The 115343-nt window shown below is 67.4% G+C and carries 98 protein-coding genes and 1 pseudogene (2 of these 99 running past the window's edge); 68 read left to right on the forward strand and 31 right to left on the reverse strand.

Annotated features, from left to right (window positions below):
• Positions 1–898, forward strand: partial view of an efflux transporter outer membrane subunit gene (locus tag KEC55_RS17305; RefSeq protein WP_282509001.1) — the 3' portion only. 614 nt of this gene lie to the left of the window's left edge; only the last 898 of its 1512 coding nucleotides appear in the window; its start codon lies off the left edge, out of view; the stop codon is at positions 896–898.
• 56 nt (positions 899–954) lie between these two features.
• On the opposite strand, the gene aceE is transcribed toward KEC55_RS17305, so the two are convergent.
• On the reverse strand, positions 955–3639 hold the full coding sequence (gene aceE / locus KEC55_RS17310; RefSeq protein WP_282509002.1) for a pyruvate dehydrogenase (acetyl-transferring), homodimeric type: 2685 nt from the start codon (positions 3637–3639) through the stop codon (positions 955–957).
• Positions 3640–3817: 178 nt separating this feature from the next.
• Between aceE and KEC55_RS17315 the strand changes: the two genes are divergently transcribed.
• Positions 3818–4273, forward strand: a complete 456-nt coding sequence (locus KEC55_RS17315; protein ID WP_282509003.1) for a MarR family winged helix-turn-helix transcriptional regulator — start codon at positions 3818–3820, stop codon at positions 4271–4273.
• 18 nt (positions 4274–4291) lie between these two features.
• Here the strand turns inward: KEC55_RS17315 and KEC55_RS17320 are convergent, their stop codons facing one another.
• Positions 4292–5404: a transketolase-like TK C-terminal-containing protein gene (locus KEC55_RS17320; protein ID WP_282509004.1), complete on the reverse strand. Its 1113-nt coding sequence runs from the start codon at positions 5402–5404 to the stop codon at positions 4292–4294.
• A 105-nt stretch (positions 5405–5509) separates the two neighbouring features.
• On the opposite strand from KEC55_RS17320, the gene KEC55_RS17325 reads away from it, so the two are divergent.
• Together KEC55_RS17325 and KEC55_RS17330 are read left to right on the forward strand one after the other, a co-directional pair.
• Positions 5510–6157, forward strand: coding sequence for a glutathione S-transferase family protein (locus tag KEC55_RS17325; RefSeq protein ID WP_282511495.1), 648 nt, complete (start codon positions 5510–5512; stop codon positions 6155–6157).
• Between the two features lie 202 nt (positions 6158–6359).
• On the forward strand, positions 6360–7877 hold the full coding sequence (locus tag KEC55_RS17330) for a purine-cytosine permease family protein (RefSeq protein ID WP_282509005.1): 1518 nt from the start codon (positions 6360–6362) through the stop codon (positions 7875–7877).
• A gap of 102 nt (positions 7878–7979) precedes the next feature.
• Here KEC55_RS17330 and KEC55_RS17335 read toward each other — a convergent pair whose 3' ends face one another.
• The 3 genes from KEC55_RS17335 to KEC55_RS17345 form a co-directional block, all read right to left on the reverse strand.
• On the reverse strand, positions 7980–8735 hold the full coding sequence (locus KEC55_RS17335) for a glucose 1-dehydrogenase (RefSeq protein WP_282509006.1): 756 nt from the start codon (positions 8733–8735) through the stop codon (positions 7980–7982).
• Positions 8736–8776: 41 nt separating this feature from the next.
• Positions 8777–9313: a VOC family protein gene (locus KEC55_RS17340; protein WP_282509007.1), complete on the reverse strand. Its 537-nt coding sequence runs from the start codon at positions 9311–9313 to the stop codon at positions 8777–8779.
• Positions 9314–9541: 228 nt separating this feature from the next.
• Positions 9542–10435, reverse strand: a complete 894-nt coding sequence (locus KEC55_RS17345; protein ID WP_282509008.1) for a LysR family transcriptional regulator — start codon at positions 10433–10435, stop codon at positions 9542–9544.
• A gap of 131 nt (positions 10436–10566) precedes the next feature.
• Here KEC55_RS17345 and KEC55_RS17350 point away from each other — a divergent pair, with 131 nt between their 5' ends.
• The 3 genes from KEC55_RS17350 to KEC55_RS17360 all read left to right on the forward strand — a co-directional run bounded on the left by KEC55_RS17350 (position 10567) and on the right by KEC55_RS17360 (position 14212).
• Positions 10567–11898 carry an MFS transporter gene (locus tag KEC55_RS17350; protein WP_282509009.1) on the forward strand — a complete coding sequence of 444 codons (1332 nt, stop codon included), beginning with the start codon at positions 10567–10569 and terminating at the stop codon, positions 11896–11898.
• A gap of 7 nt (positions 11899–11905) precedes the next feature.
• Entirely contained in the window at positions 11906–13003 is a 1098-nt protein-coding gene (locus KEC55_RS17355; RefSeq protein WP_282509010.1) for a M14 family metallopeptidase, read from the forward strand.
• Positions 13004–13066: 63 nt separating this feature from the next.
• Positions 13067–14212: a porin gene (locus tag KEC55_RS17360; protein WP_282509011.1), complete on the forward strand. Its 1146-nt coding sequence runs from the start codon at positions 13067–13069 to the stop codon at positions 14210–14212.
• 19 nt (positions 14213–14231) lie between these two features.
• Here the strand turns inward: KEC55_RS17360 and KEC55_RS17365 are convergent, their stop codons facing one another.
• The gene (locus KEC55_RS17365; RefSeq protein ID WP_282509012.1) at positions 14232–15149 is read right to left on the reverse strand and encodes a LysR family transcriptional regulator; all 918 of its coding nucleotides are present in this window, start codon (positions 15147–15149) and stop codon (positions 14232–14234) included.
• A 316-nt stretch (positions 15150–15465) separates the two neighbouring features.
• Between KEC55_RS17365 and KEC55_RS17370 the strand changes: the two genes are divergently transcribed.
• From KEC55_RS17370 to KEC55_RS17380, 3 genes are all read left to right on the forward strand, one after another.
• On the forward strand, positions 15466–16782 hold the full coding sequence (locus tag KEC55_RS17370) for an MFS transporter (protein WP_282509013.1): 1317 nt from the start codon (positions 15466–15468) through the stop codon (positions 16780–16782).
• 150 nt (positions 16783–16932) lie between these two features.
• On the forward strand, positions 16933–18183 hold the full coding sequence (locus tag KEC55_RS17375) for an MFS transporter (protein WP_282509014.1): 1251 nt from the start codon (positions 16933–16935) through the stop codon (positions 18181–18183).
• Positions 18184–18358: 175 nt separating this feature from the next.
• Complete coding sequence (locus KEC55_RS17380; RefSeq protein WP_282509015.1) at positions 18359–18970, forward strand: cysteine hydrolase family protein; 612 nt, start codon at positions 18359–18361, stop codon at positions 18968–18970.
• A gap of 19 nt (positions 18971–18989) precedes the next feature.
• On the opposite strand, the gene KEC55_RS17385 is transcribed toward KEC55_RS17380, so the two are convergent.
• The 3 genes from KEC55_RS17385 to KEC55_RS17395 form a co-directional block, all read right to left on the reverse strand.
• Positions 18990–20615 carry an amidohydrolase gene (locus tag KEC55_RS17385; RefSeq protein WP_282509016.1) on the reverse strand — a complete coding sequence of 542 codons (1626 nt, stop codon included), beginning with the start codon at positions 20613–20615 and terminating at the stop codon, positions 18990–18992.
• Positions 20616–21010: 395 nt separating this feature from the next.
• Positions 21011–21826, reverse strand: coding sequence for a helix-turn-helix transcriptional regulator (locus tag KEC55_RS17390; RefSeq protein WP_282509017.1), 816 nt, complete (start codon positions 21824–21826; stop codon positions 21011–21013).
• Positions 21827–21954: 128 nt separating this feature from the next.
• Positions 21955–22431 carry a nuclear transport factor 2 family protein gene (locus KEC55_RS17395; protein WP_282509018.1) on the reverse strand — a complete coding sequence of 159 codons (477 nt, stop codon included), beginning with the start codon at positions 22429–22431 and terminating at the stop codon, positions 21955–21957.
• 337 nt (positions 22432–22768) lie between these two features.
• On the opposite strand from KEC55_RS17395, the gene KEC55_RS17400 reads away from it, so the two are divergent.
• Positions 22769–23155, forward strand: coding sequence for a winged helix-turn-helix transcriptional regulator (locus KEC55_RS17400; RefSeq protein WP_176050185.1), 387 nt, complete (start codon positions 22769–22771; stop codon positions 23153–23155).
• Between the two features lie 293 nt (positions 23156–23448).
• On the opposite strand, the gene KEC55_RS17405 is transcribed toward KEC55_RS17400, so the two are convergent.
• On the reverse strand, positions 23449–23820 hold the full coding sequence (locus KEC55_RS17405) for a hypothetical protein (RefSeq protein ID WP_282509019.1): 372 nt from the start codon (positions 23818–23820) through the stop codon (positions 23449–23451).
• Positions 23821–24397: 577 nt separating this feature from the next.
• Here KEC55_RS17405 and KEC55_RS17410 point away from each other — a divergent pair.
• A complete protein-coding gene (locus tag KEC55_RS17410) occupies positions 24398–25480 on the forward strand; it encodes a porin (protein WP_282509020.1) in 1083 nt (360 codons plus the stop codon).
• Positions 25481–25658: 178 nt separating this feature from the next.
• Here KEC55_RS17410 and KEC55_RS17415 read toward each other — a convergent pair whose 3' ends face one another.
• Positions 25659–26057 carry a GreA/GreB family elongation factor gene (locus KEC55_RS17415; protein ID WP_282509021.1) on the reverse strand — a complete coding sequence of 133 codons (399 nt, stop codon included), beginning with the start codon at positions 26055–26057 and terminating at the stop codon, positions 25659–25661.
• A 512-nt stretch (positions 26058–26569) separates the two neighbouring features.
• Between KEC55_RS17415 and KEC55_RS17420 the strand changes: the two genes are divergently transcribed.
• Positions 26570–26899 carry a DUF4148 domain-containing protein gene (locus KEC55_RS17420; protein WP_176050181.1) on the forward strand — a complete coding sequence of 110 codons (330 nt, stop codon included), beginning with the start codon at positions 26570–26572 and terminating at the stop codon, positions 26897–26899.
• Positions 26900–27056: 157 nt separating this feature from the next.
• Here the strand turns inward: KEC55_RS17420 and KEC55_RS17425 are convergent, their stop codons facing one another.
• Complete coding sequence (locus KEC55_RS17425) at positions 27057–27515, reverse strand: CBS domain-containing protein (protein ID WP_039344004.1); 459 nt, start codon at positions 27513–27515, stop codon at positions 27057–27059.
• 178 nt (positions 27516–27693) lie between these two features.
• Here KEC55_RS17425 and ribA point away from each other — a divergent pair, with 178 nt between their 5' ends.
• Complete coding sequence (ribA, locus tag KEC55_RS17430; protein WP_282509022.1) at positions 27694–28344, forward strand: GTP cyclohydrolase II; 651 nt, start codon at positions 27694–27696, stop codon at positions 28342–28344.
• Positions 28345–28499: 155 nt separating this feature from the next.
• Complete coding sequence (locus tag KEC55_RS17435; RefSeq protein ID WP_282509023.1) at positions 28500–29066, forward strand: GNAT family N-acetyltransferase; 567 nt, start codon at positions 28500–28502, stop codon at positions 29064–29066.
• A gap of 21 nt (positions 29067–29087) precedes the next feature.
• On the opposite strand, the gene KEC55_RS17440 is transcribed toward KEC55_RS17435, so the two are convergent.
• The 4 genes from KEC55_RS17440 to KEC55_RS17455 all read right to left on the reverse strand — a co-directional run bounded on the left by KEC55_RS17440 (position 29088) and on the right by KEC55_RS17455 (position 31815).
• Complete coding sequence (locus tag KEC55_RS17440) at positions 29088–29474, reverse strand: VOC family protein (protein WP_282509024.1); 387 nt, start codon at positions 29472–29474, stop codon at positions 29088–29090.
• 260 nt (positions 29475–29734) lie between these two features.
• Positions 29735–30502 (reverse strand): hypothetical protein, encoded by a 768-nt coding sequence (locus KEC55_RS17445; protein WP_282509025.1) that lies wholly within the window; start codon positions 30500–30502, stop codon positions 29735–29737.
• Between the two features lie 51 nt (positions 30503–30553).
• Positions 30554–31162 (reverse strand): acyl-homoserine-lactone synthase, encoded by a 609-nt coding sequence (locus KEC55_RS17450; protein ID WP_027789397.1) that lies wholly within the window; start codon positions 31160–31162, stop codon positions 30554–30556.
• Between the two features lie 209 nt (positions 31163–31371).
• Positions 31372–31815, reverse strand: coding sequence for a DUF4902 domain-containing protein (locus tag KEC55_RS17455; protein ID WP_282509026.1), 444 nt, complete (start codon positions 31813–31815; stop codon positions 31372–31374).
• Positions 31816–31888: 73 nt separating this feature from the next.
• Here KEC55_RS17455 and KEC55_RS17460 point away from each other — a divergent pair, with 73 nt between their 5' ends.
• Positions 31889–32608 (forward strand): autoinducer binding domain-containing protein, encoded by a 720-nt coding sequence (locus KEC55_RS17460; protein WP_176050174.1) that lies wholly within the window; start codon positions 31889–31891, stop codon positions 32606–32608.
• 42 nt (positions 32609–32650) lie between these two features.
• Here KEC55_RS17460 and KEC55_RS17465 read toward each other — a convergent pair whose 3' ends face one another.
• The 6 genes from KEC55_RS17465 to KEC55_RS17490 all read right to left on the reverse strand — a co-directional run bounded on the left by KEC55_RS17465 (position 32651) and on the right by KEC55_RS17490 (position 39869).
• Positions 32651–33358 (reverse strand): MgtC/SapB family protein, encoded by a 708-nt coding sequence (locus KEC55_RS17465; RefSeq protein ID WP_176050173.1) that lies wholly within the window; start codon positions 33356–33358, stop codon positions 32651–32653.
• 307 nt (positions 33359–33665) lie between these two features.
• A complete protein-coding gene (locus KEC55_RS17470) occupies positions 33666–35210 on the reverse strand; it encodes a TolC family protein (protein ID WP_282509027.1) in 1545 nt (514 codons plus the stop codon).
• On the reverse strand, positions 35197–37269 hold the full coding sequence (locus KEC55_RS17475) for an FUSC family protein (protein WP_282509028.1): 2073 nt from the start codon (positions 37267–37269) through the stop codon (positions 35197–35199). Before KEC55_RS17475 ends, KEC55_RS17470 begins: the two co-directional genes overlap by 14 nt.
• Positions 37250–38299, reverse strand: coding sequence for a multidrug transporter subunit MdtN (mdtN, locus tag KEC55_RS17480; RefSeq protein ID WP_282509029.1), 1050 nt, complete (start codon positions 38297–38299; stop codon positions 37250–37252). The genes KEC55_RS17475 and mdtN overlap by 20 nt, the downstream gene beginning before the upstream one ends.
• Complete coding sequence (locus KEC55_RS17485) at positions 38296–38589, reverse strand: hypothetical protein (protein WP_282509030.1); 294 nt, start codon at positions 38587–38589, stop codon at positions 38296–38298. The genes mdtN and KEC55_RS17485 overlap by 4 nt, the downstream gene beginning before the upstream one ends.
• 377 nt (positions 38590–38966) lie before the next feature.
• Complete coding sequence (locus tag KEC55_RS17490) at positions 38967–39869, reverse strand: LysR substrate-binding domain-containing protein (RefSeq protein WP_282509031.1); 903 nt, start codon at positions 39867–39869, stop codon at positions 38967–38969.
• 186 nt (positions 39870–40055) lie between these two features.
• Between KEC55_RS17490 and KEC55_RS17495 the strand changes: the two genes are divergently transcribed.
• Positions 40056–41198, forward strand: coding sequence for a metallophosphoesterase (locus tag KEC55_RS17495; RefSeq protein WP_282509032.1), 1143 nt, complete (start codon positions 40056–40058; stop codon positions 41196–41198).
• A gap of 50 nt (positions 41199–41248) precedes the next feature.
• On the opposite strand, the gene KEC55_RS17500 is transcribed toward KEC55_RS17495, so the two are convergent.
• Positions 41249–41836, reverse strand: coding sequence for a malonic semialdehyde reductase (locus tag KEC55_RS17500; protein ID WP_282509033.1), 588 nt, complete (start codon positions 41834–41836; stop codon positions 41249–41251).
• Positions 41837–42033: 197 nt separating this feature from the next.
• Between KEC55_RS17500 and KEC55_RS17505 the strand changes: the two genes are divergently transcribed.
• The 8 genes from KEC55_RS17505 to KEC55_RS17540 all read left to right on the forward strand — a co-directional run bounded on the left by KEC55_RS17505 (position 42034) and on the right by KEC55_RS17540 (position 64440).
• On the forward strand, positions 42034–42669 hold the full coding sequence (locus KEC55_RS17505; protein ID WP_282509034.1) for an alpha-ketoglutarate-dependent dioxygenase AlkB family protein: 636 nt from the start codon (positions 42034–42036) through the stop codon (positions 42667–42669).
• Positions 42670–42973: 304 nt separating this feature from the next.
• Complete coding sequence (locus KEC55_RS17510) at positions 42974–43180, forward strand: hypothetical protein (protein ID WP_034180396.1); 207 nt, start codon at positions 42974–42976, stop codon at positions 43178–43180.
• A gap of 317 nt (positions 43181–43497) precedes the next feature.
• Positions 43498–43929: a type II secretion system minor pseudopilin GspI gene (gspI, locus tag KEC55_RS17515; protein ID WP_282509035.1), complete on the forward strand. Its 432-nt coding sequence runs from the start codon at positions 43498–43500 to the stop codon at positions 43927–43929.
• On the forward strand, positions 43913–44575 hold the full coding sequence (locus KEC55_RS17520) for a PulJ/GspJ family protein (RefSeq protein WP_282509036.1): 663 nt from the start codon (positions 43913–43915) through the stop codon (positions 44573–44575). The genes gspI and KEC55_RS17520 overlap by 17 nt, the downstream gene beginning before the upstream one ends.
• A gap of 178 nt (positions 44576–44753) precedes the next feature.
• Positions 44754–46976, forward strand: coding sequence for a tetratricopeptide repeat protein (locus KEC55_RS17525; RefSeq protein WP_282509037.1), 2223 nt, complete (start codon positions 44754–44756; stop codon positions 46974–46976).
• A 42-nt stretch (positions 46977–47018) separates the two neighbouring features.
• On the forward strand, positions 47019–49262 hold the full coding sequence (locus tag KEC55_RS17530; RefSeq protein WP_282509038.1) for a tetratricopeptide repeat protein: 2244 nt from the start codon (positions 47019–47021) through the stop codon (positions 49260–49262).
• Positions 49259–51532: a tetratricopeptide repeat protein gene (locus KEC55_RS17535; RefSeq protein WP_282509039.1), complete on the forward strand. Its 2274-nt coding sequence runs from the start codon at positions 49259–49261 to the stop codon at positions 51530–51532. The genes KEC55_RS17530 and KEC55_RS17535 overlap by 4 nt, the downstream gene beginning before the upstream one ends.
• 185 nt (positions 51533–51717) lie before the next feature.
• Positions 51718–64440, forward strand: a complete 12723-nt coding sequence (locus KEC55_RS17540) for a filamentous haemagglutinin family protein (RefSeq protein WP_282509040.1) — start codon at positions 51718–51720, stop codon at positions 64438–64440.
• Positions 64441–64780: 340 nt separating this feature from the next.
• Here KEC55_RS17540 and KEC55_RS17545 read toward each other — a convergent pair whose 3' ends face one another.
• Positions 64781–66118: a substrate-binding domain-containing protein gene (locus KEC55_RS17545; protein WP_282509041.1), complete on the reverse strand. Its 1338-nt coding sequence runs from the start codon at positions 66116–66118 to the stop codon at positions 64781–64783.
• Between the two features lie 662 nt (positions 66119–66780).
• Here KEC55_RS17545 and gspF point away from each other — a divergent pair.
• Positions 66781–67998, forward strand: coding sequence for a type II secretion system inner membrane protein GspF (gene gspF, locus KEC55_RS17550; RefSeq protein WP_282509042.1), 1218 nt, complete (start codon positions 66781–66783; stop codon positions 67996–67998).
• Between the two features lie 13 nt (positions 67999–68011).
• Here gspF and KEC55_RS17555 read toward each other — a convergent pair whose 3' ends face one another.
• Positions 68012–68458 (reverse strand): general secretion pathway protein GspC, encoded by a 447-nt coding sequence (locus KEC55_RS17555; protein ID WP_282509043.1) that lies wholly within the window; start codon positions 68456–68458, stop codon positions 68012–68014.
• A gap of 163 nt (positions 68459–68621) precedes the next feature.
• Between KEC55_RS17555 and gspG the strand changes: the two genes are divergently transcribed.
• The 6 genes from gspG (at position 68622) to KEC55_RS17585 (ending at position 72532) form a co-directional block, all read left to right on the forward strand.
• Positions 68622–69005, forward strand: a complete 384-nt coding sequence (gspG, locus tag KEC55_RS17560) for a type II secretion system major pseudopilin GspG (protein WP_230951809.1) — start codon at positions 68622–68624, stop codon at positions 69003–69005.
• 10 nt (positions 69006–69015) lie between these two features.
• Positions 69016–69513 carry a GspH/FimT family pseudopilin gene (locus KEC55_RS17565; RefSeq protein ID WP_282509044.1) on the forward strand — a complete coding sequence of 166 codons (498 nt, stop codon included), beginning with the start codon at positions 69016–69018 and terminating at the stop codon, positions 69511–69513.
• A 183-nt stretch (positions 69514–69696) separates the two neighbouring features.
• On the forward strand, positions 69697–70443 hold the full coding sequence (locus tag KEC55_RS17570) for a secretin and TonB N-terminal domain-containing protein (protein WP_282509045.1): 747 nt from the start codon (positions 69697–69699) through the stop codon (positions 70441–70443).
• A 6-nt stretch (positions 70444–70449) separates the two neighbouring features.
• Entirely contained in the window at positions 70450–70998 is a 549-nt protein-coding gene (locus tag KEC55_RS17575; RefSeq protein WP_176050153.1) for an RNA polymerase sigma factor, read from the forward strand.
• 11 nt (positions 70999–71009) lie between these two features.
• Positions 71010–72005, forward strand: coding sequence for a FecR family protein (locus KEC55_RS17580; protein ID WP_282509046.1), 996 nt, complete (start codon positions 71010–71012; stop codon positions 72003–72005).
• 266 nt (positions 72006–72271) lie between these two features.
• Positions 72272–72532 carry a FecR/PupR family sigma factor regulator gene (locus KEC55_RS17585; RefSeq protein WP_282509047.1) on the forward strand — a complete coding sequence of 87 codons (261 nt, stop codon included), beginning with the start codon at positions 72272–72274 and terminating at the stop codon, positions 72530–72532.
• 157 nt (positions 72533–72689) lie between these two features.
• Here the strand turns inward: KEC55_RS17585 and KEC55_RS17590 are convergent, their stop codons facing one another.
• Positions 72690–73502: a hypothetical protein gene (locus KEC55_RS17590; protein WP_282509048.1), complete on the reverse strand. Its 813-nt coding sequence runs from the start codon at positions 73500–73502 to the stop codon at positions 72690–72692.
• 158 nt (positions 73503–73660) lie between these two features.
• On the opposite strand from KEC55_RS17590, the gene KEC55_RS17595 reads away from it, so the two are divergent.
• Positions 73661–75292, forward strand: coding sequence for a type II toxin-antitoxin system Phd/YefM family antitoxin (locus tag KEC55_RS17595; protein WP_282509049.1), 1632 nt, complete (start codon positions 73661–73663; stop codon positions 75290–75292).
• Between the two features lie 66 nt (positions 75293–75358).
• Here KEC55_RS17595 and gspK read toward each other — a convergent pair whose 3' ends face one another.
• On the reverse strand, positions 75359–76354 hold the full coding sequence (gspK, locus tag KEC55_RS17600; RefSeq protein WP_282511498.1) for a type II secretion system minor pseudopilin GspK: 996 nt from the start codon (positions 76352–76354) through the stop codon (positions 75359–75361).
• 32 nt (positions 76355–76386) lie between these two features.
• Positions 76387–76950 carry a hypothetical protein gene (locus KEC55_RS17605; protein ID WP_282509050.1) on the reverse strand — a complete coding sequence of 188 codons (564 nt, stop codon included), beginning with the start codon at positions 76948–76950 and terminating at the stop codon, positions 76387–76389.
• A 648-nt stretch (positions 76951–77598) separates the two neighbouring features.
• Here KEC55_RS17605 and KEC55_RS17610 point away from each other — a divergent pair.
• From KEC55_RS17610 to KEC55_RS17690, 17 genes are all read left to right on the forward strand, one after another.
• Positions 77599–78774 (forward strand): TIGR03032 family protein, encoded by a 1176-nt coding sequence (locus KEC55_RS17610; protein ID WP_282509051.1) that lies wholly within the window; start codon positions 77599–77601, stop codon positions 78772–78774.
• Complete coding sequence (cysC, locus tag KEC55_RS17615) at positions 78771–79418, forward strand: adenylyl-sulfate kinase (protein ID WP_282509052.1); 648 nt, start codon at positions 78771–78773, stop codon at positions 79416–79418. Before KEC55_RS17610 ends, cysC begins: the two co-directional genes overlap by 4 nt.
• A 150-nt stretch (positions 79419–79568) precedes the next feature.
• On the forward strand, positions 79569–81221 hold the full coding sequence (locus tag KEC55_RS17620; protein WP_282509053.1) for a ShlB/FhaC/HecB family hemolysin secretion/activation protein: 1653 nt from the start codon (positions 79569–79571) through the stop codon (positions 81219–81221).
• A gap of 67 nt (positions 81222–81288) precedes the next feature.
• Complete coding sequence (locus KEC55_RS17625) at positions 81289–83094, forward strand: DUF2341 domain-containing protein (RefSeq protein ID WP_282509054.1); 1806 nt, start codon at positions 81289–81291, stop codon at positions 83092–83094.
• A 28-nt stretch (positions 83095–83122) separates the two neighbouring features.
• Positions 83123–83533: an ExbD/TolR family protein gene (locus tag KEC55_RS17630; protein ID WP_027780971.1), complete on the forward strand. Its 411-nt coding sequence runs from the start codon at positions 83123–83125 to the stop codon at positions 83531–83533.
• Positions 83534–83537: 4 nt separating this feature from the next.
• A complete protein-coding gene (locus KEC55_RS17635; protein ID WP_282509057.1) occupies positions 83538–84236 on the forward strand; it encodes an energy transducer TonB family protein in 699 nt (232 codons plus the stop codon).
• A gap of 92 nt (positions 84237–84328) precedes the next feature.
• Positions 84329–86140 carry a putative porin gene (locus KEC55_RS17640; protein WP_282509059.1) on the forward strand — a complete coding sequence of 604 codons (1812 nt, stop codon included), beginning with the start codon at positions 84329–84331 and terminating at the stop codon, positions 86138–86140.
• Positions 86141–86152: 12 nt separating this feature from the next.
• Entirely contained in the window at positions 86153–86824 is a 672-nt protein-coding gene (locus KEC55_RS17645) for a hypothetical protein (RefSeq protein WP_282509061.1), read from the forward strand.
• Between the two features lie 59 nt (positions 86825–86883).
• Positions 86884–87471, forward strand: coding sequence for a YbjN domain-containing protein (locus KEC55_RS17650; RefSeq protein ID WP_282509063.1), 588 nt, complete (start codon positions 86884–86886; stop codon positions 87469–87471).
• Positions 87468–87917 carry a hypothetical protein gene (locus KEC55_RS17655; RefSeq protein WP_282509065.1) on the forward strand — a complete coding sequence of 150 codons (450 nt, stop codon included), beginning with the start codon at positions 87468–87470 and terminating at the stop codon, positions 87915–87917. Before KEC55_RS17650 ends, KEC55_RS17655 begins: the two co-directional genes overlap by 4 nt.
• Before the next feature lie 46 nt (positions 87918–87963).
• Positions 87964–88854, forward strand: coding sequence for a peptidylprolyl isomerase (locus KEC55_RS17660; RefSeq protein WP_282509067.1), 891 nt, complete (start codon positions 87964–87966; stop codon positions 88852–88854).
• Between the two features lie 8 nt (positions 88855–88862).
• Positions 88863–89690, forward strand: a complete 828-nt coding sequence (locus tag KEC55_RS17665) for a hypothetical protein (RefSeq protein WP_282509069.1) — start codon at positions 88863–88865, stop codon at positions 89688–89690.
• A gap of 51 nt (positions 89691–89741) precedes the next feature.
• Entirely contained in the window at positions 89742–90107 is a 366-nt protein-coding gene (locus tag KEC55_RS17670) for a hypothetical protein (RefSeq protein ID WP_282509071.1), read from the forward strand.
• 76 nt (positions 90108–90183) lie between these two features.
• On the forward strand, positions 90184–91605 hold the full coding sequence (locus KEC55_RS17675; RefSeq protein WP_282509072.1) for a Do family serine endopeptidase: 1422 nt from the start codon (positions 90184–90186) through the stop codon (positions 91603–91605).
• Positions 91606–91651: 46 nt separating this feature from the next.
• Entirely contained in the window at positions 91652–92140 is a 489-nt protein-coding gene (locus KEC55_RS17680; protein ID WP_282509074.1) for a YbaB/EbfC family DNA-binding protein, read from the forward strand.
• 99 nt (positions 92141–92239) lie between these two features.
• On the forward strand, positions 92240–92719 hold the full coding sequence (gene tecA / locus KEC55_RS17685; RefSeq protein WP_176050134.1) for a type 6 secretion system effector deamidase TecA: 480 nt from the start codon (positions 92240–92242) through the stop codon (positions 92717–92719).
• A gap of 273 nt (positions 92720–92992) precedes the next feature.
• A complete protein-coding gene (locus KEC55_RS17690; protein WP_034189901.1) occupies positions 92993–93886 on the forward strand; it encodes an IclR family transcriptional regulator in 894 nt (297 codons plus the stop codon).
• A 102-nt stretch (positions 93887–93988) separates the two neighbouring features.
• Here the strand turns inward: KEC55_RS17690 and KEC55_RS17695 are convergent, their stop codons facing one another.
• Positions 93989–95068 (reverse strand): porin, encoded by a 1080-nt coding sequence (locus KEC55_RS17695; RefSeq protein ID WP_282509078.1) that lies wholly within the window; start codon positions 95066–95068, stop codon positions 93989–93991.
• 446 nt (positions 95069–95514) lie between these two features.
• Here KEC55_RS17695 and KEC55_RS17700 point away from each other — a divergent pair, with 446 nt between their 5' ends.
• The 16 genes from KEC55_RS17700 to KEC55_RS17775 all read left to right on the forward strand — a co-directional run bounded on the left by KEC55_RS17700 (position 95515) and on the right by KEC55_RS17775 (position 110043).
• The gene (locus KEC55_RS17700; RefSeq protein WP_006489883.1) at positions 95515–95832 is read left to right on the forward strand and encodes a non-heme iron oxygenase ferredoxin subunit; all 318 of its coding nucleotides are present in this window, start codon (positions 95515–95517) and stop codon (positions 95830–95832) included.
• Position 95833: 1 nt separating this feature from the next.
• On the forward strand, positions 95834–96145 hold the full coding sequence (locus KEC55_RS17705; protein ID WP_027789383.1) for a recombinase-like helix-turn-helix domain-containing protein: 312 nt from the start codon (positions 95834–95836) through the stop codon (positions 96143–96145).
• Between the two features lie 54 nt (positions 96146–96199).
• Positions 96200–97270 (forward strand): aromatic ring-hydroxylating oxygenase subunit alpha, encoded by a 1071-nt coding sequence (locus KEC55_RS17710; RefSeq protein ID WP_282509083.1) that lies wholly within the window; start codon positions 96200–96202, stop codon positions 97268–97270.
• The gene (locus KEC55_RS17715; protein ID WP_282509085.1) at positions 97263–98033 is read left to right on the forward strand and encodes an SDR family oxidoreductase; all 771 of its coding nucleotides are present in this window, start codon (positions 97263–97265) and stop codon (positions 98031–98033) included. Before KEC55_RS17710 ends, KEC55_RS17715 begins: the two co-directional genes overlap by 8 nt.
• Positions 98034–98066: 33 nt before the next feature.
• A complete protein-coding gene (locus tag KEC55_RS17720) occupies positions 98067–98594 on the forward strand; it encodes a cupin domain-containing protein (protein ID WP_039344094.1) in 528 nt (175 codons plus the stop codon).
• 18 nt (positions 98595–98612) lie between these two features.
• Positions 98613–99524, forward strand: a complete 912-nt coding sequence (locus KEC55_RS17725) for an alpha/beta fold hydrolase (protein ID WP_282509089.1) — start codon at positions 98613–98615, stop codon at positions 99522–99524.
• Positions 99521–100378 carry an IclR family transcriptional regulator gene (locus KEC55_RS17730; protein WP_282509091.1) on the forward strand — a complete coding sequence of 286 codons (858 nt, stop codon included), beginning with the start codon at positions 99521–99523 and terminating at the stop codon, positions 100376–100378. Before KEC55_RS17725 ends, KEC55_RS17730 begins: the two co-directional genes overlap by 4 nt.
• Complete coding sequence (locus KEC55_RS17735; protein ID WP_282509093.1) at positions 100375–101172, forward strand: SDR family oxidoreductase; 798 nt, start codon at positions 100375–100377, stop codon at positions 101170–101172. The genes KEC55_RS17730 and KEC55_RS17735 overlap by 4 nt, the downstream gene beginning before the upstream one ends.
• Complete coding sequence (locus tag KEC55_RS17740; RefSeq protein WP_282509095.1) at positions 101165–102832, forward strand: thiamine pyrophosphate-binding protein; 1668 nt, start codon at positions 101165–101167, stop codon at positions 102830–102832. Before KEC55_RS17735 ends, KEC55_RS17740 begins: the two co-directional genes overlap by 8 nt.
• A complete protein-coding gene (locus tag KEC55_RS17745) occupies positions 102825–103640 on the forward strand; it encodes an aspartate dehydrogenase (protein ID WP_282509097.1) in 816 nt (271 codons plus the stop codon). Before KEC55_RS17740 ends, KEC55_RS17745 begins: the two co-directional genes overlap by 8 nt.
• Positions 103641–103712: 72 nt before the next feature.
• On the forward strand, positions 103713–105203 hold the full coding sequence (locus tag KEC55_RS17750) for an aldehyde dehydrogenase (RefSeq protein WP_282509102.1): 1491 nt from the start codon (positions 103713–103715) through the stop codon (positions 105201–105203).
• 18 nt (positions 105204–105221) lie between these two features.
• Complete coding sequence (locus KEC55_RS17755) at positions 105222–106184, forward strand: VOC family protein (RefSeq protein ID WP_282509104.1); 963 nt, start codon at positions 105222–105224, stop codon at positions 106182–106184.
• Positions 106181–107425, forward strand: coding sequence for an NAD(P)/FAD-dependent oxidoreductase (locus tag KEC55_RS17760; RefSeq protein WP_282509106.1), 1245 nt, complete (start codon positions 106181–106183; stop codon positions 107423–107425). Before KEC55_RS17755 ends, KEC55_RS17760 begins: the two co-directional genes overlap by 4 nt.
• 27 nt (positions 107426–107452) lie before the next feature.
• Entirely contained in the window at positions 107453–108853 is a 1401-nt protein-coding gene (locus KEC55_RS17765) for an MFS transporter (protein WP_282509108.1), read from the forward strand.
• 124 nt (positions 108854–108977) lie between these two features.
• Positions 108978–109529, forward strand: coding sequence for a GNAT family N-acetyltransferase (locus tag KEC55_RS17770; RefSeq protein ID WP_282509110.1), 552 nt, complete (start codon positions 108978–108980; stop codon positions 109527–109529).
• Positions 109530–109629: 100 nt separating this feature from the next.
• On the forward strand, positions 109630–110043 hold the full coding sequence (locus tag KEC55_RS17775) for a PPC domain-containing DNA-binding protein (protein WP_282509112.1): 414 nt from the start codon (positions 109630–109632) through the stop codon (positions 110041–110043).
• Between the two features lie 84 nt (positions 110044–110127).
• On the opposite strand, the pseudogene acnB reads toward KEC55_RS17775, so the two are convergent.
• Positions 110128–112714 (reverse strand): annotated as a pseudogene (gene acnB, locus KEC55_RS17780) (bifunctional aconitate hydratase 2/2-methylisocitrate dehydratase).
• A 164-nt stretch (positions 112715–112878) separates the two neighbouring features.
• Between acnB and KEC55_RS17785 the strand changes: the two are divergent.
• Positions 112879–113886, forward strand: coding sequence for a BPL-N domain-containing protein (locus KEC55_RS17785; protein ID WP_282509113.1), 1008 nt, complete (start codon positions 112879–112881; stop codon positions 113884–113886).
• 11 nt (positions 113887–113897) lie between these two features.
• Here the strand turns inward: KEC55_RS17785 and KEC55_RS17790 are convergent, their stop codons facing one another.
• Complete coding sequence (locus tag KEC55_RS17790) at positions 113898–114371, reverse strand: nuclear transport factor 2 family protein (RefSeq protein WP_282509116.1); 474 nt, start codon at positions 114369–114371, stop codon at positions 113898–113900.
• A 232-nt stretch (positions 114372–114603) separates the two neighbouring features.
• Here KEC55_RS17790 and KEC55_RS17795 point away from each other — a divergent pair, with 232 nt between their 5' ends.
• On the forward strand, positions 114604–115343 hold the 5' portion of the coding sequence (locus KEC55_RS17795) for a lysozyme inhibitor LprI family protein (protein ID WP_282509118.1). The gene runs 643 nt beyond the window's last position; 740 of the gene's 1383 nt are visible here — the first part of the coding sequence; its start codon is at positions 114604–114606; its stop codon lies beyond the right edge, outside the window.

A 115343-nucleotide genomic window follows, 5' to 3' on the forward strand; every position in this document is an offset into this window, starting at 1 on the left:
CGAGAACGCCGACAACCAGAAGCAGACGCTTGCGCTGATCAATGCGCGCGTCGGCGCGGGGCGAGGGTCCGAGCTCGATGCGGCGCGGGCGCGGGCGCAGTACGAATCGACGACGTCGCGGATCGCCGTGTATGAAGCGGCGATCGGCGTCGACGAGCATCGGCTCGCGGTGCTGACCGGGCAGACGCCGGATGCGCTGATCGGCCGCTTCGATTGGCCGAAGACCGGCACGGTGGCGGGCACGCCGGTGCCGCTGCCGGCGCTGGCCGCAGACATCGATCCCGGCACGCCGGGCGACCTGCTGCGCCGGCGTCCCGATGTCGCGGCCGCCGAGGCAAGGCTGCACGCGGCGACCGCGCGCGTCGGCGTCGCGACGGCCGACCTGTTTCCGCGCTTCACGCTGTCGGGCCTGCTCGGCAGCGCGACGAGCAGCTACGGGTTCTTCCGCGCGGGCAGCGACACGAACCTGATCGCGCTCGGCATCGACTGGTCGTTCCTCGACGTCGGCCGCGTGCGTGCGCGGATTGCCGCGAGCGACGCGGAAGCGGCCGGCCAGCTCGCGCAGTACCGGCAGACCGTGCTCGGCGCGCTGGAGGAAACGGAGAACGCGCTGCTGCGTGTCGCACGCACGCGTGACGAGACCGCGCACCTCGTGCGCGCGGCGGACGACAGCGCGCGCGCCGCGCAGCTCGCGCAGACACGTTTCTCGGCCGGTGCGATCGACTACTACGAAGTGCTCGACGCGCAGCGGACGCTGCTGCAGGCGCAGGACGCGGCGGCCGACGGGCGGACACGCAGCGCGGTGTCGACGGTCGCGCTGTACAAGGCGCTTGCGGGCGGTTGGCCGTCGGGCGCGGAGCAGGGCGCGCAAGCCCCGCTCGCGCAGTCGAAGCCGTAGCGCGAGCAGCGCCGCGCGGCAGGCCGGTGGGATCGTGTCTGTCGCGCGCCGCATGATCACACGGTAGCCGGATCGACCTTGTCGATGTCGATGCCGTAACGCCGGATGGCCTCGCCGACGCGTGCACGCTCGATCGCACCATCGTCGGCGAGCGCCTTCAACGCGGCGATCACGATGAAGTGCCGGTCGACCTCGAAGAAGGTGCGCAGTGCCTCGCGCGTATCCGAGCGGCCGAAGCCGTCGGTGCCGAGCGACACGAAGCGCCGGCCGTCGACGAACGCGCGGATCTGGTCGCCGACGATCTTCATGTAGTCGGTCGCGACGACGACAGGCCCCGTGCGGCCGTCGAGGCATTGCTGCACATAGGGCACGCGCGGTGCCTGATCGGGATGCAGCAGGTTCCAGCGTTCGGCGGCCAGCCCGTCGCGGCGCAGCTCGGTCAGGCTCGTTGCGCTCCATACGTCGCTCGACACGCCGAAGTCCTGGGCGAGCAGGTCGCTGGCGGCGATCACTTCGCGCAGGATCGCGCCGCTGCCCATCAGTTGCACGCGCGGCACGTCGGCCGCGTGCGACGTGCCTTCGCGCAGCAGGTAGAGACCCTTGAGAATGCCGGCCTCCGCGCCGTCGGGCAGCGCCGGATGCGGATAGTTCTCGTTGAGCAGCGTGATGTAGTAATAGACGTCCTCCTGTTCCGCGAACATCCGCCGCAATCCGTCGCGCACGATCACCGCGAGTTCGTACGCATAGGTCGGGTCGTACGACACGCAGTTCGGAATCACCGACGACAGCACCTGGCTGTGCCCGTCGTTGTGCTGCAGCCCTTCGCCCATCAGCGTCGTGCGGCCCGACGTCGCGCCGAGCAGGAAGCCACGCGTGCGTGCGTCGCCGGCTGCCCACGCGAGATCGCCGACCCGCTGCAGCCCGAACATCGAATAGAAGATGTAGAACGGGATCGCCGCCAGACCGTGGTTGCTATACGCGGTACCGGCCGCGATCCACGATGCGATCGCGCCCGATTCGTTGATCCCTTCCTGCAGGATCTGCCCGTCCTTCGCTTCCTTGTAGTAGCTGAGCTGGCCTGCGTCCTGCGGCGTATAGAGCTGGCCGAGATGCGAGTGGATGCCGATCTGGCGGAACAGGCCCTCCATGCCGAACGTACGCGATTCGTCCGGCACGATCGGCACGACGAGCTTGCCGAGCTGCGGATCCTTCAGCAGCGTGCCGAGGATGCGCACGAACGCCATCGTCGTCGACAGCCCGCGCTCGCCACTGTCCTTCAACTGCGCGTTGAACGCGGCGAGCGGCGGTACGGGCAGCGCAGCCACGGTGCTGAAGCGGGCCGGCACGTGGCCGCCCAGCGCCGCGCGGCGTTCAGCGAAATAGCGCGCTTCGGCGCTGCCCGGCTCGGGCTTCAGATAGGGCAGTTCGTCGAGCTGCGCGTCGCTGACCGGCAGCGCGAACCGGTCGCGGAACGCGCGCACGGCGTCCGCGCTCATCTTCTTCAGCTGGTGGTTCACGTTCTGGCCTTCGCCGGCTTCGCCCATCCCGAAGCCCTTGACGGTTTTCGCGAGCACGACGGTCGGGCGACCGTCCGCGCGCATCGCCTGTGCATACGCCGCATGGACCTTCTCCGGATCGTGACCGCCGCGCGCCAGTTTCCAGATGTCGTCGTCGGACAGGTCGGCGACGAGTTCGAGCAGCTCGGGATACTTGCCGAAGAAATGCTCGCGCACGTACGCGCCGCTTTGCGACTTGAAGGTCTGGTAATCGCCGTCGACGCATTCCATCATGCGCTGGCGCAGCAGGCCCGTCGTGTCGCGTTCGAGCAGGCGATCCCAGCCGCTGCCCCAGATCACCTTGACGACGTTCCAGCCGGCCGCGCGGAACGTGCCCTCGAGTTCCTGGATGACCTTTCCGTTGCCGCGCACGGGGCCGTCGAGCCGCTGCAGGTTGCAGTTGACGACGAAGATCAGGTTGTCGAGCCGTTCGCGCCCGGCGAGCGAGATCGCGGCGAGCGATTCGGGCTGGTCCATTTCGCCGTCGCCGAGAAACGCCCACACCTTGCGGCCCTGATGGGCTTTCAGCCCGCGGTATTCGAGGTAGCGCATGAAGCGCGCCTGATAGGCGGCCGTGAGCGGCCCGAGCCCCATCGACACGGTCGGGAATTGCCAGAAATCCGGCATCAGGCGCGGATGCGGATACGACGACAGCCCGTCGCGGCCCGCTTCGCGGCCGGTCTCGCGGCGGAAGTTGTCGAGCTGTGCGTCCGTGATGCGGCCTTCCAGATACGCGCGGCCATAGATGCCGGGCGCCGAATGGCCCTGGATGTAGACCATGTCGCCGTCGAACGTGTCGGTGCGGCCGCGAAAGAAGTGGTCGAAGCCGACGTCGTACAGCACGGCCGCCGACTGGTAGGTTGCGATGTGGCCGCCGACGTTCGAATGCCGGCCGGCACGCAGCACCATCACCATCGCGTTCCAGCGGATCATCGCGTTCAGGCGGCGTTCGAGCGCGAGATCGCCCGGGTAGGCCGGTTGCCGCTCACGCGGCACCGTGTTCACGTAGGCGGTCGTCACGCGGCCGTGCAGGTCGCCGTGGCGGGCCGCGTCGAGATCGGCGAGCTGGTCGAGCAGGTAGTGCGCGCGCGGACGGCCTTCGAGCGCGATCACGGATTCGAGCGCATCGAGCCATTCGCGGGTTTCCTGCGGGTCGATGTCGGGTAACGCGAGAGGTGCGGTCATGCAGTGTCTCCAGAAGCATCAGGCTGCGCGGGGCGACGGTCGTGGCGACGCGTCGCGCGACGGAACACCCGCCGATCAGCGGGCAATGAAATGGTTGCAATTGCAATCGTATCGACGGCCATTGTTGTCGAGGTAAAATTTAATTGCAACTGCAATTCAACGAAAGGAACGACCTGACATGAGCGCACCCGAACCCGATCTGTGGTTCTCGTTCGTCCGCGCGCACCGGACGATGATTCGCGAGATCGAACGCCGCCTCGCGGCGGCAGGCCTTCCCGCCTATGCGTGGTACGACGCGTTGTGGGGGCTCGAAAGCGGGCCCGACGGCACGCGCCGCATGCACGAACTGGCCGATGTGCTCGCGATCGAGCGCTACAACCTGACGCGGCTCGTCGACCGGCTCGAACAGGAAGGGCTCGTCACGCGCGCGCGGTCGGCCGACGACGGACGCGCCGCGTTTGCGAGCATCACCGACAAGGGGCGCACGCTGCGCAAGAAGATGTGGAAGGTGTACCAGTCGACGGTCGCGGAACTCTTTCTCGACCAGTTCACCGGCAAGGAGCAGGCGGCGATGGCCGCCGCGCTCGACCGCGCGACGGCCATGGCGCGCGACGCGACCGCCGACGCGAAGTAACGGCAGCCGGCGCGCGCATCAGCCGCGCGCATAACGGTGCATCGCCTGCGCGGCCCAGTCGGCCGGCACGCAGCCGTCGTCGGCCAGCAGGCGGAGCGCGACTGCGGCAATCCACCGTGGATCCGGCGTGCGCGTGTCGGGGCCGGCCGAATCCGCGCCGATCGCGCTGAAGCGGGCAGGGATGAACGCGCCGATCTGTGCGGCGACGTGCCGCGCGTACCCGGTCACCGCGAGCACCGGCGCGTCGCCTTCGCCGAGGCATGCACGGATGTGCGCGATGCGCGGTTCATCTTGTGGATGCAGCAGGTTCCAGCGGTCGGCGGCGCGACCGTCGCGCGCGAGCTGCGTGTAGCTCGGGCAGCTCCAGATCGTCGAATCGATTCGCCATTCGTCGTGCAGCAGGTCGGCCGCTTCCATCACCTGCGCGAGCGTGCTGCCCGCGCCGCACAGCCGGATGCGCGCAGCCGCGCCGGCCGCCGTGCGCCGGCCGGCCCGCACCATGCCGTTGAACGCATCGCGGGCGGCCGAGGCCGACAGCGGCTTCGCATAGGGCACGCAGTCGTCATGGCCCGCGAGGTAGAAAAAGCCCGGCTGGCCGGCGACGTAAAGCGTGCGCAGCGCGTGGCGCAGGATCGCGATCGCTTCGTGTCCCGATGCCGGGTCATACGGCGTGCACGCTGGGTTCGCGGCCAGCCAGTGCGGGACGTCGGGCGTCACGCCTTTCGGCCAGGACGACGCGGCCGTTTCCGCATCGTTCACGAAGATCCCGCGATCGACGGTCTCGATCGATGCCAGCCGCAGCCGGTCGATCGCACGCGCGTGCAGCAGGTACAGCAGCGGTCGCTCGAAAGGTTTGCCCGGATCGAGAAACCGCAGCGGCCATGCGCTGATGTGGCGATGTGCGCGCGTGTCGGCGAACGATTCGCGCGCATCGGCGCGGACGATCCACACGCGCTTCGACGTCGCCGCATCGCGTTCGAGGCAATCGGCGGCCGCACGCATCGCGCCGAGCGGGGATATCGCGCGGCCCTGCGGAGCGAGCCGCCGCGTCGTCAGCCGTTCGAGGCACGCCGCCGCGGCGCGGCGGGTGTCGGGTGTCCGCATCGGCGGACCGGGTCGCGCAGTCTGCATGTCCCTCCTTCGAGTACTGGCATGTCGCCGGCGCCATCGGTTCCGGCATAGGATTGCAATTGCAACGATTGTAGTTGCAACGATAACCCGATGACAAGGACCGACATGACCTCGACGCACTCCCTCACGTTCCATACGGCCGACACGCCGAACGGGCACAAGATCGCGATCTACCTGGAAGAGGCCGGGCTCGCGCACGACCTCGTGCACGTGAACCTGTCCGCGGGCGAACAGCGCAGCCCGGCGTTCCTCGCGATCAACCCGAACGGCAAGATCCCGGCCATCGTCGATCACGACACCGGGCTGGCCGTGTTCGAATCCGGCGCAATCCTCGGTTATCTCGCCGCGAAGACGGGATACCTGCATCCGGAAACGCTGGCCGAGCGCACGGCGGTCCAGCAATGGCTGCACTTCCAGATCGGCGGGATCGGGCCGATGCTCGGCCAGCTCTGGTGGTTCCTGCATGCATCGAAGACGGTCAATGCGGAAGCGATCGACCGCTATCGGAAGGAGGCCACGCGTCTCTACGGGGTCGTGAACAGCCGATTGTCAGCATCGGCGTATCTCGCATCGTCGCGGTATTCGATCGCCGACATCGCGGCATTTCCGTGGCTGCGCACGGCGGCGGAGCTCGATCTCGACCTTGCCGGCTTCCCGCATGTCGAGCGCTGGCTCGCCGACATCGCCGCGCGGCCGGCCGTTCAGCGCGGCCTGATCGCCTGCCGCACGCCGGCGGCAGCGGCGGCGCACTGACGTCGCATCGCCCGCGCCGCACGCGCGGCGCGGAATCCGGCCGGTTGCCCGCCCGGAAACATTGTTCTCCATCGTCGTAAACGTCTTGAATGCGTGATATTTGCGCCGCGCGATCCGGTTTAGAGTGGCCGCGAATCGATGACGATGTGTCGTATGGCCGCAGCCCCGGGCCGTACAGGCGCACCAGAGGAGTTGGAGACAAATGGGTGAAGGCAGGATTACGCAGGTTGAATCGTTTGGTTTCGAGCGCATTCCCGATGCATCGCGCTACGCGCGGCCGATCGATCTGTTCCGGTTGCTGTTCGGCGGCTGCAATACGTTTTCCACATCGGTGCTCGGCAGCTTTCCCGTGCTGGTCGGGCTGTCGTTCAAGGCGGGCGTCTGCGCGATCGTGCTCGGCGTGCTCGCCGGCACGTGCATTCTCGCGCCGATGAGCCTGTTCGGCCCGCGCAACGGGACGAGCGACCCCGTCTCGTCCGGCGCGCATTTCGGCATCCACGGCCGGATCGTCGGCTCGTTTCTCGCGCTGCTCACGTCGATCGCGTTCTTCTCGCTCGCCGTGTGGAGTTCCGGCGATGCGCTCGTCGGCGGCGCGCACAACATGGTCGGCGTGCCCGTCAACGGCTTCACGCTCGGCGCAGCCTACATGGTATTCGCGGTGCTCGTGCTGATCGTCTGCATCTACGGCTTCCGCTTCATGCTGTGGGTCAACAAGATCGCAGTGTGGGCCGCGAGCGTGCTCTTTGTCGCGGGCCTGTTCGCATTCGCCGGCCCGTTCGACATGAATTACGCGGGCACGCTGCAACTGGGCAGCGCGGGCTTCTGGGCCGCGTTCGTCGGCGCCGTGCTGGTTGCGTTGAGCAACCCGGTGTCGTTCGCATCGACGCTCGGCGACTGGGCGCGCTACATTCCGCAGCACACGCCGAAGCACCGCGTGATGGGCGCCGTGTTCGCCGCGCAGGTCGCGACGTTCGTGCCGTTTTTCTTCGGCCTTGCGACCGCGACGATCATTGCGTCGAAGGCGCCCGCGTTCATCGCATCGAACGACTACGTCGGCGGGCTGCTCGCGATTTCGCCGCGCTGGTTCCTGCTGCCGATGTGCCTGATCGCGATCATCGGCGGGATGTCGACCGGCACGACCGCGCTGTACGGTACCGGTCTCGACGTGTCGAGCATGTTCCCGCGCGTCCTGAACCGCGTGAGGGCGACGCTGCTGATCGGCACGATCGCGATCGCGTTCATCTTCGTCGGGCGCTTCTGGTTCAACCTCGTCGAAAGTGTTGCCACGTTCTCGACGCTGATCGATACGTTCAGCTGCCCGTGGATGGCGATCATGGTGATCGGCTACGTGACGCGCCGCGGCTACTATCTCGCCGACGACCTGCAGGTGTTCAACCGCGGGCTGCACGGCGGCCACTACTGGTTCACGCACGGCTGGAACGTGCGCGCGATGGGCGCATGGCTGCCGGCCGCGTTCATCGGGCTCGCGTTCGTGAACCTGCCGGGCCAGTTCATCGGGCCGCTCGGCCACCTCGCGGGCGGGCTCGACCTGAGCGTGCCGGTGTCGCTGGTGGTGGGCGGGATGCTGTACTTCGCGCTGCTGAACTTGTATCCGGAGCCGGACGGCGTGTACGGGCCGCACGGGCGCCGCTTCGTGCGCGGCGGCAAGCAGGGCGCGCGCGGTGTCGGTGCGCCGGCGATCCAGCCGAAGGGGTATTGAGCGGCGCGTGGCCATTTTTCCCGCGTCCCGAAACGACAACGCCGCCGTGCGGGTCAAGCCGCCGGCGGCGTTGTCGTTTCCGTTTCCGGCCGACGCGGTCGATCAGTGGAACGTGCTGCCCGCGAGCATCCCACCGTCGACGATGAATTCCGACCCCGTGCAATACGCGGATTCGTCGGATGCCAGGAACAGCACGAGGCTGGCCACTTCGTCGGGTTTGCCGATGCGTGCGATCGGCAGGCCGCTGTAGATCGACGACGGATCGAAATCCGCGAACTCGGGCGGGCGCGCCATCACCGTATCGATGCCGCCCGGATGCACCGAGTTCACGCGAATGCCGTAGCGGCCGAATTCGAGCGCGGCGGCCTTCGTCATCCCGCGCACGGCGAACTTGCTCGACACGTACGCACTGCCGCCCGCGACGCCTTCCATCCCGGCCGTCGACGACACGTTGACGATCGAGCCGCCGCCGGCTTCCTTCAGCGCGGCAACCGCCGATTTCATGCCGAGCCAGCAGCCGACCTGGTTCACGTCGATCACCTTGCGATAGTCGTCGAGCGAACACGATTCGATCGGCACGAGCTTCAGGATCGCTGCGTTGTTCACGAGGACGTCGAGCCGGCCGAACTGCGCGAGCGTTGCCTGAACGGCAGCCTGCCAGTCGGCTTCGCTGGTGACGTCGAGATGCTGGAATCGCGCGGCGTCGCCGAGTTCGGCCGCGACGCGCCGGCCGGCGTCGTCCAGCACGTCGGCGATCACCACGCGTGCGCCTTCGGCGACGAACCGGCGTGCTTCCGCTTCGCCCTGGCCGCGGGCACCGCCCGTGATCAGCGCCACCTTGCCTTCGAGTCGTTTCATCCTGCTTGCTCCTGTGAGTGAGGGGGGACGCGCGGGCCTGCTTACGCGGAGGCGGCCGCGGCGTCGATGATGCGAACCGGATCGGTGCCGTCCCAGGTGTGTGCTTCGGCGATGCCGTGCACGATCATGTCGCGCATGCCCGCACCTTCGATCACTTCGACGCGCGCGCCGGGATCGTCGGCGTCGTCGAGATACGCGACGCGCGTGGCCGGGTTGCTCGCTTCGAACACGACGCGCAGGCCGCGCGCGGTGAGTTGCGCGACCGCCGCATCGAGATCGTCGACGATCCACGCGACGTGGTGCAGGCCGGCGAGCGGCTGCCCGTGCGCGTCGCGGTACGGCGACGGCGTGTCGTTCGTGACGTGGATCAGTTCGATCTGCAGATCGCCGCGATACGCGATGCCGACGTCCATCGTGACCGTCACCGGTTCGCCGAGATACCGGCCGTCGAGGCGGACGTTGCGGAATACGGTCCACGGGCCGATGTCGTGGCGGGCACGCCAGCGCGCGATGCTGCGTTCGAGGTCGGCGACCACATAGCCGATCTGTTCGATGGGGCCGAGGACTGGGTCGTTCATGTCGTCTCCGTGGCGGACGCACGTGTGCGTGCCGCGCGATGAATGACGGTCATGATCGCAACAAAGCGCGCGCTTCGTGCCATCCGAATGGACTAGCCGCGACGTGCGTCTACCGCGCGATGAGTCGCGGAGGATGGGCGAAGCGCATCGGGAGCACGGTGTCGTCGAGACGCCGGCTCACGTGGAGACGGGCGAGGAGCGGAGCGGGCCGGTGCGCGCGGCCGCGCGTCACTGCGCCGTGAGCACTTCGCGCACGCAGTCGACGAATTGCGCGGCGGCCGGCGTCAGCGAACTGCCGCGGCGCTGGATCGCGCACATCTGCAGCACGGGCATCGGGTCGTCGAGTTCGACGCGCCGGATGCCCATCCGCTTGAACACCTCGTTCGCGAGCGGTTCGACGAAGAAGGCGACGTGATCCATCTGTGCGACCAGCGCGAGCGCGGTCGAGATCGAATCGCCGTGCACGACGCGCGCCGGCACCGGCAACCCGAACGAGCCGAACAGCCGTTTGGTGGCAGACATCGGATCGTTGCCGTCGCCGGGCAGCGCCCATTCGGAATCGAGGAAATCGCGCACCCTGCGCCGGTTGCGCAACGGGTGCTTGTCGCGCACACCGAGCACGAGCCGCACGGGCGCGAGCGGTTCGCTGACGAAATCGTCGGTGAGCGCCTCCGGATCGACATGCATGATCGCAAAGTCGGTCTGCGCGTCGCGCAGCCGCGCGAGCGTGCCGGGCGGGCCCGATTCGGTCACGTGCACCGTCACGCCGGGGCGTCGCTCGCGCAGCAGCCGGTAAGCCGGCACGAATACGGTCTGTGCGAACGACGTGGTGACCGCGATACGGATGTGCCCCAGGTTGCCGTCGCGCAACTGCACGATCTCGTCGCGGGCGCGTTGCATGTCGTCGAGCAGCAGGCGCGCACGCGGCAACAGCGCGGCGCCGTATTCGGTGAGCACGATGCCCTTGACGCTGCGCTCGACGAGCGGGGCGCCGATCTCGCGTTCCAGCTCGCGGATGATCTTCGTGACGGCGGGCGCCGACACGCCGAGCTGGCGCGCCGCGCCGCGGATGCTCATCTGCGTGGCCACGGCCACGAACGCGTGCAACTGGTTCGGCTTCACGGGGCGCTCCGGGGTGTAAACCAAATGGCAACGAGTGTAATGGATTGTTGTCTTTTCGGGTAACACGCAGCCGCCTAGAATGCGGTCGCATATAACCAGTGCGAAACCGCACGAAGAAGGAGACACCCGTCATGGCACCCCAACCGCAAACCGGCGCCGGCACACGCCGGACCATTCTCGCGACGACCCTCGGCAACGCGCTCGAATACTTCGATTTCACGGTCTACGGCTTTCTCGCGTTCATTATCGGCAAGCTGTTCTTCCCGTCGTTCGACTCGGCCGGCCAGTTGCTGCTGGCGGTCGGCACATTCGGGGCCGGATTCGTGATGCGGCCGCTCGGCGGCGTCGTGATCGGCGCCTATGCCGACCGCGCGGGGCGCAAGCCGGCGATGGTGCTCACCATCTTCCTGATGGCATTCGGCTGCGGGATGATCGCCGTGATGCCGACCTATGCGCAGATCGGCGTGGCCGCGCCGATTCTGATCGTGGTCGCACGGTCGATCCAGGGCTTTTCGGCCGGCGGCGAATTCGGTGCGTCGACGACGCTGCTCGTCGAGCATGCGCAGCCGCGCTCACGCGGCTACATGGCGAGCTGGCAGTTCGCGAGCCAGGGGCTCGGCGTGCTGATGGCCGCGCTGACGGTCGCGATCCTGTCGTTCACGCTGACGCCCGACGCGCTCGAACGCTGGGGCTGGCGCGTGCCGTTCGCGCTCGGGGTGCTGATCGCGCCGGTGGGTGCGTACATCCGCCGCCGGCTCGAGGAAACGCACGCGGGCGAGACCGTTCAGCACGCGCCGGCCGGCATGCGGCGCAGCGGCCGCGTCGCGACGTTGTTCCGCGAGCATGGGCGCGCGGTGATCGTCGCGATCATGATCACGATGGGCGCCACTGGCGCGTCGTATGTCGTCAGCTTCTACATGCCGACCTTTGCCATCCGCGAACTCGGGATGAGCCCGACCGTGGCGCTGTCGGCCGCTGCGCTGACGGGGGTGCTGGTGTTCGGATGCGCGCCGGTCGTCGGCCGCTGGTCGGATCGCGTCGGCCGCAAGCCGCTGATCGTCGCGGGCCGGATCGTCCTCGTGCTGCTGATCTATCCGGCGTTCGCGTGGCTGAAGGCATCGCCGACCCCCGCCGTGCTGTTCACGGTGGTCGGGTTGCTGACGGTCGTGCTCACGATCCAGGCCGTGCCGAGCATCACGATCCTGCCGGAGATGTTTCCCGAGTCGGTGCGCGCAACGGGCATGTCGCTCGTGTACGGCATCGGCGTCGCGATCTTCGGCGGCTTCGCGCCGTTCATCAGCACGTGGCTCGTCAACGTGAGCGGCAACAAGGTTGCGCCGGCCTGGTACCTGATCGTGGTCGCGCTCGTGTCGATGGCCGGACTGCCGTACCTGCGCGACCGCACCGGCGAAACGATCGACGCTCCCGCCGTTTCCGGCATTCCCTCCTACTCGAAGGCCTGACCGCACCATGGAACCTACCGCTGTTACCCGACATTTTTCCGGCACCTATGCCGAAGCCCGCCAGAAGTTTCTCGACGCCGCCGCGCACCGGCGCGCGACGCTGGAGTCGTTCGTGCTGCCTGACCTGCGCGGCGCGCTCGGCGAAACGCTGGCGATCGACGTGGCCGGCCTCGGTGTCGCCGATGCCGAGCGGCTGCTGATCGTCAGTTCGGGCACGCACGGGCCCGAAGGCTTCTGCGGATCGGGCTGCCAGATCGCGATGCTGTTCGACGACGACCTGATCGCGCGGCTTGCACGCGCCGGTATCGGACTGCTGCTGATCCATGCGGTCAATCCGTACGGTTTCTCGTACCTGCAGCGCACCAACCAGGACAACGTCGACCTGAACCGCAACCACATCGATTTCAGTGCAGCGCTGCCGGCCAACGACGCGTATCCGGAGATCGATCGCCTCGTGCTCACGGAAAGCTGGCCGCCGTCGCCTGACGACGAGCAGGCGCTGGCCGAGTACATCGCGCGACACGGCAAGCTCGCGTATCAGGGTGCGTTGAGCGGCGGTCAGTACGCGACCCCCGACGGGATGTTCTTCGGCGGGCGCGAGCCGACCTGGAACAACCGCACGATGCGCACGATCCTGCGCGAGCGCGCGGCGCATGCGAAAACGATCGCATGGATCGACGTGCATACGGGCCTCGGGCCGCGCGGTCACGGCGAGAAGATCTACGCGGGCCGCAACGTCGCCGCCGAACTCGCGCGCGCCCGCGCGTGGTGGGGCGCCGACATCGTCGCACCGTTCGCGGGCGAATCCGAGTCGCCGGGCGTGTCGGGGCCCATCGCGTCGATCGCGCACGACGAGTGCCCGCGCGCGGATGCCGCGCTGATGGCACTCGAATTCGGCACGGTGCCATTCGACGACATGATCAACCGGCTGCGTGCGTCGCACTGGCTGATCCGGCATCCCGATGCGCCGGCCGAATTGCGCCGCGACATTCTCCAGCGAATCCGCGACGCGTTCTACGGCGACGACGACGTCTGGAAGGGCGCGATCTGGGGGCAGACGCGTGCCGCGCTGCTGCAGGCACTGATGGGGCTGGCCGCCGCGTAAGGGCGGAAAGGCAGGCGGCGCGCGCCGCCTGTTCAAACATAATAATATTATTCAGGAGATCTTATGAAAATCAACGGCATCATCGCGGCAGCCGCGGCGGCATCCTTCGCTGTCGCCGCGCACGCGCAGAATTCGGTCACGTTGTACGGAACCATCGACAACGGCGTGAACTACGTCAGCAACATGGGGGGCGGCAAGGCGATCCAGGCCGTGTCGGGCACGCTGTACGGAAACCGCCTCGGTTTTCGGGGCAGCGAGGATCTCGGCGGCGGGTTGAAGGCGATCTTCACGCTGGAGAACGGCTACGACGCGAACACGGGGCGGCTCGGGCAGGGCGGGCTGATGTTCGGCCGCCAGGCGTTCGTCGGCCTGACGGGCGCATTCGGTACCGTCACGCTCGGCCGCCAGTACGACGAATTGAGCGGCGAATATCTCGGCCTGCTGGCCGCCGGCTGCAATTTCACCGGCTATCTCGGCGCGCACGCGGCCGACGTCGACAACCTGAACAACACGGCGCGCATCAACAATGCGATCAAGTACAAGACGCCGGACTTCAACGGTTTCTCGATGGCGGCGCTGTACGGTTTCGGCGGCGTGGCGGGCAGTTTCTCCGCGAACCGCGCGATCAGCGTCGGCGCGCGCTACGAGCGCAGGCCGCTGACACTCGACGCCGCGTACGAGACGGTCAACAACCCGGCCGTGACGCTGTGGGGGGCGAGCGCGAACCCGGCGCCGAACGCGGCGTTCTCCACTGCGCTGCCCACGCCGATCTGGGGCGGCTACCAGTCGGCATCGAAACTGCAGATCTATGGGGCCGGCGGCAGTTATGCGCTCGGCAATGCGACGTTCCGCTTCGTGTACACCAACACGCGTTTCCAGAACATCGTGCAGACGCTCAATACGTCATACCGCGGCAAGGCGTCGTTCGACAACTACGAGGCCAACGTCACGTACCTCGTCACGCCGGCCGTGGCGCTCGGCGCCGCGTATACGTACACGGCGGCGCCCGATGCGAAGTATCAGCAGTTCAATGTCGGCGCGCAGTATTTCCTGTCGAAACGGACGACGCTCTACATGGTCGGCATCTACCAGCGTGCATCCGGGCTCGACTCGTACGGCCGGCAGGCTGTCGCCCAGATCAACCAGACGACACCGTCGTCGACCGCCAATCAGTTGCTGGCGCGGATCGGCCTGCTCGTCAAGTTCTGACGTCGAGCGCCGCGCCGCGTCACCGCGCGGTCGCCCCCTTGACCGTCAGCCGGCACACGGTCGCGAGCGCGAGCAGGTTCGGGTCGCGCTCGCGGCGGTGCAGGAAACTCAGGCCGATCGTCTGGCGGATCGTGGGCCCCGCGAGCGGCACGAGCGCGATCTTGTGCGCGAACAGGTCGCGCACGCGGCCGGGCAGCAGCGAGCAGCCGACCCCGCCCGACACGAGGTTGATCAGCGAGAAGATGTCGCCCACCCGCATCACGACGTTCGGCGTGACGCCGGCCGTGCGGAACGCCTCTGTAAAGCCGTGATGCGTCGCGAAACCTTCGCCGAGCGACACGAACGGCTCGTCACCGCAGGCATGAAGATCGATCGCGTCGCGTTGCGCATACGGCGAATCGATCGGCACGGCAAAGAACATCTCGTCCTCGAACAGCGCGATCGATTCGATTTCTGCGTCCGGTTCGGGCAGCGCCATCAGCGTCGCGTCGATCGCGCCCTGCCTGAGCTTGTCGAGCAGGTCGGCGTTCGAGCCGAGCACGAGTTCGGCCTGCAACTCGGGGCGGCGCTCCTTCAACGCGATCACGACCTCGGGCACGGTGCGGATCGTCAGCGAATACAGCGAGCCGATCTTCAACTGGCCCGCGCCGTAGCCGGCTGCCTCGCGCGTCGAACGGATGCCGTCGGTCATCGTCTTGAGCACTTCGCCGGCGACTTCGGCGAGCACCTGCGCGGCCTCGGTCGGAATCAGGTTCCGCCCCTCGTGGCGGAACAGCGCGCAGTGCATCCCTTCCTCGAGCGTATGGAGCGCGCGGTGCACGCTGACGGTGCTGATGCCCAGCGCCTCGGCCGTCTTCGCGAGGCTGCCGGCTTCCATGAAGGCGAGCAGCACCTCGAGCTTGCGGAACGTGATCTCTTCGTTGATGCGGTTGCGCATGATGCGGACGACGGGAAGGGCGGCCGACGATTCTGCCGCAGAACCGGGACCGCAACAATGCGCGCAATACCGGGTGTTTCGCGCGGTGGAGTCCGTAGCGGAAACATTTAGTCTCCGGCTAATCATCTGCCGCGGGCGTTAATTGATGCGGATTTTCGGCGTCCCTATGATCGATTCACGCTGGTCGTGCGCGGGCCGAGAGGTGCCGTCGTGCCTGTCCCGCCCCGACCGGCGATGCGAACAGCCGGTTCGCCCATGCCCGCCACGGAACGCGGCTGGCATGCGGCGCGGCACCCCGAGACTGCAGGAGAACAGCATGCGCGACTCACGTCGGAATTCGCGGCAACGGCAAGTGATTGCCGCGGTCGTCGGCAATACCCTCGAGTGGTACGACTTCATCGTTTACGGTTTCTTCTCCGGCATCATCGCGCGGCTGTTCTTTCCCGCCGAGAGCCAGTACGCGTCGCTGCTGATGTCGCTCGCGACGTTCGGCGTCGGCTTCTTCATGCGTCCGGTGGGCGGCATCCTGCTCGGGCTCTATTCGGACCGCAAGGGCCGCAAGGCCGCGATGCAGCTCATCATCTTCCTGATGACGCTGTCGATCGCGCTGATCACGTTCGCGCCGTCGTACGCGGCGATCGGCCCGGCGGCGCCGGTCCTGATCGTCGTCGCACGGCTGCTGCAGGGTTTCGCGACGGGCGGCGAATATGCGAGCGCGACCGCGTTCCTCGTCGAAAGCGCACCCGCGAACCGGCGCGGGCTGTACGGATCGTGGCAACTGATCGGCCAGTGTCTCGCGGTGTTCTCGGGCGCCGCGATGGGCGCGTGGGCCACGCAGTCGCTGTCGGACGCAGCGCTGCACAGCTGGGGCTGGCGCGTGCCGTTCGCGCTGGGTCTGCTGATCGGGCCGGTCGGCCTGTGGATCCGCCGGCACATGGAGGAGACCGAGGCGTTCCTCGATGCGAGCAAGTCGACGGCCGAGCCGCCGGCGAGCGTATCGCGCGTGCTGCGCGAGAACCTGCGCGGCGTGCTGGTGTCGATGGGGCAGACGATCACCGGCACGGCCGTGTTCTACGTGATGCTCGTGAACATGCCGACGTTCGTGCACAAGACCTTCGGGCTGCCGCTCGACCAGGTGTTCAAGGTGCAGATGGTGGCCGTTGCGCTGCTGACGGTGACGATCCCGGTCGCGGCGATCGTGTCCGACCTGATCGGCCGGCGGCCCGTGCTGATCGCCGGCACGCTGGCGTTGCTGACGGTCACGTATCCGCTGTTCTCGTGGCTGGCCGCGGCGCCGGGCGTCGGGCGCCTGCTCGTGATGCAGCTCGTGATCTGCACGATCATCGGCATCTGCTACGGCCCCGCGCCGACCACGCTCGCCGAGCAGTTCGCGACGCGCTCGCGGTCGACCGGCGTCGCGCTCGCCTACAACGTCGCGGTGATGGTGTTCGGCGGCTTCGCGCCGTTCATCGTCACGTGGCTGACGCGTGCGAGCGGCTCGCCCGTCGCGCCCGCCTGGTACGTGCTGTTCGCGGCGTCGTTCGGGTTGCTCGCGAGCGTGTTCATGCATGACAGTGCGCCCTGTGTGGTCGCACGCCGGCAATTCCAGGGCGAGCCGCTGAGCGCCAAGTAGCGGCCGGGCACCCGCGCCGGCGATCCATCGGCGCGGGCGGCATGCAGGGTATCGGAACAGCCGATGGTTAGCATCGCGGGCGGCGGCCTACCGCGGCGGCCGCCCGGTCATTACGCTTGGGCGATCATCCACTCCGTCCGGAAGGTCGCCATGTCCCGGCTCGACTACAAACTGCTCGGCCCCTGCCTGCTCGCCATCGCACTCGACGCGATGGGGTTCGGGCTCGTCTACCCGATGATGTCCGCGATCTTCAGCGATCCGCACGCGGGCATCCTGCCGGCCGACGCCGGTGCACACGCGCGCAATTTCTATCTCGGTCTCGGCTACGGGATCTACCCGCTGTGCATGTTCTTCGGCTCGTCGCTGATGGGCGAGCTGTCCGATCGCTACGGCCGCCGCCGGATCCTGCTGCTGTGCGTGCTCGGCCTCGCGGCCGGTTACGCGATGATGGCGGCCGGTGCATGGCACGCCAGCATCGCGCTGCTGCTGGCCGGCCGCGGGCTCACCGGCCTGATGGCCGGCTGCCAGGGCATCGCGCAGGCGGCGATCACCGACCTGAGCACGCCGGAGAACAAGGCGTACAACATGAGCATCATGTCGCTCGCGTTCAGCGCGGGCGTGATCGTCGGCCCGGTGCTCGGCGGCGTCACGTCCGACCGGACGATTTCGCCGCTGTTCGACTACGGCACGCCGTTCGTGCTGGTCGCCGCGCTGTCGCTGGTCTGCGCGTTCTGGACCTGGGCGTCGTATCGCGACTCGGCCGCGCCGCGCGGCGACACGCGCATCGATCCGCTGCTGCCGCTGCGGATCATCTGGGAGGCCGCACGGCAGCGCAACGTTGCGTTCCTGTCGGTGGTGTTCTTCCTGATGCAGGTCGGCTACGGGCTGTACCTGCAGACCATCATGCTGCTGCTGCAGGCGAAATTCGGCTACACGAGCGCGCGGCTCGGCCTGTTCAGCGGCGTGATCGGCATCTGCTTCGTGTTCGGCCTGCTGTTCGTCGTGCGGCTGATGCTGCGCGTATGGCGCGTGATCGACATCGCGAAGACGGGCCTGCTCGTCGCCGGGCTGGGCCAGATCCTGTCGGCACTGTTTCCGCACGAACCCGTGCTGTGGGCGCTTGCGATGGTCGTCGGCTGTTTCGACATGGTCGCGTACACGACCATGTATACGGCGTTCTCGGACGCCGTCAGCGAGGACCGGCAAGGCTGGGCGCTCGGCGTCGCGGGCTCGGTGATGGCGGTTGCGTGGGTCGTCACGGGCGCGCTGACGAACCTGCTGCCCGTGTTCGGCGAAACGGGCCTGTTGCTGATCGGCGGCGCGGGCTTCCTGCTCAGCTTCGTGATGATGGTCGCGTACGGGCGTACGCGATCGGGTGCCCGTACGGCCGCACTGTCGTAAGCGGCACACGCGCGTTGGCCCGATCCTGTCGGACGTTGTCCCGCGCGCCGCTGTCGCGCAAGGCCGTGCGGCCCGACACTGTCGCCTCGCGGCCGGGGAAGGATCGGGCCGCGTCCGGCGGCGCCGGCTGGCCCGGCGCGCCGTTCCTTCGATAGGCCAACCGAGAGAGTGACCCATGCAACATCCGACCATCCGTACCCTGGCGGGCGCGACCGCGCCGACGGCGATCGCCGCCGCTCGCACCGCGCTGCTGGTGATCGATTTCCAGAATGAATACTTCAGCGGCCGCCTGCCGATTCCGGAGGGGCCGCGTGCGCTGGGCAATGCGCAGCGCGTGATCGCGTTCGCCGATCGCGCGGGCATTCCGGTATTTCACGTCCAGCACGTCGATACGGCCGACAGCCCGATCTTCGCCGACGGCAGCGACGGCTTCCGCTTTCACGCGGACCTGCAGCCGGCGCCGCACCACGCGGTCGTGAAGAAGACGTCGGTCAGCGTGTTCCCGACGACGGACCTCGATGCCCGCCTGAAGGCCGCCGGCGTCGACACGCTGATCGTCACGGGCCTGATGACGCATGCATGCGTGGCCGGCGCGGCACGCGATGCGGTGCCGCTCGGCTATGCGGTGATCGTCGTCGACGACGCGTGCGCGACGCGCGATCTCGACGTCGCGGGCGGCGGGACGGTGCCGCACCGCGACCTCCATCGCGCGACGCTGGCCGCGCTGTCGGACACGTTCGGCGACGTGCTGACGACCGAGCAGGTACTGGCGCTCGGCGTCGCCTGACGACGGCCCGGGCCGATGCTCAGTCGGCCCAGCCCGGCGTGGCGTGCACGACTTCGCCGCGGAAGCACGTTTCGATCACGCGGGTTTGCGCGAACGTTTCGACCGGGTGCGCGAACGGATTGCGGTCTAGGATCGCGAAGCTCGCATCCTTGCCCGCTTCGAGCGAACCCGTGCAGTCGTCGAAACGCAACGCATAGGCGGTGTTGACCGTATAGGCCTCGAGCATCGTGAGCAGGTCGAGCCGTTCGTGCGGATTCCACGGCGGGCTGTCGGGCTGGTCGATCAGCAGGTGCGTGACGCCCGTCTGAATGATCTGCATCGGGTCCATCGTGCTGACCGACCAGTCGGAACCGGCCGCGAGCATCGCGCCCGCATTGCGCAGGCTGCGGAACGGATAGTTGCGCGCGGTGCGCTCGGCGCCGAGCAGGTCGCGATAAAGCTGTTGCTGCTCCTCGCGGGCGGCGGTCCACAGCGTCTGCACGCTTGCGATTGCGCCGAGCCGGTTGAAGCGGCTCATGTCGGCCGGATCGACGAGCTGCAGGTGCGCAAGCTGCGCACGCCGGTCGCGCATGCCGTTGCGGCGCTGGATATATTCGAGCGCGTCGAGCGTCATGCGCACCGCGCGGTCGGCGAGCGTATGGAAGTGCAGGTCGAAGCCGGCCGTATCGGCGAGCAGGCAGATTTCGTTCAGCGCGTCCTGGCTCCACAGGGCCAGGCCGCAGTCGTCGGTGCCCGCGTACGGCTCGAGCAGCGCGGCTGTTTTCGATTCAGGTACGCCGTCGACGAAGATCTTCACCGTATGCAGGCGCAGGTTGTCGCGCTCATATTCGCGGCGCCAGGCGACGAAGCGCTCGACTTGCTCGCGCGGGTCGCGGCGCGGGTTCGCGTAGAGGCCCGCGCTCATGTACGCCTTCAGCGTGCCCGCGCGCTGCGCGTCGGCATAGGCCTTGAGTTCGGCTTCCTCGACGCGTGCATCGAACCAGCCGGTGATGCCGTAGCCGTGCGCCATCGCGTGCGCCTTGGCGAGCGATTTCGGGTAGCCGGCCGGGCTCAGTTGCGGAATGATCGGGCACACACGGTAGAAGGCTGCTTCGTGCACGACGCCGTTCGGCGCGCCCGAGGCATCACGCTCGATCACGCCGCCGGACGGATTGGGCGTGTCAGCCTGGATGCCGGCCGCTTCGAGCCCCTTCGTGTTGAGGCAGCCGCTGTGCACGTCGAAGCCGACGACGAGCAGCGGCCGGTCCGGCTCGATCCGGTCGAGCAGTTCGCGGGTCGGATACGCGCCGAACGCGGCGAGGTTCGCGCCGCCGAGATAGACCCACGGCTCGTTGGGTGTCGCATCGGCGCACGCGCGGATGCGTTGCAGGATCGTGTCGGGATCGTTGATGCCGGACAGGTCGAAGTCGCCGAGAATCTGATGACCTTCGAGCGGGTGCACGTGACCGTCGATCAGGCCCGGCAGCATCAGCCGGCCGGCGAGATCGACCATCCGCGTTGCGGGGCCGGCCAGCGGACGGATGTCGTCGTCGCGGCCGACCGCGACGATCTTGCCGTCCTTTGTAGCGAGCGCCTGCGCGAAGCGGCGCTGCGCGTCGCCCGTGTAAAGCAGGCCGTTCAGATAGACGGTATCGGCGTGTTGCATGTGTCTCCTCCGGATAGGGGGATCGACGGGCGCACGTGTCCGGCGGGCGGGCCGTGTGGCTCGTCCGGTCGTGTGAACCCGGTCGGGTTGGAATGGGATGGGGCGTTACGTGCCGGCGCTGCGTGGTGGCGGCGATGCACCGTGGCGAAGGCCGGCAACGGCTGCCGGAGCGTCATGCCGGTTTTGCCGATGGGTTTGTATCGGCGAATCGATGGGCGACGCGCTCGCGGCCGCGCGGGCCGGCGTCGATCCGGTATTCGGCATTCCGTGTCTCCGTGGTATCCGACACGTTGCTGTCGTCGGGTGAGTCAGATACTAGGAGCGGGGCGGCCGGCTGTCTGTCATTGTTTTGAGGACAACGCGCGACAAAGGCGTTGGGGGGGACGCGGCGGCGTCTATTGGCTGCGGTCTTCCGGCGCTTCTTCTTCGGTCACGCACCACGCGAACAGCCCGGCGCGGTTCGCGACGCCGAGCTTCGCGAGTGCGCGCCCGAGATAGGTGCGCACGCTGCTGGCCTTGAGCGCGAGCGCGTCGGCGATTTGCGGGACGGGCTGGCCCTGCAGCACCGCGCGGCACACGAGCCGCTCGCGCTGCGACAGCGCCGCGCCGCTGGCCGACAGCCGCTGTTCGAAGCGCTGCAGCAGCGCGCCGTCGTCCGAGCGCGGCGTCAGGCGGGCGAGCCGCGCATGCTGGATCAGCAGCGGCAGCACGAAATCGCCGAGCTGCCGCAGCAGCGCCAGTTCGGCCAGCGTATAGGACGGCTGGCCGCGCCGGCGGAACAGCGAGAACGCATAGACATAGTCGCGCTCGCTGCCGAGCAGCGTGCAGTCCTCGCCGAGCTCGCCAAGCGCGAACTGGCGGCCGTACTCGGTCGCCGTGTCGATTTCCTCGTTGCAGGAGAACACGAGCTGCGAATCGGTCGCGCGCTCGATATGCGGGAGCAGCGTGTCGTTGCGCCAGTCGCCCTGTGTATACAGATCGAGTGCGTGGCGCGTGCCGTCGGGATCGTCGCCGCCGGCGAAGAACAGCACGTCGACGCTGTCGACCGCGTGCGACGGCGCGTCACGCCGGTAACGCGTCGCGACGCTGTAATGGGATTGCGGATCGACGGTTTCGCGCAGCCACGCCCAAAGCCGGGCGGGAAACTGCGGACTGCCGAGGCTGGCGACCAGGTCGCCGGCGTTGCTCAGGGAAATATGGGCGGGGCTCATCGTTGACACCGTCTTCGCGAACGGCCGCCTGTGCGGGCCGTGCTTCGCCTGCGCCGGAGCGGCGGCGAAGCACGATTGTAGGGGACTTCGCCGGCGCCGGGCATCCGCGCTTGCCCGGCGCCCGCGCGTCAGAACATCGTGTTGCGGTTTGCGGCCGTTTCGGGCACCGGCTGAATCACGTCCCAGTGCTCGACGATCTTGCCGTCCTTCACGCGGAAGATGTCGACCACCGCTTCGCCGCGATCGCCCGGACGCTCGGTCGCGTGCACGTGCAGGTAGACGAGATCGCCATCGGTCGCGCTGCGGACGATGCGCGCGCGCGATGCGGGGTTCTTCTGGAACGCGCCGACGAAGTACGACACGAACGGCTTCTTGCCGTCCGGCACGTGCGGGTTGTGCTGCTTGTAGTCGTCCGCGACGACGGCGGCGGCCTCGACGGCTTCGTGCTTGTTGAAGAAACGGTCGTAGAACGTCAGCACGAGCTGGCGGTTGGCTTCCTCGGCGGCCAGGTCGCGGGTAGCCGGGCCGGTGGCCAGCGCGGCCGTCGATGCGGCCAGCATGACGCATGCGGCAACGGCACGAGCGGGGGAGCGGAACAATGACATGTAGCGGTTTCCTTGTCTGACGGTTCGTGAGGGGGCGCACGATGTGCGACTGCGGGTGACGCCGATCGTGACGATCGGCGGGCGGCAGGGTGCAATTGCGGGCACGCGTGCAGTCCCGATGCGAAGGATTCGCCGCAACGCATGCGTCAACACGGCGGCCGGTACGGCGACGCCGTGCGGCATCGTCATGTTTCGTTGAACTGGCGAATCCTGCCGGTTGTCGGGTCGATCGAATGGTACAGTTGCCGCGAACCCGTCACAAGAAGTCACCGCGGTGTGAACAGGTCACACCGTGATGACCGTGGATTGCACTAGAAAGAGAGAAGAGAGTCCAGTCATGCCGTTGCCGTCCGCCGACGAATCCGTCGAACTCGACCAGCCTTGCCCGATCCGCGATGTGCTCGACCGCATCGGCGACCAGTGGAGCCTGCTCGTGCTCGAAGCGCTGTCCGGCGGAACGATGCGTTTCAACGAACTCGGCCGCGCGATCGGCGATGTGTCGAACCAGATGCTGTCGCGTACGCTGAAGCGGCTCGAGCAGGACGGCTTCGTCAGCCGCGCGCTGTTCGCCGAAGTGCCGCCGCGCGTCGAGTATGCGCTGACCGATCTCGGGCGCTCGTTCCTCACGCCGATGCAGGCGATGATCCGTTGGGCCGACGAACATCATCGCGCGATCTGCGCGGCGCGTCGTCGTGCGCGGGAACCGGAGGGCGGCGGGCGTTGAGCAGGACGCACCGGCCGCTTCGTCGGTGCATGGAGTGCCGCGGATGGCGCGCGATGGAACGACGCATGGCCGGTACGGTTGCATCGGTATCGATTGATTTCGTTATCCGAAGGATGCCGTCGCGACGAACGGCCGCGATGATGCGTCGATGTGTTCGTCGCGAAGGCGGCAGGGCGCTGGCGTAACGACGCGCTGATTGCGGGCCGCGCATCCCTGATTCGACGGCGCGAACGGCGCCGCTTCCCGCGCGCCGTCCGGCTCCGCACCTTCATTGGCCGGAGCCGGGCGGCGGCCTATCGCCACGAGCCGTCGACGTAGACCCATGCCGGCCCCTGGCGGCGCCAGTAGCCGGGTACCCAGCGACGTCCGGGGCGCCGTGCGACCCAGCGGCCGGACACCCATATATAGCGGCCACGCTGCCAGCGCCAATAGCCGTCGGTCCATATATAGCCGTGCGGCCGGGGTGGCGGCGGCCGGCGGTCGTGCCGGGCCGCCGGCGGCCCGGCGCGCGGGCGATCGTCATACGGCGGGCCGCCGGGCACGCGGTTCGGGCCGGACGGCCGATACACGGGCGGCGCGGGCTGGGCCGAGGCGGCGCGCAGCCAGCCCGTGCCGGCGAAGGCGGCGGTCAATCCGATGGCGCGCAACAACGAGCGTCGATTCATGGCGTGTCCTGTTCAGTATTGAAGGCTGCCTTACATTAGCCTGCCAGTGCACCGGTCGGGTTACGCGTGCGGTTAAGGCTGTTACTGGGTGTCACGGCAGGTGGTAACCGCCATTTCCTTTCCGTCGACTGACGGGGACATCGCCCGAGGCACCCTGTTTACAGAGGGGCGAGTACGTTTTAGACACCCGGCACCGGGAATTTGGGACTAAAATAGGTAAAAGGTACCGATTTCGGGGTGCTGCATCAGATCCGTTTGTTGTTTCTATGCAACCGTCAAGACGATGACATGTAAGAATGGTGCGATGAATGCCACCAAAACGACGTCGTCAAGAAGTCAAAAACAAACGTTAAAACAAATACTTATGACTAGGCCCCACTTTCATTATTTCTAGTTCTGGAAAAGCTTATTTCTTTATTTGCGGATCGCTCCCCTAGGGTACACCCCTAAACTCACGGTTCCCAAACGGGCAACTATCCGGGCGCGGCCAGCAGGATCGATGGCGCTCCCGGGCGGTTGCAGACCGTTTATGAACAAGGTCGCGAGACCTGCCTCTTTTTAGAAGGGAGCTCCACGAATGAACAAGACTCTGATCGTTGCAGCAGCTGCAGCATCGTTTGCTACCGTCGCTCACGCACAAAGCAGCGTCACGCTGTACGGCGTGCTGGACGCAGGCATCACCTACCAAAGCAACGTCGCCAGCAAGTCGCTGTGGTCGATGGGCTCGGGTATCGACCAGAGCCGTTTCGGCCTGCGTGGTTCGGAAGACCTCGGTGGCGGCCTGAAGGCAATCTTCACGTTGGAAAGCGGCTTCGGCATCGGTAACGGCAAGCTGGGTAACAACGGCGGCATGTTCAACCGTCAAGCATTTGTCGGCCTGTCGAGCCAGTACGGCACGGTCACGCTGGGCAAGCAGTACGACGCAACGCAAGACTACCTGGCGCCGCTGACGGCAACGGGCACGTGGGGCGGCACGTACTTCGCGCACCGCGGCAACAACGACCGTCTCAGCACGAACGGCGACGTCGCACTGAACAACTCGATCAAGTACACGAGCGCTAACTACGCTGGCCTGCAATTCGGCGGCACGTACTCGTTCTCGAACAACCAGAACTTCGGCAACAACCGTGCGTACAGCGCTGGTGCGTCGTACCAGTTCCAAGGCCTGAAGCTGGGTGCAGCTTACTCGCAAGCTAACCTGGGCGACGGCACGAACGCCAACGGCGCAACGAACATCGCTTCGCAAGGTCGCGTCCGCACGTACGGTGCTGGTGCTGGCTACGCATTCGGCCCGGCACAAGTCGGCGCTGCATGGACGCAATCGCGTATCGACAACGTTCCGGGTCAAGCTGGCGCGTTCCGTACCGACAACTACGAAGTCAACGCAAAGTACAACCTGACGCCGGCTCTCGGCCTGGGCGCAGCTTACACGTACACGAACACGAAGGTTGACGGTGGCAGCTCGCACTGGAACCAGTTCGGCGTGCAAGCTGACTACGCTCTGTCGAAGCGCACCGACGTGTACGCACAAGCTGTGTACCAGCGCGGCGCGAAGGGCAATGCGTTCGGCACGTCGATCTACAACGGCGACAACACGACGGCAGCGAGCTCGTCGATCAACCAAACCGCAGCAACGGTTGGTCTGCGTCACCGCTTCTAAGCGTGACGGCGGGGTAACCCGCTTCGCAGCATCGAAAAAGGCGCCTTCGGGCGCCTTTTTTTCGTCTGCGGAATGCGATGGCGACGATTCGGATCGCCAGAATGCAAAAAAGCGAGGCCGGTGCCTCGCTTTTTGCGTTCCGCGCCCGTGTTGAGCGCGGTGCCGGCGGCCGATGACGTCAGCGCGTGTATTCGCCGTTGGCTTCCGGCTGGAACACGATCGCGGAGACCTTCATCAGCTTTTCGGCGCCGCTCGGCTGCATCACCTTGACCATCTGGCCACGTTGCGTGCCCAGCAGCGCCATGCCGACGGGCGAGAAGACGTTCAGGCGGCCGAGTTCGAGATTGGCGGTGTCGGGATAAACAATCGTCCAGGTGGCCTGTTCCTGGGTCGATTCGTCGAGCAGCGTGATCTGCGAGTTCATCGTGACGACATTGGCCTTGATGGCGTCGGGCTGGACGATGTCGGCACGCTCGAGCAGCGTGTCGAGCATGGTCTGGAAGCGCGGGTTGTGTTCGGCGTGCTTTTCGAGGCGAGCAACGTCGAGTTCGGTCAACTGGTAAAGGCGTTGTTTCATGGCAGTTCTCCAAATGATCGGCAAGGGCAGGCGTGGCGTGCCTATGGGGATCGCCCGGAGCCTGTCTGACCTGGCTCCGGGAGGAGACCGAGCCGTCAGATCAGGCGCCGGGCAGGGGCGAGCGGCGCCTGGGCCGTGCGTCGAGCGAGGGGATGCGCCGGATGGCCGGCGTGCGCGCGCACGCCGGCCGGGCCGGACGGCGAAACCGAAAGGGGCGTGAGCGCGTACATGGTGGATGGAATATCGACTGGCGAATAAAACCTTACGATTCTACAACACAACCTTCGGAATATGTGATTCGGCTGTTGGCGTTTCGTCAGCGATTGTTGTGCAGATGAAGCAAGTCGCGGCGGATGTGTTCAGAAATACTCGGTGATATTTGCCAAAATCGCAACGCTGTATGTTCAAACTAAGGGTTTCCCCTTGGAGTGACCAGCACTACACTGGTTTCAATCGCTTCAGACAGTCCTGCCGAGGCGACGTCAAAAGAGAGCATATTCCGGAGGTCAATCATGAAGTCGATCATCTATGCAGCCATCGCCGCATCCGTCCTTGCCGCACCGATCGCATCGTTTGCACAGTCTGAGCAGGGGCTGACGCGCGACCAGGTCAAGGCCGAACTCGTGCAACTCGAACAGAACGGCTACAAGCCGCTGGCGAGCGATTCGCAGTACCCGAACAACATCCAGGCAGCCGAACAACGCATCCAGCCGAACCAGCCGATGCTCGCGCAGGCCGATACGAGCGGCTACGGTGCCGTGGCGACGGGTGCCGGCCAGGCAGGCCGCCGCATGACGCATGACGCGCCGAATCCCGTGAACTCGGTCTATTTCGGCAACTGATCGAACGTTCCCGGTCTGCCCGAGCGCACCATTCCATCGACGTGACGCGCGCCATTTGCGCGCGTCGTTCGCCCGCAGGAGCAGAACCTCCGTCGCCGCATGTCGGCGGCTTTCCGCCCAGACGCTCACGCGTTTGGGCCTTTTTCGCTGGAGCGGATCAGGTGGAAGCGACCGGCGTGCCGTGAATGTAGTGTTCGAGCTGGCTGATCGTGAACTGCTGATCGGCAATCACGCTCTTCACGAGGTCGCCGATCGAGATGAGGCCGACCAGCTTGCCGCCGTCGAGGACGGGCAGGTGGCGCATCCGGTGCTCGGTCATCAGCGCCATGCACTCGTCGGTCGATTGCGATGGTTCGACGTAGCGCACCTTTGCCGTCATGATTTCCTCGACGCGGGTGGCTTTCGATGAACGGTCCTGCAGGACAACCTTGCGCGCATAATCGCGCTCGGTGACGATGCCAGCGATGTCGTCGCCGTCCACGACCAGCAACGCACCGATCCCCTTTTCCGCCATCAGCTTGATGGCGTCATAGACGAGATCGGTCTTCGTGACGGTGTAGATCGTGCGGCCCGAATCCGGCTTGGCCTTGAGAATCTGCGCGACAGTCGTGCTCATTCGCTTTCTCCGTGTGCAGGTCGATACAGGAAAGGCTGGGCGTTGGTGCGCGACACCCGATGAGCCCAGTATAGCCGGGCAGGCAGTGGCAGTCGCGTGACGTTTCCAGATTAGCGGTAAACTCCCGTCACGCACTATCCACACAACTCCTACATTCCTGAACGTTTCGATTGAATTCATGATGTCTTCGCATCCCCAATCGCCCACGCAGGGCAATGGCCAGGCCGACGAGTGCGTGACACTCGTCGCCACCGCGTCGCTGCCTACGCGCTACGGTACGTTCAAGTCATACGCGTTTCGCGTATCGGGCAGCGATGCCGAACATCTTGCGCTCGTCATGGGCGACGTGGCCGGCGAGCAGTCCGTGCTGACGCGGCTGCATTCCGAATGCCTGACCGGCGACGTGTTCGGCTCGTATCGCTGCGATTGCGGCGAGCAGCTCGACCTTGCGTTGCGCTACATCGCGGCGGAAGACCGCGGCGTGCTGCTGTATCTGCGCGGCCACGAGGGGCGCGGGATCGGCCTGAGCAACAAGATCCGCGCGTACGCGCTGCAGGAGCAGGGGCGCGACACCGTCGAAGCGAACCTCGACCTCGGCCTGCCCGACGACGCCCGCGAATACGATTCGGCCGCCGCGATCCTTCGGATCCTCGGCGTGACGTCGGTGCGGCTGATGAGCAACAACCCCGAGAAGTTCGACACGCTCGCGAAGCACGGCATTCCGGTTTGCGAGCGCGTGGCGCTCGCGGTGCCCGTGCGCGAGGAAAACGAGCGTTATATCCGCACGAAGCAGACGAAGTTCGGGCATTACTTCGAGGAAAACGAGTAACCCCCACGGGCGCGCCTGCGCCCGTTTCTCGTTGTTTGTTCTCTCGATCGTCGCGGGCAGACGCGACGATCGGGATTCCCCCTTCGTCAGTCGTCCCGCCCTCGGGTTCGTGACGTCACCGGCGTTCCGTTGCCGCCATACGATCCGCATCACCCATGTCCACCCCCTCGACGATCGAAACCGAACGCCTGACACTGCGCCGCTGGCGCGCGTCGGATGCGCGTGCGCTTTCGGCGATGCATGCGGATCCGGACGTGACTGCGTGGCTCGCGCGCGGCCCGATGTCCGTCGACGAGGCAAGCGACCTCGTCGCGCGCTTCGAAGCGCATTTCGATGCGCACGATTTCGGTGTGTGGGCGGTCGAACGTCGCGCCGATGCGATGCTGATCGGGCTTTGCGGCGTGTCGCACGAAGCGCGAGCCACGCATCCGATGGCACCGTGTGACGAGATCATGTGGCGGCAGGCGCGCCACGCCTGGGGGCAGGGCTACACGGTCGAAGCGGCTACCGCCGCCCTGACCGATGCGCTCGGCCGGGCAGCGCTCGGCGAGATCTTCGCGTGGACGGCCGACACCAACGTGCGATCACGGCGCGTGATGGAACGGCTTGGCATGCTGCGCCAACCCGCGCGCGATTTCGATCACCCGGCGTTGCCGGACGGGCATCCGCTGCGGCCGCACGTCGTGTATGTCGCGCGCGCCGGCGGCGTTGCCGGCGCGTAACGGCTCACGCGTATCCGCGTGTCAGCGCCACGTGCCGTTCTGCAGCACGATCCGGTAGCCGTCGGCATCCTCGAAGGTCTGGCCGGATATTTCCCAGTACGGATTGAACGACGTCACGGGCATGAAGCCATGTGCGGTGGCGCGCTCGCATGCGGCTTCCCATTCCGGGCGATCGGGCAGGTAGAAGACGATCAGGTCCTCGGGTGTCGGCGACGGCGCGATCGGATGATCGGGGCAGTGCGTGAATTCGAAGTGATAGTCGAGACCGTCACGGCCGAGCATCACGCCGGAAAAGCCGTCGTGATCTTCGAAGCGCGCGAGGACCGGCAAGTCGAGGGCGTCGCGATACATGCGCTCGGTGCGGGCGAGGTTGCTGACCGGGCGGGCAATGCGCAGGTGGGCGTGCAAGATGACCTCGGCGAAGAGTGGCAGGCCCGCTGATGATATCCGGTCGATCTGGATCGTGGCGTGTCGGAATGCTTGCACGCCGGGTGGCAAAGGCGACGAATGATATGGCCCCGCAATCCGCGCAGGCAATAAAAAAGCCCGCTGCTTGAGCGGGCTGAATCCATGTTTGGAGACATGGAGGAGACAGACGTAAATTTAAGGGAAAACCCGGACGTTTGCAAGCCCTAGTTGTATCCGTGCAACGGGTAGCCGTTACCCGTTCACATGCCGCCGGCCCGTGCGTGCGCCGCAAACGCGCCGAACCGCTCCTGCGCGACAGGCAGCGCGAACTTGTCGCGCATTTCCGTCTCGATCCATGCACAGGCCTCGCGTGCGCAGTCGGTCAGCGCGTGTCGCGTGGCATGCCCGTCGATGTCGTAGACGAAGCGCACGCCGACCTCGTCGTCGGCGACCTGTCGTTCGAGCTGGTTGAGCTGCAGTTGCGGCCCGTGCTGTTGCGACAGCGCGCGCAGTTCGTCGAAGTGATATTCGAGCCAGTCGGCAAAGAACAGCGCATCGCTATGGCAAGGCAGGCGGAAGGCCGCGCTGCGCGACGGCCGGGGTGCAGCTTCGCCGGCCGCTGCGAGCGGCTCGCTGCCGTCGGCGGCGACGGCCGTGTCGACAGGCGCGAGCGGGTGCTGAATGTGCCGGTACGGTTCGCGATCGCGCAGCGCATGCCACAGCAATTCGTCGCCGGCGGCGCCGGACGGCTGCATCGTCAGGTCGTGCCGGCCGCCGCCGGCCGGGGCGATGTCGCGAATCACGAGGCGCAGCGAGCAGAGCGGCGCGTCCGCGACCAGCAGCGTCGCCGGGCGCGGCAGCCCGCAGACGAGCGGCGCGGCGCCGGCGGCACGAAACACGAGCCCGCGACGGTCGAGCCGCACGAGCGGCAGCGGCCTGAGAAACGACGGATAGGCGACCGTGATGTTGGCGCCGCTGGCGCTCGTCAACCCGGGCATCATCGCGCGAAAGACCTGAGACTGGTCCACGTTGGTTCTCCTTCGTTACGAGGCCGCCCGAACGGAAACGCGCGTTCCGGTTCAGGCGGCGATGGCTTGCCGGGCTGCCTGCCCCGGCTCGATTCCTAGTGCCGCAAACGTTTGCGGATCGATGTCGATCCAGCACGCGACCACCAGACGACCGTCCACCTGTTTCGGCGGGCCTGCGCGGTGCGCGTGAATGCCGATCCGGCGGAACAGCCGCTCCATGCTCGCGAACGTCACGCCGATCAGCTGCCGTGCGCCGAGCTGCGCCGCGCATTCGACGACGGCAGCGAGCATCGGACGCACGGCCCACTCGGCGTTGCCCGGCCCGCCTTCGTCGTCGGTCGCCGCGAACCGGGACAGCTCCCAGACGGCAGCCGATTGCGGCAGCGGCATGTCTTCGGCGATCAGGTCGGCGAACAGCGACTTCAGCAGATACGGGCGCGTGGTGGGCAGCAGGCGCGCGCATCCGCACATGTCGCCGCCCGCGTTCCTCGCGAACACATAGACGGTATCGTCGCGATCGAACTGGTCGCGCTCGAAGCTTTCGTTCGCCGACGGGAGCGCCCAACCGAGCTGTTCGACGAACACACGGCGCCGATAGCGCCCGAGATCCGCTGCAAGTTCGTGTGGCAACCGCCCTTCCTCGTGAACGAAGGTCCGCATGGTGTCCTCGGATCTGTGCTTTTGTATGCGTGCATTACATCGCGCGGCACGAGGAGGCTGTAACTGGTAACTCTTACAGGTTGGCGGTGCAAAGACGCCATTTGCGGGGTGGTAACGGTTTCTTGATCGACGGGATTGAAAACTGGACCGCTTTTGCTTATAAAGAGCGCCAGTCTTGCGAAATGATCAGAGGAATGTGTGGCAGGTTGTCACTGGAGCGTGGGACCGGCATGATAGGCGTCGTTGCGACCAAGCAGGGCCGATGCGACGGCGGAGGGCCAGTCGATGCCGGCAAGCCGCGCGGCGAGTGCGGTGGCCGTGCGGAACATGCCGATGTCGGCGCCGGTGGCGTCGACGACCATCACGTTGCTGCGGACGTCGCCGCCCGCGATCACGAACGTGCCCGTCGCGCGTTCGAGGTACCAGTCCCAGCCGACCGTCACGTAAGGGGCGCCGGCACTGGCCGTGCGATGCCATTCGGTGTAGCCGGCGAGGCGTGCGTCGATCGCGCAGTCGCGCAGTTCGGCCCGCAGCGATGCGTCGAGGCCGCTCGAGACATGGTCGAGTGCAAGCACGGCCAGTGCGCCTTCTGACAGGCGCACGTAGCCGTCCGGGGACGGGCCGGGGACCGGGTGCAGCAAAGGTGAGGTCATGCGCGGAATGTATCAGCCTCGAACGGGTGCTGGAACCTGACAAGTATGACAGCGTGACGTTGTCGGAGAACGAATGGAACTGCGCTGGCAGGATGCCTACCAACAATTCAGCGCCGCGGAAGACGAGCAGCAGCTCTTCCAGCGGATCGCCGCCTATTCAAAGCGGCTGGGATTCGAATATTGCTGTTACGGCATTCGCGTACCGCTGCCCGTATCGAAGCCGTCGGTCGCCATCTTCAATACCTATCCCGACGGCTGGATGGCGCACTACCAGGCGCAGAACTACATCGAGATCGATTCGACGGTTCGCGACGGCGCGCTCAGCACCAACATGATCGTCTGGCCGGACGTCGACCGGATCGACCCGTGCCCGCTGTGGCAGGACGCGCGCGATTTCGGGCTGTCGGTGGGCGTTGCGCAGTCGAGCTGGGCGGCCCGCGGCGCGTTCGGCCTGTTGAGCATCGCGCGCCATGCCGACCGGCTGACGCCTGCTGAAATCAACATGCTGACGCTGCAGACGAACTGGCTCGCGAACCTGTCGCATTCGCTGATGAGCCGCTTCATGGTGCCGAAGCTGTCGCCCGCGGCGGGCGTCACGCTGACCGCGCGCGAGCGCGAGGTGCTGTGCTGGACGGCCGAAGGCAAGACCGCGTGCGAAATCGGCCAGATCCTCAGCATCTCGGAGCGGACGGTCAACTTCCACGTCAACAACATCCTCGAGAAGCTCGGCGCGACCAACAAGGTGCAGGCTGTCGTCAAGGCGATTTCGGCCGGGCTCATCGACGCGCCGTAACGCAGGCGGGGGCGGCGCCGGGTACGGCGGCCGCCACGCCGCTCATTCCATCAGCGGCTCCGCTTCCTTCGCGGTCCAGCTCACGCTGGAAATGCTCTTCTCCATGCTCATCCGGCTCGCGATCTGCTCGAGTTTCTGCTGATCCTTCGGATGCAGCTTCAGCGTCGCGGTCACCTTCAGCCGGTCCGGCTGGTCGGGCACGTCCTCGCTCGTCAGGCTCTGGAACGACAGCGGCTTCGCGTACATCGAGTTCGACAGCAGCGTGCGGATGTGCACTTCGTCGGCTGCCAGGCAGATCACCGTGATCTGGTATTCGCGCACGAGATCGGCGTTCGATACGGGCGTCGCGTTGATCGCCTGGCTGACGCCGCGCAGCACGGTATTGGTGAGCAGCACGACGCCCGTGCCGGCGAGCGCGGGCACGTAATGGCCGGAGCCGGCCAGTACGCCGACGGCGGCCGAGCACCACAGCGTCGCGGCCGTGTTGATGCCCTGGATCGAGCCCTTGTCGCGCATGATCACGCCGCCGCCGAGAAAGCCGACGCCCGACACGACGTACGCGGCGATCTGCGTGACGCCCGCGACGCCGTTGCCGGTCAGCACGCCGAGCGTGACGAACAGGCAGGCGCCGCTCGCCACGAGCGTGATGGTGCGCAGGCCGGCCGTGCGCTGGCGCATCTGGCGCTCGAGGCCGATGGCGACGCCGCAGGCGAACGCGGTGAAAAGACGGAGTGCGAAATCGAAAGTCATGGGTGTCCTGCCGTGCAAGAAGCGCGAGCCGGCCGGCGTCGCCGTGGCGCAAGGCCATGGGCGACGCGAGGATGGCCGTCATCGCGCGGTACTGTACCGCGCGAATGCGTCATTCAGTGTGAAACGGGGGGCGTGCGGGCTCGCGGAACGCGAGCCGGGGCAGGAGGACTGCGTCGGACAGGCGTTCAGGCGGCAAGCGGCGCACGCAACGGAGTGCTGCAACTGTCCACGATGGTTCCTGAAGGAAGAATGGGCGGCATTCTAGTGGGCGGCGCGCGCAGGCGTCAACCGCCTTGCGGCGGCGGCGCTACTGCGCGGCGCCGATCGTGCCCGTCGCGAGCGCGAGCGCGGCAGCGGCCGACAGCGCGCCGGCATAGCTGTCGACCTCCGCGTTCCGGGCCGCGAGCAGCTGGCTTTGCGCGATCGTCGCGTCGGTGACCGAGCCGACGCCGCTCCGGTAAGCGGTCAGCGCCGCGTCGTAGCTCGTCTGCGCGGCATCGACGAGCGCCTTGGCCGCGTCGTGCGACGCGAGGCTCGTCTGCACCGCGTTCTGCGCGGCGACGACCTGGCGCACGGCTTCCTCCTTGGTCCGCGTGAGGCGCGCGGACGCGCTTTGCGCATCGTTGCGCGCCTGCATCAGCACGGCCGAGCGCAGGCCGCCGTCGTACAGCGGGATCGTCACGCCGAGGAACACGCCGCCGCCGTAGCGGCTGCCGTTCAGGTTGACGGTCGGCGCCTGGTCGCCGATCGCGGGCAGCGCGGAGATGGCCGTGCCACCGCTCGCGTACGACGTGGACGCGGACAGGAAGATCTTCGGCATGAACGCGGCCTCGGCGGCCTTGATCTTCGCGCGATTGGCCTTTTCGAGCGCAAACGCGCCCTGCAGGTCGGGGCGGCGCGCGATCGCGTCCGACACGATTGCATCGACCGACGAGCCGAGCGCGGGCGGCAGCGGCCGCTTCGGCAGCGCGGCGATCGTCGGCTTCGACAGCGGCGAGATGCCGAGCGCGGAGACGAGCGCGAGGTAGCTGTCGCTTTCCGCGCCGTTCGCCTGCACGAGCGCGAGGTTCGCCTGTGCGCGGTTCTGCGTCGCCTGCGCGAGCTCGACGACCGTGCCGACACCGTGCTTGAGCCGCGCGCGCGATGCCGCGAGGATCGCATCCGCGTTCGCGAGGCCCTGCTGTGCGCTGACGGCGCGCGAGCGCGCGGCTTCATAGCGGTAGTAGCCGACGGTCACGTCGTGGATCACCTGCTGGTGCACGGCGGTGAACGCGACGTTCGATGCGATCGACGCCTGTTCGGCCGCTTCGACGCGCGCCGCGCGGCCGCCGAAATCGAACAGCAGCCATTGCAGCGACAGCGCCGAAATCGTGCCGTGCACGGTGGTGTCGCTCGACGAATCGCCGAGGATCGTCGACGTCGAGCCGTGGCTCGTCTGGTACGCGCCCATCGCGGTCGCCGACAGGCGCGGCAAGTAGGCGGCCTTGGCGAGACCGACCGCGAGCGCCGCGTTGCGCGCGTCGTTCCATGCGATGCGCGTCAGCGGATTCGCCGATTCGGCGAGATCGATCAGCTCCGGCAGCGTGTACGGATGCGCGGTATCGAGCGCGGCTGGCGGCGAGATCGACGCGAGCGCCGGCGACGCGGGCAGCGTGTAGTCGTGCGCGCCTTGCGCGGACGCGCGCGGCGGGCCCGGCACGATGTCGCCTGCGGCCGACGTTTGCGGCTGCCACGGGCGGTCGGGTGCCTCCGGCGCCAGGTCGATCGACGACGTCGCGCAGCCGGCCAGCGCGACGGCGGTCGCGAGGGTGGCTACGGCGATCGAGGCGGCCGGCGGTTCAGGTCGACGCATGGGGGGCAGGCTCCTTCGGTGTGGCTTGACGGGCGGCGTCGGCGATCTGCGCGAGCCGCGAGTCGATCAGGTTCAGCAGCGCGTCGCGTGCGGGGTCGGTGGGTGCGGCGCGCGGCGGCGGGGCCGATGGCGCCGGGTTCGGCGGAGGCGTGGCTTCGTCGTCGCGCGGCTCGGTTACGCGTGCGAGTTGCGCGCCGATCGCGGTGTCGCCGGGCTTGCGTTCGGCGAGCAGGAACAGCGGGCCTTCGATCGCACCGAGTTCCGCGAGCGCGCGCCGTCGCGTGGCGAGCCACGTCGCGGCCGGCCGCACCCACGACGGTTCGTAATGGACGAGGCTGAGTTCCTGCGCGATCGCACCGTGGCGCGCGAACGCTTCGGCTGCGAGCGCGCGCCGTTCCGCCGGTTGCGCGATCTGCGCGATGCGTCGCCACTGGTCGAGCAGCGCGGCGAACGCAACGTCGATCTGCTTGCCGATGCTGACGGGCCAGATGCGTGTGAACACGAGATACACGACGACGTTGCCGAGCAGGATGCCGATCGTGCGGTCGCGCGCGATCGTCAGGTCGAAGCCGGGGCCGGCGCCCTGGATCACGCACAGGAAAAACGCGAACGCGATCTGGAAGCCCGCATACGCGATGCGCGGCGAGCCGAATGCGATCCACGCGGACAGCCACGCGCCGGCGAACACCAGCGCCATCAAGTGGCCGACCGACGACAGCGCCGGCACGACGAACACGAGCGCGGCGGTGCCGAGCAGTGCGCCGACCATGCAGCCGAAGATCCGCAGCGTGAGCTTCTCGACCGTTTCGGCCGTCGAGCCAAGCGACACGATGTAGCAGGTGACGACGCACGTATGGATGCCCGACCAGTCGAGCTGCGAGTACAGCAGGTAGCAGAAGATCGCCGCGGCGGTCGTCTTCAGCGCATAACGGATGTGGTCGGGATTGGTGCGCGCGTCGGGCAGGAAGAAGCCGCCGCTTGGGGCCGGTGCCGGCGCTGCGGTGGGTGCTTCGGGCGGGGCGGCAGGGGCAGCGGGCGCCGCGCTTGCCGAAGCCTCCGTCGCTGCATCGGCCGGCGGGACCGTCGCACCCGGCTCCGCGAAGCGCGTGATCGCTGCATGGAGATCGGTCGCGGCGATACGCGCGAGCGGCGGCAGCGCGTCGGCGGGCGGCAGCGCGAGCGTCACGTCGACCGGATAGCCGCCGCGTTCGAGAATGGCGGCCATGTCGTCGAGCGTCGCGGCGATCGGCGCGGCGAACGCATCGGGCAGCCGCGCGTCCGGTTCGCGATCGGCCAGCGCGACGCCGACCATCAGCACGGTGCTCGACGCGATGGCCTGCCGCAGCGCCGCGACGTCGGCGGCGGTCGACGAGCCTTCGAGCTTCGACAGCTTGAGCCACGTGAGCAACTGCTTGTCGCCTTCACGCAGGCTCGTGTCGAACGCGGCACGCGCGTCGTCGTCGCCGCGCAGTCGCCGCGCGGCGAGCCGCAGCCGCTTCGCGAGCTGCGCGTGCACGAGCTTGCGCGGCGACGGCGCGATCAGCAGGTTGACGACGATCGCCACGCCGACGGGGATCGCGATCGTCAACCAGATATAGAGCAGTGCGCGCGTCGCGGCTTCGCCGAACGGTGCGAGGCCGAGCTGGTCGAGCCCGAAGCCGACGATCATCGCGAGGATCGCGCCCACCGGTCGCAGCTTGCTGGCGGAAGTGAGGTACAGGAGGGCGACCGACAGCACGGCCATGCACGCGACCCGCAGGATCGAATAGTCGATGCTGAAGATCGCGATGCCGAGCACGAGCCCGATCACGATCGTGACGATCAGCAGCAGCGCGGCCGCGAGCACGACGCTCGTCACGCGGTCGGCGCGGATCATGAAGAACACGACGTACGCGGAAAGGGCGGCTTCGGGCGTGCCGTACGCGGCCGTCACAAGCGCGGTCAGCGCGCAGATCAGCGCGACGCGCACGGCGATGGCCGTGCGCCCCGGAAACGGCGCGAGCAGTCGCAGGACTTCGCGCGGGCCCGGCGCGCGAACGTCAGCGGCAGGCAGTGCCATGCCGGACCTCGACGATCGCGCTGGCGCCGACGCGCACGAGCTTCGCATCGGGTTCGTCGAGCTTCACGCGCACCGGGAAGCGCTGCGCGACGTGCACCCAGTTCACCGAGTTCTGCACGATCGGCAGCGAGCGCGGCAGGTTGATGCGCGCGCTGTCCGCGATGCCGGCGCCGATGCCGACGACCTTGCCCGTCAGCGGGCGGCCGCGGTCGATCATCGAATAGACGGTCGCGCAATCGCCGACCGCGATGCGGCTCAATGCCGTCTCGCGGAAATTGCCGACGGCGAACCATTCGCGCGCGTCGATCAACGTGAAGATCGACTGGTTCGGTGCAAGGGTTTCGCCGGCGAGGACGGTGAGACCCGTCACGAGCCCGTCGTGCGGCGCACGCACGACCGTATCGTCGAGCGCATGCTGCGCGCGGGCGAGCGCGGCTTCGCGCGCATGCAGCGTCGCGATCGCGTCGGCTTCGTCCCCGATCGTCTGTGCGGATGCGCGCTGCTGCTCCTGCGCCTGCGCGAGCGAGACGGATGCGTCGCGCTGGCGGACCTTCGCCTGGTCGAACTGCTGCGCACTGACATAACCCTGCGCGGCGAGCGGCGCGAGCCGGTTCACGTCGCGTGTCGCGAGGTCGGCGTTCTGCGTCGCGCGTTTGACCTGCTCGGCGGCGACCGCCGCGTTCGAACGCTCGCCGATCAGCGACCGGCGGCGCGTGTCGAGCGACGCGCGCGCGAGTTCGACGTCGGCCTGCGCCTGCGCGACCGTCAGGCGGTACGGCACGGGATCGATTACGTACAGCAGGTCGCCCTTCGCGACGCGCTGGTTCTCGTGCACCGCGAGCTGCACGATGCGGCCGCCGACGGGCGACGCGACGTGCACGACGTCCGCGTCGATCGACGCGTCGTCGGTGGACGGATAGGCCGTCGTGCGGTAGTACGCATACACGAGCGCGGCGATGCCGAGCGCGACGATCGCGAGCGCGATCACGCGGCCTTTCACGGAGGGGCGGGGGAGTCCGGCGGCCTTCATGCGAACGGCCCCGTGCCGGTGAGCCAGACGATCACGGCGACCACGAGCCCGATCGCGGTGCACACGGCGAGCTGGTAAGGCACGGTGGCGGCCCAGCCGGTCGAGACGAACACGCGGTGCGCGACGATCGCGCCGATGACGCCGACGATCGCGCTGACGAGCCAGAGCGGGAAGTACGCGCCGAACAGCACGTACGACGGTGCGCCGCGTGATGCGCAGCCCGCGAGCGGCAGGGCGGGCGCCAGGGCGGCGGCAACGCGCAGGGGCGCGCGCGGCGTTGTTTTTCTCATGGTGTGACGAGCTCGACGTTGGGGGTGGATGCCGGGCGCGGCGCAATGCGGATCGTCGCCGCGACGACGATTCCACGATACGGAGCCGATCATAAATCAGCGCGATGCGGATCGCCAGCCATTCGGCACGCGTGCGCGGCACGGGCCATGGCCGGTCGCGGGCGCGCCGGCGGCCGGTCCGGCCGACCGTTCATCCGGCCGAGCGTTTCGGCAGCAACGGCCGGATCGTCGCGATTCTGCCAGCGCACGCTCGCGTAGGGTTGCTAACGGACTGCAAAGAATCGTCAGACGAACGAAAGGTGGTGGCGTTTGCCGTTTTGATGCTATGCAATGGCGGAGAAAATGCCCAATTGCTGCCTGAACGTACCTGAATCCGATCAGTCCGGCTGGACGAGTGCGTCCGCGACGAGCAGGTCGACGAGATCGCGCGCGAAGCGCGGCAGTGCATCGAGATTGGCGACGCAGATCTGCAACTGGCGCTCGGCCCAGTCGTCCTCGAGCGCGACGAGGCGCAGCGCCATCGTCTTCGCATGTCGGCGTGCGGTGCCTTCCGGCAGCACGCCGACACCGACGTTCGCCTCGATCATCCGGCACGCTGCCTCGAAGTTGCTGACCTGGATGCGCCAGCGCAACGTGCGCTGCATGTCGGCGGCCGCGCGCTTCAGGAAGTTGTGGATCGCGCTCGCTTCGGTCAGGCCGATGAAGTCGTGGTCGAGCGTCGCGACGAACGGTGTCGAAGCCAGTTCGGCGAGCGGGTGCCCGAGCGCCGTCACGAGCACGAGGCGGTCACGCCGGTACGGCATCGCCTGCAGCCCGTCGGTGCGCACGTCGCCGGCGACGATGCCGATGTCGACCACGCCTTCCTGCACCGCGCGCACGATGTCGGGGCTCAGCCGCTCCTGCATGTCGATCGTTACGTCGGGGTGGCTGACGAGATAGCGGCGCAGCACGCCCGGCAGGAATTCGCTCATCGCGGTAGTGTTCGCGAACACGCGCACGTGGCCTTTCACGCCCGACGCATATTCCTGCAGGTCGCCCGTCAATTGCTCGAGCTGGCGCAGCACGTGGCGCGCATGCGCGAGCAGCGTCTCGCCCGGCGCGGTCAACGTGACGCCCTGACTCGTGCGGCTCAGCAGTTTCACGCCGACCTGCTCCTCGAGATTCTTGATGCGCATGCTGGCTGCCGGCACCGACAGGTGCGCGCGTTCGGCGCCGCGCGTCAGGCTGTTCGCCTCCGCGATATGCGTGAAGAGTTTGAGGTCGACGAGATCGAAGCGCATGGGCGGGGCGGCGGGAGGATGACCGATTATCGCGCGAAGCCGCGTGGCGCTGCACCGGTGGCCGCGACCGGTCGTCACGGCCGGGATCTGTGTACCATCGTGCGTATGGCGCGAAGCGCGGTAGAGGGCATCACGTCTCCGTGCCGTGCTTCGCGGAAGCGGTATCGCAACGAAGGTGAGCGTTCCATGCGAAGTTTCTTTGTCCGGTTCATTGCAATCGGCGTGCTGTTCCATCTGTACGTCGGGATGCGGATCATTCCCGATGCGTTCGCGTCGCCGGTCGCGCGCACGATCGCGGCGCTCGTGCTGGCGAGCTTCGTCGTGCTGATTCCGGTCGGCATGTTCTCGCGCCGCTTCGACGAAGGCTGGGCCGCGACGCTGGTCGGCTGGGCCGGTTCGCTCGTGATGGGTTTCTTTTCGTCGCTGCTTGTGCTGACGTTCCTGCGCGAATTCGTGCTGCTCGGCGTGGTCGCGTGGCGGCATCTCGGCCACGACGGCGCGTGGAGCGGGGCGGCGACCGACACGGCGCTCGGCGTGCTGGCGGCCGCGGTGCTCGTGACCGCGATCGGGTTCGTCGGCGCGCGCCGCACGGCGGCGGTCAAGCGCGTGTCGATTCCGGTGGCGGGGCTGCCGGCGGCGCTCGACGGGCTGACGATCGTGCAGCTGTCCGACATTCACGTCGGGCCGACGATCAAGCGGCCGTATATCGAACGGATCGTGCGTGCGGTCAATGCGCTCGACGCCGACCTGGTGGTCGTGACGGGCGACGTGGTGGACGGTTCGGTCAAGCGCCTGCGCGACCACACGGCGCCGCTCGGCCGGATGCGGTCGCGGCACGGCAGCTTCCTCGTGACCGGCAACCACGAGTACTACGCGGGTGCGCATGCGTGGATCGACGAATTCCGCCGCATCGGGCTGACGGTGCTGCTGAACGAGCACGTGCTGATCGAACACGATGGCGCACGCGCGGTGCTCGCGGGTGTGACCGATTTCACGGCCGGCGGGTTCGATCCCGCGCATCGCAGCGATCCCGCGCAGGCGCTGGCGGGCGCGCCGCGCGACGTCGGCACGAAGATCCTGCTGGCGCACCAGCCGCGCAGCGCGGAAGCGGCGAACCGCGCGGGTTACACCCTGCAGTTGTCGGGTCACACGCACGGCGGCCAGTTCTTGCCGTGGCCGCCGTTCGTGCGGATGCAGCAGCCGGTGATCGGCGGGCTGAACCGCTTCGGCGACATGTGGCTCTATACGAGCCGCGGCACCGGATACTGGGGGCCGCCGAACCGCTTCGGCGTGCCGTCCGAGATCACGCTGATCCGGCTGACGCGCTAGGGCCCGTTTACGCTCATGACGGGCTTGCGAACGCGCCTCGCCCGCAATCGTTATTCGATGCGTGCGATATCGTCGAAATCGAAGCGCGGGCTGCGCGGGAACAGGCCGGCCGGATCGCCGTAGCCGAGATTCACGAGGAAGTTGCTCTTGATCGTGGTGCCCGCGAAGAATTCGGCATCGACCTTCGCGCCGTCGAAGCCCGACATCGGGCCCGCGTCGAGGCCGAGCGCGCGGGCGGCCAGGATCAGGTACGCGCCCTGCAGCGACGCGTTGCGGAACGTGGTGGCCTGGATCAGCGCATCGTTGCCGGCGAACCAGCTGCGTGCGTCGGCATGCGGGAACAGGCGCGGCAGGTGCTCGTAGAACGCGTAATCCATCCCGACGATCACGGTGACGGGCGCGGCCATCGTTTTCGCGAGGTTGCCTTCGGACAGCGCGGGTTTCAGGCGCGCCTTCGCTTCGGGCGACTTGACGAACACGAAGCGTGCGGGGCTCGAGTTCGCCGACGTCGGGCCAAATTTCGTCAGGTCGATCAGCCGGTGCAGCAGCGCGTCGTCGACGGGTTTGTCCTGCCACGCGTTGTGCGTGCGGGCAGTGAGAAACAGTTGATCGAGGGCGGAATCGGAGAGCGTCGTCATGATGGGATCCGGGAAGAAAGCGGCCGGGTCGCGCCGGCCGGCGTGGCGGAGAAAAGCGGCGCCCCTCGGCGGGGCGTGCCGCGACACGCCGCGATGATAGCGTGATGCGCGAATGCGCATCGCCGTGCGCGGCGTTTCCTTTCATCGGCGAATGACAGCGCATGGCGGTGCAGGGCGCCGTTGGCTAGTATGCAGACATGCATCGTTCGCTCCGCTTTTCGCCCGTTCCTTCCGACATGTCGACGCCCGATCTCTTCGCTGACACGCCCGCGCCCGACGTGGACTGGTACCCGGACTGGCTTGCACAGCCCGATGCCGATCGCACGCTTGCCGCGCTGATCGGCGAGGTCGCGTGGCGGCAGGATACGATCCGAACGCCGCGTGGCCGCATTCCGTTGCCGAGGCTCACCGCGTGGCAGGGCGAGCCGGATGCCGTGTACGTGTATTCGGGGATCCGCAACGTGCCCGCGCCGTGGACGCCGGCCGTGCTCGACCTGAAGCGGGCGGTCGAGGCGACGTGCGGCGCGCGCTTCAACAGCGTGCTGCTCAATCGCTACCGCAACGGGCTGGACAGCCTCGGCTGGCACGCGGACAACGAGCCGGAGCTCGGCGAGGCGCCGGTGATCGCGTCGGTGAGCCTCGGTGCGATGCGCGTGTTCGATCTGCGTCATCGCGCGAGCGGCGTCACGCATGCGTACCGCCTCGTGCACGGCAGCCTGCTCGTGATGCGCGGGCGCACGCAGGCGGAATGGCAGCACCGCGTGCCGAAGGCGCCGGGCGTGCAGGGCGAGCGCGTCAACCTGACGTTCCGGCGCGTCATGTCCGCCGGATAGATCGCACCCCGTTTCCGCGATCCACGAATGGCCGATGCAAGCAATCGGTCGCGTGTGCGGCACGTTGCCGCACGAATGCGATACGGTGCCGGCTGACATGGCCCGGAAGCCCGTCCCGTATGGGTTTCAGTCAGTTTCGATCGACCGGTCGGTTCCGATAGATGAGTGAAACCTCTGATGGTGCGTCGCAACAATTATTGACTAGACTGTCGAATGGCAGAAACGCGTCGGCACACCGGCGCGCCCCTTTCGACATGCCCCGAGTGTTGCCGATGCGGCGCGCAAGGGGGCAGGAGCAAAACGCGTGACCGTACTCGACCCTTCCTTCGAACCCTCGCTGCACGTCTTTGAACAAGACGGCGGATGGCAATGGGCGCTGACGGTGAAGCGGGCGACCGGCGTCGGCGTGAAAGTCGTTGCGTTCAGCCGGGAAGGCTTTCGCGGCGAAGCCGAGGCGTACGCCGCCGGCCAGCTTGCCCGCGCTGAATATGACGCCGCCGTGACGGCCTGACGCCGTCGCGGCGATCCCGCCCGAGGATCGCCTTCACCGTCCGCCTTTCGCCGCCCGGTGCCGGGCGGTTCGTTCCCGATTCCTGTCCGTTTTCAGCCTTTTTTCCGCCGCGGTGCGCGCATCGCGCGACACCGCATGCGGGGCGTCGGCACGCCTGTCCGCCGCTGCCTGTCGCGCCAAATGGTCCGTACCATTCGACACGTGCGTGCCATACGTTGCGCTTAACGTCCGTGCACGGCGTCCGTCGCGCCGGCGACGTGGCCTGCGCCGCGGTTTGACCGCCGGACGCCGACCCATCGACAAGAATGATGCAGGTCATGTGCGACGACAGAACGGACTACCACCGCCATGCGCGCGGTGGATCGCGCGCGGCGCGTACGCTTCAACGGGGATTCACGCTGATCGAGGTGCTGATCGCGCTGGCGATCGTGGCCGTGGCGCTCGGCGCCGTGATGCGCGCGATCGGCGCGCTCGCGTCGGATACCGACATGGCGCGCATGCGCCTGCTCGCGCTCTGGAGCGCCGACAACGCGCTCGGCGAAATCCGCATTGCATCGGCGTGGCCGTCCGTCGGCTCGAACACGTTTGCGTGCCCGCAAGGCCGCTACCGGTTCGTGTGCCGTCAGTCGGTGGCCGCGTTGCCGAGCCCGCTGGTGCGGCGCGTGACGGTCAGCGTGTATCCGTCCGCGTCGAGCCGCAACGTGCTCGCCGAAGTCGTCACGGTGATCCAGAATGAAGCGCGCCATTGAACCGCGCGCGGCGGCGCGTGCCCGCGGCTTCACGCTGATCGAGATGCTGGTCGCGATCGCGCTGCTCGCCGTGATCGCGCTGCTGTCGTGGCGCGGTCTCGATGCAACGATCCGCGGCCGCGACGATATCGCGTCGAATCTGGCGCAAACGCGTCTGCTCGGCCGCTATTTCTCCCAGTTGCAATTCGACCTGACGAACCTCGTGACGGCCGACGAAGTGTTCGGGCCGCCGCTGCGTATTCGCCCGAATGAACTCGTGATGGTGCGTCGTCTCGGCGTCGGCAGCGGGCCGGCGCACATGCAGGTCGTGCGCTACCAGCTCAAGGGGCGCGAACTCGTGCGCAGCGCGTCGCAGCCGCTTGCGTCGCTGGCCGACGTGGAGGACGCGCTGCAACACATGGACGCGTTCGCGCGCGTGGTGGTCAGCAATGATGCGCGGACGATGCAGCTTTCGGTGTGGATTCCGCCGGGGGGATGGACGACGAGCCAGACCGTCATCGAACAGTCCTACGCGCAGTTTCTCGCGCAGCACGGCGTCAGCAACATCACGTCGCTCGGCATGCCGCTGCCGCGCGGCGTGCGCTTCGCGGTCACGATGGGCGCGCCGGCCGTCGAATACGTGCGGACGATCCCGATCGGCCAGTGACGGCGGCACGGGCTGCGTCCGGCCGGCAATGTGGTCCGTCCCCCGGGCAAAATGGTCCGTAACTTTCGTCATACGTCTGTTATTGCCCGTCCGTTAGTCTCGTGACGAGCATGACCGCTGCGACCGGTTCCATCGAGCCGGGCCAGCGGCGGCATCGGCAAACGGGAAGGGGGCGAACGTGACGGTCGAGCACCGGCATGATGCACACGCGGGCGCGTCGGGATTCGACGCGCGCGGGCAACGGCAATCGGCGGCGATCCTGAGCCGCGCACAGAACTGGCACAGCGCCGGACGTTTCGACGACGCGGCGCGCGAATACCTCGCCGTGCTCGAGAACGAGCCGGACAATCCCCAGGCATTGCACCTGTATGGCGTGCTGCAGTTCCAGCGCGGCGCGGCCGACGACGCCGAAGCGTTGCTGCGCCAGTCGATCGCGATCGCCCCCGGCACGCGCGCTCTGTCGGATCTCGGCGCGATCGCCGGCGAGCGCGGCCGCGTCGGCGAGGCGCTCGAGCATTTCGCGGCCGCGTTGCGCACCACGCCCGACGACGTGCAGACGCTCGTGCGCCGCGGCAATACGCTGCTCGGATTGCGCCGCTACGACGACGCGCTCGCGTCGTTCGATCGCGCGCTCGCCGTATCGCCACTGGTGCTCGATGCGCTCTGCAATCGCGGCAGTGCGCTGCGTGCGCTGCGCCGCTTCGACGACGCACTCGATACCTACGATCGCGCGCTGATGGTCGACCCGCGTTCGTTCGAATCGTGGTTCAACCGCGGCCTCGTGTTGCGCGAACTGCAGCGGCCGGCCGAGGCGCTGCAGTGCTTCGAGCGCGCCAGCGCGATCCGGCCCGGTTTGGCCGCGATCATGGCCGAGCGCGGCCGCACGCTGATCGATCTCGATCGGCCGGGCGAGGCGCTCGACGCGTTCAACGAAGCGATCGCGGCCGATCCCGCGCGGATCGACGTGCTCTACAACAGCGCGGTCGCGCTCGAACGGCTCGGCCGCGCGGACGAAGCGCTGGCCCGCTGCGAGCGCGTGCTGGCGTTCGATCCGGATCATGTCCGCGCCCATGCGAGCCGCGGCAATGCATTGCTGCAGCTCAAGCGTCACGATGACGCGCTGGCCGCCTATGCGCGCGCGCTGGCGCTCGATCCGCATGCGGCGGAGACGTTGTGCAACCGCGGCACTGCGCTGCGTTACCTGAAGCGTTACGACGAAGCGCTGGCCAGCTACGACGCCGCGCTCGCGCGCGATGAGCGGTTCGCCGAGGCGTGGACCAACCGCAGCAGCGTGTTGCAGGACCTGCACCGCTACGACGAAGCGATGGCGTCGATCGACCGTGCGCTCGCGCTGCGTCCCGATCACGCGACGAACTGGCTCAATCGCGGCAACCTGCATTTCGAAACGGCGCGCACGGACGACGCGCTCGTCGCGTACGACCGCGCGATCGCGCTGCAGCCCGACTATGCCGAAGCGCATTTCGCGCGCGCGTCGCTGTATCTGATCGAAGGCGATTTCGCACGTGGCTGGCCCGAATACGAATGGCGGCTGCGCGACGCGCAGCTTGCGCGGCACTACCGGCCGTTCACGCAGCCGGCGTGGCAGGGCGACACGCCGCTCGACGGCCGGACGGTGCTGATTCATGCCGAGCAAGGGTTCGGCGACACGCTGCATTTCTGCCGCTACGTCCCGCTGGTGGCCGCGCGCGGTGCGCGGGTCGTGTTCGAGGTGCAGCCGCAACTGCGCGCGCTGATGGCGTCGCTGCCCGGGTCGGTCGACGTGATCGCGCGTGGCGAGCCGCTGCCGGCGTTCGATTGCCAGACGCCGCTGATGAGCCTGCCGCACGCGTTTCGCACCGACGAAGCCACGATTCCACGTGCCGGTGCCTATCTGCAGGCCGACCCGCAGCGCACGCGCCAGTGGGAAGCGCTGCTCGGCGACCGGCGCCGGCCGCGAATCGGGATCGCGTGGGCCGGCAATCCGGAACACCGGAACGATCACAACCGGTCGATCGATTTCTCGCGGCTCGCGCCGCTGTTCGATCTCGACGTCGACTGGATCAGCCTGCAAAAACCCGTGCGCGAACGCGACGCGGCGCTGCTCGCGGAGGCGCCGGTGCGCCGCGTCGACGAAGAACTCGGCGACTTCGCGGACACGGCCGCGCTGATCGGCGCGCTGGACCTCGTGATCGCGGTCGATTCCGCCGTCGCGCATCTGGCGGGTGCGCTGGGCCACGCGGTCTGGGTGCTGCTGCCCGATCCGGCCGAGTGGCGCTGGATGCGGACCCGCGGCGACAGCCCGTGGTATCCGTCCGCGCGGCTGTTCCGGCAGGCGGCGCCGGGCGACTGGACGGGCGCGATCGACGCGGTGCGTGCCACGATCGCGGCGATGACACGTTAGACACGACACACGATACGAACAGCGACAAGTGGGGGCCACACGATGACACCGAACGGGGAAGGGATGACACTCGCGAGCGCGCCGGTCGCGCCGGATCGCCGTCCGCCCGACACCGCGCAACTCGAACGGTTGCTCTTGCGGGCGCGCAAGGCGCACCACGACGGCGCGCTGCAGCATGCGGAACACGCGTATACCGAATTGCTGACGCTCGATCCCGAGCATCCGGAGGCGCTGCACCTGCTCGGCGCGGTGCGCTTCCAGCAAGGGCGCCTCGACGATGCCGAGCCACTGATGCGGCGCTCGATCGAGCGTCGGCCGGTGCCGCTCGCGCTCGCGAATTACGCGGCGGTGCTGACTGGCCTCGGGCGCGAGCACGACGCGCTCGCGCGGCTCGACGAAGCGCTCGCGATCAATCCGGTTCATCAGCGCGTGCTGTTCCAGCGCGCGGGCCTGCTCGCGCAACTCGCGCGGCACGACGATGCGTGTGCGGTCTACGACCGGCTGCTCGAGCTGACGCCCGGTTTTGCCGACGGCTATGTGAAGCGCAGCGACATGCTGCGCGCGCTTGGCCGTCACGACGACGCGCTCGCCGATTGCGATCGATCGGTCGCGCTGGCCGGGCGTTCGTTCGACGCGATGCGCGGGCGCGGTCTCGCGTTGCGCGAACTCGGGCACTTTCGTGATGCGGTCGACAGCTACGGCTACGCGCTTGCGCAGATGCCGGGCAGCGCCGAGGTGCTGTTCCTGCGCGGTGTCGCCTATCTCGACCTGAACGATCCCGTGCGTGCGCTCGCGGATTTCAATGCGGCAATCGCGGCGAGCCCGACCTTCGTCGATGCGATCTTCAACAGCTCGATCGCGCTCGAGCTGCTTGGCCGGCACGACGAGGCGCTCGTGCGCTGCGACCGCGTGCTCGCGATCGATCCGCGCCATGCGCGGGCGCTGGCGAACCGCGGCAACGCCGCCAGCCACCTGGAGCGCTATCGCGATGCGGCCGACAGCTATGCGCGCGCGCTTGACGCGGAACCGCGCAGCACCGGCGTGCTGTGCAACTACGCGAGCGCGCTGATGCGCATCGAGCGTCATGACGATGCGCGCGACATGTGCGACCGTGCGCTCGCGCTCGATGCGGGCTATGTGCCCGCGTGGTTCACGCGCGGCCGCGTGCAGCTTGAAACGCACCGCTACGAGGCCGCGCTCGACGATCTCGCGCGCGTGATCGACGCGACGCCGCGCGACAAGCTCGCGCACTTTCACAAGGGCAATGCGCTGCGCGCGCTGCGGCATCACGACGCCGCGCGGCAGGCGTATGCAGATGCGATCGAGATCGATCCCGACTACGTGCTCGCGCACTGCATGCGCGCGTTTCTGTGTTTGTCGATCGGCGATTTCGAAGCGGGCTGGGCCGAGTATGAATGGCGCTGGCGTGATACGCAGCTCGATGCGAGCCGGCGCACGTTCGCGCAGCCGCGCTGGACGCACGGGATGCCGCTCGACGGCAAGACGATCCTGCTGTACCCGGAACAGGGGCTCGGCGACACGCTGCAGTTCTGCCGTTATGTCCCGCTCGTGAAAGCGCTTGGCGCACGCGTCGTGCTCGAAGCGCCGGTCGAACTGAAGACGCTGTTCGCCACGCTCGACGGTGTCGATGCGCTCGTCGCGCGAGGTGAGCCGCTGCCACCGTTCGACCTGCATTGCCCGCTACTGAGCCTGCCGCTCGAGTTCCGCACGGACCTTGCGTCGATTCCGGCCGGCGCGCCATATCTCGCTGCCGACCCTATGCGTGTCGCGCAGTGGCGCGAACGGCTCGGTGTGGCGCCGCGGCCGCGTGTCGGTCTCGTGTGGTCAGGCAACCCGCTGCACCTGAACGACCGCAACCGCTCGATGACGCTCGCGGATCTGCTGCCGCTGTTCGACGACCGTTACGAGTGGATCAGCCTGCAGAAGGTGGTTCGCGACGAGGATCGCCCGGTGCTCGACGCGAGCGCGGTGCGTTTCGTCGGCGACGATCTTGCGGACTTCGCCGATACGGCGGCGCTGACCGCGCTGATGGACGGCATCGTCAGCGTCGATACGTCCGTCGCGCACCTCGCCGGCGCACTCGGCCGGCCGCTTGCGCTGATGATTCCGCATACGCCCGATTTCCGCTGGCTGCTCGAGCGGGACGACAGCCCGTGGTATCCGTCGGCGCGCCTGTACCGCCAGCCCGAGGGCGGGCAGTGGGCACCCGTCGTCGAGCGGATCGCGGCCGAGTTGCCGACGCTCGTCGGCGGAGGCGCGCGATGAGTGCGCGCCGCGAGGCCGCACCGTCGCCCGGTACCGGCGCCGGCTTCGGCGCAAGCGCCGTGCCGTTGCGCGCGGTGCTCGACGATGCGCTGCGCCAGGCGCGCGCGCGGCTCGAACTGCGTGATTTCGCGGGGGCCGGACGGCTCTACGAAGGCGTGCTGACGATGGCGCCCGACCATGTCGAAGCGCTGCACCTGCTCGGGCTCGTATATCTGCAGCTCGGCGATCCCGCGCGGGCGGAGCCGCTGATCGCGCGCTCGATGCGGTTCGGATTGAACCAGTCGTGGAATCTGGCGAACCACGCGGCGGCGCTGACCGGTGTCGGCCGTCATCGCGATGCGCTCGCGCTCGCCGATCGCGCACTCGCGGCCGATCCGGACCATGCGCCGTCGCATGCGGCACGCGGCGACGCGCTGCTCGCGCTCGCGCAATACGACGCGGCGCTCACGGCCTACGATCGGGCGCTCGTGCGGGAACCGGCACACGCAACGGCGTGGCGCAAGCGCGGCGAGACGTTGCGGTGGCTCGAACGGCCGGCCGATGCGTTGATCAGCATCGAGCGCGCGTTACGGATCGACCCGAACGATGCGGCCGCGAACCTCGAGCGCGGGCATGCGCTGCGAGCGCTCGGTCATCGCGAACAGGCGCTGCACAGCTATCAGCTCGCGATGGTCGCGCGCGGCAAGACACCGGAGATCGTCTACGCGTGCGGCGTCGTGATGACCGAACTCGGCCGCCCGGCCGATGCGCTCGCGTGTCTCGACGAAGGGCTCGCACGGCTGCCGAAAGACGAGCAGTTGCTGTACGCGAGTTGCGTCGCGCTGGATCTGCTGCATGCCCGCGACGAATTGCTGAAGCGCTGCGACCGGCTGCTCGCGCTGAATCGCGGCAACGTCGCGGCATGGGTCGGGCGCGGCAATGCGCTGCTCGGGCTCGAACGTCATGCGGAAGCCGCCCAGGCCTATGCGGAAGCACTGGCGCGCAAACCCGACGATATCGACGCGCGCCGCAACAGCGCGGCCGCGCTGCGTGCGCTTGGCCGGTTCGACGACGCGCTCGCCGATTACGATGCGGCGCTGGCGCTGACGGGCCCGCATGCGGAACTGCATTACAACCGCGCGCTCGCGCTGCAGCAGCTCGGCCGCTACGACGAGGCGCTCGCGAGCCATGCGGCGGCGGCGGCCGCGCCGGCGGACACGGCGCAGGCCCTGTTCACGCGTGCGCTCGCGCGCCAGCACCTCGGCGACGATGCCGCCGCGCTGACCGACTACGCCGATGCCTGCCGGCGCGATCCGAACCACGGCGCCGCGCGCCGTTCCGAGGCGTTTTGCCGGCTGCTGACGGGCGACTTCGACGCGGGCTGGCGGCAGCACGAGGCGCGCTGGGACGCGGCCGACGTGATGCTGCACCGGCGTCATGCGGACCGTCCGCTGTGGACCGGCGACGAACCGCTCGCCGGCCGCACGCTGCTGCTGCATGCGGAGCAGGGTTACGGCGACACGCTGCAGTTCTGCCGCTACGCGAGCCTGGCGCACGACGCGGGGGCGACCGTGATCGTCGAGGCACCGGCCGCACTCGGCGAACTGCTCGGCACGTTGCGCGGCGTGAGCCGGGTCGTCACCGAGGGACAGCCGATGCCGGCGTTCGACCTGCAGTGTCCGCTGATGAGCCTGCCGTTCGCGTTCCGCACGACGCTCGATACGGTGCCGGCCGACGTGCCGTACCTGCGCGCCGATGCGTCGCGGCGTGCCGCGTGGACGCAGCGCATCGACGCGTTAGCGCCGCCGGGCCGGCTGCGGGTCGGGCTCGCGTGGTCCGGCAATCCGCGCCATGCGAACGACGAGAACCGCTCGATACCGTTCGCGATGCTCGCGCCGCTCGTCGGGTGCGATGCGCCCGACGTGACGTTCGTGAGCCTGCAGCCGCAGGTGCGTGCACGTGATGCCGACGCGCTCGCCGCGAGCGGCGTGCTGCCGGTCGCGGACGCGTTGCGGGATTTCTCCGAAACGGCTGCGCTGGTCGACACACTGGATCTCGTGATCAGCGTCGACACGTCGGTCGCGCATCTGGCCGGCGCGCTCGGGCGGCCGGTATGGGTGCTGCTGCCGCGCGTGCCGGACTGGCGCTGGCTGCTCGAGCGCGACGGCAGCCCGTGGTATCCGGCCGCGACGCTGTTCCGGCAGGCGCGGCCGGGAGACTGGCCGGCCGTCGTCGGCCGAGTGGCCGACGCGCTCGGCACGGTGCGCCGCGACCGCACCGAGGCGGCGTGACCGGCCTTCCATGACAAAAGCTACGGACCTTTTCACGGCGGCCGGAATGGTCCGTAACAGTCGCCATGTCGCTGCCATTCGCGCTTCGTATGGTCTTCGGATTCCAGCGGCCTGTTTCGGGCGCAACGACATGTGCGGTGCCGGACCGGCGCCGCGCGCAAATTCCTAGCATCGGGGTGGCAAGAATGGCAGCACGCGCACGTACGGAACGGCAACTTCGCGCAACGGCCTCGCGGTCGGTCCTGAATTCGGAGCTGAGCCCGCTTTACCGGGCGGTCGTGCTGATGCTCGCGGCGGGCGTGTCCGCGCATGCGCATGCGGCGGGCATCACGAACCTCGGGCAGGCCACCGCGCGTGCGTCGGGTGGTGGCGCGGGCGGTGCCGGCGGCGTGCCGGGCATGCCGAATCTCGGCGTGTCGCCGCAGCAGGCGCTGCAGGCGAGCCAGCCGTCGATCCGCAACCTCGGTTATGCCGCGCACGCGATCGCCGCGCAGATCGCCGCGCAGCAGAATGCGGCGGCGGCCGCGGCGAAGCTGCCGCCGACCGTGCCGAACGGGCTCGCGCCGGGCGGGCTGCAGGTGGCGGCGGGCGCGACGGGCGATACGAACAATCCGGTTCTGTGGTTCAACGCGAACGCGCCGACGCAAAACACCGACGCGAGCGGCCACGTGAACGTCGACGTGAAGCAGACCGGGCAGAACGCGGTGCTGACGTGGGAGACGATGAACGTCGGCCGGCAGACGACGCTGAATTTCGACCAGTCGGGCGGCACGCAGACGAACGGCGCGAACAACTGGGCCGTGCTGAACCGGATCAACGATCCGAGCGGGCGGCCGAGCCAGATTCTGGGGAACATCACCGCGCAGGGGGCGGTGTATGTGATCAACCGGAATGGCGTGCTGTTCGGCGCCGGGTCGCAGGTGAACGTGCATTCGCTGGTGGCGTCGTCGCTCGACGTGCTGAACATGAACAACTACAACCAGGCCCTGTTGAACAGCGTGCCGGTTGTGACGGACAACAGTCTCGCGCAGGATGCGGCGGGGATTGTCGCGAGCAACAAGCAGTTCCTGAGCTTGCCGGCAGGAACGACGGGCGGGCTTGCGTATCCGGAGTCGGGCAGTTCGGGCGGGGTGAACGGCAACGGCCGGCTTCCGAACGAGGTGCTCGGTCTTGGCAACCAGGTCAACCTCACGTCGGCGAGCCAGTATCAGCCATGGGGTGACGTCACCATCGAGCAGGGTGCATCGATCACCACGCACGCGAACGGCAATGCGAGCGACGGCGGCTTCGTGATGATCGCCGCACCGAACGTGACGAACGCGGGACATATCAAGGCGACGGACGGGCAGGTGGTGCTGGCGGCAGGCGTCGGGGTGAGCCTGCGGCCCGCGGGTGGCCTGCAGATCAATCCGCAGGTGCTGCTGCCGGAACTCAGCGGAAAGATCACGCTGTTGGGCCCGAACGGCCAGATGACCGACATCACGCCGGCCGGAACGCTGACCAATACCGGCATCGTCGAGGCCGCGCGCGGCAACGTGAACCTGCTCGGCAGTCGCGTCGCGCAGAACGGCGTGGTAGGCGTGACGACGAGCGTCAATTCGCCCGGCGCGATCACGATTTCCACGGTCGACGAATATTCCTCCAACAATCCGACTGGGGCGGCCTATTTCGGGCAGGCGCTTCAGACGACGGATGGCACCGGTGGCGCCAACGACTCACACCGCGCCGGCCTGCTGAGCTTCGGCCCCGATTCGGTGACGACGGTGATGCCGGACGGCAACGGCCAGACGACGCCATCGACGCCCGGCGCGACCTTCACGCCGGGCAGCATCGGCATGACGGCCGGCTCGGTCTGGTTCCAGGGCGGCTCGCTGATCGAGGCGCCCGGTTCGAAGGTATCGGTCGCGGCGCTGACGCCGTCGGCATCGGGCGCCCAGGCGCCGGCCGGCCAGACCGCCGTGCCGGGCCGGATTTATGTCGACAGCGGCGCGACGATCGACGTGTCGGGCCTCGCGAACGTCGAGGTGCCGATCGGGCAGACGCTTGTGACGGTCGACCGTATCGGCCAGAATGAACTCGCCGATTCGCCGCTGCTGCGCAACGGGTTTCTGCTCGGATACAAGAATCTCGTGTTCGACAGCACGCTGACGGGCACGCGCAGCGATGGCGTGTCGTGGGTCGGCAGCCCGATCCTGAACCTGTCGGGCTATGTGAACCTGATTCCGCGCACAGTCGACCAGCTGCTGACCAATGGCGGCTCGATCACGCTGTCGGGCAACGAGGTGATGACCGCGACCGGCTCGTCGATGAACCTGAACGGCGGCTATGTGCATGTCGACGGCGGGATCGTCAACACAACGCGCTTGGTCGATGCGAACGGCGCCATCGTGCCGATCGGGCAGGCGAGTCCGTACGACACCTATGTCGGCATTGCCGGCCAATTCATCGAATCGCATCCACGCTGGGGCGTGACGAAGTCCTGGTACAACCCGCTGCAGACGTCGGGCGCCTATCAGGGCGACTACATCGTCGGCGGCAACGCGGGCACGCTCGATATCTCCGGGCTGCAGTCCACCGTGCTGGACGGTGACATCAGCGCGCAGGCGTTTGGCGGCGCGAAGCAGATGCAGGGCAACAGCCTGCCGCGCGGCGGGACGTTCAACCTCGGCGCCGATCCGAAACTTGACGGCGCCGCGCTGGTGCACCTGACGTCGAACAATAGCGAAGCTGCGTCGGGTACTGCGGGCCTTGTCGTATTGCAGGACAACGCGCCGCAACTCGCCGACATTGCGCCGGGTTTCTCGATCGATACGCCGCTCGACAAAACGGCGCTGCAGGCGCTGCCTGCGACTGATCCGCGCAATGTGCTGACGACCACCGTGGTGCCGGTCGCGACGTTGAACAATGGAGGCTTCGCGAACCTGAACGTCACCGAGGACAGGGCGGGCGGCAAGGGCGTCGTGGTATCGCAAGGCACGCAGCTGAATTTGCAGCCGGGTGGTTCGATTTCGCTTAACAGCCCGGTTCCTGGCGTCGACATCAAGGTCGAAGGCCGTCTGGTCGTGCCGTCGGGGTCGATCACGCTTTCAAGTGGCGGCAACGTCATCGTAGGGCCGCAAGGGGGGATCAGCGCCGCCGGTCAATGGGTGAACAACGACGTACAGGCAGCACCGGGCACGACGCCTGGCAACAGCCAGTTCATCAACGGCGGCACGATCTCGCTGTCGGCCGCGCAGTCCTCTCAAATCGTGAGCGGCGCCGGGTACATGGATACGACGGGGTCGATCCTGTTGCAGCCCGGCAGCGTACTGGACGTGTCGAGCGGTGGCGAGCTGCTGTCGAACGGCCAGATGCTGATGCAGAACGGCGTGCCGGCCGGGCGTGGCGGCAACGTGTTGTTGCAAACCTATGCGGCGATTCCGTTGAAACAGTTCGGTCACGTGACGGACGGCGGCACGAACCTCCCGACGACGCAGCCGGTGGCCGGGACGATTGCGATGGGCGGCACGATTCTGAGCGAAGGCTTTTCGGGCGGGGGCACGCTGACGCTGCAGGCGCTCGGGTTCCGGATCGGCGGCGACGCGGCGGCCGCGTCGCAGTGGGACGTGTATCTCCCCGAGAGCTTCTTTGCACGCCAAGGGTTCGGCAAGTACGTGCTGAACGCGTACTACGATGCGACCGTCGCGCCGGGCGCGATGGTGAGCGTCTCGCAACTGAACCGTATTCCTGATGCGGGTGCGCTGCAACAGGCGGGTACGGGCGCGAACCTGGCGACGGGCGGCCTGACGTCGATCGGCCAGCTCGACGCGTATCACCGGCAAGCGACGAACTTCGTGCTGACGGGCGGCAATGACTCGTCATGGCTGACGTCCGCGGCTGTGCGCCCGACGTACCCGGGCGTCACGGGTGCGGTCACGCTGTCGGAAGGCGCATCGATCCATGCGGATGCCGGTGCGAGCATCGGCCTTGGCTCGCCGGCGCAGGTCACGGTACTCGGCTCGATCGTCGCACCGGGCGGGTCGATCACGCTGAGCGCGGACGGGAACGGCACGTATGCGCAGGCCGGGCAGTTCAGCACCGGCTTCATGAGCCCGAGCCAGTCGGTCTGGCTCGGCGCGAATGCTTCGCTCGACGTATCGGGCACGGCATTGGCCAATCCGCTTGCGGCGCCGGTCAAGATTGGCGCGACGACGGTCGTGCCGAACACGGGCAAGGTGCTGGCGGGCGGCTCCGTCACGATGTCGAGCGATACGGGTTACGTGGTCGCGCAGTCGGGTTCGAAGATCGACGTATCCGGCACGTCGGCGACATTCGACCAGTTGCAGCCCAATGGCACATACGCGTCGCAGGCGGTGTGGAGCGACGCCGGCTCGATCACGCTGTCGGCGGCGAACGGGTTGTTCGCGGATGCGACGCTGGCCGGGCATCCGGGCGCCGTGCAGGCACGGGGCGGCACGCTGACGATCCTGCCGAGCCAGGCGAACCCTCAGAGCAACGGTTCGACCGCCACCGCGCTCGTCGTGCGGCAAGACGGTACATTCGTGCCCGCGGGCCTGATGCCCGGACAGAGTTTCTCGTCGGCGATCGATTCGACCACCGGCTTGCCGATCGGGCAGTCGAGCGGCGTCCTTCAGTTCGCGGCGGACCGGCTCGACGGGTCCGGCATCGCCAATCTGGTATTGGGCAGCGGCATACCGCCCAACGGTGCGCCATCAATACCGATCCTGTTTGCCGGCGACGTCACGCTGTCGTTGCCGGAATCCGTGACGTTGAACACGGGGCGCGTCGCCGCCATCGGCATGGGGCAACTGTCGTCGCTGCTGTCGACACCCGCGCGCACGGCCGACGGAACGCTTGCGGCGGCCGCCGACGGCTTGCTCGCGCAACCGCAGCCGTCGTTGGGCACGACGGTCGAGATCGATGCGCCGTACGTCGCGTTGTCGGGGCCACCCATCCAGTCGCTGTCGCAGCAGTTCAAACCGGTCGCGGCACTGTCCGATGCGACGCTGAACGTGAATGCATCGTTCATCGGTCTGAAGAACCAGTTCCAACTCAACAATTTTGCGCGTGCGAACTTCACGAGCAGCGGAGATATACGCCTGAGCTCGACGAACGCGGGTCAGTCCCAGGCGGCCCCCGCGCCGGGGATTCTTTATACACCAGGCAATCTGGCCTTCAAGGCGGCGGATCTGTATCCGTCCACCGGCAGCACGTTCATCGTCGACGCGGTCGGCCCGACCGATTCGGCAACGGGCAAACCGGCGCCGACGACGGTCACATTCGCGTCGAACGGCGCGTCCGGCACGCCGCTTTCCGCGGGCGGCGTGCTACTCGTGGATGCGACGAACATCGTGCAGGGCGGCACGGTGCGCGCACCGTCCGGCACGATCGTGTTTGGCGTAGGCGATCCGTCGAATGCGGCGACGCAGGCCCGGTTTGCCGGGTTGCCGCTCGTCGCCACGGACTCGGTCAAGCTGGCGAGCGGCAGCGTGACGTCGGTCTCGAATGGCGGCTTGGTCATTCCGTACGGCACGACGATCGACGGGGTCGAGTGGCAGTTCAATCCGCTTGCCGGCAACACGACGCCCGACCTGACCGCGCCGCCCGCGAAATACGTGGGCGTGAACGGCAGCAATGTCGCGCTCGACAAGGGCGCGACGATCGACTTGTCCGGCGGTGGCGATCTGCAGGCCATCGAATGGGTGCCGGGCACCGGTGGCACGCGCGATGTGCTGTCGCAATACAACGTGAGCTATGCAAGCGGCAAGGGCGGCACGGCCGTGCCGGTCAATGTCGGGGCCGGCAACGTCTATGCGATCGTGCCGGGCAAGCAGTCACCGGTCGCGGCGTATGACCCGACCCTTGCGCAGACGATACAGCCGTCCACCAATGACAACGGCACGGCAACGACCGCGACGGCGACGATGGGCGTCGGGCAGGCGAGCCTGACCGACCCGGTCGGCAAGGCCGTGTATCTATCGGGTGTGCCGGGGCTGGCGCCAGGCTACTACACGCTGCTGCCGGGCAAGTACGCGACGCTGCCGGGCGCGTATCGCGTCACGGTATCGAGCACGGCCGGCAATCTCGTGCCGGGCGCGAGCCAGGTGCTGCAGGACGGCACGGTCGTGACGGCCGGCTATTTCGCCGACGCGTTGACGGGCAGCCGAAGCGCGACGCCGACGCTGTTCAACGTGCAGTCGAACAATGTTTGGCAGCGGTACTCGCAATACACGCTGACGGGCGCGAACGCGTATTTCACGAAACTTGCCGCGACGAAGGGCAACGTGACGCCGCCGCTGCCGGTGGACGGCGGTCAACTGGTGCTGGCGGCGACGAAGGCGCTGACGCTCGGCGCGACGCTGAATGCGGCCGCCGGTGCGGGCGGCGCGCCGGCCCAGGTCGACATCGCGTCGCAGGACATCCAGATCACCGGTAACGGCAGCGCGGCGCTGCCCGGCTATCTGCAGATCGGCAGCGACGCGCTCGATTCGCTGAACGCGGGCAGCCTGCTGATCGGCGGCACGCGCGCGGCGACGACCAGCGGCGTCACGATCACGCCGATCGCGAACAGCGTCGTCGTGTCGAACGACGGAAACACGGCGCTGAAGGGCCCCGAGATCCTGCTTGTCACGAAGACCGACGGCAGCGGCACCGATCCGAACGCGGCGAACGGCTTGCGCATCGATGCCGGTGCGTCGATCGCCGCGCAGGGCGATTACCCGGCAGCCAAGGATCAGCCGATCGCGATCGCCGGCGACGGCGCGTTGCTGCGCGTGTCGAACGGCGCGATGGCGCCGCTGTCGCGCACCGGTGGCACGGGCAAGGGCTTGCTGGCGGTCGGCGCGGGCGCGACGCTCGCGGGTGGACAGGCATTGCTGCTCGATTCGTCCGGCGACCTGAAGGTCGATCCGTCCGCCGTGCTGTCAGCCAAGGCGATCACGGCTGACGGTTCCGCGATTACGTTCACCAACGCGAGCGGCGCGTCGGCGGCGAGCCTGCCGGGCTTCGTCGTCGATCCGGCCGGCCTCGCGCAGTTCGCGAACGCGCAGCAGGTCACGCTGCGCAGCTACGGCGCGATCGGATTCGTCGGCGACGTGAACGCGACGTTCGGCAACAGCGTCGATCTGAGTGCCGGCACGTTCACGAGCGATGGCGGTCACGTCACGCTGAATGCACAGCAAATCGCGTTCACGAACGAATTGGGCGCGGCGCCCGGCACGACGACGGCCGGAAACGGCACGCTGACGGTCAACGCGAAAGAGATCGACTTCGGCACGGGCACGAAGGCGGCAAGCGGCTTCGGTTCGGCGGCGATGAACGCGACGGGCGGCATCGTCGGCCAGGGTACCGGCACGTTCGACTTCGGCGCATTGCCGGTCACGCTCAATGCACCGGTCTACCTCGCCGATACGAGTTCGGCCGCCACCGTGAAGACGACGGGCGCACTGACGCTGAACGGGGCGTCGGGCACGGCGTTGAAGCGCGATGCGGTTGGCGGTGCATGGACCTTCATCGGCGGTACCGTCGTCGACAACGGTGCGACGATCAGCGCGCCGGCCGGCAACGTGACGCTCGAGGCGACGACCAGCAACCTGACGATCGGCGGCGGATCGACGGTCAGCGCGGCGGGCGTGTCGAAACAGTTTTTCGATGTGACACGCTACGCGCCGGCCGGATCGATTGCGTTGACGGCCGACGCGGGCACCGTCGACGTGCAGGCCGGCTCGACGCTCGATTTCTCCGGGGCCAGCGGCGGTGGCGCGGCAGGCGCTCTTTCGCTGTCGGCGCCGCAACAGGTCGTGAACCTGAACGGCACGATCAAGGGCGGCGCGGCGAGCGGCTATGCGGGCGGCTCGTTCTCGCTCAATACGGGCGGCGCGGCGGATCTCGATGCGCTGTCGAAGACGCTCGCATCGAGCGGCGTGAACCAGGCGATCACCGTCCACACGAAGACGGGCAACCTGACGCTGTCGCAGGGCAACACGCTCACCGCGCACTCGGTGCTGCTGACGGCCGACGGCGGTTCGGGAAGGTCGGCCGATACGGCGAACGGCAACGTGAACGTGCTCGGGACGATCGATGCGTCCGGCAAGGCAGGCGGCGAGATCGACCTGTACGGCCGCAACGGTGTGGACATCGAAGGTTCGTTGCTGGCGCGCGGCTCCGATCCGAACCAGCGCGGCGGCAAGGTCAATATCGGCACGACCGCATGGTTCGACCCGACGATCGTCGACGCGAACGGCAACTCGGTCGCGTACAACGCGACCTATGGTTACGAGAACATCCTGCGTGCGAACGCGGGCGCGATCACGCTCGGCGCGAATGCGCTGATCGATGTGTCAGGCGGGACGGCCGGCGGTTTGTCGGGCGGCACGGTGAATTTCCGCGCGCCGCTGCTGGCTGACAACGGCGTGAAGGTCAACCTGCCGGATACGTTCAACGACGGCAAGGGCATCGTCGGTTCGCGCGCGACGACGCTCGAGGCGTATGCGGTCTGGAGCACGACGGATGCGACGACGGGTGCGAAGCACTTCGACGGTGTCATCGACCCGGCGGGATGGTACGACAAGAGCGGGCATCTGCTGGCTGGCACGTTCACTGCGCAAGGGGCGTCCGGCACGCCGGCGACGTTCTCGTTCGCGCCGGACGGTTCGGGCGGCGGCACGTTGACGAACCAGACTACCGGCGTGGCGACGAGCGTCACGCAGGTGCAGCTTCAAGGCGGTGACAAGGATATTGGTTTCGGCGGGCTGAACAACATGTACTTCGCGCCCGCGAGCGGCGGCGCGAATGCGGATCACCAGACTTTCTACGGATATCAGAACGGCGATGCGTCGACTGCGACGCCGGGCACGCTGATGGGGTTTGTACAGCACGGGCTCGATACGCTGGTCGATCCGTTTGCCGGCAAGAACATCGCGAACGCACGCATCGTGCCGGGGATCGAGCTCGACAACCCGAGCCCGGCGATCAACGGCGGCGATATTCAGGTGCTGACGAACTGGAACCTCGGGGCGGGTGCATCGCCGACGAATCTCGCGTTCCGGTTCGACGGGCAGGCGCCGATTGTGACGCTGCGCGCCGAGAACAACGTGAAGGTGAAGGCGAGCCTGTCGGACGGGTTCTTCCAGATCGCAAACCCGTTGGGTGGTGGAGGGACGATTCCGGTGCCGCCGTTGTCGACGTTGGCGGCGGCGCAGGCGATTTATGGCGCGCCGGCGGGGCACTATGGGTACGGACTCGCGTTTTGGACGAGCTATGGTCTGGCGTCCGGTCCGGGGCAACCGGTCGGAGGTGCGCCAGACGAAGTTGCCGAATACTATGCACTTTATACGGCGTACGCGAATTTCCTGGACCAGACCGCCACGAGCCTTTCGTCGGCGCTGGGACCAGGCTGGTCGCCGAACGACACCAATGTCGAGATTATCTATGGGATTCGGGTCTCCAACTCCAGCACGATGCTACCCGGTCAGCCAACGGCTCCGGTTGCGCCGACCGTGGCCGAGCAGGCGTCGAATCCTGGATCCTATCTGATCTATCTTAATCAGTATCAGAAGTATCTGTCCGATTCTGTACAGTTTGTGGTTCAGCACCAGCAATGGCCGCTGGTAACCAGTGTCGATGCACCAAAGGTTCAGCCTGTATCGGTCATTGCAACAACGACGATCAACGTGCCGGCAGTAACGGACAATACGCCATCTCCGACGTCGGTTGCGACCGTTCCCATTCCTCTTGTGTCTGCGTCGCTGACGGGCGGCTCGAGCAGTTCCTTCCGTGTAGTGGCAGGGGCGGATCTGAACAGTACGAATCCGCTGGCGCTTCAGGCGCGGACCGCAGGAAGCGGATCGAACGGCAAGAGCGTAACCTTCGACGGGCATACGACGTTCGTCGACAGCAACGGCCTGGCAATTCTGGCGCCGACGATGATACGCACCGGTACCGGGTCGATCGATATCTCGGCCGGCAATGACGTCGCGCTGTTCGACAGCAGTTCGATACAGCCGAACAGTCCTGACATCACCGTTCCTGGCGTGATTTACACAGGCGGCGCGCCTGCGGCGGGGGCGCCGGCCGGCACGGGCCTGTCGATCATTCATGGCCTGAACAACAATCCGGATATTCTGGTCACGTCCGCCGTCAATCCGGATTCGGCCGGCGATATCACGATTCGTGCACAGGGCGATATCACGGGCGCCGAGTATCTGACCGATGTGAACGGTACCGTGACCGGACGTCCGGGCGCAAATATCAGCCAGTTCTGGTGGCAGTGGATGCAAATCGGCAATCCGACCGGCCAGGTCGGCGCAATCAATCCCGCGACGCAGATCGTCCAGTCCTCGATCAACTTCGGTGCGTTCGGTCAGGGTGTATTGAGCGCTGGCGGGAACGTGTCCGTGTCGGCGGGTGGAAATATTTCCGACCTGTCGGTGTCGTTGCCGACCACGTGGTATCTGACTGGTTCGAACACGGATAACCCGACGGTCAATACGGTTGGCGGCGGCAACCTGTCGGTGCGAGCAGGACGGGACATTCTGAGCGGCGGCTATTTCGTCGCGAAGGGAACCGGAACGATCACGGCGGGCGGGAAGATCGGGTCGGATATTGCGGTGCCTTCGTCAGTCGACGGCCAGCCTGCCGTCACGATGGATACGCTGCTGGCGACACAGGACGGCGTGCTCGACGTAAGCGCGCGACAAGGCGTCAGCATCGGGCGTGTGTTCGATCCGTCGTATGTGCAGAGCACGGCACTGTTGAATGCGTATAGGCAGCAGGCCGACATGAAGGGCTATTCGTCCACGTCCGCCGTCAATGTCGTGTCGACGACCGGTGACGTCGCGATCGGCACGCTCTCGAACATCAGCCTGATCGGCGGTGGCTCGGACGCATTCCAGGCACCGGGGCGCGGCGACTTTTCGTCAGTCCTGCCGGCGTCGATGAACGTGACTGCGTTGACTGGCGGTATCACGCTGGCGGCCAGCGGCGTGCTCTATCCGTCTGCATCAGGCAACCTGAGTCTGATCGCTGATCAATCGGTCAATCTGTCGAGTGTCAATGGAATGGGTTGGGACGGACGTGCGGTGTTCGGTATGTTCGACATCGACCCGTCCGCGATGCCGTCGCCGTCGAAGCCAAATGTTCTCGTCGCGAACCCGACGATTGCATCGGCGGCGGCGCATGATCCGGTTGCCCTGCATGGCGACGATACCGTACCGGCGCGGATCTACAGTTTGAACGGCGATATTGTTGATAGCGTACCGGGAAATACGTCAATCTTGAATGTCGTGGTTCCGGTAGTGATCGACAAACCGGCGTTGATCCAGGCCGGCCGGGATATCGTCAATTTGTCCTTCCTGGGACAAAATTTGCGCAGATCCGACGTGACGCGGATCGTGGCGGGGCGCGACATCTACGATACGCTCGCGTTGGGCTTGCCTGCGCTGAATATCGGCGGTCCCGGCACGTTCGACATCGAAGCCGGCCGCAATATCGGACCGTTGGCCAATCTGTCGGGCATAACGAACGCGGCTGGCATAACCACCGGTATCAACGCGATAGGCAACGCAAACAATCCGTATTTGCCCCACGAGAGCGCGAACATCAATGTACTGTTCGGTGTCGGGCCAGGTATCGATACCGCTTCGTTCGTCTCGACGTATGTCGATCCGGCGAAGTCCGTGCCGGGTGTTTCCAGCGCGACGCCCGCGCTCGTTACGTTCATGGAGCAATACGAGGCGGGCCTCTCGGTCGATACGGGGCTGGTCAACGATCAGCCGGCGATCAGACCGTTGAGCGCGGACGAGGCTTGGTCGAAATTCAAGGCGCTGCCGCAGTATGTCCAGCAGCTCTTTGCCGAGCAAGTGTTGTTCAAGGTCCTGACCAGCGTCGGCGAGGATTACAACAACCCGGCCAGTCCGTACTATCAGAAATATGCACGTGGCTACGAGGCGCTCAATTCGATGTTTCCGGCTTCGCTGGGCTACACGGCAAACAATCTCGGCGGCGGCAGCAACGGTGCGAACAAGCTGGCCGATACGGGCGACCTGGATATTCGCAGTACGACCATCCAGACACAACAGGGTGGTAACGTATCGATCCTTGGCCCGGGCGGGCAGGCGCTGATCGGGAGTACATCCGCACCGCCTCAGATCGTCGACAGTGCGACCGGCAAGACGATTGCCGGGCCCGGAACGATGGGGGTCCTCACGCTCGAGAAGGGTGACATCAACATCTTTACGGACCGCAGCGTGCTGCTCGCCCAGAGCCGGATCTTCACCGAGCAGGGCGGCGACATGACGATCTGGAGTTCGAACGGCGACATCAACGCGGGCAAGGGCGCGAAGTCGTCGGCGGATACACCTGCGCCGCAATACGTGTGCGACGCGAATCACTATTGCACGGTCGACGCACGCGCGCAGGTCACGGGCGCGGGCATTGCAACGTTGCAAAGCGTGCCGGGCGTGCCGATCGGTACGATCAACCTGATCGCACCGCGCGGCACGGTCGATGCGGGCGATGCGGGGATTCGCGCGGGCAACCTGAACGTCGCTGCGTTGCGCGTGGTGAATGCCGACAACATTCAGGTGACCGGCAAGGCGACCGGCATCCCGCTCGTGCAGGCGGTGAATACCGGTGCGCTGACGGCCGCGAGTGCGGCCGCATCGGCTGCCACTCAGGTGGCGCAGGATATCGCGAAGAACAACGCGGCCGGAGGCGCGGTGCGGCGCTGGACGATCTCGGTGCAGGTCGAAGGCTTCGGTGATGCGGGTGGAGACGGCGCGAAGAAGCACAAGCAGCAGGTCGGCTACGATTCGTCGAACGCGGTGTCGATTCTTGGTTTCGGTCAACCCGGGGCCACGCAACGGGCCACGTTGACATCGGAGGAGCGTGACAGGTTGGGCAAGATCTGATCGAGGCGAAGCGTTGCGCGACGCGGGCTGCCGGTATTATCGGCGCTCGCGTTTTTTATGCGGGCGCTGCATGGATCGTTCGATCAAAGAGGGGATGAGTTTCCCCCCGCGACCCGGATCCTTGCGGGTCGATGAGCGGCACGGAACGATCTGAATCGACAGCTCGTTTGCCCGGACTCGTTACGTATCGTTGGACGATGTGGCCTTTCCGATTGCAATGACATGGGCTAGGGGAATACGGACCACCCGATGTACAGGTTGTTGGCTATCAAATAAAACTGCGCCCCTGGTATCCCAGGGGCGCAGCGGTCTGAATCTCTGTAGTCAGTGTGTCGACGACTTAACGGCCGACCACCGTACCCGTGCAGACGCTCGCGTTGCCGATGTCGAGGTTCCACGTGCTCGTGTTGCTCAGGAAGTCGTTCGAGATGGCCGTCTGGTAGTTCGACGGAACCGTGTCGAAGCCGTTGCCATGAACGATCGACGCGAAGCTGGCGTTCGTGTAGTGGTTGTTCAAGAAGTCATGAACAGCCGTCTTGACGGTCGCATCCTTGTAGCACTGGCTCAGGATGATCTGGCTGGTGCCGGAAACCGGGTAGCCCGACACCGGGTTGCCGGCGGCCGGCACCCATTGCGAAGGATCCGACGCGCCGGCCTTGAGTGCCGGCGGCTTGACCGTACCGAGTGCGGTCGTCGCATTCGCATACGTCGGTGCGTAATACGCGCTGTTCTTCGCGTTCACGAGGCTCGCCACCGGCAGTTGCAGCGCGCCGGCCGACGTCACGACCGTGCTCGACGGGGCGAGGAACGTGTTCGTGTAGTCCGGGCTCAGGTATGCGATGGCTGCCGTACCGGCCGACGAGAAGCTCGCCACGGCGTTACGCACGCCACCGCTGCCCGATGCCGCGACGAAGTTCGCCGGCACCGTGCCGCCAGGGAACGATGCCGTGAACGTCAGCGAATCGGCGAACGTGACGCCCGCGTTCGTGTTGGTCGTCGTACACACGGCGGCCAGATGGCGCGTCAGCAGTTCGGTCGTGCCGCTGCCGTCCGCGCGATAAACCACCTTGATCGGCGTGCTGGTCGTCGTGTACGGCGAGCCGGTTTCCGGATTGATCAGCGCGTTGGTCCGGACGCCGTTGACGATGGTGCCGGCCCAATCGGTGATACGACCCGAGAAGATGCCGCACAGATCGTCGTCGTTCAGCGCGATGCTGTGCGCTTGACCCGGCGTCGTTTGCGGCGTCGTCGTGCTCGTGACGGCCGGGCCGTTGACGACCGGCACCGTGATCGGCGTGACGATGTACGGGATCTGGATCAGCGGGCCGTTGGTCGCGCCGAGGCCGGCCTTGTACGACGTGAGCTGGGCGGTCGACAGGGCCGCATCGCTGTTCGCGAAGTGGACCGTGCCCGTGACCGTCGAGCCGAAATACGTCGGCTGGTTGTTCAGGAACGCGTTCTGACCGGCGCCCGAACCCACCGAGAAATACGTGAACGAGCCTTCGGACGTGCCGAACAGGCCGATTTCGGTCGCGGCATTGCCGATCGCGCCGATGGTCGGGGCGACGAGCGACGAACCGCCGCCTTGCACGTTCGGCGAGGCCATCGCGGCCGTGGCGCCCAGACCGGAAACAACGAGAGCGAGGACTTGACAGATCTTGCGCTTGCTGGATTTCATGAGAAATTTCCTTGGACGAAGATAAACGGGAACCCCTGCTACTGCGGTTGGAATGCTTATGGACCGCCGGGTAAATGTAGGGGGAAATCCGAATGACGCGTGTGAATTTTTCATAACGAATGGTGCGTAACATTTTTAACGAAAAGCTCATTGTGTTATTCGGATTGATAAAGCGTTGGCGGGAGCGTTATTCGGCGCAAGCTGGGGCGTTCAGATACTGGGATTCAGTCGGAAGTGTTCGACGGATCGTGCGTGGGAGCCGGCGTCACGCTTGATGGAAGCTGTTGAAGATGCACACGATCCCGCGCAGTGCTATCCCAACTTCAAGACGGTTTTGTGGCGGATGTTACGGAACATTCCGTGCGTCGATGAATATCTTCAAGTTTGATGAATTTATCTCACTGGTCGCGTGAATCTGTAAATTGATGGTCGATGATGGCTGCTTGTATTTAATGCGTGGTCGATTAATTGATGGAATAAAAATGAAATCGTTTTTACGTTATAAGAATAACGACACCAGGTAGTAAACCCGCCCAAAAAGGTAGCCCAACATCCGTCACAAATTTGCGCCGGTTCGCTCCGTAGTCTTCCTCGGCGACTCCGTCCGGCATGCTGCGCGACGTCATCGAAAGCAGTCGCGCACGTGACAGGAGAGCACCGGCATGTCGGCATTCCGCTATGAAGCGATCGATCCCACCGGCCGCACGCTGAAAGGCGTGCTCGAAGCCGACAGCGCGCGTGCAGGCCGCAGCCATCTACGCACGCAGGGCCTCACGCCGCTCGTCGTCGAATTGGCCGCGCAACGTCTGCATGGCGAGCGCCATCAACGGCTATCGCTCGGCCGAAAACTGTCACAGCGCGAGCAGGCGATCATCACGCGCCAGCTTGCGAGCCTGCTGGTTGCGGGGCTGCCGCTCGACGAATCGCTGTCGGTGCTGAGCGAGCAGGCCGAGCGTGAATATGTGCGCGAGCTGATGGCGTCGATCCGCGCGGAAGTCGTCGGCGGCCATTCGTTCGCGAATGCGCTGACCCAGCATCCGCGCGATTTCCCGGAAATCTATCGTGCGCTGGTCGCGGCCGGTGAGCACACGGGCAAGCTCGGCATCGTGCTGTCGCGCCTGGCCGACTACATCGAACAAAGCAACGCGCTGAAACAGAAGATCCTGCTTGCGTTCACGTATCCGGGCATCGTCACGCTGATCGCATTCGGCATCGTCACGTTCCTGTTGAGCTACGTGGTGCCGCAGGTCGCGAACGTGTTCACCAGCACCAAGCAGCAACTGCCGACGCTGACGGTCGTGATGCTCGCGCTGTCGGATTTCGTGCGGCACTGGTGGTGGGCGTCGCTCGTGGCAACGGTCGCGATCGTCTATGCGATCCGCAAGGTGCTGTCGCGCGATGCGCCGCGGCTCAGGTTCGACACGTGGCTGCTGACCGCACCGCTGGCAGGCAAGCTCGTGCGCGGCTACAACACGGTGCGCTTCGCGAGCACGCTCGGCATCCTCACCGCCGCAGGCGTGCCGATCCTGCGCGCGCTGCAGGCGGCCGGCGAGACGTTGTCGAACCGTGCGATGCGCGCGAACGTCGACGACGCGATCGTCCGTGTGCGCGAGGGCTCGGCGCTGTCGCGCGCGCTGGCCCATACGAAGACGTTCCCGCCGGTACTCGTGCACCTGATCCGTTCGGGCGAGGCGACGGGCGACGTGACGACGATGCTCGATCGCGCATCCGAAGGTGAATCACGCGAACTGGAGCGCCGGACGATGTTCCTGACGAGCCTGCTCGAACCGCTGTTGATCCTCGCGATGGGCGGCGTGGTGCTCGTGATCGTGCTCGCGGTGATGATGCCGATCATCGAGCTGAACAACATGGTGCAGTGATGCGCGGTTCGGTTCAGCGCACGAACGCGTTGGCTTTCTCCGTGGCGGGCAGCGCGATCTCGCGTTGCAGGCCGTTGCGGTCGACGACGATCGAGCGCGCGCGAACCTCGGCAAGCTTCGCGGCTTCACCGAGCGCCGCGCCGAGCGACACGACGCGCGATGCTTCGCCACCGACGCTGACGATCGCGGCGGCGCGGCGCGCATCGAAGGCGAGCACGCCGAGCAACTGGATGGCATCGCGGCCGTCGTCGGGTTTCGCGCCGAACAGCCGCGCGCCGGCCGCAACGTCGATTGGCGAGGGCGGCGGTGCAAGCGACGCGACCGGCGCATCGGCGGCGCTCAATACGCGCACGGCCCACAGCGACACGGCAGCGAGTGCCGCGGCGGCGGCGAGCGTCGCCGCAAGCGGCACGAGATCGGTGCGGGACGGCGCGATGCGAAGCAGGTCGAACGGTTTCATGGGGACAGGCCGATGCAATGGACAGAAGATGTTTTCCATTCTTTGCTGCGAGGGTGAATGCATGATGACGGGCTTCAACGAAACTCGAGCGTCGTCGTACGCCGGCCAGTCGTGTGGACACACGCGTCGCCGCACCCAACGCGGCTTCACGCTGATCGAGATCATGGTGGTGGTCGCGATTCTCGGGATTCTCGCGGCGCTGATCGTGCCGAAGATCATGAGCCGCCCGGACGAGGCGCGCCGTATCGCCGCGAAGCAGGACATCGGCACGATGATGCAGTCGCTGAACCTGTATCGCCTCGACAACGGTCGTTATCCGTCGCAGGAGCAGGGGCTGACCGCGCTGGTCCAGAAGCCGGCCACCGATCCGGTGCCGAACAACTGGAAGGACGGCGGCTATCTGGAGCGGTTGCCGAAGGATCCGTGGGGCAATGCGTATCAGTACCTGAACCCCGGTGCGCACGGCGCGATCGACGTGTTCAGCTACGGTGCGGACGGCAAACCGGGCGGCGAGGGGAACGATGCGGATATTGGCTCATGGCAGTAACGGCACACCCATGAAGCGCATGAACATGCGGCTGCGATCACGTCGATATCGTCAATCGGGCTTCACGCTGCTGGAGATGCTCGTCGTACTCGTGATCGTCGGGCTGCTGGTCGCGGTCGTGACGCTCGCGCCGTCGCGCAATCGCCGCACCGATCTGGCGGAGGAGGCGCAACGGCTGGCGAACCTGCTCGAATCGGCCGGCGACGAAGCGCAGGTGCGGTCGATGCCGATCGCGTGGCAGCCGGTCGGCGGCGGCTATCGCTTTGTGCAACGTACCGAAAGCGGCGGCTGGGCGCCGATGACAGACGACCTGTACCGCGCACGCCGCTGGGGCACCGTGGTGACGGGCGTGTCGGTGCGCTATACGGGCGGCGGCGAAGTGCCGTCACGTGTGGTGCTCGGCAGTGAAAGCATCGACGTGCCCGTGACGATCACGCTGTGGTCGGGCGACGTGCGAATGGCCGTCGTCGGCACGGGTATCGGCAACTTCGTCGTACGCCGGCCGTGAGCGACGCGTGGCACGTGACGTGAACACGATGCGCGCACGCGCCGCGATTGAATCGCGCCGCTGCACGCTTCACCTGACTGTCACAGTGCCCGCTCACAATCTGTCGTTCGCTTGCGACGGAGCCGCTCACGGGGGCGCGCGCTTCGGCACGCAGCGTGCAACTCCACTTCCGTCCAGGGATTCATGACTCGTTCACGGGCGCCGACCGGTGTCCTGGCGCTCGTTGCGTGGCTCGCGTTCGTCGTGCTGTGCATGCACGGCGTGCACGCGCAGGAGACCGGTTCCATCGGCCGCCAGCCGGGCAGCGCGGTGCATTTCGATCTGCCCGCGCAGCCGCTCGCGAAGACCTTGCAGGACTTCGCGCGGCTCACCGAGCTGATCGTGCTGGCGCCCGCGCCGCTGCTCGACGGGCGCACGAGTGCGCCGGTGCAGGGCGACTTCGCACCGCGCGACGCGCTCGAGCGGATGCTGGCCGGAACGGGGTTGCGTGCGGAATTCTCGCGTCCGGACGAAGCGATCATCGTCGCGCAGCCGGCCGTCGAGACGCCGCCCGCGACGGCCGACACGCCGGCGGATGCGGCGTTGCCGATCGACGGGATCGGCGATTCAGGCGATCGGCGCGCGTTCGCGGGCCTGCTGCAGGCGCATCTGATCGATGCGCTGTGCGCGCAGCCGGCGGCCGTGCCGGGCAGCTATCGACTCGTCGCGCAGGTGCGCATCGACAACAGGGGGGCGGTGGTGGCGGTCAACATGGTGGCATCGAGCGGTTCGGCCGCCCGCGACGCGGCGGTGATGCGCGCGCTGCGCGCGCTGAAGCTGGACGATGGGCCGCCGGCGGACCTGCCGCAGCCGGTCACGATCCTGTTACGGCCGTCCGGCAACGGCGTGCATTTCCGTTGCCCGGCGCCGCCGCCGGCCGTGCGGGGCTAGTCCGCCATGTCCGACAGCAACCGCTCCGGGCTCCGCAATCTGCTGGCGACGCGCTACGCGTACCTGGTCAGGCGGCTCGAACGCGTGACGGGGTCGAAGGACGGCGCCGCCGATGCGCTGCACGAAACCTGGCTGCGCCTCGAGAACGCGAACGTTTCCACGCAGGTGACGAACGCGGACGCCTATATACTCGGGATGGCGAACAATGTCGCGATCGACCAGCATCGCCGCGAACGGCGGCATCTGCACGACGACGATGTCGAGACGCTGCTCGAGATGCCCGACGAAGTGGCCGATCCCGAGCGCATCGTCGCGGCGCGCCGCAAGGTCGAGACCCTGAAGGACGTGCTGCGCGGCCTGCCGCCGCGGCGCCGCGCGATCCTGCTGGCCGCCCGCGTGGACGGCCTGCTGAACCGCGAGATCGCCGAGCATTTCGGTATTTCGCTGCGGCTCGTCGAAAGCGAGCTGAGCGCGGCGATGAAGTACTGCCTGCAGCGCATGCAGGAAGATGGCGATCCGTACACGGGCACGCGAGGCGGCCCGCGCAAATTTTGAGCATCCGGACGATGACGAAAGCCCAGGCCCAACCTGCCCACGACGAACTCGACGAAGCGAGCGCGTGGCTGCTGCGTCTGCGCTCGGGAGACGCGAGCCAGGCCGAAGCCGATGCATTCGAGCGCTGGTGTGCCGATCGTCCGCAAGCCGCCGATCTGCTGCGCGACACCTGGAGCTCGCTGCGCACGGCGGCGACCGAGCTTGCGCACGAGGAGCGCGCGGCTGCTGCCTGGGCAAACGTTGCAAAGCGCGAGCGCACGATGCGCACCGGACGGCGCGCGTTCATCGGTTTCGCGGTCGCGGCCGGCGCGTCGTGGCTCGCGGTACGCCCGCCGATGCAGCTGTGGCCGTCGCTCGGTGATATCGCCGCCGATTACCATACGGGCACCGGCGAGCAGCGCAGTGTCGCGCTGTCGTCGCGCGTGACGGTGGAGTTGAATACGCAGACGCGTCTCGACGTGCTGCCCGCAAGCGATGCCGCACACGGCGTCGAAGTCGTCGCGGGGGAGGCCGAGATCGACGCGGTCGCACCTCCGGCCGGCCGCGCGACGCCGATCCAGCCCGTCACGGTGGTGGCGGGCGGCGGCCGTATGCAGGCGACCGTCGCGCGTTTCAACGTGCGGCGCACGGGCACGCAGGTCTGCGTGACCTGCCTGTCCGGCACGGTTGCGCTCCAGCATCCGCGCGGCGCGCGCACGCTGAACGCCGACGATCAGGTCGTCTACGACGACCGTGGCGTGCAGCCCGTGTCGCGGATCGATCCGGGCGCCGTCAGCGCGTGGCGGCGCGGCATGCTGGTGTTCAACGGCGTGCCGCTGTCGGACGTCGTCGACGAAATCAACCGCTACCGGCGCGGCAAGGTCATCCTGCGCAGCGCGTCGCTTGGCACGAACCGGATGCAGGCGCAGTTCCCGATCACGCGGCTCGACGACGTGATCGACATGGTCGGCCGCCTGTACGGCGCGCACATCACGCGCCTGCCCGGCAACATCGTGCTGCTGAGCTGACGCGGTTTCCCGCGTCTTCCGCTTTCTTTCCCCTCCTCTTGTCTCCGCCAGGCGGCGCGTTCGCCTGTTTCGGGGCTGCCCGCGCTGCGGGTTACGGCCCTTCGATACGACTTTATCCATGAGGGCCGGCAAACGTCGGGCCGTCTTCGATGACGGCCCGACGGGGCGTCGTCGGACCCGAGGCATGGGTGGCAAGCGCCCCGGCCGCGCAACGATGCGCGGTGCGGGGAAGGTGTGTCGAATGAGCTTCGGGCGGTGGCGTGATCATGAACGAATCGCAACGGGAGTCGGATCCCGGCGACGCGAATACGCGCGCCGATGAGATCCGCGAGGGCGCGGTGCGCTGGCTGCTGTGGCTGCGCGCCGGCGACACGACTGAACGGGAGCTCGACGCTTTCGGGCGCTGGCGCGCGCAGAGCGACGAGCATGCGCGCACGGTCCGCGAGCTGATCTGGATGTGGGCCGTGCTGGAGACGGTCGGCCGTCAGGAGCCCGGCGAGCCGGGCGGGTCGACGCGCACGCATTGACCCGGCGGCCGCCGACCGGCGCACGTGCGCCGCAAGAAAGTCTGCGGGTTAGGCGGGCCTGCTTCGACCTTGTATATGAGAGAGCGAGGGGGCCGTGCAGAGGGGCCGAGAGGCGGAGACCGGGACCGGGGGCCTGAAGGGGCCCCCGGATCACCGCTCACGCGCGGTGGCCGGTGTGTACACCGCTCCACGCGGCGTCGAGCGGATCGCCGGCATCGCGCAGCGGCTCGCGCAGAAAGGGAAAGCGTTCGACGAACGGTGCGGATTCTTGCAGGGCCACGATATGGTTGATCATCCATTGCAGCAGTTCGCCGCCGTGCCGGACCTGTTCCGGGCGCCAGTCCGGCATCGTCGAGAAGAGCGCGGAGAAGCCGCTCCAGCGCGACGGCCGGTCGTTGTCGCCGGGACGAAAATAGGTGTTCATCGCGACGTCGTCCCCGTCGGTCAGCGTGCCGACGAACAGCCCGTGCGGCGTCGGCACGCCGATCTGCTGCCAGCCTTCCGCAAGCGCGAGCGAACGCATCACGCGCGCCGCGACGAACGCGATGCGCGTCTCGTGCTCGATTTCCGCCAGCGTCATCACGCCGTTGCGCTGCATGCAGCGCGCGACCGCGTGCGGCCGGATCACGTTCGACGCAAAGCTGCGCAGCACGAGTTCGGGCACCGTCAACTGAAGCTGGAATTCGCGCAGGCCGTGCTCGGCGCTCATCGTCGAGAAGTTGACGAACAGCCCTTCGGCGCGACCGAGCGCGCCGACGTACGGCTCGAGCCCGAGGCGCGCGAGTTTCGGCGCGATCTGGCGTTCGAGCAGCCGCAGCAGGTTGCGGCGGTTGCGCACGCCCTTGAAATCGTCGATGCCACGCGTGACGACGTCGCTGATTTCCCAGCGGCGCTCGTCGGCGACGAGCCGCGGGGAGCCGCTCAGGTCGAACCGGGCGCGGCCGTGCGCCACGCGGGGATCTACGTACATGCCGGTGCCTCGTGCATCGATTGCGGGCGGACCGCCGCGACGGCGCGTCGTCGCGCGGATCGGGTCGCCCACGATGCTGCGGTGTCGCCGGCGCTCCGTCAAGTGCGGACGCCGTTGCGACGGCACGTGCGATCAACCAGACTGTGTGGAGTATGCCGATGATGCGCACGATCGTGGAACGCTTTGTCGAGCAGAGCCCGATGACGATCATGGCGCGGCTCGTGCTGCAATGCGCGCTGCACGACGACTGGATCGGCGCCGAGGCGGATGCCGGCGACGAACCCGATGGCGAGTCGATCCGCGAGGCGTTGTTTGCCGTCGCCGTCGACGCGATCGCGGCGATTGCCGCGTGGCAACGGATGCCGGATGCCGCGGCGGCCGCCGCGCCGGGGTTGGGCGCGGCCGTCACGGCGCTGCACGATTGCATGAGCCGATGGCGCTCCGGCTGGGGGCGTGCGCTGGCCAGGGACAGCGTCGAGCTGCTGTCGCCGGTTGCGTCGGTGCGCAGCGTCGACGGGGCGCGTGCGGTCGACGGGATGCGGCTGCGCGTGCTGGACGGGTTCGGCGAGGCTTGCGCACCGCGGGCCAACGGTTGCGACTGCGGGCGCGCGTGCGACGATCCCGCGCGCGATGCGGCGGCGGGCGGTGCGCGCGTCCTGCCGGTCTACGATCCGGATCTCGGCATGATCGTCGACCTGCTGCCTTGCGAGCGCGGGCGGTTGCACGAGCGTGCATTCGTCGGCGCGCTGCTCGAAACGGTTCGGCCCGGTGAGCTGTGGATCATCGACGGTCGTTTCGACACGGACGGGATCCTGTCCGGCTGGCCGCGTCGCGGCGGCGCGTTCGTGCTGCGCGAATACGGCCGCTCGCCCGCGCGCCGGCCGCTTGGCGACTGGGAGGAAGCCGGCGTGTACGGCGACGGTCGCATTCGCGAACAATCCGTCGGGATGGCCGGCGAAGGCGGTGCGTCGGGCGCGTTCCGGCGGATCGAATGGCACCGCGCGGAGGCGTCCGGCGACGTCGTCACGCTGCTGACCGATCTGCCGGCCGAGCGGTTTGACGCGCCGCAAGTCGTGGCGCTGTCGTACCGGCGCTGGCGCGACGCGTTGCCGCTATCGCTCGAGCCCGTCACGAGCGGCGCACCGTTCGGCGCCGTGCCCACGCGTGCGGCGCTGCTGGCGAGCGGGATCATGGCGTTCGCATACAACGCGTTCAGCGTGATGACGCGCGTCGTCGGCGGCGCGCTCGATCTCGACGCGCGCGACGTCGAACGCCTGCCGTCGTTGATCGCCGACGGCGTGACGGCGACCTACATGGGCATGATGATCGCGCTGCCGCCGGACTGGTGGGCGCGTTACGACCAGTTGCCGGCGACGACGCTGGGGCAGATCGTGCACATGCTCGCCGTGCACGTCGACCCGCGCAGCGAGCGGCGCCGGCGCCGGGACAACCGGCTGTCCGCGAAGTCGCAGGCGTTGCTGCGCGCGGCGACGCTCGAGCGCCTGATGCACGACGACGGCGACGATCCGGCCGCGAACGTATTCAGCCTGCGCACGATCGCGATGGCGACGCGCGACTTCAGCAGCAATCCGTCGAAGGCGCTGCGGCACGCGGGCGAGGCGCTCGTGATGGTCACCAAGTACAACCGGCCGATCGCACTGCTGGTGTCGATCGACGACTGGAACCGCCTGCTCGGCGAAGTGCGCGAGACGAGCTTCACGCGGCTGTCGTTCGATGCGGCGGCGCAGGGCCTGCGCCCGGTGACGTTGAGCGAATCGTCGCTGAATTAGCGGGTGCCGGTTGCACGTTGCCGGCCCCGCTCGCAGTTCATCGCGCCGGCACGTGCGCACCCGCCTTCAACTCGTCAGCCGCCGCACCCAGATGACCGACGTCCACGCGAAATTGCCGCTGCCGTAGCGGGCGATCAGCGTGTCGATGCGCGTGTTGATCCGCGCCGAATGCACGCGGCAGTGCACGATGAAATAACCGCTGTTCACGCCGACGGCCGAGCCGTCCGGCAGCGTCGGGCTGCCGCCCTGCGCGGGCAACAGGTATTCGGCGATGTCGCCGGTGCTGACGAAGTAGGCGGTCGCGCGCCGGTCGACGAGCCGCTTGGCCTGGCTCGCCGACAGCGTCGGAATCGCCGCGACGAGCACGGGCTCGGCCGCGGTGTTCGCGTTGACGACGGTCAGGTCGGGCAGGATCGTCACGAACGGCGCGAGCGTTTCGATCGCATGCGCGTCGTAGCCGGGAATGCGCGCGAGATCGTCGACCGACACGAGCTGCAGCGGCCAGCCGCCCGGGCCATTCGCGTCGCGCAGCGAGCGCAGCATGTAGTCGGCCGTCGGTTGCGCGAGCGCGGGATCGAGCGACAGCTGGACGAGCAGGCGCCGGTACGCCAGCACGCCTTCGCCGCTGGACTGCCACGGTTTGCCGGGCGCGACGCGCGACACGAGGTTCATCAGGTTGAAGCGCGCCTGCGCGTCCTCGACGCTGCCCGAGATCCACGCGCGCGACAGCTCGGCGTTGACTGACAGCGCGTCGGACGGCAGCAGATCCGCGAGTTGCACGTCGGCGACCGGAGCCGACCACGGCTGGCCGGCGAATGTGACGTTCGACGTCGCGCTTTGCGCGCGCAGCGTCGCGCGTGCCCACTCGACCGCGGCGCGCTCGATCCACATCGTCTGCGTCGCGAGCCGCTGGTTCTCGACGTCGCGCGTCGCGACCTGCTGGCGCCACAGCACGCTGGCCGCGAGCGTGGCCGCCAGCGCGACGACGAGCAGCACCGTGACGATCGCGATGCCGCGCTCGCGTCGTGCGCGCGCCGTCCTTCCTGTCCTGTATCGATGCATCCGCATGCCCCCGCAGTGTCGACGTGGCGCGCTCACACGTCGAACGCCAGCCACGCATGCGCGATGCTCGCATGCGCAGATGACGTGACGCCGAACAGTGCGGCGAGCCCCGCAACCCAGCACGCGAGCGTCGCGGGACGCATGCCGTCGGCCGCAAGCGGGCCGACGAGGCCGGCGATCGCATGCGAGCGCCACAGCAGCAGCACGAACAGCGTGCAGCCGACGATCATCGCGATCGCGAACATGTGCGCTGCAACCGCGGGGCGCCGTGTGAACGGCGCGCGGTGATGCCGCTGGTTCGTCGCGACGATCGCGACCCCGTTTGCGACGGGCACGATCGTCATCGCGAGCGCCCAGAACAGCGGCTGGTCGCTCGACGGATTGATCAGCAGCAGCGTACCGATCATCCAGATCGGCGGCGCGAGCAGCGTGAGCACGGACCACGACAGCAACTGCCACGCGAGCCACGGCGTGCGCCAGCGCAGCGGCGGATTCGACGCGGCATGAGCGGCGCGTGGCCGCAACAGGCCCGGCATTCCGGCGGCGCCGGACAACCGTCCGGCGAGCCATCGTACGAGCATCGTGGCGAATGACATGAAGTGTCCTGTCGTTGACGTGTTCTGTTCTCAATAGCTAAGACGAAGCGGGCGACCGCAAGCCGCAGGATTTCGTACGTGCTGGCGGTGGGCCGTGCCGCGCGCCGCGATGCCGCGGTGCGGCGTAAACGGTCCCGACGAGCGCGCGCTGAGTTTCGCGAGCGTTTCGTGAATATCTTCAGCGGAATGTCACAAAAACTTCCCGGTTGAAACCCGAGGATTGTCGGGCCGCACGCTGGCCGGTCGCGTTTTCGCGCACGGTCCGCCGGACGGCGACACGTTTGCCGGTGGTCCGTGCGCAACGGCGGGCCGCTGAAGTGCCGTACGTCGGCCAGGCAACGACACGTACACGAAACGGGGGCCACGCAAGGTCATGCGCCGCGTCTCGCGAGTCTTGCGCGAGGGGCGGTTGCGCGTGCATTGCCGGCCGTTCGCGTCGACCGTTTGCCCGTGCCGGCGGATCGATCGACGTCACGCAAAAAACATTGCGGCAATCCGCGCTTCGTTCCGTCTAGGTAGGTGGGAGCTGCGACTTGGTGCGCCGTGCGCGGCCCCGTTCGCGACCGACGCGCGTGCGTCGGGCCGGCGGGCGGGAGTACGCAAACGCGCGCATTTTTTCTCATCAGGCGGCGAGAAGCCGACAGGTGCATGACAGTGGAACAGTTCGAGGAAACCCGGCCGGCGGGTGACAGCGGTGTGCCGACGGACGACGCATCGGCGCGGCAGGCGGAAGCGCTTTCGCCGGTCATCAACCTGCGCGACACCGGGCGCTTCCTGCAGGTGCTCGAGGCGCTCAAGTGCTCGCTGGCCGTGAGCCGCCGCCCGTCCGGCGTGGCCGTGATCGGCGTGGACGACGGCGTGCCCACGCTGTCCGCGTGCCTGTTGCCGCGCTCGATGGGGATGGCTGTGTCGGGCAACCGGCTCGCGGTCGCGACGATGCACGAGCTGATGGTGTTCGCCAACGTGTCGACGCTCGCGCCGCACTATCCGGCCCGGCCGGATCACTACGACGCGATGTTCGTGCCGCGCATGTCCTACTACACCGGCGATCTCGACCTGCACGACATGGCGTTCGACAAGCACGTGCTGCTCGCGGTCAACACGCGCTATTCGTGCATCAGCGTCATCGACGGCTATTTCAATTTCACGCCGATCTGGCAGCCGCCGTTCGTGACGGAGACCGCGCCGGATGATCGCTGCCACCTGAACGGCATGGCGTTCGCCGACGGCAAGGTGCGGTTCGCGACAGCGCTCGGCATGAGCAACGAGCCGTTCGGCTGGCGGAGCGGGATGGCCAGCAACGGCATCGTGATGGAGGTGCCGTCCGGCCGGATCGTCGTGTCGGGGCTGTCGATGCCGCATTCGCCGCGCGTGATCGGCGGGCGCTTGCATGTGCTCGAAGGCGGCCGCGGCCACGTGCTGCAGATCGATCCGCAATCTGGCGCGCGGCGCGTGCTCGCGAAGCTGCCGGGCTTTACCCACGGCCTCGCCGAGTACGGTGGCGTGCTGTTCGTCGGGCTGTCGAAGCTGCGCGACAAACGCGGTCCGCAGGGGTTGCCGATCGAAAGCGAATCGGATGTGCTGGTTGCGGGGGTGGCCGCGCTCGACGCGAACACCGGCGACGTGCTCGGCATCCTGCAGTTCTTCAACGGCGTCGACGAGATCTTCGACGTGCAGGTGATCCCGAACGTGCGGCGTGCCGAAATCCTGAGCCCGCATCAATGGGCAGAGACGCCTTCGATCGTGACGATGCAGGGCGGCTTCTGGCAGACGCGTCCGCGTGAGGACGACGAACCGGCCAAGGCGGGGGAGCGCGCGCGATGAAGATCGATCGTTGCGGGTTTCCGAACGTCGTTTCGTCCTTATCGGTAGACGTGGCTCGCGCAGCGCGAAGTGCGTCGCCGCAGCGGGCCGGCGGGGTGTTGTGGCTCACGGGGTTGTCGGGCGCGGGCAAGACGACGCTGGCCGACGCGGTGGCGGAGCGACTGCGCGACCGGCGCGTGCATCCGGTGGTGCTCGACGGCGACCGGTTGCGGACGGGGCTGAATCGGGATCTCGGTTTTACGGTGCAGGATCGCTTCGAGAACGTGCGACGCATCGCCGAAGTCGCGGCGCTGACGAGCGAATCCGGTGCGCTGGCGATCGTCGCGGTCATTTCGCCGCTCGCGGCGATGCGCGATGCGGCGAGAGCGATCGTGGGGCCGGCATTCCGCGAAGTGTATGTGAGCACGCCGCTGGCCTGCTGCGAGGCGCGCGATCCGAAAGGGCTGTATGCGAAGGCGCGGCGCGGTGCGCTGCCGGAATTCACGGGCGTTTCGGCGCCGTACGAACCGCCGGTGGAAGCCGATCTCACGATCGATACCGGCCGCGAATCACTCGGGGCGTGCGTCGATACGCTGTTGCAATTCGCAACGATGCAGTTCGGTTTTCAAGCCGATGTGCAGGCGGCAATGACGCGCCGCGGCTGAGTCTGGATCGACGGCATAAAAAGCATTGTGCAGTTCATGATAAGGATGACGAATCAATCGTCATAAAAGTGAAACAGGCAACTGATAGCGGAGCGGGCGGCTGATGCAGTGCGCAACGCTTCGATCCGGAACAACAAAGGGGAATGGCGCATGCCGCCGAGAGTAGACCGCAAGTCACGCGAACGATGGCGGCTGAATTGCCGATGCCTGGCTGGCGCCGTGCTGGCCGGAGGGTTGAGCGTCGCGCCGGGCATTCATGCGCAGGAGGCCGCGCCGGCCGCGAAGGCGGCACCGGCCGCACCGCAGTCGTTCGACGTGAATGCCTTCGTGGTGCGCGGCAACACGACGTTGCCGGCACTCGAGATCGAGAAGGCCGTGTATCCGTTCGAAGGGCCCGGCCGCACGCTCGCCGACGTGAACGCGGCGCGCGATGCGTTGCAGAAAGCGTACCAGGATCGCGGCTATCAGTCGGTCGTTGTCGAGCTGCCGCAGCAGCAGGTGAAGAACGGCGTGATCCTGCTGATGGTGACCGAGGCGAAGGTCGGGCGCCTGCGCGTGGACGGCGCGAAATACAACTCGCCGCAGAACATCCGCGATGCGGTGCCGGCGCTCGCCGAAGGCCAGGTGCCCGATTTCAACCAGGCGCAACAGCAGCTCACCGACCTGAACCGCTCGGCCGACCGGCAGGTGATTCCGGTGCTGAAACCGGGCGCGCTGCCGCAGACGGTCGACGTCGACCTGAAGGTCGACGATCACAGCCCGCTGCACGGCTCGCTCGAACTGAACAACGACAACAGCCCCGGCACGTCGACGCTGCGCACGACCGCGAGCCTCAGCTATTCGAATCTCTGGCAACTCGGCCACGTGATTTCCGGCACCTACGTGATCGCGCCGCAGCATCCGAACGATGCGCGCGTCTACGCGTTCTCGTATCTCGCGCCGATCAAGGATTCGCGCTGGAGCTTCCTCGCGACGGTCGTGCATTCGGACAGCAACGTCGCGTCGGTCGGCAACACCAACGTGCTCGGCAAGGGCACCACGTACGGCTTCACCGCGATCTATTCGCTGCCGGCATCGGAGACCTACGCGCATTCGGTCAGCATCGAGATCGACCGCAAGCATTACGACGAAGACGTGTCGCTGCCGGGCCAGGGCGGCTCGACGGCGCCGCTCACCTACGTGCCGGTCACGCTGTCGTACAACGGCCAGTTGAGCCTGAAGAATTCGCAGACCTCGTTCTCCGCGTCGTTGACGACGAACATCCGCGGCCTCGGCAGCGACTGGGGCGCATGGGACAACAAGCGCTACAACGCGACGCCCGATTTCGTGTACGGCAAGTTCGACGTGAACCACACGCAGCGCTTCGCGAACGACATGCAGGCCAATGCGCACGTGAACGCGCAGATCTCGAACTCGCCGCTCGTGTCGAGCGAGCAGTTCGCCGCGGGCGGGATGAACAGCGTGCGCGGCTACATGCAGGCCGAGAACACGGCCGACAGCGGCGTGATCGCATCGCTCGAGCTGCGCAGCCCGTCGCTCGCGAAGTGGCTGGGCGGTGCGGTCGGCAGCCGCCTGAACGAATGGCGCTTCCACGCATTTTTCGACGCGGCGCACCTGTGGCTGTTGAGCCCGCTGCCGGAGCAGACGTCGCGCTTCAACCTGATGAGCGTCGGCGTCGGCACGCGGTTGCAGATCATGAAATACGCGAGCGCGGATTTCGAGGCCGGCTGGCCGTTGAAGGCGGGGGTCTATACGCGGCAATACAGCCCACGGTTCGATTTCTACGTGAGGCTGGGGTTCTGACGGATTTTTTTTGATCGTGGCGGGGCGATGCGACGAGCGCGGCGCCCGCACATTCGGGGAGTGGATCGTGAAGCGAGTCTTGTTTTTCCTGTTGGCGGTGATGCTTGGCGTGCTGCCCGGCATCGCGAACGCATGGTGGCAGAACGACTGGTCGTACCGGAAGGCGATCACGATCGACGCGAGCCCGAAAGGCGCGAACCTCGCGGAGTCGGCCGGCCGCGTGCCGCTGCTGATCCGCCTGCATTCGGGCAACTTCCAGTTCGACGGGCTGGCCGACAACGGCGCGGACATCCGATTCGTCGCCGCCGACGACAAGACGCCGCTGAATTTCCACGTCGAGCAATACGATCCCGTGCTCGGCGTCGCCCTGATCTGGGTCGACGTGCCGAAGATGCCGGCCGGCGCCGCGGAGTCGATCTGGATGTACTACGGCAACAAGAAGGCGCCGGACGGCGGCCGGCCGGCCGAAACGTTCGATGCCGACTACACGCTCGTCTACCACTTCAACGGCGCGGCCGGCGCACCGCCGAAGGATGCGACCGCGTACGGCAACAACGCGCAGAACGCGTCGTTCCGCACGGTCGAGGACGGCATCGTCGGCAAGGGCGCGCGGTTCGACGGCACGGGCTCGCTGACGTTGCCGGCAAGCGCATCGTTGAATGTGCCGGCCGGCGGCAGCTTCACGTTCAGCGCATGGGTGAAGCCGTCGGCGCTGGCGGCGAACACGCTGCTGTACAGCCGCCGCGATGGCGCGAATGCACTGCTGATCGGCCTCGACAACGGCGTGCCGTTCGCGGAAGTCCAGGGCGCAGCCGGCAATCCGGCGCCGGTGCGCACGCCGGCCGCCCCGCCGGTCGCCGCGAACCAGTGGACCTACCTCGCCGTCACCGCCGATGGCAAGAACCTGACCGTCTACGTGAACGGCAAGCAGGCCGCGCAGGTCGCGGCGACGCTGCCCGCGCTGAACGGCGCGGCGACGATTGGCGCGGACGCCAGCGGCGCGCCGGCCGGGTTTGCCGCGTATGCGGGCGCGCTCGATGAACTGCGCCTGTCGAAGATCGCACGCTCGCCGGCCGCGATCGCCGTCGATGCGCTTGCGCAGGGTTCGGAATCGAAGCTCGTCGCGTACGGCGCCGACGAGAAGCAGTCGGGCTTCGGCTTCGGCTACTTCGGCGTGATCGTGCAGTCGGTGACCGTCGACGCGTGGGTCGTGATCGCGATCCTGCTCGGCATGGCGCTCGTGTCGTGGATCGTGATGTGGACCAAGGCGCGCTACGTCGGCACCGTCGACAAGGCCAACCAGTATTTCGTGCAGCGCTTTCGCGAAGTGGCCGGGCGCCACCTGGTCGGTCTCGCGCATGTCGACGAAGCGAGCGCCGACGGCCGCCGGCTGTACCAGTCGTCGCTGTACCGGCTGTACAAGGCCGGCGTGCATGAAATCCACAGCCGCGTGGACGGCAACGGCCGCACGGTGATCACGTCCGAATCGATCGAGGCGATCCGTGCGTCGATGGACGCGACGCTCGTGCGCGAGAACCAGCGGCTGTCGAAATCGATGGTGCTGCTGACGATCGCGATCTCGGGCGGCCCGTTCCTCGGCCTGCTCGGCACGGTGGTCGGCGTGATGATCACGTTCGCGGCGATCGCGGCGGCCGGCGACGTGAACGTCAACGCGATCGCGCCGGGGATCGCGGCCGCGCTGCTCGCGACGGTGACGGGCCTGTTCGTCGCGATTCCCGCGCTGTTTGGCTACAACTACCTGCTGATCCGCAACAAGAACGTGACCGCGAACATGCAGGTGTTCGTCGACGAATTCGTCACGCGTCTCGCCGAAGCGCATCGCGCGCCCGATCACGCGGTGCTGGCCGACTGACCGCATCGAACGCACGCAGGAGACCACCATGCAGGTTCAGGACGACGACAAGCCGTACGACGACATCAACATCACGCCGATGCTCGACCTCGCGTACGTGCTGCTGATCATCTTCATCATCATGACGACCGCGTCGGTGCAGGGCATCAAGGTCGACCTGCCGAAGGCAAGCTCGTCCGCGAGTCTCGCGAAGCCGAAGACGAAGGCGATCACGGTCGCCGATTCGGGGCAGGTGTTCCTTGACGCGTACCCGGTGACGATGGACGAACTCGAAAGCCGGCTGCGCACCGAGAAGGCGACCAATCCGGAATTCCCGATCGTGCTGAAGGGCGATGCGGCCGTGCAGTACCAGAAAGTCATGGACGTGCTCGACCTGCTGCGCCGCCTCGACCTGTCGCAGGTCGGGCTCGTGACCGGCAAGGCGAAGCAGGGCGGCTGACGCGATGGAAATGACCTATAACGGCGGCCCGCCGCAGAAAGGCCCCGGCCGCTTCGTGAAGCCGGTGGCGATCGCGCTCGTGCTCGCGGGGCTGGCCGCGCTGATCTGGCATTTCGCGGGCGATACCGCGGGCGTGAAGCGCGTGAGCGCGCCGCAGGTGACGACGGTGATCCCGTTGCCGCCGCCCCCGCCGCCGCCGAAACAGAAGCCGCCGCCCGAGAAGGTGAAGGAAGAGGTCAAGACGCCGGTCGACCGGCCGACGATCGCGCCGAAGCCGTCCGAGGCGCCGAAGCCGTCGGACAACCAGCCGAAGCAGATGACGATGAATGCCGATGCGCAGGCCGGCACCGACAGCTTCGGCATCGGCGCGGGCGACGGCTCGGGAATGATCGGCAGCGGCGGGGGCGGCAAGTTCGGCAATGCGAGCTACGCGCAATACATGGTGTACGTGCTGCAACGCGCGATCGAGCAGGACAAGGGCGTGCAGGAGGCGGGCGGCGCGCGTTTCGCTGGCAGCCTGAACCTGTGGATGGATGCGTCGGGGCGGATCACGAAGGTGACGATCGCGCAGTCGACCGGCGACGCGAAGATCGACACGGCTGTCGTCGCGGCAGTGGAAGCGCTCGGCAGGGTCGATGAAGTCCCGCCGCCGGCGACGTCGTATCCGGTGCTCGTCAAGCTCCAGGGCCGCAAGCCGGCATGACGATGCGCGAGAGAGACCACGAAAGAATCATGGGGCAGCGCCGTTGCACGGATGCTGCCGGAAAAGAAACGAAAATTGTTCGGAGTGCTTCGATGATTCGGAAGATGAACGGACGGGGTGGGGTGCCCCGCAATGGCGTGCTGCCCGCGCGCCTGTCGCGTGTCGGCGCGGCGGTGCTGACACTCGGGCTGACGTGCGCGTCTGCCGCGCACGGGCAATCGCTCGAGGCGCAGGCGGCATCGGGGAAGGCCGCGCCGACGGAAAGCGTGGTGATCAACCTGATCAACCTGCTCGTGAAACGCGGCGTGCTCACGCAGCAGAACGCGAACGAGCTGATCAGCGAGGCGCGCACGGAAGCCGTGCAGGCGCGGTCGGCGCGCGCATCGGGCGCACCGGTCGTGGCGGGCGGCGTGGTCAACCCACCGACGCAGCCGGGCGACGTTGCGGTGCCGTACGTGCCGCAGCTCGTGCGCGACCAGATCCGCGACCAGGTGAAGCAGGAAGTGATCGCGCAGGCGAAGGCCGAGAACTGGGCGCAGCCGAACACGTTCCCCGACTGGGTGTCGCGCATCAAGCTCGACGGCGACATGCGCGTGCGCGACGAATATCATTTCTACGGCAGTCGCAACGCGAACAACGTCACGAACTTCGCGGCGATCAACCAGGGCGGCGGGTTCGACATCAATTCGAACACCAACACGACACAGCTGCCGACGCAGAACACCACGCAGAACCGCAACAACCTGCTGCGCTACCGTGCGCGGCTCGGCGTGACGGCGACGCTGTCCGACGACATGATCGCCGGCCTCCAGCTCGCGAGCGGCAACGACAATGGCCCCGTTTCCACGACGGGAACGGCCGGGGGGGGCTGGGGGAAGAAGAACATCTGGCTGAACAAGGCGTTCTTCGCGTACCGGCCGACATCGTGGCTGAATCTGACGGCCGGCCGTTTCGACAATCCGTTCTTCAAGTCGGATCTCGTGTTCTCCGACGACCTGATGATGGACGGGTTGGCCGCGAACCTGCGCCATGCGCTGCCGTGGAATCCGGACGTCACGCTGTTCGGCACGCTCGGCGTGTTCCCGATCCAGTACACGAGCGAGAACTTCCCGTCGAACAGCACCGAAAAGGCTGGCAGCGACACGAAGTGGATGTTCGGCGCCCAGTTCGGCGCGGACTGGAAGATCGATGCGAAGAACCGGCTGCGCGGTGCGGTCGCGTACTACGACTTCCAGAACATGCGCGGCACGCTGTCGTCGCCATGCGCGCTGTATCTCGGCGCGACGAGCTGCAGCACCGACAACGAGGCGCCCACGTTCATGCAGGGTGGCAACACGCTGATCGCGTTGCGCAACATCGTGCAGAACCCGAACCTCGCGCCGGGGATGACGCCGCAGCCGCAGCTCTTCGGGCTCGCGTACAACTACCGGCTGCTCGACCTGAAGGCGCAGTGGGAGACGGTCGTGGCCGACCGCTTCAAGCTGCGCCTCGACGGCGAATACGTGCGCAACCTCGCGTACAACGACAACAAGGCGTTCGCGGCGGCGTCGCTGCCGGTCAACAACTACGAATCGACGTCGGTGAACGCGACGCGTGCCGACTACCGCAGCGGCCCGAACGGCTTCCTCGCGAAGGCGACGATCGGCGAGCCGGAGCCGCGCGAGAAGGGCCAGTGGAATTTCTCGATCGCCTACAAGTACCTGCAGCCGGACGCGGTGCTCGACGCGTTCAACGATCCCGACTTCCATCTCGGCGGCACCAATGCGCGCGGCTACGTGATCGGCGCCGCGTATGCGGTCGCGCGCGACACGTGGGTGTCGGCCCGCTACCTGAGCTCGAAGGAAGTGTACGGGCCGCCGGTGTCGATCGACGTGCTGCAGATCGAGCTCAATGCTCGCTTCTGACCGGAGCCGCGAATGAATACGACCACTCGCACGATGCTGGCGGCCGCCGTGGCCGGCGCGCTGCTGCTCGCGGCCGGCGGCGCGCACGCGCAGAGCATCGAGGACAAGCTGCGCAGCCAGTTGCGCTCGACCGTGCAGGAGTTGCGCCAGCTGCAGGACAGCCAGGCGCAGTTGCAGGGCGACAAGGCGGCTGCCGAGAAGCAGCGCGATGACGCGCTCGCGCAACTGAAGGCGATGCAGGGCCAGCTTGCCGCGGCTCGCGGCGACTCGGGCGCCGAGGCGGCCGCGAAGCGTGCGCTCGCGCAGGAGCGCGCGGGCCGGGAGCAGGACGCGAAGTCATTGGCGAAATACAAGTCGTCCTACGAAGACCTGCTCGCCGTGTCGCGCGCCCGCGACGCGCAGCACACGCAACTGCAGAAGGATGCCGCCGCGCGTGACACGCAACTGAAAACCTGCCAGGCACACAATGCCGAGCTGTATCGCGTGGGGCACGAGATTCTCGACGCGTACGAGCATGTCGGGATCGGCACGCTCTTCTCGTCGCGGCAGCCGTTCGCGCAGTCGGCGCGCGTGAAGTACGACGATCTCGCGCAACGCTACGGCGATGCGCTGTATGCGGGCAAGTACGACCCGGCCGCACGTGCGGCCGCCGCGGCACCGGCATCGGCCGCGAGCGCACCGTGAGCGCACGGCCGGACACTTTATTGAAATCCATCGATTCGTCGAAAACGGGGAAGACCGACATGCAAGACCAGCAACCGAACGCCGGCGACGAACGCGCGGCACACGATGCGCCGATCGAAGCGATCAGCGCCGACCGCCTGGCCGACGTGCTGCGCCGCGCGGGCTACCGCGTGACGGCGGCCGAGCAGAACGGCATGGTGCAACTGATGAGTGCGAGCCAGGGCATCGGCTTTGCGGTGCGCTTCGGCAATCCGGCTGCGGCGCTCGCGCCGCAGGGTGCCGACGCACAGCTCGCCGCGCTGCCGTACATCGATTACACGCTGTCGTGCGTGCTGCAGGTGCAGGGCGAATTGCCGGTCGAACTCGTCGCGGACTGGAACCGCACCAAGCGCTTCGCGCGTCTCGCGAGCCACGGGCAGTTTCTCGCGCTGGAGATGGACGTCGTCGTCGCGGGCGGCGTGTCCGAACGCTACCTGCGCTCGACGATCGAGCTGTGGGACCGGCTGATCCAGGAATTCCTGCTGCACCTGCGCAACCGCCCCGCGATGGCCGAGCAGGAAGCGGCGGCGCGTGCGGCGGCTGGTGAAAGGCATGGCGAATCGGCGGCCGCCGTAGCAGCCGGAATCGAGGCCGCCGCGCAGTCATGATCGCCGGCCGTCTGAGCGTTGGCCGCCTGATCGCAGTCCGCCGGATCGGCGCCGCGCTGCGCGCGTGGCTGCCGGGCCGTGCGCGATCCAATGCGGCGGCCGCGCATGACGCGCCCGCCGCGTGGGGCGCATACGCGCAACACGTCGCGCGGTGGTTGCAGGCGACGCTCGACGGCGACGATGCCGCCGCGAGCCGCCTGCGTGCCGCCGTCGAGCGCTGGGCCGACGCGCTGGCCAATGCCGGCGACGACGGGCCCGTGCTGCCGGTGCGTGCGTGGCTCGACCGGCGCGGGCGGGTGACGCGCGTCGACAGCTCGGCGGCCGGGCCGGCGACGCTCGACGCCGCACTGAACGCCGCGCTCGTCGGCAGGGCGGTCGGCATGGCGCCGCCGCGCGGGATGGCGCAACCGCTCGTCCTGCGCGTTACACTGACGGGCGCGTGCTGATGCGCCGTCCGCATTTCAAAAGAGCAATCCAGAGGGCAGTCGAACGATGATGACGAAGATGAAGATGCGGGCGATGGTGGCAGGCTGTCTCGTGCTGGGCGCGCCGTTCGTTGCGCACGCCCAGGACGACGTGATCGCGAACGCCGCGCAGGCGTCGGTGACGCAGGCCGACTTCGCGGCGCTGTTGAAGACGGTGAGCCCGGAAGGGCGCGAGCGCCTCGCGGCCGATCCGGCGGCGCTGGACCAGGCCGTGCGCTCGACGCTCGCGCAGAAGGCCGTGCTGGCCGAGGCGAAAGCGAAGGGCTGGGACAAGCAGGCGCAGGTGCAGGCGGCCGTCGAGCAGGCGCAGCGCGAGATCGTCGTGCGCAGCTATCTGGCGTCGGTGAGCGCGCCGGCGGCCGATTACCCGTCGGACGCGGAGCTTCAATCCGCGTATGACAAGAACCGCGCGGCGTTCACGGCGCCGCGCGCGCTCCACGTCGCGCAGATCTACATCGCGGTGCCGCCGAACGCGGACGCCGCGACGCTCGACAAGGCGCGCAAGCAGGCGGCCGATCTCGCGAGCCGCGCGCGCAGCGGCGATTTCGCGGCGCTGGCGAAGGCGAATTCGCAGGACAAGGCGAGCGCCGCGAACGGCGGCGATCTCGGCTTCGTGCCCGATCAGCTGATGGTGCCGGCGGTCCGGCAGGCGGCCGACGCACTGAAGCCGGGTCAGGTCTCCGCGCCGATCCAGACGCCGTCAGGCTTTCACGTCGTGAAGCTGATCGAGATACGCGCGGCCGCGCCGCGCCCGCTGGCCGACGTGAAGGAGCAACTGCGCGCGATGCTGCGCGCGCAGCGTACGCAGCAGAATGCACAGGCGTATCTCGCGAAGCTGGCGGCGAACGCGCCGATCAACGAAGACGCGCTGAAGAAAGCGCTCGCATCCGCCCGGTAGGTGCGCCCATGGCAACCGTCCGTTCGACGCCGCGCGTCGAGGCGCCCGACGCGCGTACGCCGGGGCGGCGTCGCGCGGCCGCCGCCGACCGTCCTCGCATGCCGAAGGCGAACCCGTGGCCGGGCCGGCCCGGCGAGTGGCCGACGCATTGCCCGCTGTGCTTCGGCGCGCTGGAGCCGCTGCCCGGCACGGGCGGCTATGCGCGGCACCGGAGCGCACGATGTTCCGCGCAGTGCGTGCTCACGACGCGCCAGTATCAACCGGAGGAGCTGACGATACGCGGGTCGCGCGACGTGCAGGTCGCGGCCCGCCATCGCGAACGCTTCGTCGCGCAGTGGCCGCGCCATTACGCGCTGATGCGGCGCGCATGGCCCGCGCTGACGATCGGGCGCTTCATCGCGGTGATCGCGTGCGTGGACGTCGCGGATCTCTGGTCGTACCGGATGTTGCGCGACGACGATCTCGCAGCCGTGCTGCTCGTGCTGGCCGGTTTCCTGCGCGTGCCGGAAGTGGCGGGCGCCGCCGCGCCGGCCGACGACGCGCGCGCGCCCACCGTGCGCTGGGTGCGGTTCTGGTTCGACGCGAGCGTGCGCGACGTCGGCGATCTGTGGACGGCCGGTAGCACCACGCCGCCGCTGTTTCGTGTCGACTATCGGGAGCCGCTCGTCACGCCGTATCCGACCGGTGCGCAGGTGCACGCGTGGCAGCCAGTCGACGGGATGCGCGACGCGTGGACGCGGCAAGTGGATGCCCATGAACCGGCCATCGAGGCGGCCGAGCGTGCGGCGTTCGAACGTTTCCTCGCGCGTGCGCCGGCGTCGGGCGCGGGTGGGTGAGCGCACGAGTACGGCCACGCAAGTGCGATGACATCACTGAAGGAGGCGCGGATGAAGATGCGACGAAACGGATTCGCGACGCTCGCCTGCCTGCTGCTGACGGCCGGCGCGCATGCGCAAGGCAGCCACGCACCGGCGCCGGCCAGTCCCGGATCGGCGGCGAAGCCGGTGTGCGTCGATGCGGAAGTCGACGGCAAGCGCGCACTGTCGTACGACTGCCTGAGCCAGCAACTGAAGCCGAAGGCCGAGCCGCAGGCGGGCGCATCTCAAACCGATTCGGAGCGGTTGTCGAAGCAGCCGTCGAACCGTCTCGGCACGTTCAACCTGTCGACCGAGCAGAACCGCTTCGGCTCGAACTGGGGCCGGTCGATCACGCCGCAGCGGCCCGACGTGCCGGTCGCGGTGCCGCCGAAGTGAGGCATGCCGTGAAGCACACGGCGCGGGCATCGATGCGCGTGCGGCGTTCCGGCCGGAATCGACGAGGAGCAGCGACATGAAAGCGGGCAGGCAGACAGGCCGGGCGACGATGTTGCGGACCATGGCGGGCGTGCTCGCATTCGCGTGCGCTTGTGCTTGCGCGGCGGCCCAGTCCGCGGAACGGCCCGGGCAGGCCGGCGCGGCATCGCCGACCGTCGTGCTGCCCAACTTCGCCGCGCTGGTCCGGCGCGTCGGCCCGGCCGTCGTCAACATCAGCGTCACGCGCGAAGTCACGCAGATGGGCATTCAGCTTCCGCCCGGTATCGCGCCCGATCATCCGCTCGCGCCGTTTCTCGCGCGGCGCGTGATCGGTAACCGCGAGGAAGTGAGTCTCGGCTCCGGTTTCATCGTCAGTGCGGACGGCGTGATCCTGACCAACCGGCACGTGGTCGGCGACGCGGTCGCCGTCGACGTGAAGCTGACCGACAAGCGGCAGTTCAAGGGGCGCGTGATCGGCAGCGATCCCGTGTCCGACGTCGCGGTGATTCGCATCGACGCGCACAACCTGCCGGTCGTCGCGACCGGCGACCCCGCGCGCACGGAGGTCGGCGACTGGGTGATGGCGATCGGGTCGCCGTACGGGTTCGCGAACACGGTCACGCAGGGCATCGTCAGCGCGAAATCGCGTTCGTTGCCCGGCGAGCGCGCGATTCCGTTCATCCAGACCGACGTGCCGATCAATCCCGGCAATTCCGGCGGCCCGCTGTTCGACCTCGGCGGCCGCGTGATCGCGATCAACTCGATGATTTTCTCGAAGACGGGCGGCTACCAGGGGCTCGCGTTCGCGATTCCGATCGATATCGCGCTCGACGTGAAGGACCAGTTGCTGCGCACCGGCAAGGTCACGCGCGGCCGGCTCGGCGTCGCGTTGCAGGAAGTGAGCCAGGCGCTCGCGCGCTCGTTCGGCCTGGCGAGCCCGGACGGCGCGCTGATCACGATGGTCGAGCCGGATGGCCCGGCCGCGCACGCGGGCCTGCAGGCGGGCGACGTCGTGCTGGCGGTCGACGGCAAGCCGGTCGCCGAATCGGCCGACCTGCTCGGCACGGTCGCAGGCATGCGGGCCGGGCGGCAGGCCGACCTGCTCGTGTGGCGGGCGGGACGGCCGATGCACGTGATCGCGACGGTCGGCGCATTCGACAGCGGCACGGCATCGGCCGGCGGCGAACAGGGGCCCGCGCGGTTCGGGCTCGCGCTGCGCGCGGCGACCGAGCAGGAGCGCCAGCGGCTCGGCGTCGGCCAGGCGCTCGTCGTCGAACAGGCGAGCGGCCAGGCCGCGCGCGCGGGCTTGCAGCCCGGCGACGTCGTGCTGTCGGTCAACGGCACGCCGGTCGCGAGCATCGGCGCGCTGATGGCCGAGATCGACGCCGCGCGCGGCAACGTCGCACTGCTCGTCCAGCGCGGCGGCACGCGGCTGTATGTGCCGATCGAGATCGGGTGAGCGGGCACAGGCGGGCAACGTGCGGGTGATCGAAAACGGAGGCGGGATGAAAAGAAGGCAGGAGTGGGGCGCACGCGGATGGCTGCGGGGAATCGTCGTTACGTGTGCGCTGGTTGCGGCGGCCGCGCCAGCCGTCGCGCAAACGGCCGACGTGCCGCCAGCGTGGCTCCGCTACGGCCAGCTCGCCGGGCAGCAGTTCCAGACGTGGCTCGAGGCGGACGGCGACGCGGCCGACCGGTTGCATCGCTATCTCGAAACGCGCGTGCTGAACGCGCGTGCGGATGCGCCGCCGCCCGCGATCGTCGTGCGCGCGTGGATCGGCGCGAACGGCGCCGTCACGCGCGTCGAGTTCGCGTCGCTCGGCGATCCCGATGCGGACGCGACGCTGCGGCAACTGCTCATGGCCGGCCCGCTGGCGGAGTCGCCGCCGCCCGACATGCTGCAGCCGCTGCGTGTGCGCCTGCGGCTTGCACCGAATCCCGACGCGCAGGCCGCTGCCCCGGCTGCGGCGTCAGCGGCGGCGCGTGCGCCATGACGCCCGGAGCCCGGTCGGCGTCGATTGATATCGTAATAAGATATGAGGTTATTGCGTTGGCGGGACGATGGTGTCCTTCTTCCTCACAAGGAGCTACCCATGCAACTGACCCAGTTAGGCGGGCATGTCGCCCAATCCGGCCTCGGCGAACGGCAAAAGCACGCGCAAGCGCTGATGTTCGGGATGGCCAACATCAACGAGTACGTATCCGGCGGTGTCTGCTATGACGCCGCGGCCTACGTCAGGTATCTGCTGCGCGCCGACGCGCTGATCGCGCCCGGTACGCTGCTCGACACGATCGGCCAGCTGTGGAAGCCGCGATTCAACTTCGAGAGCGGCGATCAGTGGGACGGGCGCGCGAGCATTCCGGCCGGCACCGCGGTCGGCTTCTCCCGGAACGGTAACGTGTTTCATGCCGCGATCGCCGTCGGCGGCAGCCGGATCCGTGCGATCAACGGCGGCCTGCTGGGCAGCGGCTGGATGTATGCGGTCGATCTCGCGCGGGTGCTGGAGCGGGATCCGGCCGGTGGCTTCACGTACGACCGCGCGAATCTTCGCGTCTACCTGTCGCGCCTGTAGGCGATCCGGCGCGCCATGCCGGACACGGGCCGGCCGTGCCCTTCGGCCCTGCGGCCGCCTGCCCGCCGTTCGGCGATTTCCGCATGGCGTCGCGCGGTCCAACGCTGCTATCCTCTCGACCTTGAATGGCGCTGCACGGCGGCGCGGATGCGCATGCTGCATCGCGGCGATGCGTGCCGGTGCGATCCTGCGCGCGCGCTGAGGTAGCATGACTGAATATCCACGATGTTCCATCACCTGTTTCGTGACTGATTTCCTTTCGTCCATGTCCACATGGTCAAGACAACGATGAGCGGCGCACCCGATCCGGCGACGCCCGGCGACGACGAATCGTCCGGCGGCGCTTCGTCCTACCTGGTGCCGGGGCTCGAACGCGGGCTGCGGATCCTCGCCGAATTTTCCGCGCGCGAGCCCGTGCTCGGCGCGCCGGAGCTGTCGAAGCGCATCGGCATTCCGCGCACGACCACGTTCCGCCTGCTGCAGACGCTCGAGGCGCTCGGTTTCCTCGAACGCGTGAACGGCGACCGTTATTTCCGGCTCGGCGTCGGCGTGCTGCGGCTCGGCTTCGAATACCTGAATTCGCTTGAACTGACCGATCTCGGCACGCCCGTGCTCGAACGGCTGCGCGATGCGACCGGCCTGTCGACGCATCTGCTGATCCGCGACCAGCGCGACGTGGTGTTCGTCGCGAAGGCGCAGAGCAATACGTCGATGTTCGGTTCGGTGAAGGTGCACGTCGGCACGCGCTTGCCCGCGCATGCGACCGTGCATGGCCACGTGCTGATGGGCGACCTGACGCGCGACGCGCTGCGTCAGCTCTATCCGGAGAAAAAACTCGAACAGTTCACCGAGCGCACGCCGGGCAGCGTCGACGAGCTGTACGAACGCGTTCGCCACTACGCCCGGCTTGGCTACGCGGTCAGCGAGGCGGCGTTCGAGAGCGGCATTTCCGCCGTGACCGCGCCCGTGCGCGATCAGTCAGGCTCGATCGTCGCGGCGATCACCGCGACGGTGCCGCGTTCGGAGATCGGCGAGGCCGGCGAGAAGGAGCGGCTCGTCGAAGCCGTGTGCGGCGCGGCGGTCGACCTGTCGCAGCGGCTGAACTACCGTCCGCTCGAAAGCGACCCGACGTTCGCGCATGCGCGCCACAAGGTCGCGATGTTCTGACGCCGACTTGTCGGACGGGCCGCCGCACGCGGCATCGCAATCAAAAAAAGAGCGGCCCGCGGGTCGCTCTTTTCATTTCAGGCGACGAATGCCCGGCACCGCTCAGAACGAGTGGTGGATCCCGGTCAGCACGATCACCTGGTTCGCGGTGCTCGACACGCCGGCCGTGAAGAACGCAGCCTTGGCGCCGCCCGAACCGTGTTCGTAGAGCACGTTCGCATAGAGCTGCGTGCGCTTCGACAGCGCGTAGATGTCGCCGAGTTCGACCTGCGTCCAGCGGCGGCCGGCCAGCGTCGTGGTCGCCGCACCGCCCGCGATCGTGTTGAACGCGCTGCTGCGATAGTTCACGCCCGCGTCGTAGCTCTGGAACGTATCCGAATAGCCGTTCGACTGCATCTTCGTGCGCGTGTAGAGACCATGCACGAGGAAGTCGCCGAACTGGTAGGACGCACCCGCGCCGATGTTCTCGACCTTGTTCGCGAGGTAGCCGTTCGCGGTGTTCTGCCCCTGGAACGACGTAATGCCGGTCTGGCTGATCAGGATCGAGCGGTCGTGCTCGTTCGAGTACACGGCCGACGCCTTGAGCGGCCCGTTCGCATAGTTCAGCGCGACGCCGACCGACTTGCCGGTCGAGAAGTTCGTCGTGTTGCCGAGTGCCAGCGTGGCCGCGGCCGAGAAGCCCGCGAAGGTCGGCGAGCGGTACTTGACCGCGTTGTTGTACGGCACGTTGCCGGTGGCGGCGAGCCCGTCGATGTTGCCGGGGTGGAACGCGTACCAGCTCATCGCGAGGTAGGCCGTGCTGAGCGGATCGAGATAGTCGAACGACAGCGGCGTCTGGCGGCCGAGCGTCAGCGTGCCGTAGCGGTCCGAGCTGAGGCCGACGAATGCCGCGCGGTTCCAGATCGTGTTCGCGGTCGCGAACTGGCCGTTGTTCGTATAGAAGCCGTTTTCGAGCTGGAAGATCGCCGACAGGCCGCTGCCGAGATCTTCCTTGCCCTTCAGGCCCCACCGGTCGGGCTGGGTGTTGCCCTGGATCATCGCCCACTTGGCATGGCCGCCGACGTTGTTCACATAGGCGACGCCCGCATCCAGGCTGCCGTACAGCGTCACGCTGCTCTGCGCCCACGCGCCCGACGCGGCGCCCAATCCGATCACTGCTGCTGCTACCGCATGCTTGACCATTTGATCTCCTGAATCTCCAACCTGATGAAAACGTGCCATGGCGGCGTGCGCGGGGACGGCCGTCCGTCACGCAGGGGCTCGCCATCTGGCGGGCATTCGTATGTTCCATACAAGGAACAGTGTGCCTCTGGTGGAATGAAGTATAGAGGCGTCAAGCGCTGGATCAAAAATAAATTTTGCGGGACGGAAGGGCTTCGGGCCGATGCCCGGCATCGGTGCGTCATGCCCCGAAAAAGACGATAAATCCCCGCCACACAACAAAAAATTACATTCGAGAAGGTAGTCGAAAGCGATTGCCGACCCGGCGGTCGGTGTTTTCCCTAGGACATGCAGCTTTTTGTTTTACTCGTGGAAAGTCACTCCTATAATCACCATCCATAAACTGCTGTTCCGGGTATGGAACAAATCGGAACAAACCGAGAGTCGATCAGAAGGAAGGGTGTGAGATGTCTGAACAATGGATTTGCGCCGGTCACGCCGGCGCGCTGTCGGAAGACACGCCGATCGAGTTCAAGCGGACCGACGGCGTGGAAATCGGGATCTACCGCGTCGGTGACGACGTGTATGCGCTCGAGAACGTGTGCCCGCATGCGTACGCGCTGCTGACGCAGGGGTTCGTCGACGAAGGCACGGTCGAATGCCCGCTGCACGAGGCCGTGTTCGACATCAAGACGGGCGAATGCCTGAAGGGTCCGGGCGGACGTGCGCTGAAGCAGTACGCAGTGCGCCTCGCCGGCGAGGAAATCCAGATCAAGGTGGAATGACATGAAAGAAGCGACCGTCAACTTCAATCCCTTCCTGAAGCCGTGGGTGGCGCCGCAGCCGAACAACGTCGCGGGCAAGGGGCAGATCGAGATCCCCGGCCAGGTCGAGAACCAGGTCTGGCAGAACCGCAAGGCCGCGCCGACCCAGTACGAGAACGACCTCGGCGATGCGCTCGAACGCGTGTTCGAAGCCGGCGCAACCGAGCTTGACGATGTCGTCGCGGGCCTGAATCGCATCGGCTTCCGCGCGCCGGACGGCACGGCGTGGACCGCCGAACGTTTCCGCGCCGAAATGGCCTCGCTCGCGGAATGAGCGCGCCGCGCGCGTGACCGCCGACCCGATGACAACCGCATCCGGAGCACACTGATGACGTCCCCCGTACAACACGCAGTCCAACACGACCCGGTCCGTGACTATCTCGACCGCGGCATCAAGAACTACTGGTATCCCGTTGCACCCAGCTGGCAGGTGTCGAATGCGCCCGTCGGCCTCACGCGCCTGTCCGAGCAGATCGTGCTGTGGCGCGATCACGACGGCAAGGTCCACGCGCTGGAAGATCGCTGCCCGCACCGCGGCGCGCGCCTGTCGCTCGGCTGGAACCTCGGCGGCAGCATCGCCTGTTGGTATCACGGCATCGAGATCGGCGGCGACGGCACGGTCGACAAGGTGCCGGCCGTTTCGAACTGTCCGCTCGAAGGCACGAAGTGCGTGAAGTCGTATCCGGTCGAAGAGAAGGCCGGCGCGATCTTCCTGTGGTTCGGCGACGAAGCGCACGGCGAGCCGGTGCCGCTGAATCTTCCCGAGGAACTGGTCGCCGACGAGTACGGCCATTTCCTGTGCGTGTCGAACTGGAAGTGCAATTACCAGTACGCGATCGACAACGTGATGGACCCGATGCACGGCGCGTACCTGCACGCGACGTCGCACTCGATGGCCGAAGGCGACAAGCAGGCCGACATGCGCGTGCGCAAGACGGAAACGGGCCTGATGTTCGAGAAGATCGGCCAGCGCGACGTGAACTTCGACTGGGTCGAGCTCGGCGAAACGGGCTGCTTGTGGATGCGCCTCGCGATTCCGTACAAGCAGAAGTTCGGCCCGGGCGGCAACTTCGGGATCATCGGTTTCGCGACGCCGGTCGACGGCGACAACTGCCAGGTCTACTTCTGGCGTACGCGCAAGGTCAGCGGCTGGCAGCGCGACGTGTGGCGCTTCATGTACCGCAACCGCCTCGAAGGCCTGCACTGGGACGTGCTCGAGCAGGACCGCTACGTCCTCGAAAGCCTCGCGCCGCAAGCGCGCGATCACGAATACCTGTACCAGCACGACGTCGGCATCACGCGTGTGCGCCGGATGCTGCGCCAGCGTGCGCAGGAGCATCTGTCCGCGCTCGACGCGCATCGCGCGGCGCAGGCCGCAGCGGAGCCGTCGAATGGCTGAGCTCGCTCCGGTCGTGTCGCTGCCGGGGCGCCGCGTGCTCGTCACCGGCGGCGCGCGCGGGCTCGGCGCGGCGTTCGTCAAGGCGCTGGTCGCCGCGGGCGCGCAGGTCGCGTTCGGTGACGTGCTCGTCGAGGAGGGCCGCGCGCTGGCCGCGCAGCTCACGCAGGCCGGCCACACCGCGCATTTCTTCGCGCTCGACCTGGCCGATCCGGCAAGCGTCGACGCGTTCGTCGCACAGGGCGCGGCGGTGCTCGGCGGCATCGACGCACTGATCAACAACGCGGCGATCACGAACTCGGGCGGCAAGCTGTCGACGGAGCTCGACGTGTCGACGTGGGACGCCGTGATGAACGTGAACGTGCGCGGCGTGTGGCTCGTCAGCAATGCCGCGCTGCCGCACCTCGCGCAGTCGGGCCGCGGCGCGATCGTGAACCTCGCATCGGATACCGCGCTGTGGGGCGCGCCGAGGCTGCTCGCGTACGTCGCGAGCAAGGGCGCGGTGATCGCGATGACCCACGCGCAGGCACGCGAGTTCGGCGCGCACGGCGTGACGGTCAACGCGATCGCGCCGGGGCTCACCGAAGTCGAGGCGACGGCCTACGTGCCGGCCGAGCGCCACGCGTTCTACATGCAGGGCCGTGCGCTGACACGCGCGCAGGTGCCCGGCGACGTGACGGGCCCCGTGCTGTTCCTGCTGTCGGATGGCGCGCGCTTCGTGACGGGTCAATTGCTGCCGGTGAACGGCGGCTTCGTAATGAATTGAATTGAAGTTTTCACTCTGATGAAGGAGAGGACGATGGCGGACGCCGATCTCGAACGCAAGTCGTGGGACCAGCCGGAAGGCGCAAGCTTCAATGACTGGATGGAAGGGCGCGTCGCGCGCTACGCGACGCGGCGCTACGACTGGGACGCACTGAAGTTCCAGGCCGACTACGACCCGAAGTACCGCCGCGCGCAGATGCGCTACGTCGGCACGGGCGGCACGGGCGTCGCGAAGGACGTCAACACGGTGCCGGCCGGCGGCTTCACGTTCTCGACGATGGTCATTCCGGCCGGCAACATCGGCCCGAGCCACATCCACATGGACGTCGAGGAAATCTTCTTCGTGCTGCGCGGCAAGATGAAGGTCATCTGCGAGCGCGACGGCGAGACGTGGGAAGCGATCCTCGGCGAGCGCGACCTGATCTCGGTGCCGCCGGGCGTGTATCGCACGGAAATCAACATCGGCGAGGAAGATGCGCTGATGTGCGTGATGCTCGGTTCGCCGAAGCCCGTCACGCCGACGTATCCGCCCGATTCGCCGCTCGCGAAGATCAAGCGTTGAGACGGAGCCGGTGAAGCAATGAGTGTCATCGACAAACGTGAACGCGACCGCACCGCGGCGTTCGCCGCGCTGCTCGGGCAGTTTCCCGAGCAGCGTTGCGCAGCCGGCGCGGCGGGCACGATCGGCTACCGTGAAGCTGGCGCAGGCGAGGCCGGCGCGCAGCATGCGGGCCGCGCGCTGCCCGTCGTGCTGCTGCACGGGATCGGTTCGGGCGCCGCATCGTGGGTCCACCAGCTCGACACGCTCGGCGCGTCGCGCCGCGTGCTCGCGTGGGACGCACCCGGTTACGGCGTGTCGACGCCCGTGCACGGCGCGTCGCCGGCTGCCGCCGATTACGCGGCATCGCTGAACGCGTGGCTCGAGGCACTCGGCATCGATCGTTGCGTGCTGGTCGGTCATTCACTCGGCGCGATCATTGCGGGCGGTCTCGCCCGTGTGATGCCCGCGCGGATCGCCGGCCTGCTGCTCGTGTCGCCCGCGGGCGGCTACGGCAGCGCACCGGCCGAAACGCGCGAATCGCGCCGCGACGCGCGGCTCGCGATGCTCGCGGAACTCGGCCCGGCCGGGCTCGCCGAGCAGCGCAGCGGCAACATGCTGTCCGGTTTCGCGAACGAGGAAGCAAAGGCGTGGGTGCGCTGGAACATGGCGCGCATCGTGCCGGCCGGTTACGCGCAGGCCACGCATCTGCTCGCGAACGCCGATCTCGCAACCGATCTCGCCGGCTTTCGCGGCCGCACGGCCGTGGCCGTCGGCGCGAACGACGCGATCACGCCGCCCGCCGCGTGCGAGCGGATCGCCGCGGCCGCGCACGTCGCGCTGCAGGTGATTCCGCAAGCCGGTCATGCCGGCTACGTGGAAGCGCCGGCCGTTTATTCCGCATTGATCGACGGTTTCTGCCGTCAGTGCGACCAACAGCGGGGGCTGGCATGAGCGAACCGCTGCAACAACCCGAATCCGAGAACACGAAGTCCGACGCCAACTATGTGGTGCCGGGCCTCGAACGCGGGCTGCGGATTCTCGCCGAATTCTCGCCGCGCGAGCCGGTGCTCGGCGCGCCCGAACTGTCGAAGCGGCTCGGCATTCCGCGCACGACGGTGTTCCGTCTGCTGCAGACGCTCGAATCGCTCGGCTTTCTCGAGCGCGCGGACAAGGATCGCAACTACAAGCTCGGCATTGCCGTGCTGCGGCTCGGCTTCGAATACCTGAGCTCGCTGGAGCTGACCGATCTCGGCCTGCCGGTGATCGAAAGCCTGCGCGATGCGACCGGCTTCACGACGCACATCGTGATCCGCGACGGCCGCGACGTGGTGTTCGTCGCGAAGGCGCAGAGCCAGTCGCCGGTGTTCAGCTCGATCCGTGTGAACGTCGGCACGCGCTTGCCCGCGCATGCGACGACCCACGGCCACGTGCTGATGGGCGACCTGTCGCTGAAGGAGCTGCAGGCGCTGTATCCGGAGGGCGCGCTGAACCGGATGACGAGCGCGACGCCGGAAACGATCGACGCGCTGTACGAAATGATCCGCGAGGATGCGCTGCGCGGCTACGGCGTCAGCAATTCGTCGTTCGAGCGCGGTATTTCGGTGGTGACGGCGCCGGTGCGCAACGAGACGCAAAGGATCGTCGCGTGCATCACGGTGACGGTGCCGCGTCCGGAGATCGACGCGGGGCTGATCGCGGACGGGCTGATCGACAAGGTGCAGCGCGCGGCGGCGGAACTGTCGCGGCGGCTCAATTACCGCTCGGACGACGAGCACACGTTTCTGAAAGCATTAGGACTCCGATGATCCAGATCGATCTGACCGGGCAGGTGGCGGTGGTGACGGGCGGTTCGTCCGGCATCGGCCTCGCGACTGCCGAACGGTTCCTGCAGGCCGGCGCATCGGTCGCGATTTGCGGCCGCGACGACGACCGTCTCGCCCGCGCGCAAGCGCTGCTCGTCGAAAAATACCCGGGCGCGCAACTGCTCGCCGCGCGCTGCAACGTGCTCGACGAAGCCGACGTGAGCGCATTCGCGCAAGCGGTATCCGCGCGTTTCGGCCGCGCCGACATGCTGGTCAACAACGCCGGCCAGGGTCGCGTGTCGACCTTCGCCGACACGACCGACGACGCATGGCGCGAAGAACTCGAATTGAAGTACTTCAGCATCATCCGCCCGACGCGTGCGTTCCTGCCGCTGCTGCGCGACGCGCAGGCGCCGACCATCACGTGCGTGAACTCGCTGCTCGCGCTGCAGCCCGAGCCGCACATGGTCGCGACGTCGTCGGCGCGCGCGGGCGTGCTGAGCCTCGTGAAGTCGCTCGCGACCGAACTGGCGCCGCAGCGCATCCGCGTGAACTCGATCCTGATCGGCATCGTCGAGTCGGGGCAGTGGCGCCGTCGTTACGAAACGCAGGCGCAGCCCGGCGAAAGCTGGGAAGACTGGACGGGCGCGCTCGCCCGCAAGAAGAACATTCCGTTGAACCGCTTCGGCAAGCCTGACGAGGCCGCCTGGGCACTCTTTTATCTCGCAACGCATCTGTCGTCGTATACGACGGGCAGCCATATCGACGTTTCTGGAGGCTTTGCACGCCATGTCTAAAAAAACCACGGTTGGCGAGCTGATTGCCGCCTTTCTCGAGCAGTGCGGCGTGAAAACCGCATTCGGTGTCATCTCGATCCACAACATGCCGATCCTCGACGCGATCAACTCGCGCGGGAACATCCGCTATGTCGGCGCGCGCGGTGAAGCCGGCGCGTTGAACATGGCCGACGGCCTGGCCCGCGTGTCGGGCGGCCTCGGTGTCGCGTTCACGAGCACGGGCACGGCGGCCGGCAACGCGGCCGGCGCGATGGTCGAGGCACTGACGGCCGGCACCGCGCTGCTGCACGTGACGGGGCAGATCGAGACGCCTTACCTCGACCAGGACCTGGCCTACATCCACGAAGCGCCCGACCAGCTGTCGATGCTCGACTCGATCTCGAAGGCCGCGTTCCGCGTGCGTACGGTCGAAACCGTGCTGCCGACGATCCGCGAAGCCGTGCGCATCGCGCAGACGGCGCCGACGGGCCCGGTTTCGGTCGAGATTCCGATCGACATCCAGGCCGCCGAAATCGAATGGCCGGAAGACCTCGCACCGGCGCACATCACGGTGCGCGAGCACGATTCCGCACGCGTCGCGAAGCTCGCCGATGCACTCGCGGCAAAGCGCCGCCCGCTGCTGTGGCTCGGCGGCGGCGCGCGCCATGCACGCGAGGAAGTCGAACGCCTCGTGAAGCTCGGCTTCGGCGTCGTGACGAGCGTGCAGGGCCGTGGCGTGCTGCCCGAGGATCACCCGGCGACGCTCGGCGCGTTCAACGTGCACGCGTCCGTCGAAGCGTTCTACAAGACCTGCGATGCGCTCGTCGTCGTCGGTTCGCGCCTGCGCGGCAACGAGACGCTGAAGTACAAGCTCGCGCTGCCGCAGCCGCTGTTCCGCGTCGATGCCGAGGCACTCGCCGACAACCGTGGCTATCGCAACGAACTGTTCGTGCACGGCGATTCGAAGCGCGTGCTGGCCGAGCTGGCCGACCGCCTCGAAGGCCGCCTGTCGGTCGATCCGCAGTTTGCGGCCGATCTCGCGGCGGCCCGCGAGCAGGCGGTGGCCGACGTGTCGAAGGGCCTCGGGCCGTACAAGCAGCTCGTCGACACGCTGCAGGGCGCCGTCGGCCGCGACTACAACTGGGTGCGTGACGTGACGATCTCGAACAGCACGTGGGGCAACCGCCTGCTGAAGATTTTCGAGCCGCGCTCGGGCGTGCATGCGCTCGGCGGCGGCATCGGCCAGGGCATCCAGATGGGCATCGGCGCGGCGCTCGCGGGCGCCGCGGCGAAGACGGTCTGCCTGGTCGGCGACGGCGGCCTGATGGTCAACGTCGGCGAGCTCGTGACGGCCGTGCAGGAAAACGCGAACGTGATGATCGTGCTGATGAACGACCAGTGCTACGGCGTGATCCGCAACATCCAGGACGCGCACTACGGCGGCCGCCGCTGCTTCGTGCAGCTGCACCAGCCCGATTTCGCGCAGTTCTGCGCGAGCTTCGGCCTCACGCACTACCGGATCACGTCGCTCGACGACGCCGAAGCGATCGTGCGCGAAGGGATGGCGAAGGAAGGGCCGGTGATGGTCGAAGTCGACATGCTGTCGGTCGGCTCGTTCGCATCGCAGTTCGCGGGGCCGCCGGTGAAGAAGGAAGCGCCGACGGAGCGCCAGTATGCGTAACGTCCACGCACCCGTCGACGTCGCGATGATCGGCTTCGGTGCGATCGGCGCGGCCGTGTACCACGCGGTCGAGCACGATGCGTCGCTGCGTGTCGCGCACGTGATCGTGCCGGAACACCAGCGCGCGGCGGTGCAGGGCGTGCTCGGCAGCGCGGTGGAGGTCGTGTCGTCGGTCGACGCACTGGCCCGCCGCCCCGAGTTCGCGCTCGAATGCGCGGGCCACAGCGCGCTTGTCGATCACGTCGTGCCGCTGCTGAAGGCCGGCACCGACTGCGCGGTCGCATCGATCGGCGCGCTGTCCGACCTCGCACTGCTCGACGTGCTGTCGCAGGCAGCCGACGAGGGCGGCGCGACGGTGACGCTGCTGTCCGGCGCGATCGGCGGCATCGACGCGCTGGCGTCCGCGAAGCAGGGCGGCCTCGACGAAGTGCTGTACGTCGGCCGCAAGCCGCCGCTCGGCTGGCTCGGTACGCCGGCCGAGGCACTGTGCGACCTGCACGCGATGACCGAGGAAAAGGTGATCTTCGAAGGCACCGCGCGCGACGCCGCGCGGCTGTATCCGAAGAACGCGAACGTCGCGGCCACCGTGGCGCTCGCGGGCCTCGGCCTCGACGCGACGCACGTGCGCCTGATCGCCGATCCGGCGGTCGAGCGCAACGTGCACCGCATCACCGCGCGCGGCGCATTCGGCGAGATGTCGCTGGAAATGAGCGGCAAGCCGCTACCCGACAACCCGAAGACGTCCGCGCTGACGGCGTACAGCGCGATCCGCGCGTTGCGCAACCGCGCGGCCCGTTGCGTGATCTGACCGGGCCTTGGACCGTCCGCCCGCGCCACGGCGAGGGCGGACGTGCAGAGACAGATTTGTGGGACTTGTGACATGACTCCTTTCGATACGAGCCTCGTACCCGACGGCAATATCCTGATCGGCGGCGAGTGGCGGCGCGGCCGTGGCGCGCCCTACGCGAGCATCTATCCGGCCGACCAGTCGCTGAACATGGAAGTGTCGACGGCGAACGCGGAAGACGCGGCCGAAGCCGTCGAGGCCGCCGACGCCGCCTGGCGCCGCGCCGACTGGGCCGGACTGAAGCCGCACCAGCGCGCGCAGGTGCTGTACCGCATCGCGGACCTGATCATGCAGCGCCACGAAGCGCTCGCGAACCTGCAGCGTCGCGACAACGGCAAGCCGATCGCCGAGACGCGCGTGCTGGTGGCGAGTGCCGCGAACACGTTCCGCTATTTCGCGGCGTGCCTCGAAACGCTCGACGAGGAGCTGACGCCGTCGCGCGGCGATTACCTGACGATGAGCGTGTACGAGCCTATCGGCGTGATCGCGGCGATCACGCCGTGGAATTCGCCGATCGCGTCCGATGCGCAGAAGCTCGCGCCGGCGCTTGCCGGCGGCAACGCGGTCGTGCTGAAGCCGGCCGAAGTCACGCCGCTCGTGTCGCTTGCGCTGGCGCGCATCTGCGAGGAAGCCGGCGTGCCGAAGGGCGTGCTGAGCGTGCTGCCCGGCAAGGGCTCGGTGATCGGCGACGTGCTCGTGCGTCATCCGCTGGTGAAGAAGGTGTCGTTCACGGGCGGCACCGAAGTGGGTCGCGGCATCGCGCGCATCGCTGCCGAGAAGCTGATGCCGGTGTCGCTCGAACTCGGCGGCAAGTCGCCGACGATCGTGTGCGACGACGCCGATCTCGATCACGCGGTCAACGGTGTGCTGTACGGCATTTTCAGCTCGTCGGGCGAAGCGTGCATCGCGGGTTCGCGGCTGTTCGTGCAGCGCTCGGTGTACGACGAATTCATGAAGCGCCTGGTGGCCGGCGCCCGCAAGCTGCGCGTGGGTGACCCGACGCGGCCCGACACGCAGATGGGGCCGCTGATCACCGCGAAGCATCGCGAATCGGTCGAGCGCTACGTCGCGCTCGGCCTCGAGGAAGGCGGCCGCCTGCTGTGCGGCGGCGAGCGGCCGTCGGGCGACGGGCGCGAGAACGGCTTCTTCTATCAGCCGACGATTCTCGAAGGCTTGCCGAACAGCGCGCGCATCTGCCAGGAGGAAATCTTCGGGCCCGTGCTCGTCGCGATGCCGTTCGACGACGAAGCGTCGCTGATCGCGCAGGCGAACGACAGCGTGTTCGGCCTGGCGGCCGGCATCTGGACGCGCGACTACAAGCGCGCATGGCGTATCGCGCGCGCGCTGGAGACGGGCACCGTCTGGATCAACACGTACAAGCTGTTTTCGATTTCCACGCCGTTCTCGGGCTGGAAGGAGAGCGGGATGGGTCGCGAGAAGGGCCGTCTCGGCATCCGCGAGTACATGCAGCAGAAGAGCCTCTACTGGGGCTTGAACGACGCGCCGCTGCCGTGGGCGAACTGAGCGAAGGGGAATGACGCAATGAGCATTTTGGGAATCGAGCAGATCACGTACGGCGTCGACGACCTCGCGACCTGCCGGCGCTTTTTCGCCGACTGGGGGATGAAGGAAGTCGCGCACGACGATACGCGCGCGCGTTTCGAGACGCTGAACGGCTGCACCGTGCTGGCCGTCAAGGCCGACGATCCGGCGCTGCCGCCTGCATTCGAAAGCGGCCCGACGCTGCGGGAAGTCACGTGGGGCGTCGCGACGCAGGCCGAACTCGACGCGCTGCGTACGAAGCTCGCGGGTCAGCCCGGCTATTACGCACAGGACGATGCGGTCGGCTGCATCGACCCGAACGGGATGGCGATCCGCGTCGAAGTCACGCGCAAGCGCGAACTCGACATCACGGGCTCGCCGTCGAACGTGTGGGGCCAGACGCTGCGCGTCGACCAGCCGAGCCCGATCTATGCGCGCGCGGAGCCGGTCGAGGTCGGGCATGTCGTGTTCTTCACCAACTGCCTCGACGCTCAGGAAAAGTTCTATCACGAGCTGCTCGGCTTCGAGACGTCGGACCGTTATCCAGGACGCGGCGCGTTCATGCGCTGCGCGCCGCACGGCGGCCATCACGACCTGTTCCTGCTCGCACTTCCGAACGGCAAACGTGGCCTGAACCACGTCGCGTTCACCGTGCGCGACATCCACGAAGTGTTCGGCGGCGGCATGCACATCGACCGCTGCGGCTGGGAGACGCAACTTGGCCCGGGCCGTCACCCCGTGTCGTCCGCTTACTTCTGGTACTTCCAGAATCCGGCCGGCGGCCTGATCGAGTACTACGCCGACGAAGACATGCTGACGCCCGAGTGGCAGCCGCGCGAATTCGAGCCGGGCCCGACCGTGTTCGCCGAATGGGCCGTCGACGGTGGCCTCGACGGCAACACGCGCAGGCAGAAGAACGCGAAGGCGCCGGAAGGCAAGTTCATGACGGAGCGCAAATCATGAGCGAAGAGAACGCACAGGCGCAGCCCGCGCCCGGCACGGTCGTCGTGATCGGCGGCGGCCAGGCCGCCGGCTGGGTGCTGAAGACGCTGCGCGCGGAAGGTTTCACGGGCCGTCTCGTGATGATCGCCGACGAGCCGCATCTGCCGTACGAGCGTCCGCCGCTGTCGAAGGCCGTGCTGGCCGGCGATGCCGACATCGAAACCGTGCGCGTCGTGCGTCCCGACGAATTCGATGCGCTGAACGTCGAGGCATGGCAACCGGAACGCGCGGCGTCGATCGACCGTGCACGCCGCGTCGTGAAAACCGAAAGCGGCCGCGAGATCGAATACGACCGGCTCGTGATCGCGACCGGCGGCACGTCGCGTCGGCTGCCCGATGCGATCGTCAAGACGCCGAACCTGCACTACCTGCGCACGCTCGACGAAGCGGCGGCGCTCGGCGAGAAGCTGCGTGCGAGCCAGCGTGTGCTCGTGATCGGCGGTGGCTGGATCGGCCTCGAAGTCGCGGCGACCGCGCGCAAGCTCGGCGTCGACGCGGTCGTGGTCGAAGGCGCGCCGCGGCTGTGCGGCCGCTCGGTGCCGCAGATCGTGTCGGATTTCCTGCTCGACCTGCATCGCTCGAACGGCGTCGACGTGCGCACGGGCGCGGCGCTCGCGTCGCTCGACGCGCAGCCTGACGACGCATCGAAGGTCCGCGCGACGCTCGCCGACGGCACGACGATCGACGCCGATTTCGCGGTGGCCGGCATCGGCCTCGCGCTGAACGCGTCGCTCGCGAGCGATGCGGGGCTGGCGGTCGACGACGGCATCGTCGTCGACGAATTCGGCGCGACCAGCGACCCGGCGATTTTCGCGTGCGGCGACGTCGCGAACCATCACAACGGCTGGCTGAAGCGGCGCGTGCGGCTCGAATCGTGGGCCAACGCGCAGAACCAGGCGATCGCGGCGGGGAAGGCCGTGCTCGGCGTGCGCGCACCGTACGCGGAGATTCCGTGGTTCTGGTCCGATCAGTACGACGTGAACCTGCAGATCCTCGGCGATCTGCCGGCCGATGCGCAGCTCGTCGTGCGCGGCGATCTCGCCGCGCGCCGTGCGACGCTGTTTTTTGTGGGCGACGGGCATGTGAGAGGTGTCATCGCCGTGAACAACGCACGCGAGCTGAAGCTCGCGCGCAAGTGGATGAACCAGGGCCGGGCAGTGGATACGGAAGCCCTGGCAGACACGACCAAAGCGCTTGCCTGACCGGCGAAAGACCAGGAGACACCCCGCATGAGCACTTTCGACAACGTCGTGGCCGGTCGCGCCACGATGGAAGCTGCCGCCTCCACGCCCGGCGCGATCATCGCGCGGCTCGAGCGGCTTCCGGCCAACTCGATGCAGATCCGTGCGCGCGTGCTGATCGGCACCGCGACGTTCTTCGACGGCTTCGACGTGATCACGATCGCGGCGACGCTGCCGTTGCTGATCCACAAATGGGGGCTGTCGCCGACGCAGATCGGCATGCTGATCGCGTCCGGCGCGATCGGCCAACTGATCGGCGCGTTCCTGTTTCCCGCGCTGGCGGAGAAGCACGGCCGCGTGAAGGCGATCGCGTGGAGCTCGGCCGTGATCGGCATCACGAGCATCGCGTGCGGCTTCGCGCCGACCTTCGAAGTGTTCGTGCTGCTGCGGATCCTGCAAGGGCTCGGGCTCGGCGGCGAGCTGCCGGTCGCCGCGACGTACATCAACGAGATCACGCGTGCGCATGGCCGCGGCCGTTTCGTGCTGCTGTACGAGATCGTGTTCCCGATCGGCCTGCTCGTGTCGATGGCGCTCGGTGCGTGGCTCGTGCCGCGCTTCGGCTGGGAAATCATGTACTTCGTCGGCGGGCTGCCGCTGATCCTGTCGCTCGTGCTCACGCGTCTCGTGCCGGAATCGCCGCGCTGGCTCGCGTCGCGCGGGCGGCTCGCGGAAGCCGGGCGCGCAACGAGCGTGTTCGAAGCGTCGGTGCGCGGCGAACTGCCGCCCGTCACGCAGGTGGCTGCGTTCGACGAAATGGTGCGCCAGCATCCGAAGCGCAAGATGAGCGACCTGTTCAGCGCCGCGTATCGCAAGCGCACGCTCGCCGTGGCGACGTTGTGGGCGACCTGCGGGTTCATCCAGTACGGGCTGTCGACCTGGCTGCCGACGATCTACAAGAATTTCTATCACGCGCCGCTGCAGCTCGCGCTGAACCTCGCGGTGATCGGCTCGGTGATGGGCGTGTTCGGGTCGCTGGCGTCCGCGCTGCTGGTCGACAAGCTCGGCCGCAAGCCGGTGATCGTATGGTCGTTCGTGCTGTGTGCGCTTTCGCTGGCGTTCGCGGGCGTCTATCACGCGTCGTCGGTGTACGTCGTCGCGATTTTCTGTTCGCTGTCGCTCGGGTTGATGGCGTCGGGGTTCATCACCGCGTACGTCTACACGCCGGAGCAGTATCCGACGAGCATCCGCGCGTCGGGCTGCGGGCTCGGCAGCGCCTGGCTGAAGATCGCGTCGTTCGTCGCGCCGATGGTCGTGCCGCACGCGATCATCGGTGGAAACCTCGCGCCGGCGTTCTACCTGATCGGCATCGTGCCGCTGATCGCGGCAGTGACCGTGCACTTCGTCGGGATCGAGACGAAGGGGAAGGTGCTGGAGGCGCTGGAGGCGTAAGCGCGGCCGGCCGCAACGGTTGAGGTGAAGCGAAAGGCCCGGATTTCGTCCGGGCCTTTTTTCGCTTTCGGCGGTTTGCATGGTCTAATCGTCCGATCATTTATTTCCGACCGCCGCCACTGCCATGCCGATGTTCGACACCGTCACGCTCGAGACACCGCGTCTCGTCCTTCGTCCGCCGCGCGAATCCGATGCGCATGCACTGTTCGATCTGTGGTCGGACGCCGAAGCGATGCGCTATTTTTCGTTCTCGCCGATGACGCACGTCGAACAGGCGATCGAACGCGTCGAGCGCAACCTGCGGACGTCGGCGAGCGGGCAGGATTTCGTGTGCGTGCTCGAACTGCGGGAAACCGGCGACGTGCTGGGTGAATGCGTGCTGTTTCATGCGAACGAGCAATGCCGGCGTGCCGAGATCGGATTCAGCCTGCGTCGCAAATTCTGGAATGGCGGATACATGCGTGAAGCGGCGTCGGCCGTGATCGAGCATGCGTTCGATACGTTGTGCCTGAACCGGCTCGAAGCCGATATCGATCCACGCAACGTCGCGTCGGCACGGCTGCTCGAACGGCTCGGCTTCGAGCGGGAAGGGCTGCTGCGCGAACGCTGGATCGTCGGCGACGAAGTGTCGGACAGCGCGCTGTACGGGTTGCTGGCGAGCGATCGGCGCGGGTGAGGCGACAGGGCGCGCATGACCCAAGGGCCGGTGACTTGCCGGATTCACGAGTCGAACGTACGCTTTGTCGACATCACGGCTCACCAGCGGGTGCTCGACCATGCAAGCCCATCCTCTACGTCTTTCCCCCGGCGACGATCTGCGCGGCGCCATCGAGGCGGCATTACGTCAGCACGAATCGCATGCCGCCTTCGTGATCCAGGGCATCGGCAGCCTGAGCGTCGCGCAACTGCGCTTCGCCGGCGTCGACCAGCCGACCGAACTGCGCGGCGACCTCGAAATCCTGACGCTGGCCGGTTCGGTATCGCCGGACGGCGCACACCTGCACATGTCCGTTTCCGACGCGCACGGCCGCGTGTGGGGTGGCCATGTCGCGAGCGGTTGCGTGGTGCGTACGACGGCCGAAATCCTGCTGGCGCTGCTTCCCGCGCATCGTTTCTCGCGCGAACCCGACGCGGGCACCGGCTTCAACGAGCTGGTGATCCGCCGCGTGCCGGGTGCCGGCGACGCATGAAAAAATGGCGCCGCGGCCTTTCGGCCTGTGGCGCCATTGCGCGGCGCTGCGGCGGTTACCACCCGCCGCAGCCCGACTGCGTGCTTACATCTGCACGGTGTCGGCCACTTCCTTGAAGTCTTCGATCTGGTCGAAGTTCATGTACTTGTAGATCTTGTCGCCGTTCGCGGTGAGCACGCCCATGTCGGCCATGTACTCTTCCTTGGTCGGGATCTTGCCCAGACGCGAGCAGATCGCTGCCAGTTCCGCCGAGCCGAGATACACGTTCGTGTTCTTGCCGAGACGGTTCGGGAAGTTGCGGGTCGACGTCGACATGACCGTCGCGCCTTCGCGCACCTGAGCCTGGTTACCCATGCACAGCGAGCAGCCCGGCATTTCGGTACGGGCACCGGCCGTGCCGAACACGCCGTAGTGGCCTTCTTCCGTCAGCTGCTTCTGGTCCATCTTGGTCGGCGGCGCGACCCACAGCTTGACCGGGATGTCGCGCTTGCCTTCCAGCAGCTTCGACGCGGCACGGAAGTGACCGATGTTGGTCATGCACGAACCGATGAACACTTCGTCGATCTTGGCGCCGGCGACTTCGGACAGCGTCTTCACGTCGTCCGGGTCGTTCGGGCATGCGACGATCGGCTCGTGGATGTCGGCGAGGTCGATCTCGATGACGGCCGCGTACTCGGCGTCGGCATCCGGCGACAGCAGTTGCGGGTCGGCCAGCCACTGCTCCATCGCCGCGATACGGCGCTGCAGGCTGCGCGGATCCTGGTAACCCTGCGCGATCATCCACTTGAGCAGCGTGATGTTGCTGTTCAGGTACTCGATGATCGGTTCCTTGTTCAGGTGCACCGAGCAACCGGCGGCCGAACGCTCGGCGGATGCATCCGACAGCTCGAACGCTTGCTCGACCTTCAGGTCGGGCAGGCCTTCGATTTCGAGGATGCGGCCCGAGAAGATGTTCTTCTTGCCTTGCTTGGCGACCGTCAGCATGCCTTGCTTGATCGCGTACAGCGGGATCGCGTTGACGAGGTCACGCAGCGTGACGCCCGGCTGCATCTTGCCCTTGAAGCGGACCAGCACCGATTCCGGCATGTCCAGCGGCATCGTGCCGGTGGCGGCCGCGAACGCGACCAGGCCCGAACCTGCCGGGAAGCTGATGCCGATCGGGAAGCGCGTGTGCGAATCGCCGCCGGTGCCGACGGTGTCGGGCAGCAGCATGCGGTTCAGCCACGAGTGGATCACGCCGTCGCCCGGGCGCAGTGCGATGCCTCCGCGCGTGCTGATGAAGTTCGGCAGCGTCTGGTGCGTCTTCACGTCGACCGGCTTCGGATAAGCGGCGGTGTGGCAGAACGACTGCATCACGAGGTCGGCCGAGAAGCCGAGGCAGGCCAGATCCTTCAGTTCGTCGCGGGTCATCGGGCCCGTGGTGTCCTGCGAGCCGACCGAGGTCATCTTCGGTTCGCAGTACGTGCCCGGGCGCACGCCCTGGCCTTCCGGCAAACCGCAGGCGCGGCCGACCATCTTCTGCGCGAGCGAGAAACCCTTGCCGCTGTCGGCCGGCTGGTGCGGCAGGCGGAACAGCGTCGACGGCGCGAGGCCGAGCGCTTCGCGTGCCTTCGCGGTCAGGCCACGGCCGATGATCAGCGGAATGCGGCCGCCGGGCGCGCACTTCGTCGAACAGCACGTCGGACTTGACCTGGAATTCGGCGATCACGTTGCCGTCCTTCAGCGCCTTGCCTTCGTACGGGCGCAGTTCGACCACGTCGCCCATTTCCATCTGCGACACGTCGAGCTCGATCGGCAGCGCGCCGGCATCTTCCATCGTGTTGTAGAAGATCGGGGCGATCTTGCTGCCGAGGCACACGCCGCCGAAGCGCTTGTTCGGCACGAACGGGATGTCTTCACCGGTGAACCACAGCACCGAGTTGGTGGCCGACTTGCGCGAGGAGCCGGTGCCGACCACGTCGCCCACGTAGGCGACCAGGTGACCCTTTTCCTTCAGCGATTCGATGAACTTGACCGGGCCGCGCTTGCCGTCTTCTTCCGGCGTGATGCCCGGGCGCGCGTTCTTCAGCATCGCCAGCGCGTGCATCGGGATGTCCGGGCGGGTGGTGGCGTCCGGCGCCGGCGACAGGTCGTCGGTGTTGGTTTCGCCCGTCACCTTGAACACGGTGATGGTCAGGCTTTGCGGCACTTCCGGGCGGCTCGTGAACCATTCGGCGTCGGCCCAGCTCTGCAGCACGGCCTGCGCGTGCGCGTTGCCCTTGTCGGCGAGTTCCTTCACGTCATGGAACTGGTCGAACATCAGCAGGGTTTTCTTCAGTGCGTCGGCGGCGACGGCAGCGACTGCCTCGTCGGACAGCAGCTCGATCAGCGGCTGGATGTTGTAGCCGCCCAGCATCGTGCCGAGCAGTTCGGTGGCGCGTGCGCGCGAGATCAGCGGGCAGGCGGTCTCGCCCTTGGCCACGGCTGCCAGGAAGCCGGCCTTCACGCGGGCGGCTTCGTCGACGCCTGCAGGTACGCGATGGGTGATCAGGTCGACGAGCGTCTGCTCTTCGCCGGCCGGCGGGTTGATCAGCAATTCGACCAGTTCGGCGGTCTGCTGAGCCGTCAGCGGCAGGGGAGGAATACCGAGCGCGGCGCGGGCGGCCACGTGAGCACGAAAGTTTTCAAGCATGGGGAGACCTGCTGATATTGCGTTTGAGGGGAAGGCCTTGCCGGCACTCCGGGGCTATTCCAGGCACTGCTTTGAGCGGGATTCTAATCTCAATGCTCTTTAACGTCAAATGTCTTATGTCTTATATAAGAGTTGGTGCACGAAGGGTCGGGAATCGTGGCTGCATGGTGGAGGTGGCCTTGTCTGGCGTGGCCCGGTGGGTTGTCTGCGGGGCCGGATCAGGCTCCCGATGCCGCACATTTCTGCACAACCGCGCAGGAAACGGTACACACGCGGCGCTTTCGCGCGTCTACGCTTCCTGTCACGCAGCTTGCGATCAGGTTTCAAAAGCGCGGGGCGGAAATTGGCGCTTGGCCGTCGATTCGTCCCGGGCGGCTGCGATCCTTCTTACGCCGGTAATCAAGAACATGCGATCCAGAGATTCGATTTTCCTGGTGATGTCGCTCGTCGCGTCGTCGGCCGTTCATGCGGCGACGACCGGCGACGAAACGCGCCGCGAGGCCAGCCGGCCCGTCGCGCTGGTCTATCGCGGCCCCGCCGCATGCGATGGCTGCCCCGAGGCGATCGCCAACCGCCTGCGGGATTCGGACTACAACTTCCGGGTGATCTACGTCGGCCCGGCGGAAAAGCTCAGGATCACGCCCGCGGTGCTGGCCGGTGCGGCGTTATATGTGCAGCCCGGCGGCGGGCAGGACGTGCCCGGCGCGGCAGCCAGCATCGGGAAACATGCAATCAAGGCCGTGCGGCATTACGTATCGAACGGCGGGCGTTACCTGGGGCTCTGCATGGGCGCGTACCTGGCGGGCGATCAGGGTTTCCGGCTGGTCGACGGCGACATCGACTCCGAAGTCGATCGGCCGGGCTCGACGCTGCACGGCATCGCCGACACGGTCACGCCGGTCGTTTGGCGCGGGAAGAAACGCTGGATCTACTATCAGGACGGCGCGATGCTCCCGGCCGTGCCGGCCGGCTCCGGCGGTGTCGTACTGGCGACGTACCCGAACCGCGATATCGCAGCCGCGACGTACCGCTACGGCAAGGGACGCGTCGGGCTCGCCGGTCCGCATCCCGAGGCCGATGAGAGCTGGTATCGCGAGAACGGCCTCAAGAACCCGGACGGCGTGTTGCCGGACATGGCCCACGACCTGATCAACGCGACGATGAAGCCATAGTGGCGCGTGACTTATTTCCGCTTCGCTCGATACGCGTCGAGATTTTTCCGCGCCTGAGCGCGGATTGCACGTTGCATGAACGGGGTCCAGCCGAGCAGCGTGCCTTTCAGCCCGAGCGCCTGACGCGCCCAGCGCCACAGGTCGAAACTGTCGCGATGCTCGACGATGCGGCCATCGCGAAACCGGAACCGCGCATCGATCCGGTTGACCACCATCCGGCCGGTCGCGGTGAACCGGTAGTGTGCGATCCACTCCGCGCCGCCGGTCTGCTCGTTCGCGGCGACGTCGCCGAACGTCAGCGAAAATTCCTGCGCCCGCGCGACGAGCATGCGCCACATGTCGCGTGCGAGGTCGCCATGCAGTTCGCCAAACGCGGGATCGCTGAAGACGATGTCGTCGGCATAGCAGGCGAGCATCGCGTCGATGTCGCGCTGCTGGAAAGCCGTGTAGAAACGCTGGATCAGTTCAGTGTTCGGATGGCTCATCTTTTGATTGGCTGTCGTTGTAGATGGAGCGGAGTCTCGACGTGGCGGCCTGAGGTCGAAGGCCGGGCAAGCCACTGTAGCGGAAATCCGGTGCGCCGTCGCCGACGGGCGCGGCTGCGTGCGTCGATGCTTGCCGGCGATTCCGCCAGCCGGTCAATGGGTGGACAATCGCACGCTGGAGGCCGGTCGAGCCACGACCCGGGCACACGCGTTGACCGTCGAGAAACCATTCATGAAATTCCATGTTGAAGCCCCGTTGCGGCGCACGGTGCTGCTCGTGCTGCTTGCGCACGCATTCCCGGGCGTCGCGGCAGGGCTCGACTGTGCGCAGGCGACCAGCTCGACGGAAAAGGCCGTTTGCGCGTCGAACGACCTGCATCTGGACGACGACAGGCTGTCGTCCTTTTACCGGAAGCTGTCCGGTGCGTTGCCGCCGGATCGGCGCGCCACGTTGCGCACCGCGCAGCTAGGCTGGCTGAAGACACGCGATCAATGCGGCGCCGATCATGGCTGCCTCGAGCAACGCTATCTGGCGCGGATCGGCGAACTGCAATCGCAACTGGCCACGGTGCTCGCCTATCGCCCCGACGCCGAAGACACGGCCGCGCTCGACGACCTGCGTACGCTCGTCGACCGGGCGCGCCAAACGGATGCAAGCTCGCCGGTCGAGAACGTGATCGCGCGTCTGCGGATCAGGACGGCGGTCACACGGTTTTCCAGCGCGTCCGACGACGGGCAGGGTGCGGCGTTCCCGACGGTCCGGCCCGGCGGCGTGACGCCAGACGAATGGAAAGCGTTGAAGGCGTCGCACACCGACGGCGGTGACACGGAGTCGAGTGTGACCTACACGCTGATCGATCTCGATGGCAACGGGCAGCGCGATCTGGTGATCGAATCGGCGGCGATCGGAACGGGGTTGTGGTCGTCGGTGGACGTCTTGCGCCGCAACGGCGGCAAGTTCGAGACGGCCGG

Origin of the sequence: Burkholderia cepacia (assembly GCF_029962485.1) — a bacterium.
GTDB lineage: Bacteria > Pseudomonadota > Gammaproteobacteria > Burkholderiales > Burkholderiaceae > Burkholderia.

Excerpts from the sequence above, each read along its gene's own strand:
- KEC55_RS17405 (WP_282509019.1), bottom strand. The coding sequence starts at position 23,820 with ATGAATCGACGCTCGTTGTTGCGCGCCATCGGATTGACCGCCGCCTTC.
- KEC55_RS17555 (WP_282509043.1), bottom strand. The coding sequence starts at position 68,458 with ATGAAACCGTTCGACCTGCTTCGCATCGCGCCGTCCCGCACCGATCTC.
- KEC55_RS17790 (WP_282509116.1), bottom strand. The coding sequence starts at position 114,371 with ATGAGCCATCCGAACACTGAACTGATCCAGCGTTTCTACACGGCTTTC.
- KEC55_RS17500 (WP_282509033.1), bottom strand. The coding sequence starts at position 41,836 with ATGACGACGCTCTCCGATTCCGCCCTCGATCAACTGTTTCTCACTGCC.
- KEC55_RS17330 (WP_282509005.1), top strand. The coding sequence starts at position 6,360 with ATGGGTGAAGGCAGGATTACGCAGGTTGAATCGTTTGGTTTCGAGCGC.
- tecA (WP_176050134.1), top strand. The coding sequence starts at position 92,240 with ATGCAACTGACCCAGTTAGGCGGGCATGTCGCCCAATCCGGCCTCGGC.
- ribA (WP_282509022.1), top strand. The coding sequence starts at position 27,694 with ATGATGTCTTCGCATCCCCAATCGCCCACGCAGGGCAATGGCCAGGCC.
- KEC55_RS17630 (WP_027780971.1), top strand. The coding sequence starts at position 83,123 with ATGCAGGTTCAGGACGACGACAAGCCGTACGACGACATCAACATCACG.
- KEC55_RS17755 (WP_282509104.1), top strand. The coding sequence starts at position 105,222 with ATGAGCATTTTGGGAATCGAGCAGATCACGTACGGCGTCGACGACCTC.
- KEC55_RS17580 (WP_282509046.1), top strand. The coding sequence starts at position 71,010 with ATGACGAAAGCCCAGGCCCAACCTGCCCACGACGAACTCGACGAAGCG.
- KEC55_RS17775 (WP_282509112.1), top strand. The coding sequence starts at position 109,630 with ATGCAAGCCCATCCTCTACGTCTTTCCCCCGGCGACGATCTGCGCGGC.
- KEC55_RS17740 (WP_282509095.1), top strand. The coding sequence starts at position 101,165 with ATGTCTAAAAAAACCACGGTTGGCGAGCTGATTGCCGCCTTTCTCGAG.
- KEC55_RS17360 (WP_282509011.1), top strand. The coding sequence starts at position 13,067 with ATGAAAATCAACGGCATCATCGCGGCAGCCGCGGCGGCATCCTTCGCT.
- KEC55_RS17535 (WP_282509039.1), top strand. The coding sequence starts at position 49,259 with ATGAGTGCGCGCCGCGAGGCCGCACCGTCGCCCGGTACCGGCGCCGGC.
- KEC55_RS17575 (WP_176050153.1), top strand. The coding sequence starts at position 70,450 with ATGTCCGACAGCAACCGCTCCGGGCTCCGCAATCTGCTGGCGACGCGC.
- KEC55_RS17505 (WP_282509034.1), top strand. The coding sequence starts at position 42,034 with ATGCATCGTTCGCTCCGCTTTTCGCCCGTTCCTTCCGACATGTCGACG.
- KEC55_RS17735 (WP_282509093.1), top strand. The coding sequence starts at position 100,375 with ATGATCCAGATCGATCTGACCGGGCAGGTGGCGGTGGTGACGGGCGGT.
- KEC55_RS17730 (WP_282509091.1), top strand. The coding sequence starts at position 99,521 with ATGAGCGAACCGCTGCAACAACCCGAATCCGAGAACACGAAGTCCGAC.
- mdtN (WP_282509029.1), bottom strand. The coding sequence starts at position 38,299 with ATGAAGGCCGCCGGACTCCCCCGCCCCTCCGTGAAAGGCCGCGTGATC.
- gspF (WP_282509042.1), top strand. The coding sequence starts at position 66,781 with ATGTCGGCATTCCGCTATGAAGCGATCGATCCCACCGGCCGCACGCTG.
- KEC55_RS17765 (WP_282509108.1), top strand. The coding sequence starts at position 107,453 with ATGAGCACTTTCGACAACGTCGTGGCCGGTCGCGCCACGATGGAAGCT.
- KEC55_RS17680 (WP_282509074.1), top strand. The coding sequence starts at position 91,652 with ATGAAAAGAAGGCAGGAGTGGGGCGCACGCGGATGGCTGCGGGGAATC.
- KEC55_RS17605 (WP_282509050.1), bottom strand. The coding sequence starts at position 76,950 with ATGTCATTCGCCACGATGCTCGTACGATGGCTCGCCGGACGGTTGTCC.
- KEC55_RS17385 (WP_282509016.1), bottom strand. The coding sequence starts at position 20,615 with ATGCAACACGCCGATACCGTCTATCTGAACGGCCTGCTTTACACGGGC.
- KEC55_RS17350 (WP_282509009.1), top strand. The coding sequence starts at position 10,567 with ATGGCACCCCAACCGCAAACCGGCGCCGGCACACGCCGGACCATTCTC.
- KEC55_RS17450 (WP_027789397.1), bottom strand. The coding sequence starts at position 31,162 with ATGCGGACCTTCGTTCACGAGGAAGGGCGGTTGCCACACGAACTTGCA.
- KEC55_RS17465 (WP_176050173.1), bottom strand. The coding sequence starts at position 33,358 with ATGACTTTCGATTTCGCACTCCGTCTTTTCACCGCGTTCGCCTGCGGC.
- KEC55_RS17320 (WP_282509004.1), bottom strand. The coding sequence starts at position 5,404 with ATGCAGACTGCGCGACCCGGTCCGCCGATGCGGACACCCGACACCCGC.
- KEC55_RS17610 (WP_282509051.1), top strand. The coding sequence starts at position 77,599 with ATGACAGTGGAACAGTTCGAGGAAACCCGGCCGGCGGGTGACAGCGGT.
- KEC55_RS17490 (WP_282509031.1), bottom strand. The coding sequence starts at position 39,869 with ATGCGCTTCGATCTCGTCGACCTCAAACTCTTCACGCATATCGCGGAG.
- KEC55_RS17435 (WP_282509023.1), top strand. The coding sequence starts at position 28,500 with ATGTCCACCCCCTCGACGATCGAAACCGAACGCCTGACACTGCGCCGC.
- KEC55_RS17370 (WP_282509013.1), top strand. The coding sequence starts at position 15,466 with ATGCGCGACTCACGTCGGAATTCGCGGCAACGGCAAGTGATTGCCGCG.
- KEC55_RS17425 (WP_039344004.1), bottom strand. The coding sequence starts at position 27,515 with ATGAGCACGACTGTCGCGCAGATTCTCAAGGCCAAGCCGGATTCGGGC.
- KEC55_RS17595 (WP_282509049.1), top strand. The coding sequence starts at position 73,661 with ATGATGCGCACGATCGTGGAACGCTTTGTCGAGCAGAGCCCGATGACG.
- KEC55_RS17750 (WP_282509102.1), top strand. The coding sequence starts at position 103,713 with ATGACTCCTTTCGATACGAGCCTCGTACCCGACGGCAATATCCTGATC.
- KEC55_RS17660 (WP_282509067.1), top strand. The coding sequence starts at position 87,964 with ATGATGACGAAGATGAAGATGCGGGCGATGGTGGCAGGCTGTCTCGTG.
- aceE (WP_282509002.1), bottom strand. The coding sequence starts at position 3,639 with ATGACCGCACCTCTCGCGTTACCCGACATCGACCCGCAGGAAACCCGC.
- KEC55_RS17585 (WP_282509047.1), top strand. The coding sequence starts at position 72,272 with ATGAACGAATCGCAACGGGAGTCGGATCCCGGCGACGCGAATACGCGC.
- KEC55_RS17710 (WP_282509083.1), top strand. The coding sequence starts at position 96,200 with ATGACGTCCCCCGTACAACACGCAGTCCAACACGACCCGGTCCGTGAC.
- KEC55_RS17540 (WP_282509040.1), top strand. The coding sequence starts at position 51,718 with ATGGCAGCACGCGCACGTACGGAACGGCAACTTCGCGCAACGGCCTCG.
- KEC55_RS17520 (WP_282509036.1), top strand. The coding sequence starts at position 43,913 with ATGAAGCGCGCCATTGAACCGCGCGCGGCGGCGCGTGCCCGCGGCTTC.
- KEC55_RS17745 (WP_282509097.1), top strand. The coding sequence starts at position 102,825 with ATGCGTAACGTCCACGCACCCGTCGACGTCGCGATGATCGGCTTCGGT.
- KEC55_RS17700 (WP_006489883.1), top strand. The coding sequence starts at position 95,515 with ATGTCTGAACAATGGATTTGCGCCGGTCACGCCGGCGCGCTGTCGGAA.
- KEC55_RS17590 (WP_282509048.1), bottom strand. The coding sequence starts at position 73,502 with ATGTACGTAGATCCCCGCGTGGCGCACGGCCGCGCCCGGTTCGACCTG.
- KEC55_RS17785 (WP_282509113.1), top strand. The coding sequence starts at position 112,879 with ATGGTGGAGGTGGCCTTGTCTGGCGTGGCCCGGTGGGTTGTCTGCGGG.
- KEC55_RS17645 (WP_282509061.1), top strand. The coding sequence starts at position 86,153 with ATGAATACGACCACTCGCACGATGCTGGCGGCCGCCGTGGCCGGCGCG.
- KEC55_RS17635 (WP_282509057.1), top strand. The coding sequence starts at position 83,538 with ATGGAAATGACCTATAACGGCGGCCCGCCGCAGAAAGGCCCCGGCCGC.
- KEC55_RS17395 (WP_282509018.1), bottom strand. The coding sequence starts at position 22,431 with ATGTCATTGTTCCGCTCCCCCGCTCGTGCCGTTGCCGCATGCGTCATG.
- KEC55_RS17655 (WP_282509065.1), top strand. The coding sequence starts at position 87,468 with ATGATCGCCGGCCGTCTGAGCGTTGGCCGCCTGATCGCAGTCCGCCGG.
- KEC55_RS17675 (WP_282509072.1), top strand. The coding sequence starts at position 90,184 with ATGAAAGCGGGCAGGCAGACAGGCCGGGCGACGATGTTGCGGACCATG.
- KEC55_RS17415 (WP_282509021.1), bottom strand. The coding sequence starts at position 26,057 with ATGAAACAACGCCTTTACCAGTTGACCGAACTCGACGTTGCTCGCCTC.
- KEC55_RS17670 (WP_282509071.1), top strand. The coding sequence starts at position 89,742 with ATGAAGATGCGACGAAACGGATTCGCGACGCTCGCCTGCCTGCTGCTG.
- KEC55_RS17455 (WP_282509026.1), bottom strand. The coding sequence starts at position 31,815 with ATGACCTCACCTTTGCTGCACCCGGTCCCCGGCCCGTCCCCGGACGGC.
- KEC55_RS17335 (WP_282509006.1), bottom strand. The coding sequence starts at position 8,735 with ATGAAACGACTCGAAGGCAAGGTGGCGCTGATCACGGGCGGTGCCCGC.
- KEC55_RS17565 (WP_282509044.1), top strand. The coding sequence starts at position 69,016 with ATGAAGCGCATGAACATGCGGCTGCGATCACGTCGATATCGTCAATCG.
- KEC55_RS17715 (WP_282509085.1), top strand. The coding sequence starts at position 97,263 with ATGGCTGAGCTCGCTCCGGTCGTGTCGCTGCCGGGGCGCCGCGTGCTC.
- KEC55_RS17770 (WP_282509110.1), top strand. The coding sequence starts at position 108,978 with ATGCCGATGTTCGACACCGTCACGCTCGAGACACCGCGTCTCGTCCTT.
- KEC55_RS17640 (WP_282509059.1), top strand. The coding sequence starts at position 84,329 with ATGATTCGGAAGATGAACGGACGGGGTGGGGTGCCCCGCAATGGCGTG.
- KEC55_RS17570 (WP_282509045.1), top strand. The coding sequence starts at position 69,697 with ATGACTCGTTCACGGGCGCCGACCGGTGTCCTGGCGCTCGTTGCGTGG.
- KEC55_RS17695 (WP_282509078.1), bottom strand. The coding sequence starts at position 95,068 with ATGGTCAAGCATGCGGTAGCAGCAGCAGTGATCGGATTGGGCGCCGCG.
- KEC55_RS17380 (WP_282509015.1), top strand. The coding sequence starts at position 18,359 with ATGCAACATCCGACCATCCGTACCCTGGCGGGCGCGACCGCGCCGACG.
- KEC55_RS17620 (WP_282509053.1), top strand. The coding sequence starts at position 79,569 with ATGCCGCCGAGAGTAGACCGCAAGTCACGCGAACGATGGCGGCTGAAT.
- KEC55_RS17650 (WP_282509063.1), top strand. The coding sequence starts at position 86,884 with ATGCAAGACCAGCAACCGAACGCCGGCGACGAACGCGCGGCACACGAT.
- gspI (WP_282509035.1), top strand. The coding sequence starts at position 43,498 with ATGTGCGACGACAGAACGGACTACCACCGCCATGCGCGCGGTGGATCG.
- KEC55_RS17720 (WP_039344094.1), top strand. The coding sequence starts at position 98,067 with ATGGCGGACGCCGATCTCGAACGCAAGTCGTGGGACCAGCCGGAAGGC.
- KEC55_RS17760 (WP_282509106.1), top strand. The coding sequence starts at position 106,181 with ATGAGCGAAGAGAACGCACAGGCGCAGCCCGCGCCCGGCACGGTCGTC.
- KEC55_RS17690 (WP_034189901.1), top strand. The coding sequence starts at position 92,993 with ATGGTCAAGACAACGATGAGCGGCGCACCCGATCCGGCGACGCCCGGC.
- KEC55_RS17665 (WP_282509069.1), top strand. The coding sequence starts at position 88,863 with ATGGCAACCGTCCGTTCGACGCCGCGCGTCGAGGCGCCCGACGCGCGT.
- KEC55_RS17530 (WP_282509038.1), top strand. The coding sequence starts at position 47,019 with ATGACACCGAACGGGGAAGGGATGACACTCGCGAGCGCGCCGGTCGCG.
- cysC (WP_282509052.1), top strand. The coding sequence starts at position 78,771 with ATGAAGATCGATCGTTGCGGGTTTCCGAACGTCGTTTCGTCCTTATCG.
- KEC55_RS17420 (WP_176050181.1), top strand. The coding sequence starts at position 26,570 with ATGAAGTCGATCATCTATGCAGCCATCGCCGCATCCGTCCTTGCCGCA.
- KEC55_RS17460 (WP_176050174.1), top strand. The coding sequence starts at position 31,889 with ATGGAACTGCGCTGGCAGGATGCCTACCAACAATTCAGCGCCGCGGAA.
- KEC55_RS17325 (WP_282511495.1), top strand. The coding sequence starts at position 5,510 with ATGACCTCGACGCACTCCCTCACGTTCCATACGGCCGACACGCCGAAC.
- KEC55_RS17355 (WP_282509010.1), top strand. The coding sequence starts at position 11,906 with ATGGAACCTACCGCTGTTACCCGACATTTTTCCGGCACCTATGCCGAA.
- KEC55_RS17705 (WP_027789383.1), top strand. The coding sequence starts at position 95,834 with ATGAAAGAAGCGACCGTCAACTTCAATCCCTTCCTGAAGCCGTGGGTG.
- KEC55_RS17475 (WP_282509028.1), bottom strand. The coding sequence starts at position 37,269 with ATGGCACTGCCTGCCGCTGACGTTCGCGCGCCGGGCCCGCGCGAAGTC.
- KEC55_RS17470 (WP_282509027.1), bottom strand. The coding sequence starts at position 35,210 with ATGCGTCGACCTGAACCGCCGGCCGCCTCGATCGCCGTAGCCACCCTC.
- KEC55_RS17390 (WP_282509017.1), bottom strand. The coding sequence starts at position 21,826 with ATGAGCCCCGCCCATATTTCCCTGAGCAACGCCGGCGACCTGGTCGCC.
- gspK (WP_282511498.1), bottom strand. The coding sequence starts at position 76,354 with ATGCATCGATACAGGACAGGAAGGACGGCGCGCGCACGACGCGAGCGC.
- KEC55_RS17365 (WP_282509012.1), bottom strand. The coding sequence starts at position 15,149 with ATGCGCAACCGCATCAACGAAGAGATCACGTTCCGCAAGCTCGAGGTG.
- KEC55_RS17340 (WP_282509007.1), bottom strand. The coding sequence starts at position 9,313 with ATGAACGACCCAGTCCTCGGCCCCATCGAACAGATCGGCTATGTGGTC.
- KEC55_RS17400 (WP_176050185.1), top strand. The coding sequence starts at position 22,769 with ATGCCGTTGCCGTCCGCCGACGAATCCGTCGAACTCGACCAGCCTTGC.
- KEC55_RS17545 (WP_282509041.1), bottom strand. The coding sequence starts at position 66,118 with ATGAAATCCAGCAAGCGCAAGATCTGTCAAGTCCTCGCTCTCGTTGTT.
- KEC55_RS17725 (WP_282509089.1), top strand. The coding sequence starts at position 98,613 with ATGAGTGTCATCGACAAACGTGAACGCGACCGCACCGCGGCGTTCGCC.
- KEC55_RS17495 (WP_282509032.1), top strand. The coding sequence starts at position 40,056 with ATGCGAAGTTTCTTTGTCCGGTTCATTGCAATCGGCGTGCTGTTCCAT.
- KEC55_RS17315 (WP_282509003.1), top strand. The coding sequence starts at position 3,818 with ATGAGCGCACCCGAACCCGATCTGTGGTTCTCGTTCGTCCGCGCGCAC.
- KEC55_RS17410 (WP_282509020.1), top strand. The coding sequence starts at position 24,398 with ATGAACAAGACTCTGATCGTTGCAGCAGCTGCAGCATCGTTTGCTACC.
- KEC55_RS17485 (WP_282509030.1), bottom strand. The coding sequence starts at position 38,589 with ATGAGAAAAACAACGCCGCGCGCGCCCCTGCGCGTTGCCGCCGCCCTG.
- KEC55_RS17375 (WP_282509014.1), top strand. The coding sequence starts at position 16,933 with ATGTCCCGGCTCGACTACAAACTGCTCGGCCCCTGCCTGCTCGCCATC.
- gspG (WP_230951809.1), top strand. The coding sequence starts at position 68,622 with ATGGTGGTGGTCGCGATTCTCGGGATTCTCGCGGCGCTGATCGTGCCG.